Here is a 112,854-nt window from a genome sequence, read left to right on the forward strand (position 1 = left end):
CACGGCCTCGCGCAGGATCTCGGCTTCCATGGTTTTCTTGCCGAGCAGACGCTGGAGTTCGCTCACCTGCGCCTGCAGCGCCCGGTACTCGGACGCGGGCACCACCTCCTCGCCGGCACCGGCCGCAGTTAGCGCGCCCTGCGCCATCAGCCTGCGCCAGGTGAAGAGCTGGCCAGCGCCGATGCCGTGGCGGCGCGCCACCAGCGACACGCTCATGCCCGGCAGGTACGTCTCCTCGACGATCCGGACCTTCTCCTCCGGGGTCCAGCGCCTCCGGCGCTGAACCCCGGAGAGGACCTCGCCGTCGTTGTAACGCCTGGTCGTATGCTCAGTCATATGCCTCACTCTTATCCAAGAGCGAGACCCTGTCAGGTCATTTAGGGGGCCATCTCACGCTGTCACTGTTGGCAATGCCTGATGTAACAGTTTGCCTAGCCGTATGGCAAGGGGCAGGCCGATGTGAGTCCGCAACAGGACTCGAACGTTGTGCCTACCCTTCGCCCTCAATGGCTCCCGGCCACGCCATCGATATTGTGGCTAGCCGCTCCGTAAGCGCAACGGCTTGCTCAAGCTCGGCATATGCCTCGATCATACCGGAGTGGATGCGAGAACCCTGCAACATAGCGCCAGCCATCATCATGAGGTGCATCTTACGTTCAAGCCCACCTAGCTCGGCATGTTGGGCGTCCATCTTGCCATTGGTCACGCCTCTTAGGATAGATAAACCAGTTACATGCGACGACACTCCCGAGAGCAGTCTATGGAAGCCGTATAGCTGATCGACACCGCCATGTTCTGCTAAGCTCTTCCAATCCAGCTTTGCGGCTTTGGCGCCCTCTGGCAGGAAGGATTGTAGATAGCGGAGGGTAGCCTCGCCTTCCTTAACCGTATCTGTTGCGCCGTTCTCCCGATGTATTTTGATCTGTCCCTGAATTGTATGACAGGCATCCTTCTTCATAAGGAGCACGAATTCATCTCGGAGCCGATAGTTTGCAGCGATACAAATTTCTGTCTCGACCGCCGAACGTAGGATGATGTTAGCTTCAAGGGAAAGGTGCAGATTATACAGCGCGGTATACCCACGATGATTGCTCCATAGCCGTTTGTACAGCATGATAGAAAACATCTTTGGGTCGGTGCTTAACCCTTCGATGTTGGCAGATATCTCCCAAAGTCTTACACCAAGACTAGCAATATCGTTATAAATCGATAATTCATCAGCCGTATGTTCAAGCATCAGCGATAGTACCTAGAAGGAGGTTGTCCGCAGTCCTCATGGAAAGCTAGTAGTGATATCTCTTCCCGCGTGCTCCGCCGCATCCTTGATTAACGCATCGCCCACAGCGACGCAGCCGGTAGCATAGACCAGCTTGTAGTTATCCTCTTTCGACCCCCTGAGGAACGGAGCTAGCTTCAAGATAGACTCAAACAAAGTCGGATGGTCAAAGGTCAGCGGTAGCGCCCGATGGGCGAACACATTCCTAATATCCTTGATCGCGTTAAGACGGCCATGCATCAATGGACCGTATATACCAATTGCCATGCCTAGCTGTATCTTGGCAGAGAAGGTGGCGAACGGCGCGCTAGGACCAGTGAACCACTCTCCCGCAAGTTTAGCTCCGGGATCGATTAAGCGGCACTTGATCGCTTGCGTAAGGTAATGCTCGACCAGACCGCCGCCCATGATGGCACAGCCCCGGTCATCGGCCTCGAAGTGTAGCATCTTCAAATATGCAGGCATGTCGGCTGGATCGGGTATCTCAGCCATAAGCTGCTGTCGGGTTGGCTTCTTAACTCCCCGAGCAGCCGTATGCTTAGCTCGATCCTTGCCACCCCCTGCCATTCCCTGCCCCTATGCGACCCGGCTACGGCCTGAAAATGACAGAGATATGTGAGAGGGCAATCAAACAATTCTGAGCGCGCTATCTCCCCCGTATCCCTACCGCCTCGGCTGGGCGATTATGACACGCCTGCCCGACCTGCATTATTGCGCGCGGTTCGTTCTCCCGGCGTAGCGTGTCACAGTAGCAGGATCATGGCTGGATCGGCTCTGTCCAGAATAACCAAACGAGCGTTAGCCAATACGCAGACTTGTCCGCCCCCCGTTCCGTATAACGCCGGCAACGTCTATCCACACACCATGACTGCCACCCGCAACATCGTCATCCTCACCGGCGCGGGCATCTCCGCCGAATCCGGTATCGCTACCTTTCGCGGGCCCGGCGGGCTGTGGGAGGGGCACCGGGTCGAGGATGTTTGCACGCCCGAGGCGCTGGCCGCCGATCCCGACCTCGTTCACCGCTTCTACGACCTGCGGCGGGCGGCGTTGGCGGACGTTCGGCCCAATGCGGCGCATGAGGCGTTGGCGCGGCTGGACCGGGAGTGGCGGGGCGACTTGCTGATCGTCACGCAGAATGTCGACGATCTGCATGAGCGCGCCGGAGCAGTGCGGATGCTGCACATGCACGGCGCGTTGAAGCAGGCGCTGTGCGCAGCTTGTGGGGAGCGGTTCGGTTGGGAGGGCGACCTGCCGCCCGGCACGGCCTGCCCCGCCTGTGCCGCGCCGCGCTTGCGGCCCGACATCGTGTTCTTCGGTGAGATACCGTACGACATGGACCGGATCGAGGCGGCGCTGGCACGGGCCGATCTGTTCGTGTCGATTGGCACCTCGGGCGCGGTCTATCCGGCCGCCGGGTTCGTGCGGATGGCGAGCGCCTGCGGGGCGCGCACGCTGGAGCTGAATCTCGACCCATCGGAGGGCAGCGGATGGTTCGACGAAAGTCGTCTTGGCCCGGCCAGCGAACGCGTACCCGAATGGGTCGACCGGTTGCTCAGCCGGTGACCGGCACGATCACTTCGCGGGCACGGGGGGTCAGCCGCTCGAGCGCCGGGGCCTGAAGCCCGCGCGCCGTCACCAGCACGCCGAATGCGCGCGGATCGGGCTTGTTGAAGAGCAGCGGCTGGCCCAGCGCATCGGCGACCCCCGCCCCCGCTTCCGATGCGATCAGCGCGGCGGCCGCGATGTCCCACTCATTGCCCCAGCGCAGCGTTGCGACCAGATCGGCCTCGTCGGCGGCGACCATCGCGATGCGCAGCGCGATCGAGTTGGGCTTGAAGACAGCGACCAGATCGCGATCCGCCTTGGGCAGGGCGTCCACCGGCACGCGCGCGCCGGGCATCTGGCGGCAATAGCCCGCACTCAATGTGCGACCATTGCGCGTGGCGCCGCCGCCCGCCTGCGCCAGCCACAATTCGCCGCGCGCGGGCGCGGCCAGCACGCCGATCACCGGCCGCCCGTCCTCGACCAGCGCGACCGACACCGCCCAGCCCTCGCGTCCGCGAATATAGTCGCGCGTGCCGTCGATCGGATCGACCACCCAGACGCGGCGCGCGGCCAGTCGGTCGGGCTTGTCCGCCGTCTCCTCCGACAGCCAGCCCGCATCGGGAACCAGCGCGTTCAGTCGCGCATGCAGCATCCGGTCGACGTCCAGATCGACCTCGCACACCGGGCTGCCAGGCGTCTTTTCCCACTGGCGGAATTCGGTGCGCCAACGGGCGAGCGCCATGGCGGCCGCCTCGCGCGCCGCCGCCACGACCGCGGGGATCAGGTCCGATATGGGGATCGGTTCTGGAATCGGCTCAGCTGCTGGCAACCGTCATTCCATCGATGCGCAGCGTCGGCACGTTGACGCCGTAGCGGAACTCCAGGTCGTTGGCCGGGGTCATGGCGAGGAACATATCCTTCAGATTGCCTGCCACGGTGAACTCCGCAACCGGCCCGGCGATCCGTCCGCCCTCGATCCGAAAGCCCGCCGCGCCCCGGCTATAGTCGCCGGTGACCGGATTGACGCCGCTGCCGATCAGCTCGGTGACGTACACGCCATCGGCGATATCGGCGATCAGCGTTTCTACCGGCACGCGGCCCGCCGCCATGAACACGTTGCTGGTCGACACCCCCGGTGCGCCGCCCGTGCCGCGCGCGGCGTGGCCGGTCGGCTCCAGCCCCAACTGCCGGGCAGAGGCGGAGTCGAGCAGCCAGGTTTCCAGCACACCGTCCTCGACGATCGCGGTCGGCGACACGGCCAGCCCCTCGCCGTCGAAGGGACGCGAGCGCAGGCCGTGCGGGCGATGCGGATCGTCCTCGATCCGGATGCCCGCCGCCATCACCTGTTCGCCCAGGCCATCGAGCAGGAAGCTGGTCCGCCGGGTGATCGCCGCGCCCGCGATCGCGGAGACGAGATGCCCGACCAGCGACGATCCGACGCGCGGGTCATAGACGACCGTCATCGCGCCGCTGGCCAGCTTGCCCGGGCTCAGCCGCGCCACGGTCCGCTCGCCCGCGCGGGTGCCGATCGCCTCGGGCCCTTCGAGCAGGCGACGCAGGCGCGCGCCGTGATGGGCATAGTCGCGCTGCATGGCCGCGCCCTCGCCCGCCACCACGCTGACCGACAGGCCGTAACCGGTGGCGGCATAGCCCGCGGCAAAGCCATGGCTGGTCGCCAATGCCGAGACGACACGCGAGGCCGATGCCCCCGCCCCTTCGGAATTGGTCACGCCCGCCACGGCGCGCGCGGCCTCCTCGGCCTCCAGCGCGGCGGCGCGCAGCGCCTCGGGCGCCACTTCGCCGCCATCGTCCAGGTCGAGCATCGGCGGCGCGCCGTGCAGAAGCCGTTCCTCGGGCGCCAGGCCCGACCAGCGATCCTCGGGCGCCTCGCGCGCCATGGCCACGGCACGCTCGACGGCCAGGGTCATCGCATCGCCCGACAGGTCCGACGTCGACACGCTGGCCGAGCGCCGCCCGACAAAGACGCGCAGGCCCAGTTCCTCGCTTTCCGACCGGCCGACATCCTCCAGCGCGCCGAGGCGGACCGACACCTCCAGCGCGGCATCGGCGGCAAAGACCGCATCGGCGGCGTCGGCTCCTGCGGCGCGGGCACGGGCAACGATATCGGCGGCCCGGTCGCGGGCCTGTTCGGGTGTCAGCATGGATCAGGACTTAAGGTCGCAAGGGCGGGGATGCCAGTCCTTACCGACCGGCATCCCCGCCCCGATGGTCAGCTTGCCAGCGACAGGCGCTGCCGCGAGGTGAGGACGGGGGGACGCGGCGCACCGGCATCGCCCGTGCGGCTCAGCCGGAACTGGGCGACCTCGCGCGCCAGGGTATCCGCCTCCGCCGCCAGATGACGCGCGGCGGCGCTCGCCTCTTCGACCATGGCCGCATTCTGCTGGGTCGAGCCGTCCATGTCCGCCACGGCGACGTTCACCTGCTGCAAACCGGTGGCCTGTCGCTGCGCCGATGCCGCGATTTCGGCGACGAGGGCGGCGATCTCGCCGATCCGGGCCGAGATCACCTCGAGCGCGCGTCCGGCCTCGCTGACCAGCCCGACGCCCACCCCGACCTGCGCAGACGAGGCCTGAATCCGGTCCTTAACCTCCTTGGCCGCGTCGGCGGAGCGCTGGGCCAGCGCCCGCACCTCGCTGGCGACGACGGCGAAACCCTTGCCCGCATCGCCCGCGCGCGCCGCTTCCACCCCGGCGTTCAGGGCCAGCAAGTTGGTCTGGAACGCGATGCCGTCGATGACCCCGATGATGTTGGAGATCTCGGCCGAGGACCGCTCGATCGCGCCCATCGCGTCGACCGCACGGCGGACGACATCACCCGATTCCTGCGTTTCGCGGTGCGCCGCCGCGACGACCGTATCGACGCGGACCGCACTGCCCGCCGTCTGGCGGACGCCGCTGGTGATCTCGTCCATCGCCGCCGCCGTCTCCTCCAGGCTGGCGGCCTGCTGCTCGGTTCGTTGCGACAGGTCGTCGGATGCCGAACGAACCTCCGACGCGCCGGTGCGGACATTGCCCGCCGATTCCGCCACGCGCGACAGGGTGTTGCCCAGGCGCTCCATGGTGGCATCGAAGGACACGGCCAGCCCGCGATATTCGGCGGGCAGGGCATCGCCGATCCGGTGGGTGACATTGCCCTCCCCCAACTGGTCGAGCGCCCCGGCGAGTTCGCGCACCACCGTTTCCTGCTTGTCGACATTGACCCGCTGCGCCTGGGCCGCGATGCGGAACACCTCGACCGCCGAGACCATGGTGCCGATCTCGTCGGCCCGTTCGCCGCCCTCAAGCTTCAGGGCCAGGTCGCCGTCCGCCATTCGGTGCATCGCATCGGCGGTGGCGCCGACCGGCCCCAGCACGCGGCGCATCAGATAGACCAGCCCTCCGATCAGCATCGCGGCGATGGCCAGGCCGAGCAGCGCCAGGATCGCGATCGTCATATGGAGCGACGACAGGCTCGCTTCGTTCACCCGCGCCTGCGCCGCGCTGACCGACCGGACCAGCGTGTCGATATCGCGGCGATGCGCGACATAGGCGTCGGTCAGACGGGCATAGCTGGCATCCACCGCCGCCTGATCGCCGCGTCGCAGGGCGGGCAGCGTCACGCCGTCCAGTTCGGTCCAGAAGCGATCCGCCTGACGCGCCGCCCTGTCGACCAGCAACGACTTCACCTCGTTATCGACCGACGAAGCCTGCCAGCGCGCGATGCTCGAACGGAAGCTCGCCTCCAGCGCGGCCAGCTTGGCACGGCGGGTCGACAGCGTTTCGGGATGGCGGACCAGCAACGTCGCCTCGAGATAGGGCTCGATGATATAGGCGGGTGGCGGCAGGATATCGGCCTGGAGATCGCTGACCTGCTGCTGGGCATCGGCCAGAGGGCCGCCGATACGGATCTTGTCGATCTCAACCCCGGTCAGGATTCCGCCAACGGCCAGAATGGCCAAAATGGACAATCCACCGATCCGACATTTTTGCTTGATATTCAAGAGAATAGCTCCTTGCCGCTCTCTCGATACCAACACATGACTTAAAATAGGTTATCCTGCGTAATATTATTCTGTTCATTTTGGCCATTGCCGCGCGCCATGATGCCGGAAACAGCCGACCATATGCTGAGCGCTGTCACACCGGGGCCGCGTCCGCCCCCGCGCCGTAATGGTGCCAGGTGAAGATCGCGAGCGCGCTGCGATGCGGGCGAAATGCCTCCGCCAGCGCGCGCACCTGCTTTTCCGAGGGGCGTGCGTCGTGCCCCAGGATACGCCCCATCTCGATCTGCACCGCCAGGTCGCCTGCGGGCCAGATATCGGTGCGCCCCTCCGCGAACAGCAGATAGACCTCCGCCGACCAGCGACCGATACCCTTGACCGCGACCAGCCTGGCGATCGCCTCCTCGTCATTGTCGGGCAGGTCGGACAGGTTCAGGCGACCGCTGGTCACTTCCTCGGCCAGGCTGCGCAGATAGGAGGCCTTTTGCCGCGAGATACCCGCGCCGCGCAGTTCCTCGTCGGTCACGCCGGCCAGCCGGGTCGGGTCGGTCGCATCGCCGAGCAAATCGTGCAGCCGCCGCCAATGCGCGTCCGCCGAGGCGACGGACACCTGCTGGCCCAATATCGTGCGGACCAGCGTGGCATAGCCGCGCGCCCGGATGCGCGGCGCGGGATAGCCGATCCGCTCGAGCGCGGCGGCAATGGCGGGCTCGCTGGCGGCAAGCGCATCCATGCTTTGACGAATCTGTTCGGCGCTCAGGCCCATGATGCTTGATCCGTGCGTTCAGGCCCGGCAGAGGCGCTTTCAACAACCGGGCCGACAACTGGGCCGAGAGGGAGAATAGACATGCCCAAGCTTATCGTCGTGACCCGCGACGGGGAAGAACGCGAAATCGATGGCGAGGCCGGTCTGTCGGTGATGGAGGTCATTCGCGACGCCGGTGTCGACGAACTGCTGGCGCTTTGCGGCGGTTGCTGCTCCTGCGCGACCTGCCATGTGCATGTCGACCCGGCCTTTGCCGACACGCTGCCCGCGATCGGGCCGGACGAGGACGACTTGCTCGATTCGACCAGCGAGCGCGACGCAACCTCGCGCCTATCGTGCCAGCTGCCGTTCGGGGAAGCCCAGGACGGGATGCGGGTGCGGATCGCGGCGGAGGACTGACCGGGCATCGCGCAAGAACGCGGGGGGCGGGGCGTTGGTCCCGCCCCTTTTTTGCGCGTGGGGGTGAGAGGGTTTTGCTTGAACCCGTTTCCCATGGCCTTCGACTTCGCTCAGGCTGAACGGAGCTTGGGGAATGGCGCCGGTTGACCCCACCCGTCCCGCACACCCCGCAAACCATACCAACAGCCGTTCACGCTGAGCGAAGTCGAAGCGCACGCCCTGCGTTCGCCGCAGGTACAATCTCTGCGCCCTCCGCGCCTCTGCGCGAAAAAAATGGCGGCAGGACGAATCCCGCCGCCCCGGAAATCACCGCGCCGCCACCGCGTACAGCGCGATCGCCGCCGCGTTGGAGACGTTCAGACTCTCCACCTTCGGGCTGATCGGCAGCTTGGCGAGTTCGTCGCAATGCGCCTCGGTATTCTGGCGCATGCCTTCGCCTTCCGCGCCCAGTACGATGCAGATGCGCTGCGTGCCCATCGCTTCGGCCAGCGTGTGGTTGGCATGGCCGGTCAGGCCGATGCGCCAGAAGCCAGCTTCCGCAATCTCCTCCAGCGCGCGGGCCAGGTTGACGACCCGCACCCATGGCACGGTTTCCAGCGCACCGCTGGCCGAGCGGGCGACCGTTCCCGATTCGGGTGGTGCGTGCCGGTCCTGGGTCACGATCGCCAGCGCATCGAACGCGGCGGCGGAGCGCAGGATCGCGCCGACATTGTGCGGATCGGTCACCTGGTCCAGCACGACGAGCGGCCGCTGGTCATCCTGCGCCTCGTGCAGCAGGTCACCCAGCCAGATATCCTCCAGCGGATCGACCTCGGCCACCAGGCCCTGATGGGGTGCATCGGACGGCACCAGCCGACCCAGATCGGCCACATCGGCATAGGTGATCGGCACCACCGGCGGCAGGTCGAGCGCGGCCAGCGCCTCGCGCGTGCCCCAGATCTTGCGCACCGTGCGGTTCGGGTTGGCGAGCGCCGCCGTCACCGCATGCCGTCCCCAGAAGCGGGGGCGGTTGGATGAAGCCTGGCTGGGGCGATGTCCTCGGCGTGCCATCAGTCGTCGGTATCCGTAAAATCAAAGGGTTTGGTCGTCACCGGTTGCGTCGGCACCGGCGGGCGCGGCAACGCCTTGTCCGCATTCGCCGCCGCGAGCAAGACCCCCGCGAGCACGACGGACGCCTGGCGCATGTCGTCGGCCTTCAGATGGTCGAACGTATCGGCCGAACTGTGATGCGTCCGGCTGCCATAATCCAGCGGATCCTGGATGAACTGAAAGCCCTGTACGCCGACCGCCTGCATGAAAACATGGTCGGTGCCGCCGGTCGTCCGCTGCACGACATTGCCCGCCCCCATCGCGGCATAGGGCGACAGCCATTCCTTCAGCATCGGCACCGCCGCCGGATTGTTCTCGGCATAGATCCCCCGCAGCTTGCCCGAGCCATTGTCGATGTTGAAGTACGCGGCGAGGTCGCCGTAACCGGGCTTCGGCGTGATCGGCCAGCGATTGGTCCAGCCATAATAGCGCTTCAGGCCGGTCTGCGGCGCATCGTCCGGCCGCCCACGCGACGCCAGATGCTGCTCGACATAGGCCATCGAACCCAGGATGCCCTGTTCCTCGCCCGACCAGAGCGCGAAGCGGATGGTGCGCTTCGGGCGCTGGCCGGTGGCGGCCAGGATGCGTGCCGCCTCCATGATCATCGCGCTGCCCGCCGCATTGTCGGTCGCGCCGTCGCCCGCGACCCAGCTGTCGAGATGCGCGCCCGCCATGACGTAACCCGCCTTGGGATCGGTGCCGGGAATCTCGGCGATGATGTTGTAGGCGTTCACGTCGCTATCGTCGTAGCGGACGTCGCTCAGCACCTCGATGGTCGGCGCAGGCCCGACCTTCGACAGGCGCGCGAGGCGGCGATAATCTTCGGCGGCCAGTTCGATGCCGGGGACGGCAGGCGTCTCGCCCCGCCCGAACAAATAGCCTTCGCCGTGCACCAGCTTACCGTCGCGATAGCTCTGGGTGACATAGGCCACCGCACCCTCCGCCTTCAGGAACGCGTCGAGCTTCTGCGCGAAGTCGAGCCGCTTCAGGCGGCGGTCGGCACTGTCGGGATCATGCTCCGGCTGGACGTATACGTCGAGCTTGGCAATATCCTCACCGGTCAGGCGGCGGAAGGGCGCGGAGCCGGGTTCGTCGCCGGTGCCGGGCATCGAGACCATGACGATCTTGCCGCGCAACTGCCCCCGCCACTTGTCGAAATCGCGCTCGCGCTTCATCGGCGCGACGATCACCGGGGCGGTCACCGCGCCGTTGGTGCCGGGCGTCCAGGCGATGGGGATCGCGGTCAGTTGCAGCGGGCGGGGCGAGACCATGCGCACGCTCGCCCGCTCGATCGACCAGCCGCGCCCGAAGGCGAAGCCTTCCTTATGGACGTTCTTCAGCCCCCATTTGGCGAACTGCTCGGCGGTCCAGCCCTCGGCGGTGCGCATCGCCGGGCTGTTGGTCATGCGCGGACCGATCACGTCGGTCAGATGCTGCGCGGTCTGCAACACCTGGCTGTGGTTCATCCCCTCGTCGATCAGCCGATTGGCGGCGGTGCGATCCTGCGCGGAGGCCATGGCGGCGGGCAACAGGGCCACCGCCGCGACGGCGGCGAGCAAGGATGGACGCATCATGATATTTCCCCCGGTGTCTCTCTGATGGGTCAAAGGCTATGTCCCGATTGCCCGACATGCAAGCAAGCGGATCGAACGCGAGTTGTGCAAAACGTACAAATCGGCGTTGACAGGTCCGCCGAGCTTCGGCATTGGGCGCGCCTCGCTCCGATGGAGTGACACCCCGGAAGGGTGGCCGAGTGGTTAAAGGCAGCAGACTGTAAATCTGCCCGCGTGAGCGTACACTGGTTCGAATCCAGTCCCTTCCACCATCCCCGCCAATCGGCTAGGGTCGATCAGCGGCGCTGGACTTGAGCGGGTATAGCACAATGGTAGTGCAGCAGCCTTCCAAGCTGAATACACGGGTTCGATTCCCGTTACCCGCTCCACGCTCCCCCATCTCTGGACCTCTGGCCACCACGCCTGAATAATTCCCCGTTCAGTGCTTGACGCATACGTCAACACGCGGCACGCAAGCCCGCGACACGGACATATTCGAAGGCGTTACGCGACATGGCATCGGTGAATTTCGACATCCCCCACAGCCTGGGCCGTGCCGAAGCGCGTCGCCGCGTCGAGCAGGGGCTGCCCAAGCTCGAATCCAAGATTCCCGGCGGTGGCCAGGTGACGTCCGAATGGCCCGCCGATGACCGGCTGATGCTGACCATCATCGCCATGGGCCAGTCGGTGAAGGCCGACATGAACATCACCGACGACGCGTTGCGCGGCACGGTGGCGATCCCGATGATGCTGTCGATGATGGCCGGTCCCATCGGCGAGTTCGTGAAGACCAGCGCGGAGAAAATGCTCAGCAAGGCGTAAGCTCCGCCGATCGGGCGCCTGCGCACCCCTTGCCTCGCGCTTGATGGAGAGGGGTGGATTGGTTCCCTCGGCAATCGCCGATCGATCGCCCCACTCCGGGCCAGCATTCCCCCTTGCCCCGCCGCGCCCGACACGTCACCATTTTCCGGCCATGCCCACACTTCCCGCCGTCGCCACCATCGCCCAGACCATCCAGCTGTCGCTGGCGCCGGTCTTCATGCTCGCCGCGATCGGGCAGTTGCTGAACGTGCTTGCCGGGCGACTGGCCCGCGTCATCGACCGCGCACGCGGGCTGGAGATGATGATCCACAAGGTCGACGACAGCCCGGAGCGGGTCCGCCACAAGTGGGAGCTGCGGCTGCTCGACCGGCGCATGTCGATCATCAACGCCGCGCTGTTCCTGGCGGTGTCCAGCGCGGTGATGGCGTGCATCGTCATCGCGCTGCTGTTCATCGCCAATCTGGGCAAATTCCATATCGGCACCTGGATTGCGCTGGCCTTCATCCTGTCGGTGACGCTGCTGACGCTGTGCCTGATCGCCTTTATGGTCGAGGTGCGCGTGTCGCTGCGCGCGATCCATGTCCGCAAGGAAATCCTGGATTGAGCATCGCCCCGGCTGAACGGCGTGCCTTGCAGGTCGTCGTCGCCATCGCCTGCCTGGTGCCCCTGGTCACCGGCGGGATCAGCGTAATGCGCGGCCCCGGCTGGCTGGGCCATGCGTCATCGGTGCCGACCGATCTGGACAGCCAGTTCCGCTATGTCTCGGGCATCTTCTTCGCCCTGGGGCTGGCCTTTGTGACGTGTGTCCCCGCCATCGAGCGCAAGGCCGCGCGGTTCCGGCTGCTGGGCGCGATGGTCGTGGCGGGCGGACTGTCGCGGGCGCTGTCCTGGACCATGGTCGGCGCGCCGTCGACGGGGCATCAACTGGGATTGGTCATGGAACTGGGTGTCGTCCCGCTTCTTATGATGTGGCAGGATCGCGTCGCGCGCGGCTCCCGCTGATTTTTCCAGGAGCGTGTCGATGCGTTTTTCCAACCGGGCCTTTCTCGTCACCGGGGGCACCTCGGGCATCGGGCTGGCCACCGCGCAGCGCCTGGTCGCAGAGGGCGGGCGCGTGCTCGCCACCGGGCGCAGTCCCGAACATATCGAGGAGGCCAGGGCCGCCCTGCCCGACGCCACGATCATCGCGCATGACGCCGCCGATGCATCGGCGACCGACACGCTTGCCGAGGCGGTTCGCGCCTTCGCGCCCGAGGGGCTGGACGGTGCCTTCCTCAATGCCGGGATCGGCCGGTTCAAGACGCTCGACGCGATCGACGCCGCCGAGTTCGACCAGCATTTCGACCTGAACGTCCGCGCGCCGATGCTCCAGGCGCAGGCGCTGGCCCCGTTGATGAAGGATGGCAGCGCCCTGCTGCTGATCGGATCGGGCACGGTCGGCGGCGGGCGGGCCGATACGCTGGTCTATGCCGCCAGCAAGTCCGCGATCCGCCAAGCCGCGCGCAGCCTGGCCAGCCAGTTCGCCCCGCGCCGCATCCGCGTGAACGTCGTCGCCCCCGGCGCGACCGAAACCCGCTTCCACACGCGCGGCGGCATGAGCGACGCCGACCTGGCCGAATACAAGGCCAAGCTGTCCCACACCATTCCGCTCGGCCGCCTGGGCAAGCCCGAGGATGTGGCGGGCGTCGCCTGTTTCCTGCTGTCCGAGGATGCCGCCTATGTCACCGGCTCGGAGTATCGGGTCGATGGCGGGCTCACCATGGCATGACGGCGCTTCGGTGGATCGCCAAAACGCTGGCGCTGGTCCTGATCCTCGTCGGCCTGGCCGCGACCATCGTGCCGCACTATCTCGACCGGCTCTACTATGAAGGGCCGGAAAGCGGCCATTATGACGGGCAACGCTTCTTCAATTCGGACGGCGACAGCGATACGTTGCGGATGCCGAGCCGTGGCGGGCGTGGCGGCTTTCTGTGGCGCCAACTGACCGGCGACGATGACCGCCCCGCCTGGCCCGAGACAGTGGCGGTGCGCCAGACCCGGCCCGAGCCGCGCGTCGAGGGGCAGCGCATGGTCGCGACCTGGATCGGCCATGCGACGGTGCTGGTTCAGACCCAGGGCCTCAACATCCTGACCGACCCCATCTATGCCGAGCGGGCCGGGCCCTTTGGTTTCGGTCCGAAGCGGGTCGCCGCACCCGGCGTGGCGTTCGACGCGCTGCCGAAGATCGACCTGATCGTCATCAGCCACAATCACTACGATCATCTCGACCAGGCGGTGTTGAAAAAGCTTTGGGCGCGCGACCGGCCGCTGGTCGTCACCAGCCTGGGCAATGACAGCGTGATCGGACAGGTCGGCGTGCCCGCGACCGCGCTCGACTGGGGCCGGGAAAAGATCATCCGGCCGGGCGTGTCGGTGGTCGTCACCCGCAACCATCACTGGGGCAGCCGCTGGTTCGCCGACCGCAACCGGGCACTATGGTCGAGCTTCGTGGTGAAACTGCCCGGCGGCAATGTCTTCTTTGCGGGCGATACCGGCATGGGCGACGGGCGCTGGCCCGAGGAAGCGGCGAAGTTCGGCCCGGTACGCCTCGCGCTGCTGCCGATCGGCGCGTTCCGCTTCGCTCCCGGCCAGATGGCGAGCGGCAGCCATGTCGGCCCGCCGCAAGCGGTGCAGATCTTCGAACGGCTGGGCGCATCGACCGCGATCCCGATCCACTGGGGAACGTTCCGCCTGTCCTATGAAGGCTATGATACGCCGCCCAAACTGCTCGATGCTGCGATGCGCTGTTCTGCGGTGCGGTCGGGGAGCCGCTTTGCCGCGGTGCGACTGGGCGAGCCGGTGACGATCGGGCCGGTGGTCGGCGGGGCCGGTGGCCGAACGGACGATGCGGCGATGCGGACCTGCCTGGATACGCCACAGGTCCGGGCGTTACGCTGATCGGCAGGCGAGGGGCGTGGCCTCCGACTGCGCTCAGGCTGAACGGGGGTCGGGGAGATGGACAGACACCCCCCCCCCCCCCGTTCACGCTGAGCGAAGTCGAAGCGCACGCCCCACGCTCGCGGCTTGGCCCGCCACAACCTCAGGAGCGGCTGGCGACCGCCCCCGGCTTCAGCAGGTCCAGAATCGCCGCCGTCGTCGCCACCGCGCCGGTCACGATCGACGGTTCGGGCGCGATCTTGAACTGAGGCGAATGGTGCGACGCCACCGCAGGCCCGCCCGCCTTTGCCGCCGCCAGCGCTTCTGCGGGCGTGCCGCCGACCGACAAGTAATAGCCGCGCACGCCGCTATCCGGCTGGACCAGATAGGCGAAGTCCTCCGCCCCCATGCCCTTCTGCTCGAACGGCGTGACGTGATCCTGGCCGAAGGTCGTGACCATCACCGCGTTCAGCCGCCTGGCGAGCGCCGCATCATTGATCGTCGTCGGCGTGCCCTCGGTCACCGTCACCACCGGCATCTTGTCCTCCGGCATCCCGTTCAGCACGCCGATGCCGCGCGCGACGCGGCTGATCCCGGCCAGCAGCCGCACCCGCTCCGCCTCGTCATTGGCGCGCACCGTGACCTGCAGCCTGGCCTGGTCCGAAATGATGTTGTGCTTCAATCCGGCATGGAAGGAACCGACGGTGATGACGCCGGGCTTCAACGGCTGCTGCTCGCGGCTGATCAAGCCTTGTAGCGCGACCACCAGTTGCGAGGCCATATAGACCGGGTCCTTGCCCATATGCGGGCTCGCCCCATGCGCGCCGATGCCGGGCACGGTGATGTCGACCGAATCGGACGAGGAATATTGAATCCCCTCCGACGCCGACACCGTGCCCGCCGCGCGTTCGGAATCGACATGGAAGGCCAGCGCGTAGTCGGGCTTGGGGAAACGCGTATAGAGCCCGTCGGCGACCATCGCCTTGGCGCCGCCGACCCGTTCCTCGGCGGGCTGGACGATGAACACCACCGTGCCCCGCCAGCGGTCCTTCAGCGCCGCCAGCCGCCGCGCGGTGGCGACCATCGCGGTGATGTGCGTGTCATGGCCACAGGCGTGCATGACCGGCGCCTCGACCCCGTCCACCCCCACCTGCCGCACGGTCGAGGCATTGGGCAGCCCCGACTTTTCCTCGACCGGCAGGCCGTCCATGTCGGCGCGCAACAGCACCACCGGCCCCGCGCCGTTCTTCAGGACGCCGACCACGCCGGTGCCGCCGACCTTCTCGGTCACGACCATGCCCGGCACCGCGCGCAGCTCGGCCGCCATGCGCGCGCCCGTCTTCACCTCACGAAAGGACAGTTCCGGGTTGCGATGGAACCAGTCCCAAAGCTTTCCCAGGTCGCGGTCGTAATCGGCTTTCACGGCGGCGGCGTAATCCGGCTCGGCAAAAGCGGGGGCGGCGGTGAGCAGCGAGGCCGACAACAGGGCGGCGGCGATAGCATGGCGCATGGAAATCCCCTTTTCCTCTTTTTCCGCGATGCTACCCCAGATCGACGGGTGACGAAACGGGAACAGATACCCATATTCATCCCCATGGCGATCCAGATCCGCACCACCCTCGACGAGCCCGAAACCGGGGTCAGCTTCGTACCCCACCGCCCGTCGCGCCCCGAAAAGGCCGAAGGCGGCAAGCGCTTCGAACTCGTCACCGAATACACCCCCAGCGGCGACCAGCCTGCGGCGATCCAGGAACTGACCGCCGCCGCGCGGGCCGGGGACAAGGATCAGGTGCTGCTGGGCGTCACCGGTTCGGGCAAGACCTTCACCATGGCCAAGGTCATCGAGGAGTTGCAGCGCCCGGCGCTGATCCTCGCACCCAACAAGATCCTCGCGGCGCAGTTGTATGGGGAGTTCAAGAGCTTCTTCCCCAACAACGCGGTTGAATATTTCGTCAGCTATTACGACTACTATCAGCCGGAGGCCTATGTCCCCCGGTCCGACACGTATATCGAGAAGGAAAGCTCGATCAACGAGTCGATCGACCGGATGCGTCACTCGGCGACGCGCGCCTTGCTGGAGCGCGACGACGTGATCATCGTGGCGTCGGTATCTTGCCTGTACGGCATCGGCTCGGTCGAGACCTATTCAGCGATGATCTTCGACCTGAAAAAGGGCCAAAGCGTCGACCAGCGCGAGATCATCCGCAAGCTCGTCGCCCTGCAATATAAGCGCAACGACGCCGCCTTCATGCGCGGCAATTTCCGGGTGAAGGGCGACAATCTCGAAATCTTCCCCTCGCACTATGAGGATTCCGCCTGGCGCGTGTCCTTCTTCGGCGACGAGATCGAGGATATCGTCGAGTTCGACCCGCTGACCGGCAAGAAGGTCGCCAGCCTTAACTCGATCCGCATCTACGCCAATTCGCACTATGTCACGCCCGGCCCGACGATGAAGCAGGCCACGGAGGCGATCAAGTTCGAGCTGACCGAGCGGTTGAAGGAGCTGGAGGCGGAAGGCAAATTGCTGGAGCACCAGCGGCTGGAGCAGCGGACGAACTTCGACCTCGAGATGATCGCGGCCACCGGCAGTTGCAACGGCATCGAGAATTACAGCCGCTTCCTGACCGGCCGCCTGCCCGGCGAGCCGCCGCCCACTTTGTTCGAATATCTGCCCGAAAACGCCGTCCTGTTCGTCGACGAGAGCCATGTCACCATCGGCCAGATCAACGGCATGTCGCGCGGCGACCACCGTCGCAAGATCACGCTGGCCGAGTACGGCTTCCGCCTGCCCTCGGCGATCGACAACCGGCCGCTGCGCTTCAACGAATGGGACGCGATGCGCCCGCAGACCGTCTGCGTCTCGGCCACGCCCAGCCATTGGGAGATGGATCAGACCGGCGGCGTCTTCGTCGAACAGGTCATCCGTCCCACCGGGCTGATCGACCCGCCGGTCGAGATCAAGCCGGTCGAGGAACAGGTCCAGGACCTGATCATCGAGGCGCGCAAGACCACCGAACTCGGTTACCGCACCCTCGTCACCACGCTGACCAAGCGGATGGCGGAGGACCTGACCGAATATATGCACGAGGCGGGGATCAAGGTCCGCTACATGCACTCCGACGTCGAGACGCTGGAGCGTATCGAGCTGATCCGCGACCTGCGGCTGGGCGTCTATGACGTGCTGATCGGCATCAACCTGCTGCGCGAGGGGTTGGACATTCCGGAGTGCGGGCTGGTCGCGATCCTGGACGCGGACAAGGAAGGGTTCCTCCGCTCCGAAACCTCGCTGATCCAGACGATCGGCCGCGCGGCGCGCAACGTCGACGGGCGGGTGATCCTGTATGCCGACCGGATCACCGGCTCGATGGAACGCGCCATGTCCGAGACGTCACGGCGTCGCGAAAAGCAGGTGGCGTATAACACCGAGCATGGCATCACGCCGCAGACGATCCGCCGCCAGATCGGCGACATCATCGCGCATGTCGCATCCGGCGACCAAGTGACCGTGCCGATCGACGACAACCGTCCGCATATGGTCGGGCATAATCTGCGCGCCTATATCGAGGATCTCGAGAAGAAGATGCGCAAGGCCGCCGCCGATCTCGAATTCGAGGAAGCGGGCCGGTTGCGCGACGAGATCCGCCAGCTGGAGAATGAGGAGCTGGGCCTGCCGGTGCACGAGCAGAAGGCGCCGATCATGGGCCGGTCCAATGAAGGCAAGCCGGGAACGCGCAAGACGCGGTTCGGGAAGAGCAAGAAGTTCGCGAGCGGGCGGAAGGCGAATTGATTGTTGGAGGGGGCTGCTTGGCGAGGCCCTCCCCCATCCCCTCCCGCTTGCGGGAGGGGAGCGTTACTGGTCAGGCGTCAAGGCACTACGTCTGAAGAATTCCTGCCGCGACCACGGGCACGCCCCTCCCGCAGGCGGGAGGGGATGGGGGAGGGCAGGCCACAAGGACCGCCCTCCAAAACATCACCCCAGGTCCAGATTTTCCGTCCCAACCCCATAATAACCCGCAACCCGATCGGCATAAGCCTGATCGAACACCGGCGCATTGTTGGACCAGCTCGGGCCGCCTTCCAGCAGGCGGCGATCGACGGTGATCACATATTGATCGCCCACCGGATCGAACTGCAACAGGCTGAACGGCACCGGGTAGAAGCTCTTGCCCATGCCCAAAAAGCCACCCAGCGCCAGCACCGCATGGGTCGCGCGGCCGGAGCGTTTGTGCACCATGAAGGAGTAGACGCTGCCGATCGCATCGCCATCCCGGCTTTCGAGCTTCAGCGTGCCCGAGACGGTGGACTGGACAAGGATCAGGGTCGGCGTGTCGTGTTCGGCCATGTTAACCTCCATTTAGCCGGATGAACCGCCGGGGCGGTGCCGGGTTCCGATGCATGTTCCGATGCCCGCCGCATCGGCACGCCCCGTCGCACCGCGGGGTTGAGCATCCGGCCCCCCTCCCGCATAGGCTGGACCCGATGCGTCGCCTGTCCCCCGCCCCCCGCGCCCCCTTCACCCCGGTTATCGCGGCCACCGTCCTCCTGCTGTCGGTCGCGGGTTGTATTCCCGCCGCCCCGCGCCCGGAGCCCGCCCCGCCGGTCCGCCAGGCACCCCGCCCCGCCCAGGCTGCACCACGCCCGGTCCTGGGCTCGGACTGGCGCGATTGGCCGCTAACGCCGGGTGACTGGCGTTATCAGCGCACGCCGCAAGGGTCGGCGGCAGTGTTCGGCACAAGTGGCGTCGCACGGCTGACGCTGGCTTGCGACCTGCGCACCCGGCAGGTCATTCTCGGCCGTCCGGCGGCGGTCGCGGGCATGGTCACGATCCGCACCTCCAGCACGACACGGAGCGTCACGACTCGCGCCGTCGCGACGGGAGCCGAGCTGACGCTGCCCGTCGCCGATCCGCTGCTCGACGCGATGGCGTTCAGCCGGGGGCGGTTCACGGTGGAGCAGGCGGGCCAGGCCTCGCTGGTCATCCCCGCCTATGCCGAGATCGGCCGCGTGATCGAGGATTGCCGGGGCTGAGTCCCGCCATTTGGCGGGGGCAGAATGCTCGGCCAAACATCGTTGCATTTCAAGTCTTGTTTATCGCCGCTCGCCTACGCACATTGGCGATGCGCACCTGCAAGGGGCGCATTGGCTTTAACTAGCGAAAGGAGGTGATCCGATGTCTCATGGTTCAGCAAGGGGGTCGGTTCAGTTCGTTCGGGGGGCCGGTCTCTGACATCGACGGGTGTGGTTCGGGGGGTATTTTCCCCCAATCAACGACCGCATCTGATGTCATGAGGCCCGCATGGTCTCCCGGGCTGGAGCTCTCCGGCCGCTGACCATGTTTAGGGGTTGTCGGGGCTGTCGTGATGACGCCCCGGCAGCCTCTTTCATTTTGGGGCCCTCCCCGCCGCCCTCGCAAGCGGGTCAGGGTTTGGCAGGCGTCGGGTCCTGCATCACCAGCCGCAACGGCTTGTTACCCGGCACCATCAGCGAGGGCACATCCTCGCCCGCGCGCAGCAGCACCTGATCGACCGGAATCGCATCGTCGCTCTCGCCCGCGATGAAGACCTGCACAAGCCGCTCACCCTTTTGCGGCACGAAGCCCGCCGGAATCACCATCGGCTTGCGCCCCATCGCCGCCAGCCAGTCGGGACGGCCTTTCACCAGATGCGCGGGTGGATGATAGACCTGAAGATCGACGGCATCGACATATTGGCCGACCGTGACGGCGCGATCGCCCGCGAATGATATGGTCGAACGCTGAAGTCCCTTCGCCGCCAGCGCCCGGCGCGCCAGCCCCGTGTCACGTCCCGCATCCGGCCCCAGTGTAACCTGATCGATCGTCAATGGATCGATCCCTGTCATGGCCTTCAGCCGCGCCGCCATCCAGCTGATGGGGGGATCATTGTCCCAGCCCTTGATCGGCTGTTCCGCGACATGGCTGAACCCGACATAGACAAAGACTTTCGCATCGGGGTCGGTGGCCAGCGCCTGAGCCAGATGACGGGCCTGCGCTTCCTCCCGCCGGGCGATACTCTCGGTCCGGCTGGCGCCCTTGCTCCGTTCGGCGTCGGTGATCTCATAGGCCAGCGGGCGATAGCCGAGCGCCAGCGACTGCCGCACGAAATCGCCGAAGACGGGATCGTGCGTGTAATAGCCCGTGCCCTTGCGCGTTGGATAGCCGATCTCGGCTAGGCGGGTCATCGCGGCCTGATCGGCGTCGTTGACGAACGTCTCGGCCGCCAGCACCGAATAGCCCAGCGGCCGCAACGCCCGCGCCACCTCCAGCGCGAAGGCGCGATTGCGGGGCAAGCCGTGATTTTCGTTGAGGATGACGATACGGGTACGGGCTGCGCGCGCGACGATCTCGGCCAGTGCGTCGCGCGGCGTGGCGGCGGCGAGCCGTTCCGCCATCGCCCTGGCGTCCGCATCGTCGATCGGCGCGGTTTCACCGCCGACCGGCGCGTTGGTCATCAGCGTGTTCATTTCCGCCCATTGGTCATGGAGAAAGCCGGATTTCGGCTTGCCATCAGGACCAAAGGCCAGCGGCCGTAGCCGGTTTGCGGCGTCGAGATAGCGTCCGCTGTCCAATGCCTGCGACGCCTCATGCGTTGCGGCGAGATCCGCCTTGCTCGGCCCGTCCTGCGCCATCACGGCGGCGGGAAGCATCAACACCACCGCCGCCGTGCGTGCGATCATTCGGCCTTTTCCTCGCGATACTTCATTTCCAGGAACCGCCCGCGCGTCGACAGGCTGTCGAGATCGGCCTGGGCCAGCCGCTGCGTCATGTCGCCAATCTCCTGCTCGATCAGCCTCAGGCCGTCGACCAGCTGCGCATCCGGTGTCCGTCCGTTGCGCTCGACCCGGCGCAAGGGCTCGGGCACGCGTTCGTAATCGCGCAGGAAGGCGGGGAGCTGCTCACCGATCAGGCGGCGGACCTCCATCGCCTCGGGCGTCTCGTTGTCGACGGCGGTAAGCTGCGGCGCGAGCGTGTCGAGCCGCCGACCGATCCGGTCGACCAGCTGCACGGCGGGCGCGGGCAGCAGGGGCCGCTGCGCCTCCAGCCAGCGTTCGGTCTGGGCGGGCAGCGCCTTGATATCGACCTGGGCCAGCTTGGCGGGCGTCGGCGCGCGCGGGGCGGGAGCGAGGGCGATGGCCAGCGTCGCCGCCAGCATCAGCATCATCACCGCCAGCGCGCCGAAAATGCCGATCCCGCCGGGCAGGATCAGGCCCGTCACCATCGCCGCGATCAGGATGACCGCATTGGCGATGGCGATCAGGATGACGCGCTGCATCGCCGAGCGCGCGCGTCGCCGCGCCCGCTTGACCGTCGCCTGCGCCTGCCCGCGATAATCCTGCGAGATGCGCGCCATCGTCTCGCGCGCACGCTCGATCTGGGCATCGACCTCATTCGAGCGGGGAGTGGTCACGGGATTACAGCGCCTCCAGCTTGAACGACGACGCCGACGAGGTGAGCTGCGGGTTCTGCGCCCCCTCGGCCCGGGCGATATAGCCCTTCGACTTCTCGACCTCGTTGCCCAGCGTCGTGACCGTGGTCTTCATCGAATCGAGCGCCTTCAGCTTGAAGGTGTCGATCGCATCCATCGTGTCGTAGATATTCTGGAAGGCGCGTTGCAGCGTCTCCAGCGGAATGGTCGAGGCCGCCGCCTGCTCGTGGATCTGCGCGGTCTGGCTGCGAAGCAGCTTGCCGGTCGAATCGATGATGTTGGCGGTGGTCGAGTTCAGCGCGGTAATCTGGTCGAGCACCAGCTTCTGGTTGGCCAGCGCCTGCGCCACGGTGACGGCGGTGCGCAACGCCGAGACGGTGGTGGTCGAGGCGCGATCGACGCCCTTCACCAGCTCGACATTGTTCTTCTTGACCAGGTCCAGCGCCAGATAGCCCTGCACCGTGACCGCCATCTGGGTCAGCAGGTCCTGGGTACGCTGGCGGGTATAGAAGAGCGCGGTCTCGCGGATTGCCTTGGCCTTGGCGGGATCGGTGTGATCCAGATCGCCCGCGGTATCCTCCAGCTTGGCGTCCATCGCCTTGGACAGATGGATCATCTGCTCCAGCCGCCCCATCGCCGACCACAGGTTCGCGCGCTCGGTGTCGATCGCGGCATTGTCCATCAGGAGTTCGTCGCGGCCCGAGGCCAGGCTCTTCAGGATCGCGGCGATGTGCGACTGCGACGAGCGATAGCCGTCGAAATAGTCGCGCATCTTGTTGCCGAAGGGCAGGATGCCCAGCAGCTTGCGCGGCGCGGACAGATTGCCCTGCTTGCCCGGATCGAGGCTTTCGACGACGCGGCGCAACTCGGTCAGGTCCTTGCCCACCCCCGTCTCGCCGTCCATCGCCTTTACGGGTCGGTCGAGAAAGCGGTTGGACTGGCCCGCGGCTTCGCGGATTTCCTTCTGCCCCATCGCGGTGATCGCATCGACGCGGCGGCCGAATTCGGGGCTGTTGACGTCCTGCGCGATCAGCTCGGCGACGAAGCCGTCGACTTTCTGCTCCAGCTGGCTGCGCGTCTTGTCGTCGACGGGTACCAGCCCGGCGGCCTGGGAAGGCGCCACCGTCGGCACGGGATCGGGCGGCGTCAGCGTCAGCCCCTTTTCCTGGGTCGCGGTATCGGCGGTCGTGGCCATTCTCAAACTCTCCAAATGCGCGCGTCTAGTGTGGAGGGGATGGCCGCCGGGTTCAAGTGTATTATATGAGCAATACTATCCAGCCGCACGCGACGACAAATTGATCGTGCGACGGGCGCAACCGAAGCCAGGGGGGTTCGTTACCCGACCTCGACCCTGCCTCTCCGGACGGTTCGATCATTCCACAAAGCCCATGGCCCAGCGTTTTTCGCGCGAGACTTCATGCGGTTGCGTCAGGATGGTCGCGCATCGGTCGGAAAGACCGGGTCGAACGCAGCACATACAGACACCCGCCTGCCCCCTTGTCGGTTCCATACCGCCAGGGGGCTTTTTTGGTTCAGGTGCCGGACGGGACCGGATCAGGCGTCGAACAGTCCGTCCTGCGAGCCCACCGGCGGGTTCAGGCCCAGATGCTTCCATCCACCTGCGTTGAGGATGCGACCGCGCGCGGTGCGGGCGAGCAGGCCGAGCTGGATCAGGAAGGGCTCGATCACCTCCTCGATCGTGTCGCGCGGCTCGGACAGCCCGGCGGCCAGCGTCTCCACGCCCACCGGACCGCCGCGATAGACGTCGGCGATCATCGTCAGATAGCGCCGATCCATGGCGTCGAGCCCCAGCGCATCGACCTCCAGCCGGTTGAGCGCCTGGTCGGCGGCGGCGGCATGGACGATCTCATGCCCCGCCACGCTGGCGAAGTCGCGCACGCGGCGCAGCAACCGGCCCGCGATACGCGGCGTGCCGCGCGACCGGCGTGCGACCTCGATCGCGCCGTCCTCGGCAATCGGCAGGTCGAGCAGCCGGGCGGCACGGGTGACGACGCGGGTCAGCTCTTCGACGGAGTAGAATTGCAGGCGCACCGGGATGCCGAAACGGTCGCGGAGCGGCGTGGTCAGCAACCCCTGTCGCGTCGTCGCCCCCACCAGCGTAAAGCGCGGCAGGTCGATCCGCACGCTGCGCGCCGACGGCCCCTCACCGATCATCAGGTCGAGGACACGGTCCTCCATCGCCGGATACAGGACTTCCTCCACCGCCGGTTGCAGCCGGTGGATTTCGTCGATGAACAGGACGTCGCCATCCTCCAGGTTCGTCAGCAGCGCCGCGAGATCGCCCGACTTGGCGATCACCGGGCCCGACGTCGCGCGAAAGCCCACCCCCATCTCGCGCGCGATGATCTGCGCCAGCGTCGTCTTGCCCAGCCCCGGCGGGCCGAAGAACAGGACATGGTCGAGCGCATCGCCACGCCCGCGCGCCGCCTGGATAAAGACGCGGAGGTTGTCGCGCGCCGCCTGCTGCCCGACGAACTCGTCCAGGCTTTTCGGGCGAAGCGCGGCGTCGACATCCTCGGGACGGCGGCTGGCGGACAATAGGCGGTCTTGGTCGGTCACGCGCACAGCCCTAGCGGCTGGGGGGCATGGCTGTCGAGAAGGCTCGCGAACATTGCACGAACATGGGCATGTCGCGGTCCGGCGCGGCCATACGCTCGCCGCGTTTGATCCGGATGGCGGACAGCCCCGCCAAAGCGCGCTATCATCCCGGCCATGCCGCACGATCTCTTCCTCGCCACCGCCGTCCCGCCCGCACTGGACATCATGCTTGCCGAGCGTTTCACGATCCATCGCGAGACGCCCCCGCCGACCACGCGCGCGATCGTCGGCGGCGGCATGATGACGGTCGACGCGGCGTTGCTCGACCGGCTGCCCGAGTTGGAGATCATCGCGGTGCACGGCGTCGGCCATGACGGCATCGACCGCGCCGCCGTGGCCGCGCGCGGCATCCGCATCGCCATCACCCCGGACATCCTGACCGAGGACGTCGCGGATCAGGCAATCGCGCTGTGGCTGGCGGTCGACCGGCGGATCGCGGCAAACGACCGCGCGCTGCGCATGGGCAACTGGACGGTGCCGCTAGGCCGCCGGGCGAGCGGGCGGCGGATCGGCATTTTCGGGCTCGGCCGGATCGGCGAGGCGATCGCCAAGCGCGCGGAACCGTTCGGGGGAGAAATCCTCTATACCGCGCGCAGCGCCAAGCCGGTGGCGTGGCGCTTCATCCCCGACCTGGCGACTTTGGCAGCAGAGAGCGATGTGCTGTTTCTCGCCGCGCCGGGCGGTGACGAGACGCGCGGCGTGGTCGACGCGCAAGTGCTGAACCGGCTGGGGACCGAGGGCGTGCTGGTCAATATCGCACGCGGCAGCCTGGTCGACGAGGCGGCGCTTGTCGCAGCGCTGGAGTCGCACCGGATCGCGGGCGCGGGGCTGGACGTGTTCGCCGACGAACCCGACGTTCCTTACGCGCTGCGCCGGATGAACCATGTCGTGCTCGCCCCGCATCAGGGCAGTGCAACTCGCGAGGGACGCGCGGCGATGGCGGAGATGGTGGTGGCGAACCTCGATGCGCATTTTGCCGGGCGCGAGGTGCCAGGATTGTTGGGGTGAGGTTTGGGCGTGGCCTTCGACTTCGCTCAGGCGGAACGGAGTTTTGGATCACACCCCCACAGCCGTTCAGGCTGAGCGAAGTCGAAGCCCATGCCGCCTTACTTCGCCGCTTTCCTGAGCGCCAACCGCACCAGCGCGTCCAACGACGCCCCCGCGCCCAGTTCCTCCTCCGCCGCCGCGACCGCCGCATTGGCCTCGGCGGGCCGGAAGCCCAGGTTGAGCAGCGCCGATACCGCATCCGCGCCCGCCCCGACCGGCGCGGCCATCCCGCCCCCCGATCCGGGGGCCAGCACGATGCCGCCGACCCTGTCCTTCAACTCCATCACGATCCGCTGGGCGAGCTTGGGGCCCACGCCGTTCGCGCGCGCGACCATCGCCTTGTCGCCGCTGGCGATCGCACGCATCAGGTCGACAGGCTCCAACGCCGAGAGGATCGCCAGCGCCACGCGCGAGCCCACTCCCTGCACCCCGGTCAGCAGGCGGAACCAGTCGCGCTCGTCCGCGCTGGCAAAACCGACCAGCCGGATCGAGTCGTCGGACACCAGCATCTCGGTATGCAGCATCGCCGCCTCACCGACCGGGCCGATGGACGACAGCGTGCGCGCCGAGGCGCCGACCAGATAACCGACGCCGCCGACATCGATCACCGCATGGTCGATACCGGTGGAGTCCAAACGTCCCTTGAGATGCGCGATCATGGGGATGGGTTAGAACAAAAGGGGGAATTCGTCACGGGGGTTTGAAGGACAGGGAATGGCCCGTGGCTTTCCCTCCCCCATCCCCTCCCGCCTGCGGGAGGGGCATGCCAAGCTTCGCCTGCAGGACGCCTGCGCGACGGTTCTGAACGGCCGCCCCGCAACGCACCCCTCCCGCAGGCGGGAGGGGATGGGGGAGGGCCCAGCCGCCAGCAAGACGACGGCGCTAAACCGCCCCCACCCGCCGCTGCATCGCCCGTGCACTCGCCAGGTGATGCGCATGCGTGATCGCCACCGCCAGCGCGTCCGCCGCGTCGGGCCCGGTCAGCTTCACGCCGGGCAGCAGATGGCCGACCATCGCCTGCACCTGCTTCTTGTCCGCGCCGCCCGTGCCGACGGTTGCCTTCTTGACGATGCTGGGGTGATATTCGCCCACGACCAGCCCCGCCTGCGCCGCCGACAACAGGACAACACCGCGCGCCTGGCCCAGTTTCAACGTCGACTGCGCATTGCTGTTGCCCAGCACCTCTTCCACCGCCGCGCCGTCTGGCTGTTGCTGGCGGATAACGTCGTAGAGCGCGGCGTGCAGGTTTGCGAGGCGACGCGGCAGGACCATCGACGGCTCGGTCTTGATCTGGCCGTTGGCGATATGGCGCAGGCGGTTGCCCTCCACCGCGATCACCCCCCAGCCGGTGGTGCCGAGGCCGGGGTCCAGGCCGAGGATGATGGCGGGGGGTGGGGTCATTTCAGGCTTTCGGGAAGGGTTTGACGTTGCCGGCCCCTCCACCACGCGGCTTCGCCACGCGGTCCCCCTCCCCAGGCGTCGCCTGGGGAGGATTGGGGTCAGGCCAGCTTTTCCATCACTTCGTCGGAGACTTCGTAATTGCCCCAGACGGTCTGGACGTCGTCATCGTCATCCAGCGTGTCGATCAGCTTGAACAAAGTCGCCGCCGCCGCTTCGTCGACCGACACCATGGTCTGCGGCCGCCAGGCCAGCTTGGCGCCTTCCGCCTCGCCCAGCACGGGCTCGAGCGCCTTGGCCACTTCGTGCAGGTCGCCCTGCGCGGTCCAGATCTCGTGGCCGTCCTCGGACGAAGTCACGTCCTCGGCCCCGGCCTCCAGAGCCGCCTCGAACACCTTCTCGGCGTCACCGGCACTCGCGGGATAGTTGATCAGGCCCATCCGGTCGAAACCGTGGCTGACCGATCCGCCCGCGCCCAGGTTGCCGCCATTCTTCGACACCGCGGTGCGCACGTTCGTCGCGGTGCGATTGCGATTGTCGGTCAGCGCCTCGATGATCAGGCTGACGCCGCCGGGGCCGAAGCCCTCGTACCGGACCTCTTCGTAATTCTCGCCGTCGCCCCGCGAAGCCTTGTCGATCGCGCGCGCGATATTGTCCTTGGGCATCGACGCCGCCTTGGCCGCGTTGACGGCAGCACGCAGACGCGGGTTCATGTCCGGGTCGGGCGTGCCCATCTTGGCCGCGACGGTGATTTCGCGGGAAAGCTTGGAAAATGCTGCCGAGCGCTTCTTATCCTGCGCGCCCTTGCGGTGCATGATGTTCTTGAATTTGCTGTGGCCTGCCATCGGTGCCTCTTGAGATGATCGCGCTCTCTACGACCGCGAAAGGGCCTTTGCCAACCCGTCGATCTTGGCCTCCAGGCTATCGAGCCGGTCGGTGACCGCATTGTCCAGCTTGTGATGCAGCCGCAATATGTCGATCTCTGCCCGCAAATTGGTGCGATAGTCGAGGCTCGCGGCCAGCCGGTCCTTCGCCGATTGCCGGTTCTGGCTCATCATGATGACCGGTGCCTGGATCGCCGCCAATGTCGAGAGCATCAGGTTCAGGAAGATGTAGGGATATGGATCGAACGCCAGCCCGAAATGGCTGAGCACGTCCGAATTGAGCAGCATCCAGCCCAGCAGGACCACCGTAAAGGCGATGATGAAGCCCCAGCTGCCGCCGACCGCCGCCACCCGGTCGGCCAGCTTCTCGCCCCAGGTCGAGGTTTCGTCCGCGATATCGGCGGCGTCGCGCGCGCTGAGTTGTCCCGACTCGATATCGGCGATGACCTGGGCTTCTTCCTCGTCCAGTTCATGCGCGGGCTTGCCCAACGTGCGGCGGGCGATTTCGGCGGCGGTCGACAGGGCCATAAGGGGAGCGCTCCGCTTGAAGAATCAAATGCCTTGCTCCTTGGGGCGTTGATCGGCCAAACGCCAGAGTCATGACGGTACGCGTGGATATGGGAACCGACGAGCGTGGCTCGTCGGTGCCGATCGATCTTGAGGAACTGCTGGCGACCCGCCTGCTGGTGCAGGGCAATTCGGGGTCGGGAAAGTCGCATCTGCTGCGCCGCCTGCTCGAAAGATCGGCGGGCCAGGTGCAACAGGTGGTCATCGACCCGGAGGGCGATTTCGTCACCCTGTCCAAGGCTTACGGCCATGTCGTGATCGAGGCGGGCGACTATGCCGAGCGTGAGGTCGGGCGCTTCGCCTCGCGCATTCGCGAGCACCGCGCCTCGGTCGTGCTCAGCCTGGAGGGGCTGGAGATCGAGGGGCAGATGCGCTGCGCCGCCACCTTCCTGAACGCGCTGTTCGATGCCCCGCGCGAGCACTGGTATCCTGCCCTCGTGGTGGTCGACGAGGCACAGCTCTTCGCCCCCACCACGGGCGGCGAAGTGACCGAGGAGGTGCGCCGCGCCTCGCTGTCGGCGATGACCAACCTGATGTGTCGCGGCCGCAAGCGCGGGCTGGCAGGGGTGATCGCGACCCAGCGACTCGCCAAGCTGGCCAAGAACGTCGCGGCGGAGGCGTCCAACTTCCTGATGGGCCGCACCTTCCTTGACATCGACATGGCGCGCGCCGCCGACCTGCTCGGCATGGAGCGGCGGCAGGCGGATGCGATTCGCGATCTGGCGCGCGGCACCTTCCTGGCGCTGGGCCCAGCCGTCTCGCGGCGGCCGATCACGGTGAAGATCGGCGCGGTCGAAACCTCGGCCCGCTCGGGCAGCCCCAAGCTGACCCCCCTGCCCGACGCGCCGCCGCCCGACCTGCAGGAACTGCTGTTCGCGCCGGTCGAGGAAGCACCGACCCTGCCGATGACCTTCGATCCGCGCCCACGCCGGGTGCCCGCCGAGGAACTGATGGCCGACCTGGGCCGACCGCCCCTGCCGACCACCGCCGCCCCGCCCGCGCCCGAGATGGACGCGGGCGAAGTCGAGGCGATCTACGAACAGGTGCTCCGCGCGATCGTCGAGGACCCCGAATCGACCTTCCGCCCTGCCTCGGTCCTGTTCCAGGATTTCCAGGTGCGCTGCCGGATGGCGGGGCTGGCGCGGCCGCCGCTCGACCTGAACGGCTTTGCCCGGCGGCTGTCCTGCGCGCGGGCCGGGATTTTCGACGTCAGCGATCCCGACTGGCAGGAGGCGCTGGCGCTGGCCGCGATGCTGCCCGACGACATGCTGGGTGCGTTCCTGCTGGTCGCGCGCGCAGCCCGCGAGGGGCTGCCCTGCCCGCCGGATACCAAGATTGCCGAGACCTATGGCACCAGTTCGCTGGGCCGGGTGAAGCGGCTGATCGCCTATATCGAGAGCCGCGACCTGTTCGTGTGCCGCACCGACCTGACGGGAAAGCGGTCGATCACGATTCCCCGGCTGGGCTGGACGACCCAGGCGGCGGAGATGGGGTGAGGGTTTGCCCTTGGCCTTCGACTTCGCTTGAGGAGAACGGGCGTTTGGGATCATGAGCCACAGCTACCCACTCCGTTCAGCCTGAGCGAAGTCGAAGGCCACGCTCCACATCCGCCGCGTACCGACAGGTTGGCGGACTTAAGTGATCAAGGCTTGGGAGCGGCTGGCTGGTCCTTCAGGCGCGGTATCCAGATCGTGCACGACAGCCCTTCGACCAACGGCCCGCCATCCGGCATCCTCACCCGCTTGAAGCATCCACCCAACGGAAATGCGCGGCTGAGCCATTTCCCCTCGGGCGTGTCCTGTTCGAAGGACTCGATCTTGTGACGCTCCAGGAACACCCACAATTTTTCCGACGCCTCGCCCGCACAGATATATTTATGGCTGTCTGCCGTCTCGCGCACATCCCCGACGTTGACTGCCTCGCCCAGACAGGCCTCCATCAGGACCGGCACCTGTTCCGGAAAGGGCTTTTCGTTCCCGATAGCGAGCAGCGCGATGGCGAAGATCAACATGATGGAACGGGTATATGCCCGGTCCGATCACGACCGGCAATGATCTGAAGCACAGCTACCCACCCCCGCTCAACCTGGAGCGAAGTCGAAGGCCACGCCCCACCACCCGCCAAACAAAAAGGGCGACGGAGCCACCAGCCCCGCCGCCCTTCGCATCTCCGAACCCGAAACCGGGATCAGATCATGCCCAGCGCCTTCATATACACTTCGAGGATGGCTTCCTCTTCCTGATACTCCTCGCGCTTCTTCTTGCGGATCGCCATGATCTTGCGGATCGCCTTGGGGTCGTACCCGCGCGCCTTGGCTTCGGCGAAGACATCCTTGATGTCGTCCGAAATGCCCTTCTTCTCTTCTTCCAGCCGCTCGGCCCGCTCGATCAGCAGGCGCAGCTCGTCGGCCGTCACATTGCCGCTGCTGTCGAAATTCTCGTCCGCCATTGTCTCTAACCTTCTTGAAATCCGATATGCCCCGACGAGCCCTGCCATGTCGCCGCCACGACGCGGCCCTGCCTCGGCGAAGGTCGGTCCGGCGCGGATGTCGGGATCGCGGGCGGTCTAGGCGGTTCCGCGCCCGGGCTCAAGCGGGGGTTAACGGTTCTTCTTCACGCTCTCGGCCATGCGTGCGAGTTGTTCGGGTGTCGCCTCGGCCTGATGCTCGGCCTTCCACTGGTCGTACGGCATGCCATAGATCGCCTGCCGCGCCGTCGCCTTCTCGACCCCGGCCGCCTCGCCCACCCAGTCGGACAGGCAGTTGCGGCAGAAACCGGCCAAGCCCATCAGGTCGACATTCTGCGCATCGGTGCGGTGGCGCAGATGCAGCACCAGCCGACGAAACGCCGCCGCCGCCGCCGCGTCATCAATTGCATTCAACGCATCCAGCGTATCGCTCATATTCGTCGCTCCTAGGTTGATCGTAACGCATTAGGCTTTAGGACACTGGCCGCAAAGAAGCAGGATGTGAACATGACCAAGGCCCTCCCCCCGCGTTCGCGCAAAGTCCGCGTCCTCGCCACACTCGGCCCGGCCAGCAGCGATCCCGAGACGATCGCCACCCTGTTCCAGGCGGGCGCCGACGCCTTTCGCATCAATATGAGCCATGGCGACCAACAGTCGAAAATCCCGCTGATCCAGGCTATTCGCGGGCTGGAGGAGCGGTTCGGCCGCCCGACGACGATCCTGGCCGACCTTCAGGGCCCCAAGCTGCGCGTCGGCAAGTTCGCCGAGGGCAAGATCATGCTGGAAACCGGCAGCACCTTCATCCTCGATCGCGACCCGACGCCGGGCGACGCCACCCGCGTCGAGTTGCCGCACAAGGAAATCTTCGCCGCGATCGAGCCGGGCGCGCGCCTGTTGCTCGACGATGGCAAGCTGGTCCTGCGCGTCGCCTTCCACGACGCGGACAAGATCACGACCCTGGTCGAGGTCGGCGGTGCGCTGTCCAACAACAAGGGCCTGAACGTCCCCGACGTCGTGCTGCCGATGGCCGCTCTGACGGAGAAGGATCGCTCGGACCTGGCCTTTGCGGTCGAGCAGGGCGTGGACTGGATCGCCCTGTCCTTCGTGCAGCGGCCCGAGGACCTGATGGAGGCGCGCGGCCTGATCAAGGGGCGCGCCGCCCTCCTCGCCAAGATCGAGAAGCCGCAGGCGATCGACCGGCTGGAGGAGATCGTCGAGCAGTGCGACGGCGTGATGGTCGCACGCGGCGACCTGGGCGTCGAATTGCCGCCGCAGATGGTGCCGCCGCTTCAGAAGCGCATCGTCGAGGTGTCGCGCCGCATGGGCCGCCCGGTCGTCGTCGCGACCCAGATGCTCGAATCGATGATCCAGAGCCCCTCGCCCACCCGCGCGGAAGTGTCGGACGTGGCGACCGCCATCTATGACGGTGCCGACGCGATCATGCTGTCGGCCGAATCGGCGGCGGGTGCGTGGCCGGTCGAATCGGTCGCGATGATGAACGCGATCGGCGTGTCGGTGGAGAATGATCCCGGCCACGGCGACCGCATCCACTTCACCGCGATGACCCCCGACCCGACCACCGCCGACGCGCTGGCCGAGGCCGCGGCGCGGATCACCAACACCGTGTCGGCCAAGGCGATCATCTGCTTCACCACCAGCGGATCGACCGCGCGCCGTATCGCGCGCGAGCGTCCGTCGGTGCCGCTGCTGGTCCTGACGCCGCAGCTCGAGACGGCGCGTCGCCTGGGCCTGCTCTGGGGCACGCATGCGGTCCACACCCGCGACGTGGAATCCTTCGAGGAGATGGTCGCCAAGTCCAAGCGCATGGCGCTGCGCCATGGCATCGCCGAGGCGGGCAACCAGGTCGTGCTGATGGCGGGTGTCCCCTTCCGCACGCCGGGATCGACCAACGTGCTGCACGTCACCCGCATCATGGGCGACGAACTGACCAATTACGGCGATCGTAGCGAGGCGTAAGCGCCGAGCCGGTTTGCCGCGAAACAGGATCGGGCGGTGGAGTGAAGACTCCGCCGCCCTTTTTCGTGCGCGGCGAGTATCCGGTCCAGACAAGAAAAAAGCCAGCGCCGTAGCGCTGGCCTTATCTGGTGCAGACATGACTGCTTGTTAGCCGCCAGTACCGCAATCTCTGAGATCTCAAAATTATGTCAGTAGAGACCAATGTCAAGAACAGAATTCGGTCTAGCCGCAACCAATCACCTTTCGCGAACTAAAACGTTAGCGTTATAGATTGGCTACTCGACGAGACGCATCGCGAGCTGCGCCCCATCTCTGGCATTCAAAGGCCTTGGTGGAGGGGGCTTTTCGTCCGCCAATATCAGCTTAACTATACTTCCCGTTGTACTGAGTCAATGCCCCAATCACCTTTATTGACTAATCCCTCCAAATTGGCTCCAATACGGCTCGCGAACGAGCCGGGCGCCACATAGGATGTACGTAATGCAAACGCGGAGCAAACTTCAGACTTGGCGCTTGGGGATTGATCTCGGGGCGAACTCCTTAGGATGGGCCGCGCTACGGCTGGATAGCGCGGGCAACCCAGACAGTGTCCTCGCCATGGGCTCCAGAATCTTCAGCGACGGACGCGATCCGAAATCGGGGGCCTCGCTGGCGGTAGACCGCCGTGCGGCACGGGCGATGCGGCGACGGCGCGACCGGTTCAAGCAGCGTCAGGCCGCGTTGATCAAATATCTCGTCCGCGACGGGCTGTTTCCCGAAGACCAGGCCGAACGCCAGCGGCTGGCGCTGGAGGACCCTTATGCCCTGCGCGCGCGGGCGCTGGACGAAAAGCTGTCGCTGCACGAGCTTGGTCGTGCGCTGTTTCACCTCAACCAGCGGCGCGGTTTCCAATCCAATCGCAAGACCGATCGTGGGCAGGATGACGAAGCGGGCAAGATCGCGGTCGGCGTCGACCGGCTGACCCGCCGGATGGAGGAGGAGGATGCCCGGACACTGGGCGAGTTCCTTCATAAGCGGCGGCAGGCGGCGCAGGATGCCAACCATATTCCCTCGGTCCGCACCCGGCTGCGCCCCGAGACGGGTGAAAGGGCCAAGGGCGACGGCTATGACTTCTACCCATCCCGCAAGCTGATCGCCGAGGAGTTCGCCGAGATCTGGGCGGCGCAGGCGCCGCACCATCCGGACGCACTGACGCCTGTGGTGCATGACCGGCTGTACGAGATCATCTTCCACCAACGCCCGCTGAAAGCGCCGCCGGTCGGGCAATGCACGCTGATCCCCGGCGAGACACGCCTGCCCAAGGCGCATCCGCTGTTCCAGAAGCGCCGCCTGCTGGAGGAGATCAACGCGCTGATGATCGTCCGCGCGGGCGAAGTCGCCCAGCGCCTGACGCCCGAGCAGCGCGATACGCTGTATCTGGCGCTCAAGACGCGCGCCAAGATGACCTTCGCGGCCTTGCGCAAACAGTTGAAGCTCGACCCGGCGGACCGCTTCAACAAGGAAAGCGAGAACCGCACCGAGTTGAAGGGTGACGAGGTCGCCGCCGAAATGGGGGCGAAGAAGCGGTTCGGCACGCGCTGGCCGCATCTGTCGACCGAGGCCCAGTGGGAGGTCGTCCGGCGATTGATGGCCCTCGAGTCGGAACGCGACGAGGCGGCGTTCCAGGACTGGTTGCGCGAAGCCCATGGCCTGTCGGAGGATGAGGCCGGCGCGGTGCTGGGTGCACGATTGCCCGACGGCCATGGTCGCTTCGGCCCCACCGCGACGACGACGCTGATCGACTCGCTCATGCACGATCGAACCGAAGACGGGCGGGTCGTGGTCTATAGCGAGGCGGTGCAGCGTTCCGGCCTTGGCCATCACAGTGATTTCCGGAGCGACGATCCCGACGCGGATGTCAGTGAGCTGCCCTATTATGGCGTCGCGCTGGAACGGCACATCATGCCCGGCACCGCCGAGCCGACCGACCCGGAGGAGATGCGGGTCGGCCGCCTGACCAACCCGACCGTGCATATCGGGCTCAACCAGTTGCGCCATGTCGTGAACCGGCTGATCCGCGCCTATGGGCCGCCGAGAGAAATCGCGGTCGAACTGGCGCGCGAACTGAAATTGAACGAGGAAGAAAAGAAGCGGCGCAACCGCGAGAATAGCGACAACCGCCTCGCCGCCGAGGGCCGTTCCAGGAAGTTGGAGGAAATCCGCCAGCGCGACACCGGCGCCAACCGTGCGCTGCTGAAGCTATGGGAGGAACTCAATCCCGGCAATGTCCTCGACCGGCGCTGCATCTATACCGGCGAGCAGATTTCGATCGACATGCTGTTCTCCGACCGGGTCGAGGTCGACCATATCCTGCCCTTCGCCGAAACGCTGGACGATTCGAACGGCAACAAGCTGCTCTGCCTGCGCGAGGCCAATCGCGAAAAGCGCCGCCGGTCACCCCATGAGGCCTGGGGGCACACTGATCGTTGGCCCGGCATTGCCGAGCGCGCTTCGCGCCTGCCCAAGGCCAAGCGCTGGCGGTTCGAGCCGGATGCGATGCAGCGTTTTGCCCAGGACGGCGGCTTCCTGGCGCGGCATCTGGTCGATACCCAGTATCTGGGGCGGCTGGCACACGAATATCTGACATGGCTCTATCCCGGGCGCGGCGAGGGAACGAGCCATGTCTGGGTATCGCCCGGCAGGCTGACCGAGATGGTCCGGCGCAAGCTGGGGCTCAACGACCTGCTGCCCGACCATAATTTCGGCGGTGGCGCGGACCAGCCCAAGAACCGGCTCGACCACCGCCACCATGCCATCGACGCAGCGGTGGTCGCGATCGTCGACCGGGGGATGCTGAACGCGATCGCCAGCGCTTCGGGGCAGGATGGCAGCGAGGGGCGCGAGCGTATCCATATCCCCGCGCCCTGGGACGGCTTTCGCGACGATCTGCGTGTCGCGGTCAACCGCATCATCGTTTCGCATCGCCCCGACCATGGCACCGTGTCCAAGGCGGGCCTGCGTCCCGGCCGCGACCAGACCGCCGGGCGGCTGCACAACGATACCGCCTATGGCCTGACCGGGCAGACCGATGCCAAGGGCAACAGCATCGTGGTCCGCCGCGTGCCCCTGTCATCGATCAGGAAGCCCGCCGACATTTCGCGGGTCCGCGATCCGTTGCTCCGCGACGCGCTCAGCGAATTCACGCAAGGGCATGACGGCAAGGCATTCGAGGCGCGCATGGCCCGCTTCGGCGAACTTGGCCCCCTCCTCTATCGCGGCACCCGCCGGGTGCGCGTGACCGAACCCTTGACCGTCATCCCGATCCGCGACCGCAACGGACGCGCCTATAAGGGGTATAAGGGCGACAGCAATTACCGCTATGACGTATGGGAAATGCCCGATGGGAAGTGGCGGTGTCAGGTGGTGTCGATGTTCGACGCGCACCAGACATCCGAACAGCCCCGCCCCCACCCCGCCGCCCGCAAGGTCCTGAGCCTGCAGCGCAACGATGTCCTTGCCGTCGAGCGGACCGAAGGCAGTCGCGAACTGGTTCGTGTCGTGAAATTCTCCGAAAAGCAGTTTGCCGTCGCGCCCCCGCATGAGGGCGGTGCCCTGAAGGCGCGCGACGCCGATGGCGACGATCCGTTCCGGTATTTCTATCCGTCGCCCAACACGTTGAAGGGCTGGCGCGCCCGCCAGGTGCGGATCGACGAACTGGGCCGCGTGCTCGACCCCGGCTTCCCTGCGCGCAAGGCCGTCCGACGCACCCGGCCGCGCCCCTCCGCCGACTGACGGAGCGACGCCGCGATGGGATTGGAACGGATCGTCGATATCGCCACCGACAATCGGCACCTGTCCGTCCATCGCGGCTTCATGATCGTCTCCGAAGAGCGGGTCGAGGTCGGCCGCGTGCCGCTCGACGATGTCGGTGCGGTCATCGTCCATGCGCACGGCGTCACCTGGTCGACGAACCTGATCGTCGCGCTGGCGGAGCGTGGCGCGGTGATGCTGCTCTGCGGCGCCAACCACAGCCCCACCGCCATCTGCCTGCCGATCGACGGCCATCATGCGCAGAACGGCCGGATGCGTGCTCAGTGGGAAGCCGGGCGGCCGCTGTCCAAGCAGCTCTGGCGCGCGCTGGTCGTCGCCAAGATCCGCTGGCAGGGTGCGGTCCTTGCCGCCAACGGCCACTCCGCCACCGCCTTCGACCATCTGGCGCGCAAGGTCGGCTCGGGCGACCCGGAGAATATCGAGGCACAGGCGGCGCGCCGATACTGGCCATTGCTGATGGGCGAGGCGTTCCGCCGCGACCGAGACGCCGACGGCACCAACGCCTTGCTCAACTATGGCTATGCGGTGATGCGCGCCGCCTGCGCCCGGGCGGTGGTCGCCGCTGGCCTGCATCCGTCGATCGGGGTGCACCATGCGCATCGTGGTAATCCCTTCGCGCTGGCCGACGACGTGATCGAGCCGTTTCGCGCGCTGGTCGATGCATTGACCATCCGGCTCATGGCGCATGGCATCACCGGCGTCACGCCCGAAGCGAAACGCGCCTATGCCGCGCTGATCGCGGTCGACCTGATGCTCGACGACGGGGTCACCACGGTCTGGCTGGCGATCCAGCGCGCCGCCCAGACACTGGCGCGAAGCTTCCAGTCCGGTCGCGCGACCGACCTGATCCTGCCGCTCCCGCCCTCCGCACTCGAGATCGCGGCGCTGGACTGTTTGTTACCGCGATGAGCACCGGTGCGGCGCTCCTGTCGGGATATCGACTGATGTGGATTTTCGTCATGTTCGACCTGCCCGTCACCAGCAAGACCGAGGCACGCGCCGCCACCAAGTTCCGGCAATATCTGCTCGATGAAGGATTCGAGAAGAGCCAGTTCTCGGTCTATGCCCGCTTCTGCAGCGGCAAGGAACAGATGGAGGCGTATCTGCGTAGGATCGAGGCGAACCTGCCCGACAAGGGTGAAATCCACATTCTGAGCTTCACCGACCGCCAATATGAAAACATCATCCGATTCGCCGGACAATCCCGCAGGCAAGCCCGGAAAAATCCGGACCAACTGGCGCTGTTCTGATGATTCGTGAGCGTTTTGACTATGCTGGATGGCAGGTTTCGTCGTTGAAGATCAACACGATACCCCACCATCCAGTATAGCCGCTCAGAGATTGCGGTCCAGCGGCAACGATCGTCCGCCCATAAGCATCAGTCTTCACAGTATAGCCGCTCAGAGATTGCGGTCCAGCGGCAACGTGCTGGCGCCGCGCGATCGGCCAGCCGAAGTATAGCCGCTCAGAGATTGCGGTCCAGCGGCAACGGCAACCGGCCGGGATAGTTAATTTTCTTCAGTATAGCCGCTCAGAGATTGCGGTCCAGCGGCAACTCATATTGCAACCAGGTCAGGTTGATCAGGAGTATAGCCGCTCAGAGATTGCGGTCCAGCGGCAACAAGGGGGGTATCCCATATCAGACCTCGTCTAGTATAGCCGCTCAGAGATTGCGGTCCAGCGGCAACAACTCGCCGCGCATAGGCTGGCGGACGATAAGTATAGCCGCTCAGAGATTGCGGTCCAGCGGCAACTTGTACTCGACCTTGTAGTGATCGAGGAACAGTATAGCCGCTCAGAGATTGCGGTCCAGCGGCAACCTGGCGTTGGTCGTCAGCACAATCGGGTGTAGTATAGCCGCTCAGAGATTGCGGTCCAGCGGCAACGACCTGATACCGTCAGCGACTTCCTCGACAAGTATAGCCGCTCAGAGATTGCGGTCCAGCGGCAACCAGGGTCCGGTCGTACAGTACCTGGTTGGCAGTATAGCCGCTCAGAGATTGCGGTCCAGCGGCAACGAGCCGGATTGGGGCGAGGAAGGCGAGGAAAGTATAGCCGCTCAGAGATTGCGGTCCAGCGGCAACCTTTTCGCGGACGCACCAGCAATCGGAATTAGTATAGCCGCTCAGAGATTGCGGTCCAGCGGCAACCCGATCGCCGCTTTGGCGAGTTCGGCCGTCAGTATAGCCGCTCAGAGATTGCGGTCCAGCGGCAACGTGCCTTCCCGCGCAGACGACGAGCCTTGCAGTATAGCCGCTCAGAGATTGCGGTCCAGCGGCAACTGACGGTCGGTGACGACGTGTTGGTCCAAGAGTATAGCCGCTCAGAGATTGCGGTCCAGCGGCAACCGCGCGGTCATAGGCTGCTTTCACCTTATTAGTATAGCCGCTCAGAGATTGCGGTCCAGCGGCAACGGGAACAGAAGCCCGGCAACACGAACAGTCAGTATAGCCGCTCAGAGATTGCGGTCCAGCGGCAACCTGTCCTGCACGAAGCCGCGCACGTTCTGGAGTATAGCCGCTCAGAGATTGCGGTCCAGCGGCAACGCTTCTTCCGCCGTGTGTGGGAGCATTGCGAGTATAGCCGCTCAGAGATTGCGGTCCAGCGGCAACCCGCATTCTCCGCGCTCGTCAGGGCGTTAAGTATAGCCGCTCAGAGATTGCGGTCCAGCGGCAACTTCTCCTCGTCCGTGACCTCGCGGCGGACGAGTATAGCCGCTCAGAGATTGCGGTCCAGCGGCAACTCGCCAGGGCCTCGGCGCGGGCGTTGAAATAGTATAGCCGCTCAGAGATTGCGGTCCAGCGGCAACGTACACTCGCTGGAATACTATATCAATCGGAGTATAGCCGCTCAGAGATTGCGGTCCAGCGGCAACTCTTGCCTTCCACCAGCGTGCTCATGAGGGAGTATAGCCGCTCAGAGATTGCGGTCCAGCGGCAACGATCGAAGTCGAGAAGCCACTATACGACGCAGTATAGCCGCTCAGAGATTGCGGTCCAGCGGCAACCGAGCGCGGCGCGGACGACCAAGCCGTCAGAGTATAGCCGCTCAGAGATTGCGGTCCAGCGGCAACCCGGCGGTCGGGCTGGATGCAGGCTATGTAAGTATAGCCGCTCAGAGATTGCGGTCCAGCGGCAACAGCAGCCAAGCAGGGTGGCCTGCGCGGACAAGTATAGCCGCTCAGAGATTGCGGTCCAGCGGCAACTAGATCGTGATCGGCGGCAAGCTAGGCCCCAGTATAGCCGCTCAGAGATTGCGGTCCAGCGGCAACTCCTATGGGCTTACCGAAGCGTCGCCCGTTAGTATAGCCGCTCAGAGATTGCGGTCCAGCGGCAACGCCCCTCTACCCGCAGCTGCTGCACCGCAGAGTATAGCCGCTCAGAGATTGCGGTCCAGCGGCAACACAACCAATGGGACATCGGCGCGGTGCTCGAGTATAGCCGCTCAGAGATTGCGGTCCAGCGGCAACTCTGGTCGTGGCGCTGCGGGTAAGGTTAGCGTGCGCCAATGGGCTTCCGGCACTTTGTCGACGCTTGGCTTCCCGTGAAGACGGCCGACAGCCTCTAGCCGGCAATCTGACCAGCAAGCCCGTCGCCCTGCACCCCGTCACCTGCCGCCCAAAAACAAATACGGGCGAGCATCGCAAGATGCCCGCCCGTCTCATCAGTTCTTCGGCAAGGCCGGGTCAGATGTGGATCGGCTTGCCCTGCACTGCCATCGCCGCTTCCTTCAACGCCTCGGCGTGGGTGGGGTGGGCGTGGCAGGTGTAGGCTATGTCTTCCGACGTCGCGCCGAATTCCATCGCCTGCGCGGCCTGGGCGATCATCGTGCCCGCAAGGCTCGAGATGATCCACACGCCCAGCACGCGGTCGGTCTTGGCGTCGGCGATCACCTTCACGAAGCCATCGGTGTCGCGGTTGGTCTTGGCGCGGCTGTTGGCCGCGAAGGGGAACTTGCCGACCTTGACCTCGCCCTTTTCCTTGGCGGCTTCTTCCGACAGGCCGACACCGGCGATTTCGGGCATGGTGTAGACGACGCTGGGGATGACGTCGTGGTTCACGATGCCTGTTTGCCCTGCGATGTTCTCCGCCACCGCGACGCCTTCGTCCTCGGCCTTGTGGGCGAGCATCAGGCCCGGCGCCACGTCGCCGATCGCCCAGACACCGTCGACATTGGTCGCGAAGTCATGGTCGATCTCGACCTGGCCACGACCGTTCAGCTTCACGCCGGCGGCTTCCAGGTTCAGCCCATCGATGTTGGGCTTGCGGCCGATGGCGACCAGCACGGCGTCGGCCGACAGCGTTTCCGCCGCACCGCCAGCCGCCGGCTCGACCGACACGGTCGCGCGGTCGCCCTCGACGGTGACGCCGGTTACCTTGGTCGAGGTCTTCAGCTCCATGCCCTGCTTCTTGAACAGCTTGGCCGATTCCTTGCGGACCTCGCCATCGAAGCCGGGCAGGATCTGGTCGAGATACTCGACGACCGTGACCTTGGCACCCAGACGACGCCAGACCGAACCCAGTTCCAGCCCGATCACGCCGCCGCCGATGACGACCAGATGTTCCGGCACCTTGGGCAGCGCCAGCGCGCCGGTCGAGTCGACGACGACCTTCTGGTCGATCTCGACGCCCGGCAGCGGGGTCACGACCGAGCCGGTGGCGATCACGATGTCGCGCGCGGTGACGGTCTGGTCGCCGACCTTGACCGTGCTCGCATCCTGGAACGCGGCCTTGCCCTTCAGCCAGGTGACCTTGTTCTTCTTGAAGAGATACTCGATGCCGCCGGTCAGCTCGCCGACCGCCTTGGCCTTTTCGGCATGCATCTGGTCGAGGTTGAGCTTGGCGCACTCGATCTCGATGCCGAACTTCGCGAACGCGCCGTGGCTGGCTTCCTCGAAGATCTCCGATGCGTGGAGCAGCGCCTTGGACGGGATGCAGCCGACGTTGAGGCAGGTGCCGCCCAGCGTCTCGCGCGCCTCGGCGCACGCGGTCTTCAGGCCCAGCTGCGCCGCGCGGATCGCCGCGACATAGCCGCCGGGGCCGGCACCGATCACCAGGACGTCATAGTCATACTCAGCCATTTGTCTCTCCCGTTCCCCGGCCTGGGGTCCAGCCTGCGGGCGCACCCGCCTTTACATAGAACGAACGGACCCTCGCGGTTGCGAGGGCCCGTATAGATCACAAAGCGATCAGAGGTCGATCAGGATGCGGGTCGGATCCTGGATCGCGTTCTTCAGCGCGACGAGGAAGGTCACCGCCTCGCGACCGTCGATGATGCGGTGGTCATAGGACAGCGCCAGGTACATCATCGGGCGGATGACGATCTGGCCGTCGACGACGACCGGGCGCTCCTCGATCCGGTGGAGGCCCAGCACCGCCGACTGGGGCGGGTTGATGATCGGGGTCGACATCAGCGAGCCGAACACGCCGCCGTTCGAGATGGTGAAGGTGCCGCCCTTCATCTCGTCCATCTTCAGCGTGCCGTCCTTGGCGCGCTTGCCGAAGTCGCCGATCGTCTTTTCGATGCCCGCGACCGTCAGGTCCTGCGCATCGCGGATGACCGGCACGACCAGGCCGTTCGGGGCCGAGACGGCGACCGAGATGTCGGCATAGTCGTGATAGACGATCTCATCGCCCTCGATCGACGCGTTGACCGAAGGAATGTCCTTCAGCGCCATCGTCGCGGCCTTCACGAAGAAGCCCATGAAGCCCAGGCGGACGCCGTGCTTCTTCTCGAACAGGTCCTTATACTTGGCGCGCGCCTCGATCACCGCGGTCATGTCGACGTCGTTGAACGTCGTCAGCATCGCGGCGGTGTTCTGCGCCTCCTTCAGGCGCTTGGCGATCGTCTGACGTAGGCGCGTCATCTTCACGCGCTCTTCCTTGCGCGCCGAACCGGCGGGCGCAGCGGCCGGAGCAGCGGCGGCGGGAGCAGGCGCGCTCGACTTGCTGGCAGCGGCGGCGGCGACATCTTCCTTGGTGATGCGGCCGTCCTTGCCGGTGCCCTTGATCGTTGCGGGGTCGAGGCCATGCTCGAGCACCGCACGACGGACCGACGGCGAGAGTGCGGCGGGCGAGTCGCTCGACTCGTCAGCGGCAGGCGCAGCGGCCGGAGCCGGAGCAGCAGCAGCCGGAGCGGCCGTTGCGGCAGGCGCCGCCGCTTCGGTCTTGGCCGGGGCCGAGCCACCGGCATCGACGGTCGCCAGCAGCGCGCCGACCTGCACCGTGTCGCCGACCTTCACGGCATGTTCGCCCATGACACCCGCCACCGGCGAGGGCACTTCGACCGAGACCTTGTCGGTCTCCAGGCTCGCGATCGGCTCGTCGACCGCCACCGCCTCGCCCGGCTGCTTCAGCCACTCACCGAGCGTCGCTTCGGAGATCGATTCGCCCAGCACCGGCACCAGAACTTCAGTCGCCATTTCCATTTCCTCCACCCGGTCCATCGACCGGGGTTCTTACGCGGGCGGGCAAAACGCCCGCGCCAGATTTCATCCCTCCCCGGTCCCGCGAAGGACCGGGGCGCTCGTCAATCGTTCAGTCCGCGGCCGCCGTGGTCGGCTTGGCGGTGGTGTTGCTGCCCTCGGCGCGCGTCCGGCGGATTTCGTCGCGGACATTGTGGCCCAGCGCATCGGCGACCAGCGCACCCTGCTCTGCGGTGTGGCGCTTCATCAGGCCGGTGGCCGGGGAAGCCGCCGCCGCACGACCCGCATAACGCGCACGCTTCACGCTCGCACCGGCCTCGGCCAGCGACTCCTCGATCAGCGGCTCGACGAAGAACCAGTAACCGTTGTTCTTCGGCTCTTCCTGCGCCCAGACCACGTCCTGCAGGTTCGGCATCCGCGCGATCCGCTTGGCCAGCGCGTCGCTGGGGAACGGATAGAGCTGCTCGACGCGCACGATCTGGGTCGTGGTGTCGCCCGCCGCATCGCGTGCCTCGATCAGGTCGTAGGCGACCTTGCCGGTGCACAGGACCAGACGCGTCGTGGCCTCGTCGGCGGCACCGTTGGTGTCCGACAGCAGACGGCGGAAGTGGCTGTCGCCCTGGAACTCCTCGGCCTTCGACACCGCCAGCTTGTGACGCAGCAGCGACTTGGGCGTCATGACGATCAGGGGCTTGCGGAAATTGCGGTGCATCTGGCGGCGCAACAGGTGGAAATAGTTGGCCGGGGTAGTGCAGTTCGCAACCTGGATATTGTCGTTGGCGCACGACTGGAGGAAGCGTTCGGGACGCGCGGAGCTATGCTCCGGCCCCTGGCCTTCGTAACCATGCGGCAGCAGCATCACGAGGCCGTTGGCACGCAGCCACTTGGACTCGCCCGACGTGATGAACTGGTCGATCATGATCTGCGCGCCGTTGACGAAGTCGCCGAACTGCGCCTCCCACAGCACCAGCGTCTTCGGATCGGCGAGCGCATAGCCATATTCGAAGCCTAGCACGCCGTACTCGGACAGCGGGCTGTCCAGCACCTCGAAGCTGCCATGCTCGACGGTCTTCAGCGGCACATACTTGTGCTCGTCGGTCTGGTCGACCCAGACCGCGTGACGCTGCGAGAAGGTGCCGCGACCCGAATCCTGGCCCGACAGGCGCACGCCATAGCCTTCCGACAGCAGCGAGCCGAAGGCCAGCGCCTCGCCGGTCGCCCAGTCGAAATTCGCGCCGGTGGCGAACATCTGGCGCTTGGCGTCCAGCACGCGGTTCAGCGTCTTGTGGACCTGCAACCCCTCGGGGATCGTGGTCAGCGTGCGGCCGATCGCGTCGAACAGCTTCTTGTCGAGGCCGGTTTCGACGTTGCGGCGACCCTGATCGGTTTCCTTGGGTGCCGACAGACCTGACCAGCGACCGGCAAACCAGTCGGCCTTGTTGGGCTTGTAGCTCGCACCCGCCTCAAACTCGCCTTCGCAGCGGTTGGTGTACTGCTTGATGTTCTCGTCGACCCAGGCCTGATCGACCACGCCTTCGGACACCAGCCGCTTCGAGTAGATTTCGCTGACACCGGGGTGCGAGCGGATCTTGTTATACATCAGCGGCTGGGTGAAGCCCGGCTCGTCGCCCTCATTGTGGCCGAAGCGGCGATAGCACCACATGTCGATCACAATGTCGCGGTGGAACTTCTGACGGAACTCGATCGCCATCTTGGTGGCGAAGGTCACCGCCTCGGGATCGTCGCCATTGACGTGGAAGACCGGCGCCTGGACGCCCTTGGCCACATCCGACGGATAGGGCGAGGAGCGCGCGAACTGCGGCGAGGTGGTGAAGCCCACCTGGTTGTTGATGATGAAGTGGACGCAGCCGCCGGTGTTGTAGCCACGGATGCCCGAGAAACCGAGGCACTCCCAGACGATGCCCTGGCCGGCAAAGGCCGCGTCGCCATGGATCAGCACCGGCACCGAGGCCGAGTGATCCTCCAGGTCGCCCGCGATCGTCTGGATCGCGCGGGTCTTGCCCAGCACGACCGGGTTCACCGCCTCGAGGTGCGAGGGGTTGGCAACCAGCGACATATGGACCTTATGGCCGTCGAACTCGCGGTCGGTCGACGTTCCGAGGTGATATTTCACGTCGCCCGAACCACCGATATCATCGGGGTTGGCCGAGCCACCGGCGAATTCGTGGAAGATCACGCGCAGCGGCTTGGCCATCACGTTTGCCAGCACGTTCAGACGGCCGCGATGCGCCATGCCGAACACGATCTCGCGCACGCCCATCTGGCCACCGTACTTGATGACCGATTCGAGCGCGGGGATCATCGACTCGCCACCGTCCAGGCCGAAGCGCTTGGTGCCGACATATTTCTTGCCGAGGAATTTTTCCCACTGCTCGGCCTCGATGACCTTGTTCAGGATCGCCTTCTTGCCATCGACGGTGAAGTCGATCGCCTTGTCCTGGCCTTCCATCCGGTCCTTGAGGAAGCGGCGCTCCTCCACGTCCGCGATGTGCATGTACTCGAGGCCGATATTGCCGCAGTAATTCTTGCGCAGCGTGTCGACCAGCTCGCGAACGGTCGCCCATTCGAAGCCCATCGTGCCGCCCAGATAGACCTTGCGGTCGAGATCAGCGTCGGTGAAGCCGTGATATTCGGTCTTCAGGTCTTCCGGAAGCTCACGCAGGCCCGACAGGCCCAGCGGATCGAGGTTCGCCGCGAGATGGCCGCGCACCCGGTAGGTGCGGATCAGCATCTGCGCGCGGATCGCGTCGCCCGCCGCCTTGACGATGTCGGCGGTCGAGGGCGCAGGTGCGGCCGAAGCGGCAGCGGCGGGCTTACCGCCCTTGGCAGGCTTGGGGGCCGGTTCCATCTGGGTGGGGTCGAGGCCCGCCGTCAGGTCGTCGGTCGAGGTCAGCGGCCAGCGCTTGTTCTGCCAGCTGGGGGCTCCGACGCCCTGCTCCAGACCGTCGAAAAAGGTCCGCCAGCCCGCATCGACCGACGACTGATCGGCCTGATACTTGGCGTAGAGCGTTTCGATGAAAGCGGGGCTGACGCCCGCCGCGATTTCGCTGAATTCCTGGCCTTCGTAGCCCATGAGACGCTTCCTCGACCGCCCGTCTTATCAACTATCGCCACCCCGGCACATCCGCCTGGGGTCCGCAGCCGCGAGCGGCCCGCCTGCCGCCACGGACCCCGGCGGTTGTGCCGGGGTGACGCGATACGCCTTACTTGTTCAGCACCGACAACAGCGTCGAGCCAAGCTCCGACGGCGAAGCCGCGACCTTGATCCCGGCCGCTTCCATCGCCGCGATCTTGTCCTCGGCGCCACCCTGGCCGCCCGACACGATCGCACCGGCATGGCCCATGCGACGGCCCGGAGGCGCGGTGCGGCCCGCGATGAAGCCGGCCATCGGCTTCGAGCGACCACGCTTGGCCTCGTCACGCAGGAACTGCGCGGCTTCTTCTTCCGCCGAGCCGCCGATCTCGCCGATCATGATGATCGACTGGGTCTCGTCATCGGCCAGGAACAGCTCCAGCACGTCGATGAAGTTGGTGCCGTTGACGGGATCGCCGCCGATGCCGACCGCGGTCGTCTGGCCCAGGCCGGCGTTCGAGGTCTGGAACACCGCCTCATAGGTCAGCGTGCCCGAGCGCGACACGACGCCGACCGAGCCCTTCTTGAAGATCGAACCCGGCATGATGCCGATCTTGCACTCACCCGGCGTCAGGACGCCCGGGCAGTTCGGACCGATCAGGCGCGACTTCGAACCCGACAGGGCGCGCTTCACCTTGACCATGTCGAGGACCGGAATGCCTTCCGTGATCGCGACGATCAGCGGGATCTCGGCGTCGATCGCTTCCAGGATCGAGTCGGCCGCGAAGGGCGGCGGCACATAGATGACCGACGCGTCGGCGCCCGTCTTCGACTTGGCTTCGGCGACGGTGTTGAAGACCGGCAGGCCGATATGCTCGGTGCCGCCCTTGCCCGGCGTCACGCCGCCGACCATCTGCGTGCCATAGGCCAGCGCCTGCTGGGTGTGGAACGTGCCGGTTTCACCCGTCATGCCCTGGGTGATGACCTTGGTGTTCTTGTTGACGAGGATGCTCATCTAACTTCTCTTCCTCTTGTTCCCCGGCGAAGGCCGGGGCCCAGTTGGGGAAACGATCATGGCAGTGCGATCCGGTCGTAAAGATCATCCCATTCGGGATTGAGCCCTTCGATTTCCCGCAGCTTCCAGGCCCGCTTCCATTCTTTCATCCGCAGCTCGCGCTGCCGTGCTGATTCGATGCCCTCATGCGCCTCGAACCATACGAGGCGATGACAGCGATGTTTTCGCGTGAACCCGGCGACCACCCCTTCGCGATGCTGTAGCACGCGCCGGGCGAGATTGCTGGTCACACCGAGATAGAGCGTGCCGTTGCGATCGCTGGCCATGATATAGACATAGCCCGGTCGCTCCATCTCAAACGCCTTCCCAACTGGGCCCCGGCCTTCGCCGGGGCACAATGGAATGGATTACGCCAGCGACTCGTCGATGCCCTTGCAGGCGACGAGCAGTTCCTTGACCGCGTCGACCGAAACCTGAAGGTTTGCCTTCGCCTCGTCCGACAGCTTGACCTCGACCACCTTCTCGACGCCGTTCGCGCCGATCACGACGGGGACGCCCACGTACAGGTTGTCGATGCCATACTCACCCGACAGGTGCGCGGCGGCAGGCAGGATGCGCTTCTGGTCGTACAGATAGGCTTCGGCCATCGCGATGCCGCTGGTGGCGGGGGCGTAATAGGCCGAACCGGTCTTCAGCAGCGCGACGATCTCGCCGCCGCCGCCACGGGTGCGCTTGATGATCTCGTCGACCTTTTCCTTGGTCGAGAAGCCCATCTCGATCAGATCGCTGACCGGTATGCCGCTGACGGTCGAATATTCCAGGACCGGGACCATGGTGTCGCCGTGGCCGCCGAGCACGAAGGTGTTCACGTCCTTCACCGACACGCCGAATTCCTCGGCTAGGAAGTGCGAGAAGCGGGCCGAGTCGAGCACGCCGGCCATGCCGACGACCTTGTTCGCGGGCAGACCCGAGAATTCGCGCAGCGCCCAGACCATCGCGTCGAGCGGGTTGGTGATGCAGATCACGAAGGCGTCGGGCGCGTTGGCGGCGATGCCCTCGCCGACAGCCTTCATCACCTTCAGGTTGATGCCGAGCAGGTCGTCGCGGCTCATGCCGGGCTTGCGCGCGACACCGGCGGTGACGATGATCACATCGGCGCCCGCGATATCGGCGTAGTCGTTGGAACCCTTGATGTTCGCGTCGAAGCCTTCGACCGGGCCGCACTGCGACAGGTCGAGCGCCTTGCCCTGGGGCACACCCTCGACGACGTCGAACAGGACGATATCGCCCAGCCCCTTGAGCGCGGCGAGGTGCGCCAGCGTGCCGCCGATGTTACCGGCGCCAATCAGCGCGATCTTCTTGCGAGCCATTCCAATCCTACTCCGTAGTGGACGTACGTGATTGGTCACGCGGCCTACGCCCATTGCGGCGTCGGGGCAACCGTTATTCCACAGAGTTTAAGAATTTAAACGATAATGGTTCGCAAGTGCATTAAGGCACGATCAAGCCTCGTCCGAGCCATGCCCCTGCGCCAGATAGTCCTCGGACCGCATCTCTTCCAGGCGGCTGATCGTGCGTTCGAACTCGAACCGGCCGTCCCCGGTTTCATAGAGTTCGGCGGGCTGGGCGTCGGCTGCGGCGAGCAGCTTGACCTTGTGTTCGTAGAGCGCGTCGATCAGCTGGACGAAGCGCGCCGCCTCGTTGCGATTCTCCGGCCCCAGCTTGGGGATGCCGACCAGGATAACGGTATGGAAGCGCCGCGCGACGGCCAGATAATCCGCCGCCCCGCGCGCCTCGCCGCACAGCCGCTTGAACGAGAAGACCGCGACGCCCTTCAGGGCCTTGGGGACGTGCAGCACGCGGCCACCGACCTTCAGATCCTCCGAGGGGACGTGCGCCGCATCCTCGACCGGATAGTCGGTCAGGCGGAAGAACGCCGCCGACAACGTCATCGTCGCCTTCGACCCGTTGGGCACCAGCCATGTGTCCAGCCGCCCCAGCCGGTCGCGCCGATAGTCGGTCGGCCCGTTGAGCGCCAAAACGTCCAGCCGCGCCTCGATGAGCGCGATGAAGGGCAGGAAATGCTCGCGGTTGAGCCCGTTCTTGTACAGGTCCTTGGGCGGCCGGTTAGAGGTGGTGACGATCGTCACCCCCGCCTCGATCAGCGCGGTGAACAGCCGCGACAGGATCATCGCGTCGGGGCTGTTCGTCACCATCATCTCGTCGAACGCCAAGAGTCGCACCTCCTCGGCCAGCGCGGCGGCGACCGGGGCGATCGGGTCGCCCGCCTGCTTGGCGCGCTCGGTGGCGATGCGGGCGTGGACCTCCAGCATGAACTCGGCGAAATGGACCCTGCGCTTGGCCTGAACCGCGACTTGGGTAAAGAACAGGTCCATCAGCATCGACTTGCCGCGACCCACGTCTCCCCAAAGATAGACGCCTTTGGGAGCAGGCGCGCCCTTGCCGGTCAGGCGGGCGAGGAAGCCGGTCTTGCGCGGGGTTTCGAGTTCGTTTGCCAGTGCCTCGAGTCGGGCGGCGGCGGCGGCCTGTTCGGGATCGGGGCGGAGCTCTTCGGCGGCGACCAGGCGGCGATAGGCGTTCAGGATATCAGGCATGTTGCAGGCGATGTCTGCCCTGGCCCGTCTGGCGTCAACCCCTACCCTCACCCTTCCCACCCGCTTGCAGCGGGCGGGCCCCTTCCCTCTCCCGATGGGAGAGGGAGGGAGGCGCATAGCGCCGGAAGGGTGAGGGTGGCTTGGCAAACCGAGCAGAAACAAAAAAGGGGGCCGTTTCCGACCCCCTTTCTGTTTCCATCGAAAGCAACCGAATCAGATGACCCGCTCGGCTTCCATCTTCTTGATCTCGGCGATCGCCTTGGCCGGATTCAGACCCTTGGGGCAGACATTCGCGCAGTTCATGATCGTGTGGCAACGATACAGGCGGAACGGATCCTCCAGCTCGTCCAGACGCTCGCCGGTCATCTCGTCGCGGCTGTCGGCCAGCCAGCGATAGGCCTGGAGCAGGATCGCGGGGCCCAGGAACTTGTCGCTGTTCCACCAATAGCTGGGGCAAGACGTCGAGCAACAGGCGCACAGGATGCACTCGTACAGCCCGTCGAGCTTCGCGCGGTCGTCGGGCGACTGGAGCCGCTCCTTGCCCGAGGGGGCGGGCGACACGGTCTGCAGCCACGGCTTGATCGAGGCATATTGCGCGTAGAAGTGTGTGAAGTCGGGGACCAGATCCTTGACCACATCCATATGCGGCAGGGGCGTGATCTGGACTGTGCCCTTCACATCCTCGATCGCGGTGGTGCAGGCCAGGCCGTTGCGACCGTCGATGTTCATCGCACACGATCCGCAAATACCCTCGCGGCACGAACGGCGGAAGGTCAGCGAGCTGTCCTGCTCCGCCTTCATCTTGATCAGCGCGTCGAGCACCATCGGACCGCACTCGTCCAGATCGATCTCGAACGTGTCGTAACGCGGGTTCTGGCCCGAATCAGGATCGTAGCGATAGACCTTGAACTTTTTCAGGCGGCCTTGCGTGGTCGCCTGATGCGCTTCGCCCTTCTTGATAACGCTGTTCTTCGGCAGGGCAAATTCGGCCATGGTCAATAACCCGCTGGATGGGCCGGCCCCGGGACCGGCAAAGGATTACCAGAGCCGATACATGACAGGACCGGATGTCGCAAATGTCTTGAAGCGATTTAGGCGCGTGCTCAGATCACATCAAGGATGAGGCCCAGATCGCGCGCCTCCTCGGCATCGATATACCAATTGCTGACCGCCTTTTCGCGCAGGGTCTCGAACGAAACCTGCGATCCGTTGACGATCGCGCGGAACCCCTCCTCCTGGATCAGGACCGACTGTTCGATTTCGTGCAGCTTGGCCTTCAGGATCGCGGGCAGGGTGGTGAGCGGACCGCTCAGGTCGATCGATCCCGACATCTGACGCTCGTGCAGCATCAACCGGGTGCCGCGCGTCAGGAATCGACTCTCGACCGGGAAGGCCGACATGAACGTCGCGCCCGCCGAATAGACCGCGACCTTGCCCAGGAATAGTGTCTCGCGCCCGGTATAGTCGCGCAGCAGGCGGATCGAGTCGCCCATGGCGCGCGCCATTTCCGGGTCGCCGCCCAGCGTGGTGATCGACACGACCAGCGGACCGTCGGCCGGTGCGGCGGCCAGCTGGTCCTTGAAACCGGCATACATCACCTCGTCCACGGTGCCGTAGAGCTGGATATGCGGGCGGGCGAGCAGCGGGTAGTTCACCGCGTTGTTGGGAAGATTGTGCATGACGCTTGCGAACCGGGGGTGGGCGATAAGGTTCCGGTTCGGAGGCCCAGAGCGACCTCCTATCCAGCCTTCGCCTTGGCATATTCCTGCGTCCCCCGCGTCACCACATCGTCCCCCGCCTCGATCTCCGCCACCGGGATATCCGGCAACGCCTTGATCTCCTGATATAGCGGCGCGAAGTCCGTCTCCAGCGTGGTGCGCAGCAATTCCTCGTAACTGGGGATCACGAAATAATTCTGCTGGAAATCGTCGATCCGGTATTCCGTCCGCATCACCCGCTTCAGGTCGAAGCCGATCCGGTTGGGGCTCGGGTCCTCCAGTGCGAAGCGGCTTTCCGAATAGCTCGACACGATGCCTGCGCCATAGATGCGCAGGTCGCCACCCTCGCGCACCAGCCCGAACTCGACCGTGTACCAGTAAAGCCGCCCCAGATATTTCAGCGCGTCCATGCCCAGCGCCCGCTGCCCGCCGCGCCCATAGGCGGCGAGGTAATCGGCGAAGACCGGATCGGCCAGCATCGGCACATGGCCGAACACGTCGTGAAAGACGTCCGGCTCTTCCAGATAATCCAGCTGGTCGGGCCGCCGGATGAAATTGCCCGCGACGAAGCGGCGATTGGCCATGTGGTCGAAGAACACATCGTCGGGCACCAGCCCCGGCACCGCCACCACCTGCCACCCGGTCAGCTTCATCAGCCGCTCGGACAGTTCCTCGAAATCGGGAATACCCGGCCGCGACAGCTTGAGCACATCGAGGCCGCGCAAATACGCCTCCGACGCGCGGCCCGGCAGCAGCTTGGATTGGCGCGCGAACAGCGTATCCCAGGTCGCATGTTCCTCGACCGTGTAATGCTCCCACCCCTGCGGAATGGTCCAGTCGGCCCCTGCCCCTTCGGGCGGGGCGGCGAGAACATGGGTATCCTGTGCCATGCGCAAAGCCTATCATGAAGATGGTGACAAATGAAACCATAGCGTGGCGACGGCTGGGGCGCGTTGCAAGGGGGATGCTGGCTGCGATCGGCCTGATCCTGTTCGGTTATTTCACTCTGGGGCTGGCGCTGGGCATGATAGCGCGGGCGAGCGCGCCAATGCCCGCGGCGGGCGCGGATGCCGTCACCATCTTCGTCGAGTCGAGCGCGGTCCACACCGCGATCATCGTGCCGAAGCAGGCAGCGGGGGTGGACTGGCGCGACTGGGCACCGCCGCAGGACCTGCGCGACCCACGCTATGCGGGCTTTCCCTTCCTCGCCATCGGCTGGGGCGAAGCGGGATTCTTTCGCGAGACGCCGCATTGGCGCGACGTGAAGCCCGGCACGATCGTGCACGCGGCGCTGGGCAGCGACCGGACGCTGATCCATGTCGATCACCTGCCGTTGCCGCGCGCCAATGGCGACGATGTCCGCATGATCCGGCTGTCGCCTCAGGCCTATCGCAAGCTGGTCGGCTTTATCCAGGCAAGCTGGAAACGCGGCGGGCCGCATGGTCCGGGTTATGACGTGTACGACGCCTTTTACGAGGCAAGGGGGCGCTACAGCGCCGCGCATACCTGCAACAACTGGACCGGCGATGCGCTGGCGGCGGCGGGGGTGCGGATGGGCTGGTGGACGCCCTTTCCATGGACGGTGATGCGGTGGCTGTGACCCCGCCGCCGTCGAAAGCGCTCTGGGCCGCCGAATTGCCGCGCGCCTTGTGGATGGGTGCGACCTGGTGGCGACACCGGGCCGAGCTGGCCGCCGCGCCGCGCGGCGACGGGCGGGCGCTGATGGTGCTGCCCGGCCTGGTCAACAGCGACCGGGCCACGGTCGTCCTGCGCCGATACCTGACCGGCAAGGGCTACCGGGTGCATGGCTGGGGACTGGGCCGCAATCTGGGCATTCGCAGCGTCGGGCGAGAAGCCGAGCGATTGATCGCGCGGTTGGAGTCGCTGGCCGATACCGGCCCAGTGACACTGATCGGCATCAGCCTGGGCGGGATCATCGCACGCATGGTGGCGCAGGCCCGGCCGGATCTGGTCGCGGGGGTCATCACGATCGCCTCGCCCTATGCGGGCCCGGCGCGGGCGACCAATGTTTGGCGCGCCTTCGAGCATCTGACCGGCGAGCGGGTGGATGATCCGGCGGTGATCGCCCGATCGGCGGCGATCGCGGGGCCGCTCCCCTGCCCCTCCGCCGCGATCTGGAGCCGGAGCGACGGGCTCGTCGCCGGGATCATCTGTCGCGACGATGCGACCCCGGCGGTCGAGGTCCGCTCCAGCCATTTATGGGTGCAGCACCGGCCGCAGGTGCTGGCGGCGGTGGCGACCATCCTCGCCGGATGGCCGCCACCGGTCAGCGATCAGTAACCGGCGCGATAGCCGTCATAGCCCTGCTGGCTGGGCTGTTGGCCCTGCTGCTGGCACTGTTCGGGATGCTTGCGGCACTGCTTCTCATACTCGCGGCGCGCGCGGCCTTCCTTGGCCTCCTGCTTGCGCATCTTGCGGCCGTAATTGCGATCGGCCTCCGACTGGCTGGTCGTCGTCCAGTCGACCACCTGCCCCGCCGCCTGGAACGGTGCCTTCACGACACTGGCCACCGTCTTGACGCAGCCTCCGGTGGTCAGCGGCAGGGTCAGGACGGCGAGCTTCAGGACGAGGTTACGCATGGTCGTTGGGGTTCTTTCAGCGGGCGCGCAAAAAAGCGTTGCGCGTTTCTACCCCGATTTGCGGGAAATCGGTGAAGAAACCGTCGATGCCCTGGCCCAGCGCGGCGCGGATTTCGCCCGCCACATCGCCATGCGCCTTGGCATCCGAACCCTTGCGGAAAGCCGCCCGCACGAACTGGTTCTCCGCGCGATAGGTCCAGGGGTGGACCCGCAGGCCCGCCGCATGGGCATCCGCGACCAGCGTCGAGGGCGCATCACCCTTCCACAACATCGCCTTGTCCGGCCCGATCCCCCAGGCATAGGTCGCGACCTGTTTCATCCCCTCGGGCGTCATCATCGCGGCGTAGGTCGGCGCGGCGGCGTCGGCCGGACCGCCCTCGCCCGCGACCAGCTGGATCAGGCGGATGCCGGTCATCGTCTTCAGATGTTGTAGGTTCTTCACCTCGAACGACTGGATGAAGACCGGCGCGTCCGCCGTCTTCCACCCGGCCTTCTCGAGCGCGGCGACCAGCGGCGCGTCGGTGCCCTTGCCGATCGATGCGAAATAGGTCGGATGCTTGGTCTCGGGATAGATGGAGATGGTCCGCCCCGTCTCCTTCGACCGCTGCTTGGCGAGCGTGATGATCTCCTCCAGCGTCGGGATCTGGAATTGCCCGTCATAGGCGGTTGAGCGCAGCTGCGGCAGGCGTTCGCGGGCGCGCAGGCTCTTCAGCTCGGCCAGGGTGAAGTCCTCGGTGAACCAGCCGGTTTCGGTCTGGCCGTCGATCGTCTTGGTCGTCTTGCGATCGGCGAATTCGGGATGGGCCGCGACATCGGTGGTGCCCGAAATCTCGTTCTCGTGCCGCGCGACCAGATGGCCGTCCTTCGTCGGCACCAGATCGGGTTCGATCACGTCCGCGCCCTCGCGGATCGCGAGATCATAGGCGGCCAGCGTATGCTCGGGACGTTCCCCGCTCGCCCCGCGATGCGCGATGACGATAGGCGAGGAAAGCGAGGGCGAGGATAACGGCGTATGGGGTTCGGCGGACATGGCCTCAGACTGCCCCAAGACCAGCGAGACGGCAATGAGAGTGGTTCGCAACGGGAAACGTGCGCAAGTCATGGCGTTTGTTCATCCAACTGTAATCCCAAAGGGATGGCGCGATGCATTTCACAATCAATGGTCAATCGCATGACATCGAGGTCGATGTTCGCACCTCTTTGCTCGATCTCTGTCGCGAGCATCTGGGCCTGACCGGCTCCAAGAAAGGGTGCGACCACGGCCAGTGCGGCGCGTGCACGATGCTGGTCAACGGCCGCCGGGTGAACAGCTGCCTGACGCTGGCGGTGATGCACCAGGATGACGAGATCACGACGATCGAGGGACTGGGCCAGCCCGGCAACCTCCATCCGCTGCAGGACGCATTCGTGCGGCATGACGGCTTTCAATGCGGCTATTGCACGCCCGGGCAAATCTGCTCGGCGGTCGGGATGCTCGACGAGGTGAAGAAGGGCTGGCCCAGCCATGTCACCGAAGACCTGGGCGCGGCCGAACTGACGGTCGAGGAAATCTCCGAGCGGATGAGCGGCAATCTGTGCCGCTGCGCCGCCTATCCCAATATCGTCGACGCGATCCGCGACGTGGCGGGACAGGGCGACCGCAATCCCAATGAACAGGTCGGCCGGGAGGTCGCGGCATGAAGACGTTCGATTATGCCCGCGCCGATTCGGTCGCCACCGCCACCCGCGACGGGGCAGCGCCCGGCGCGCGCTTCATCGCGGGCGGCACCAACCTGCTCGACCTGATGAAATTGCAGGTCGAGACGCCCGAGACACTGATCGACATCAGCCGCCTGCCGCTGACCGAGATCGAGGAGCGCGAGGATGGCGGCCTGACCATCGGCGCGCTGGTGCCCAATAGCGACCTCGCCGCCGATGCGCGTGTGATCGAGCGTTATCCGGTCCTGTCGCGTGCGTTGCTGGCGGGTGCCTCGGGGCAGTTGCGCAACAAGGCGTCGACCGGCGGCAACCTGCTCCAGCGGACGCGCTGCTATTATTTCTACGACCCTGCCACCCCCTGCAACAAGCGTGAGCCGGGCAGCGGCTGTTCGGCGATCGGCGGCGAGAATCGCATCCTGGCGATCCTCGGCACCTCGGACCAGTGCATCGCTACCCATCCCAGCGACATGGCGGTCGCCATGCGCGCGCTGGAGGCGGTGATCATCACCCAGAAGCCCGACGGCGACCGCCGCCGGATCGCGATCGGCGAATTCTACCGCCTGCCGGGCAGCACCCCCGAGATCGAGAACGTCCTGGAACCGGGCGAACTGATCACCCATGTCGAACTGCCGCCCGCGCCCGAAGGTCGCCAGACCTATCGCAAGGTCCGCGACCGTGCCTCCTACGCCTTCGCACTGATTTCGATCGCCGGGATCATCGCGGTGGAGGGCGGCAGGATCACCTCGGCGCGCCTCGCCTTTGGTGGGCTGGGGCCGATGCCGTGGCGCGACGAGGCGGCGGAGGCCGCGCTGGTCGGGCAGGAGGCGACCGATGCCGCCTTCAACGCGGCCGCCGATGCGCTGCTCGCCAACGCGAGGGGCTATGGCTCGAACGATTTCAAGATTCCGCTGACGCGCCGCACATTGATCGCGACGCTCCGTGAACTGACGCAGGAGGGCTGATCCCATGTTCGGATTCGGCAAGGACGACACGCATTCGCTGACCATGAATCAGCCGCACCCCGACAGCCTGCTCGACACGGGCGTGCAGGGGGTGATCTCCAAACCGCTCGACCGCGTGGACGGGCCGAAAAAGGTGACGGGCACCGCCACCTATGCCGCCGAGTACGCCATCGAGAACCTTGCCCACGGGGTGCTGGTCAGCGCGACCACGGGCCATGCCAGGATCAAGTCGATCGACGCCGATGCGGTGAAGGCGATCCCCGGCGTGATTGACGTCATCACCGATTATGCCACCTTCCTGCGCAACCCGCAGCAGGGCGGCGAGACCGGTGCCCCGACCCAGGGCGTGAAGCAGGTCGACTATTTCGGCGAGATCATCGCGATCGTCGTTGCCGAGAGCTTCGAGGTCGCGCGCGACGCGGCCAAGCGGCTGAAGGTCGAGTATGAGCCGCTCGAGGGCACCTTCGATTACGAGGCCAATCGCGACAAGGCCGAACCCGCGCCCGACGGCCTGATCAAGGGTCATTACGACCAGGGCGATTTCGACCAGGCGTTCGAGAATGCGCCGGTCAAGATCGACGTGACCTACACCACCCCCAGCCAGAATTCGGCGGCGATGGAGCCCCATGCCTCGATCGCGGTGTGGGAAGACGGCGCCCTGACGCTGTACGGCGCCTATCAGATGCCGACTTCGGACGCGCAACAGCTTGCCAAGTCGCTGGGCGTGTCCTCGTCCAAGGTGCGGATCATCGCACGCTATATCGGCGGTGGCTTTGGATCGAAGCTGGGCATCGCGCCCGAAAGCGTCGCCGCCGCCATTGCCGCCAAGCGGCTGGACCGCCCGGTCAAGGCCGTCATGCTGCGCCAGCAGGTGTTCGACGCCACCGTTCGCCGCTCCAACACCGAACAGCGGATGCGCCTGGGCGCGGAAGCGGGCGGACGGATCGTCGCGCTGGGCCAGGAGTCGCTCACCTCCAACCTGCCGGGCGAGGCTTATTTCGAGCCTGTCGGGATCGGCACCCATTTCCTCTATGCGGGCGAGAACCGGCGGATCAACCATGACATCGTGCCGATGAACTGGCTGCTTTCCGGCTCGATGCGCGCGCCGGGCGAGGCGGTGGGCATGATCGGCATGGAATGCGCCATGGACGAACTGGCCGAGGCGATCGGCATGGACCCGATCGCCTTGCGCAAGGTCAACGATCCCGAACAGGATCCCGAACTCAAGGTCCCCTACTCCTCGCGCCAGCTCACCCGCTCGCTGGAGGAGGGCGCCAAGCATTTTGGCTGGGACCAGCGCCAGGCGCCGGGCCAGCGGCGTGAAGGCGACTGGCTGATCGGCATGGGCGTCGCCGCCGCCTGCCGATCGAACCAGTTGCAGCAGTCGGCGGCCAAGGTCGAGCTGCACCCCGACGGCACGGCCACCGTGTCCTCGGCGATGACCGATATCGGCACGGGCAGCTATACGATCATGGCGCAGATCGCCGCCGAAATTCTGGGTCTGCCGGTCGAGCGGGTGACGATGGCGCTGGGCGACACCAACGATCCGCCTGCGGCCGGTTCGGGCGGGTCCTGGGGAGCGGCTTCGGCGGGCTCGGCGGTATACCTCGCCGCCGAACGCGTGCGCGAAAAGCTGGCCAAGGCGATGGGCGTCGAATCCGATGGCCTCACCCTGAAGGACGGCATGGCGATCGGCGACAATCGCTCGGTGCCGATCGGCGAGTTGGTCGGCGACAAACCCCTGTCCGCGATCGGTGAGATCAAGCCGGGCGCGCAGGAAAAGCAGTATAGCCAGGCGGGCTATGGCGCGCATTTCGCCGAGGTCGGTGTGAATGTCGTCACCGGCGAGGTGCGCGTCCGGCGGATGCTGGGCGTGTTCGCGGCGGGGCGTGTGCTCAACGCCAAGACCGCGCGCTCACAGTGCCTGGGCGGGATGACCTTCGGCATCGGCACCGCGCTGACCGAGGATTTGATCCATGACCCGCGCACCGGCAAGCTGGTAAACCACGACCTCGCCGAATATCATGTGCCGGTGAACGCCGACGTGCCGCAGCTGGAGGTTCATTTCCTCGACGAGCGGGACATCCATGCCAATCCGATCCACGCCAAGGGGATCGGTGAGCTGGGCATTTCCGGCGCGGCTCCGGCGGTGGTCAACGCCATCTACAACGCCACCGGCGTGCGGGTACGCGAGATGCCGGTAACGCTCGACAAGCTGCTCGATCACTTGCCCGCGCTTTGATGAGCGACAATGATCGGATTCTGGCCGCCGCGCAGGAATGGCGTGGGCAGAAGATGGCGATCGCGACCGTGGTGTCGACCTGGGGGTCGGCACCGCGTCCGCGTGGCAGCCACATGCTGGTCCACGCCGATGGCCGGTTCGAAGGGTCGGTGTCGGGCGGTTGCGTCGAGAACGACATCCTCCACACCGCCGCCGAGGTGATCGGCGGCGCGCCCTTCCAGCTCAAGCGTTACGGCGTCGCCGACGCCTCGGCTTGGGAAGTCGGCCTGCCCTGCGGCGGAGAGATCGCGGTGATGGTGCAACCGGTGTCGGCGGACGGGTTCGACCCCGAACTGTTCGACCGGATCGCCGAGGCGCGTGACGCAGGCCAGTCACTGACCGTCACCACCGACCTGGCGACCGGCCATGCGGACTTGCGCCCAATCGAAACCGGCGAGGTCTTCGCCAACCGCTACGACCCGCCCCGCCGGTTGCTGATCGTCGGCGCGGTGCAGATCGCGCAGAGCCTGGCGCAGTTGGCGCAGACATTGGGCATCGCCACCACCGTCATCGACCCACGCGCGCGCTTCCTGACCGAGGAACGCTTCCCCGGCGTGACGCTCGACGATCGCTGGCCGGACGAGGCGGTCGCCGCCTATCGCCCCGGCCCCGCCACCGCCGTCGTGACGCTGAGCCACGACACCAAGATCGACGACCCCGCGCTGGTCGCCGCGCTCGCCACCGACGCGGCCTATGTCGGTGCCCTGGGCAGTCGGCGCAGCCATGCCGCGCGGCGGGAGCGTCTGGCGGCGATGGGCGTTTCCTCGCAAGCGGTCGAGCGGATCGACGGCCCTGTCGGGCTCGACATCGGGGCGATCGGCCCGTCCGAGATCGCGCTGTCGATCGCGGCGGCGATGATAGGAGCCTTTCATGATCGACGCTGAAGATGTGGTTCTGGTCCTGCTGGCGGCGGGCCAGTCGAGCCGGTTCGGGGTAGAGAACAAGCTGGAGGTCGAGTTTCTAGGCAAGCCGGTCGGCTATCACGTCACCACCGCGCTGGAGAGCATCCCCTTTGCCAACCGGATCGTGGTGACCGACGGATGCCAGCTCGACTTCGCGTCACGCGGCTATCACGTCATCCACAATGATGAGATCGCCAAGGGCATGTCGCATTCGCTGCATCTGGGCATTCGCGAAGCCATGAAGACCTCGCCGAAGGCTATCCTGATCGCGCTGGCCGACATGCCGCGCGTGACGGCGGCGCATATCCACCGCCTGTTCGACGCTTTTGAGGGGCCGGACTCGGTGGTCGTGTCGAGCAATGGCGAACACCCCACCCCGCCGGGCGTCTTCGGATCGGGCCGGTTCGACGACCTCCTGAAGCTGGAAGGCGACGAGGGCGGGCGCAAGCTGGTCGCGGGCGGACGCCATGTCGTCACCGCCCCCGCCGAGCTGATCGACATCGACACGCCCGAGGATCTGGAACGCCTGCGTCAGCTGGTCCACGCCCCCGAACGCACGATCACTCGTGCCGTAGCGCGTCAATCGGATTGAGCGCCGCGGCCCGGCGCGCAGGGAAGTAACCGAACACCACCCCGATCACCGCCGAGATCGCAAAGGCGATGATGTTGATCTGAAGGTCGAAGGTCCAGGGCACCTGCATGAGGGGCACCAGCAGGGCGATGATCGCCTGCGCCAGGATCAGGCCGATGATCCCGCCTAAGCAGGACAGCACGACCGCCTCGACCAGGAACTGCATCAGCACCTCGCGTGCGACCGCACCGATCGCCAGGCGGATGCCGATCTCGCGCGTCCGCTCGGTCACCGACACCAGCATGATGTTCATGATGCCTATGCCGCCGACCACCAGGCTGATCGCGGCCACCGCCGCGACGATCCGGGTCAGCATGGTCGTCGTGCTGGTCAGCGTGTCGCTGATCTGCTTGGTGTCGAAGATGTTGAAGTCCTCGGCCTTGTCGCCGGTGATGTTGCGCCGTTCGCGCAGCAGATCGGTCAGCGAGGCCTGGACCGCGTTGGTCGAATAGGCCTGGTCCACGCCGACCAGCATCAGGCGGATGTCGCGATTGCCGGTGAAGCGCCGCTGCACCGCCTTGATCGGCATCAGCACCACGTCGTCCTGGTCGCCGAAACCGCCCTGCCCGCGCGTCGTCAGCACACCCACCACGTCGCAACTGATCGCGCCGATGCGGAACCGCTTGCCGACCGCATCGGTGCTGGGGAACAGGTTCTTGCGCACGGTATTGCCGATGATGCACACCGCCTTGCCCGCCGCCTGTTCGGCCGGGGTCCACAGCCGCCCCGACGCCAGCGGCCAGGGCTGGACGGTGAAATAGGCCAGCGTCGTACCGGTGACCGTCGTCGACCAGTTGGCGCCTTCGTAAATCGCCGTCGCGGTCGACTGTGCCTGGGGTGCGACCGCGGTGACGCCCGCAATCTGCTCGGCGATGGCCGACACGTCCTCGGGCTTGAAGTCGGGCGGACGCGGGCCGCCGCCACCACGCCCGAAGCCCTGGCCGGGGCGCACTTGAAGGATGTTGGTGCCCAGCGACGAGATCGACTGCTGCACGGCCGCCGTCGTCGCCTTGCCCAGCGTGACCATCGTCACGACAGCGCCGACGCCGATGATGATGCCTAGCGTCGTCAGGAACGAGCGCAGCACGTGTCGCCGGATCGAGCGGATGGCGAGGATGAGCGTGGTGCCGAACATCAAATACCATCTCTGTCAAACGGGGCCATTTCCGGCACCACGCCCGGCCGATGCTGCGCCTCGATCCGATCGACCAGCCCGTCCTTGAAATGGATCACGGTGCGCGCGAAGGCCGCCATGTCGGGTTCGTGGGTGACCATCAGGACGGTGATGTTGCTGTCGCGATTGAGTCCGGTCAGCAGCTCCATGATCTCGACCGAGCGTTCGGAATCGAGATTGCCGGTCGGCTCGTCGGCCAGCAGCACGTCGGGGCTGGTGACGATGGCGCGTGCGATCGCCACGCGCTGCTGCTGCCCGCCCGACAGTTCGGCGGGCGTATGGTCCCACCATTTGTCGAGGCCGACCTTTTCCAGCGCCGCCATGCCCAGATCGCGCCGCGTCTTCTTGTCCTCGCCGCGATAGAGCAGCGGCAGTTCGACATTCTCGAGCGCGGTAGTGCGCGACAACAGGTTGAACCCCTGGAACACGAAGCCCAGATAGCGCCGCCGCAGCATCGCGCGCTGGTCGCGGTCCAGCGTCTCGACCGGATGCCCGCGAAACAGGAAGTGGCCGCCGCTCGGCACGTCCAGGCAGCCCAGGATGTTCATTGTCGTCGACTTGCCCGAACCCGACGGGCCCATCACGGCGACGAAGTCCCCAGCGGCGATGTCCAGGTCGACGCCCTTCAGCGCCTGGAACTGGGTCGCCCCCATGCCATAGGTCTTGGTGACGCCGCGCAAGCTGATCAGGGGCGCATCAGCGGCCACCGCCTGCTCCCTGACCGCCGCCGGTACGACCCTGGCGACCCTGGCCGCCGCCCGAGCGTGCTTGCTCGCCCGCCGCCAGCTGGCCGGTGATGACCTGCATCCCCGGCTTCAGCCCGCCCGACAGCACCTCGGTCATCGACCCGTTGGTGTCGCCCGTCACGATCTGGACCGGCTGCGGCTTGCCGTCGGCGCCGCGCACATAGACGGTCTGGGTCGCGCCGCGCTGCACCGTCGCGGTGCGGGCCGCACGATCGCGGCGCGGGCGGAAGGTCAGCGACCCCGCAATACCGCCGCCACCCTGGGCCGCGCCGTCGGACGGCTGGAACCGCAGCGCGGCATTGGGGAGCAGCATGACGCCGCGCTTGTCCGAGGTCACGATATCGGCGGTCGCGGTCATGCCGGGCCGCAACTGCAGATCGGGGTTCGCCACGGTCAGGTCGGCGGCATAGCTGACCACCTGCCCGGTCGACGCGGTCGCGCTGGCGGTCGAGGAGGTGGACGAGGTCGCGGCACTGACCGTCAGGTTCGATCCCAGGTCGACACGGGTGATCGTCGCCGGGAAGGTCCGCCCCGGAAAGGCGTCGACGGTGAAGTTGGCCTTTTGCCCGACCTTGACCTCGCCGACATCGGCCTCGTCGATCGCGACCTCCAGCTTCATCTTGGTCAGGTCTTCGGCGATGACGAACAGGGTCGGCGTGTTGAACGACGCCGCGACCGTCTGGCCCGGATCGACCTGGCGCGCCAGCACCACGCCGGAGACGGGCGAGCGGATGATCGCGCGCTGGCGCTGCGTCTGCGACTGGGCCAGCTGTGCGCGGGCGGCGGCGACGTTCGCTTCTGCCACGCGCTGCGCCGCGATCGCACGCTGCGCATCGGCGCGGCCCGCCTGCAGCTCGGTGGCCGACGGCACCCGGCCGTTCGACAGCTTATAGACCTGTTCCAACCGGGCGAGCTGTGCCTGCGACTCCGCCACCGTCGCACGCGCCTGCGCCACCTGTGCGGTGTTGGCGGCCAGCGTCGCCTGTGCGGCGCGGATCTGGTCGTCAATCTGTTCCGGGTCGATCAGCGCCAGCGCCTCGCCCGCCTGCACCCGGTCGTTCACATCGACCACGACCTTCGTCACCAGGCCCGACAGCTGCGAGCCGACCGTCACCTGGTTGGTCGGGGCCAGCTTGCCGGTGGCCGACACGGTGACGGTCAGGTCGCCGCGCGTCACCGGTGCGGTGGCGAACTCGGATTCCTTGGTGCCGCCGAAACAGCTTTTGAGCAGCAGCGCAAGCAGCACGACGCCGAGGATCACGACGCCCCACTGCACCCATTTGCGCCATCGCGGCTGTGGCTTGACGCCCAGGAAATCGTCGAGAGTCTGGTCGGCCATCAGCGGTTATCCGGGGTTGTCGCGCGAGGCGTTGCTTGGAGTGGGGCTTGGAGCGGGGCTTGGGGTATGGTGGTGTCGTCCCATCCGCCGCCAAGTGCGGCGAACAGCTGGACCTGCGCGGTCGCAGCGTCGGAGCGGGCCTGCACCAATCCGTTCTGCGCGCTGAGCAGCGCGGCTTCCTGTTGCGACAGGGTGGTGAAGTCAGTCAGGCCGGTGCGATACTGGCTACGCGCCAGGATCGCCGAGTTGCGCGCGGCATCAAGCTGGATGGCGAACTGCCGTTCGCGCGCGCGGGCGGTGTTGAGCGCGACGATGGCGTTCTCGACATCCTCCAGCGCGAGCAGCACGGTGCCCTGATAGGCGGCATAGGACTGGTCGGTGAGCGCCTGCGCATTGCGAACCTGGGAGCGCAGCCTGCCGCCGTTGAAGATCGCCTGGGTCAGTCCGGCGAACAGGCTGCCGGTGATGGCGTTGCCGAGCGAGCCCAGGCTGGTCGCCGCGGTGTTGATGTTCCCCGAAATGGCCAGCGCCGGATACAGCGCCGCCTGGGCCACGCCGATCCGCGCCGTTGCCGCGGCCAGATTGCGCTCGGCCGCGCGCACGTCCGGACGACGGCGCAGGATGTCGGCCGGAATGCCGGCACCGATGACCGCCGGGCCCTGCGGGATCGGCCGCACCGCCGCCAGCCGCGCCTTGACCGCACCGGGCGCCTGGCCGGTCAACACGCCCAGCCGCGAGACGGCGGCATTATATTGCTGCTCGATCGAGGGGATGGTCGCGGCGGTCTGCGCCCGCTGGCCGCGTGCCTGTTCGGCATCGAGCGAGGAGACCAAGCCCGCCTGCACCCGGAACCCCGCAATTTCCAGATTGTCGTCCTGCAGGCCCAGGCTGGCCTGCGCATTGGCGAGCTGCGCCTGATAGGCGCGAGCCAGCACGTAATTGCGCGCCAACTCGCTCTCGACGGTCAGCAGCGTCGCGGCATAGCTGAACCCCGCGCCCTCATAAGTAGCGCGCGTCGCCTCGACGGTCCGACGCACCTCGCCGAACAGACCGACCTGGTAGCTGGCCGAAAGCCCCACGGTGAAGCTGTTGCTGCCGCCCGCGCCGGTATCGACGACCGTGCCGTCAGGCAGGGTGAAGCTGCGTCCGCCGCCACGCAAATTCTCGTTGCGCTGATAGCCGGTCGAACCCGACACCGTGGGCAGCAGCGACGCGCGGCTCTGGATCAGACTTTCGCGCGCCTGGCGCAGCCGGGCGACCGCCTGGACCACATCGGTGTTGGCGACGACCGCCTGCTCGACCAGTTCGGCCAGCAGCGGATCGTTGAACGATCGCCACCACCGGCTGAGGTCCTGCGCCTGCGCATTGGCGGCGGGCACCGACCATGTCGCGGGCACCCCCAGCGCGTTCGGCGCAGCGGGATGATAATCGGGTCCGACCGTACAGCCGGACAGGACGGCGGGGCCCAGGAGAAGGACGCGGGCGCGAGGCTTCATGGCCGGGAACGTGCCGTGCCGTTACTGCCCCGTCCAGTGCGTTTATGTCGCAAATTGTGACGGCCGACGGAAATTTCCGTCATTTGGTCACACAATTTTTTGGAAGGACTTTGTTCCAACGAAAACCGAAATCCTCCCCGATACGGGGAGGTGGCAGCGCAACGCGCTGACGGAGGGGGGCTTCCACAAAGGATGCCATTTGCGGCGATCCCCCTCCACCATGCTTCGCATGGTCCCCCTCCCCGTGTCGGGGAGGATTGCGCGTTACCGCCCCACCCAGTCGGTGACCTGCTGCGCCACCTGGTTCGCGGCCTGGTTCAGCGCGGGGCCGACGCTGCCCGCATCGATCTTGTCGACCGGCACGCGCGCCTCGAAGCGGCGCTTCTCGATCCCGGTCTGGCCGTCACGCTGAAGCGCGGCATCGAACGTCACCACCGCGTCGCGGCGGGTGGCGTCCATGCCGAAATGGCGCAGTTCACCCGCCAGGCGGTCGCCCGGATCACCGACCGATTCCCGCGCCGACAGGACGACGCGGCCCGCCCGTGCGGTCATCGTATCCGCCATCAATCGCGCGAACAGGCGCGCGGGCGGCTCGGCCCATTGCGCATCCTTCACATAGGCGATGCTAGTCGCATCCTCCTGCACCGGCACGCGGGCGGTCGCCAGTTCCTGCGGCGAGGTCGGCACCTGGATCGTGATCGACTTGGCGCGGGCCGAATCCTGCGTCTGGCCGATATCCGGCGCCGATTGCGCCTGGAGCGTCAGCAACGAGGGCGGCGGCTTGGCGCCGAAGCTGATGCAGCCTGCAAGCGGAAGCGATGCGAGCATCACGATCAGCGGAGTCTTCATGACGGTCCTCATCGGCTTCCTCACTTGCCCTTATAGTCCGGCAGCTTCTGCTGCCCGATCAGCGACCCCGCCCCCTGCTGGTCGACCTTTTCGGCGACCGCCGACAGCGACTGGGTCATCACGCGCAGGTCCTTCACCAGACGATCCACCTCGGGCACGGTCTGCTTCGAGAAGGTCTGCAGGCCCGGTCGAGCATCGCCGATCGCGGCGTTCAGCGTATCGGCGCTCTTCTGCGCCGAGGCGATCGTGCGGTTCAGATTGGCGATGGTCGGCTTCACATCCTCGGCCAGGATGCCGTTGGTCGTCGCCGCCAGCTGGCCGATCGACTGCGCCGCGTCGCCCGCCTGCTGGATCGCCACGCGGGTCTGCGCCAGTGTCGCCGCGATCTCGGGCCCGCGATCGGCCAGCGCGTCGGTCAGGCGGTTGGTGTTGTCGAGGATCCCGGCGATCGACGCCTGGTTGCGGTCCGACAGCAACCCGGTCAGCCGCTCGGTCAGAGTCGACAGCCGCTCCAGCAACTGCGGCGCGGAGTTCAGGATCGCGCCGATGCCGCCCTGCTTGGTCGGGATGACCGGCACATCATAGGGGCAGATCGTCTTGTTCTCAGGCGTAGGGCACGCGATCGGCGGCGCGCCCTTGCGGGCACCGTCCAGCGAGATGGTGCTGGTGCCGGTGAAGCTGGCCGAGATCGACGCCGTCGTGCCCTGCAAGATCGGCGTCTGGTCGTTCACCGCGACGCGCACGCGCACGAACTGCGGATCGGGACGCCACAGCGCGATTTCCTTCACCTGCCCCGAGGGCACGCCCGAATAGGTGACCGCCGAGCCCTTGGCCAGGCCGTCCACCGACTGGCGGAAGAAGATGTCATATTCCTTCTCCGACGTGCCGCCCAGACGGGCGATCCAGACGGTGAAGATCGCCAGCACTGCGAGCAGGATCAGCACGACAGAGCCGACAAGGACGTGGTTCGAACGGGTTTCCATCAGCGTGTCCCTGCTTCGCCTCTCGCATGGGCATCGGCCGCACTGCCTTGGCTTTGCTGGCCGGTGACGTGCGCTTCGACTTCGGTGGGGTGGCGCGCGGCGTCCGTGTCCGCCGAACGCGGCCGGATATCGGCGACCTCGTCCTTGGCGGCAACGGCCGCCCGGCCGCGCGGGCCCTTGAAATATTCCTCGATCCACGGATGGTCGAGCGCGATCAGCTCGTCGATCGTGCCGACCGCGATGACCTTCTTGTCGGCGAGCACCGCCACCCGGTCGCAGATCGCATACAGCGTGTCGAGGTCATGGGTGATCAGGAAGACGGTCAGCCCCAGCGTCTTCTGGAGCGAGGCGATCAACTGGTCGAACGCCGCCGCGCCGATCGGATCGAGACCCGCGGTCGGCTCGTCGAGGAAGAGGAGTTCGGGGTCGAGCGCCAGCGCGCGGGCCAGCCCGGCGCGCTTCTTCATGCCGCCCGACAGCTCGGCCGGATATTTGGGCCCGGCATCGGCGGGCAGGCCGGTCATCACCACCTTGTACGACGCGATCTCGTCCATCAGCGCCTGGGGCAGCTCACGGTAGAATTCGCGCAAGGGGACGGCGACATTCTCCGCGACGGTCAGCGTCGAGAACAGTGCGCCGCCCTGGAACAGCACGCCCCAGCGCTTGCGCACGTCGACCGCCTCGGTCGCCTCGCGGCCGATCGTCGGCTCGCCGAACACGGTGATATCGCCCGCATCGGGGGTCTGGAGCCCGATGATCGTGCGCATCAGCACCGACTTGCCGGTGCCCGACCCACCGACCACGCCGAGGATCTCGCCTTGCCGCACGTCCAGGTCCAGCCCGTCGTGGATGACCTGCTCGCCGAAGCTGTTGCGCAGGCCCCGGACCTTGATGAGGATGTCTTCCTGTTCGGCCATCAATCCCATCCGATCCAGGTGAAGAAGACCGCGAAGAACGCGTCTAGCACGATCACCAGGAAGATCGCCTGCACCACCGCCGCGGTCGTGCGCAGGCCGACCTGCTCGGCATCCGACTTGACCTGCATGCCCTGGAAACAGCCCGCGATCGCGATGATCGCGCCGAAGACGGGGGCCTTGATCAGGCCGACATACAGGTCGGTGATCGGCACCACCTCGCGAATGCGCGAGACGAAGGTGACCGGCGGGATACCCAACGACACCGCCGCCAGGAAGCCGCCGCCGATGATCGCAATCAGCGAGGAATAAAAGCCGAGCAGCGGCATCAGCGTCACCGCCGCCAGCGTGCGCGGCACGACCAGCGCCTCCATCGGCGACACGCCGATGACGCGCATCGCGTCGATTTCCTCCGTGAGCTTCATCGTGCCGAGCTGCGCGGCAAAGGCCGAACCCGACCGCCCCGCGACCATGATCGCGGTCATCAGCACGCCCAGTTCGCGCAGCGTCAGGCGGCCGACCAGATTGATCGTGAACACCTCCGCGCCGAACTGGCGAAGCTGCACCGCGCCCTGCTGCGCAATGACGATGCCGATCAGGAAGCTCATGAGGCCAACGATCGCCAGTGCCGAGACGCCGACCGTCTCGAACTCGTGCACCACGGCGTTGAAGCGGAAACGGCGCGGGTGGCGGATCACCGCCAGCGCGGCGAGCACCGTGGCCCCCATGAAGCCCAGCAGGCCGTACAGCGTCTGGAAGGCGGCGACGACCGCATCGCCGACCTCGCCCGCCACGCGTGCGAAGGGACTGACCGGCTTGGGCCGCATCGCGACCGGCTGGTCCGCCTCGGTCACCTTGGCGAACAGATGGCGCTGATCGTCGTTCAGCCCCTCGATCTCGGCCTTGTTGCGCGCGGCGAAGCGGTGGATCAGCCAGGCGCCGACGGTGTCGATCCGGTCGACCTGCGACAGGTCGATCCGTCGGACCGCCGCATCCTCGCGGTCCAGCCGTTCGGGCAGGTCGCCCAGCGTCGCGAGCGACAGGCTGCCCATGAAGCGCAGCGCCCCTCCGTCCGCCGCATCGTGCTGATAGTCGGCCTTGGCGTTCATCACCTGCCTCTTTGCGGGAAAGCGGGGGCATCGACAAGGCGCTTCGTGCCTGCGACGAATCGATATAGCGTGTTAATTATACCAGGTCGTGACGTTTTCATAGCATCCGATCCAGCAGGTGCAGGACCAGGCCGACGCTGCCGCCCACCAGCGTGCCGTTGATGCGGATATATTGCAGGTCGCGGCCCACCGCATTTTCCAGCCGTGACGTGACGGTATCGGCATCCCAGCCGCGCACCGTTTCCGACACCAGCCGGACGATACCGTCGCCATAATCGGCCGCCACGCCCGCCGCCGCCCGCCGCACGAAGCGGTTGATGGTCGCCGCCAGCCGCGGATCGTCCTGAAGCGTCCGGCCGAGATGGCGCAGCGTGTCGCCCAGCCGTCCGGCGGTCACCGCCTGCGGATCGCGCGCCATGCGCAACAGCGCCTCGCGCGCCTGTTCCCACAGGCCGTCCAGCCAGCGCTGCATCGCGGGATTGGCGATCAGGTCGGCCTTCATCGCCTCCACCCGGTCGCGGGTGCGCGGATCATATTGCAGGTCCCAAGCCAGGCGATCGAGCCCCTCCTCGATCTTCTGGCGCAGCGGATGGTCGCGATCCTCGGCGACATCGTGGAGCAGCTTGTGCAACCCGTCGATCAGCTTGTCGGCCAGCGTCTCGTCCAGCCCGGTCCAGCGCAGGATGGCTCCGGCCCGTTCGTGCACCATCGCCCGGACGATCGTCTCGTTCGCCTCCAGCGCCGAGGCCGCCCAGCGCAGCACCGAGTCGAGCAGCGGCAGGTGGCGTCCTTGCGCGATGCTGGCCTTGAGCAGTTGCCCCAGGATCGGCGAGACCTCGGTCGCGCGCAACCGCGCGGCGATGCCCGCTTTGACCATGCCGCCCAGCCGCTGCGGATCGAAAGCGCTCAGCATCTCGGCGAACAGCCGCGATGCGCCGCGCCGGATGCGCCCGCCCTCCTGCGGCGGCTGCGCCAGCCAGCGCCCCGCCGCCCCCGCCACGTCCACCCGGTGCATGCGGCGTGCGATGACGCGCGGGATCAGGAAGTTGGTGCGCAGGAAATTGGCGAGCGTGTCGCCGATGCGATCCTTGTTGCGCGGCACGATCGCGGTGTGCGGGATCGGCAGGCCCAGCGGGTGGCGGAAGAGTGCGGTGACCGCGAACCAGTCCGCCAAGCCGCCGACCATCGCCGCCTCGGCAAAGGCGCGAACGAAGCCCCAGGCGGGGTGGAGAGGTTGCAAGGCACGCGAAACCAGGAACAGCGCCGCCATCAGCAGCAACAGTCCCGTGGCGACCACCCGCATCTTCCGCAGGGCGGCTGGAACGGGCTGGCTACCCCCCAATCGCGTTGCGAGTTCCATCAATCAGGACAATTCGCGAGCGGCGGCTTTGTTCAAGAATAATCTTTCCCGAGCGTAACGAAACGGGGCGATCTGATCCTCCCCGGCACGGGGAGGTGGCAGCGCATAGCGCTGATGGAGGGGAGGATGCCGCATAGGTCAGCCCTCGCGGCACGCCCCCTCCACCATCGCTGCGCGGCGGTTCCCCTCCCCGTTCCGGGGAGGATTCACTCCGCCGGATCATATCCCAGCTTGCCGGTCGCGGGCGGCAGCGCGGGGCCGCCGCTCGGTCCCTCGATCACCGGGCCGCTGCCCAGTTCGTCACCAGGCTTGTAGGTCAGCAGGCGACGACCCAGGCGCGGGCCGACCCAGCGTTCGACACCGACCGCCAGGCTGAACGCCGCCGGCACGATCAGCAGGGTCAGGACCGTCGACAGGGCCAGGCCGCCGATCACGGTGATGCCCATCGGGCTGCGCCACGAACCGTCACCGCCCAGCGACAGTGCGGTCGGGATCATGCCCGCGACCATCGCGACCGTGGTCATCACGATCGGCTGGGCACGCTTGTGGCCCGCATCCAGCACCGCCTCACGGATCGGCACGCCCTTGGCGATCTCCTCCAGTGCGAAGTCGATCAGCAGGATCGAGTTCTTGGCGACGATGCCGAGCAGCATCAGCAGGCCGATATAGACCGGCAGCGAAAGCGGATTGCCGCTGAAATACAGCGCCAGCAACCCGCCCAGCGGCGCGAGCAGCAGCGAGGCCATGTTGACGAAGGGCGGCAGGAAGCGGCGATAGAGCAGCACCAGCACCGCAAAGACCAGGAACACCGCCGAGATGATGGCCGTGAAGAAGTTGGTCATCATCTCGTTCTGCATCTTGGCCTGGCCCAGCACCATCTCGCTGACCCCCATCGGCATGTTCTTCATGATGGGCAGGTCGTGGACCTTCTTCATCGCATCGCCGCTGATGACGCCCTGCGCCAGATCGGCGCCCACCGTCACCTGACGCCGCTGGTTGACGCGGTCGATCTGGGTCGGCCCCGCGCCCAGGCCGATATCGGCCACGACGCTGAGCGGCACCGAGCCGCCGGTCTGGGTCTGCACCGGCAGGTTCTGGATGGTCGAGAGGCGCGCACGGGCATTCTGGTCCAGCGCGACGCGGATCGGCACCTGACGGTCCGACAGCGAGAAACGCGCCGAGTTCTGGTCGATATCGCCCAGCGTCGCGATACGGATGGCACTCGACAAGGCCTGCGTCGTCACGCCCAGATTGGCCGCGAGGTCGAGGCGTGGGCGGATGACGATTTCCGGCCGGTCGAGATTGCCGACGATACGCGGCGCGACCAAGCCGGGCAACGTGCCCATCTGCTCGACGATCTTGTTCGCGGTGGCGCGCAGCACGGCGGGATCGTCGCCTCCCAGCGTGATGGTCAGGTCGCGCCCGCTCGATCCCCAGCCGAACTGCGACTGGAAGGTTACGCGCGCGTCCGGGATCGCCGCCAGTTCGGGCGCCAGCGAGCGTTCGAATTCGGTGCTCTTCATCGAGCGATCCTCCTTCAACGTCGCCACCACCCGGCCATTGCCGACGCTGGTGCGCGAATAGACCGATTCGACATCGGGTTGCTTCTTCAGAAACTGCGCCACCCGCTTCACGACCTGATCGGTCTGGGCCAGCGTGGTGCCCGGCACCATTTCGATCTTGGCGACCGCCTGGTCATTGTCCTGCGGCGGCTGGAAGGTCTTGGGGATGATGCCGAACATCACGACGGTCAGCACGAACGCGCCGACGCCGATGCCGATCACCCACAGGCGATGGTCGCGGAACCGGCCCAGGATGCGCCGGAACAGCCCCCGCTTTACCCCGTCGGTCGGCCGGTCGAACCGCAGCGACCAGCGCAACGTCGCCATATAGGCGTCCATCAGCTTGCCTTCGCCGTGGCTGGCATGGCCCGCCGACTTCAGGAAATAGGCCGCGATCATCGGCGTGATCATGCGCGCCACCGCCAGGCTCATCAGCACCGAGACGACGACGGTCAGGCCGAAATTCTTGAAATACTGGCCCGGCACGCCCGGCATCAGTGCGACGGGCAGGAACACCGCGACGATCGCCATGGTGGTGGCGAGCACGGCCAGGCCGATCTCGTCCGCCGCGTCGATCGACGCCTGATAGGCGGATTTGCCCATCCGCATGTGGCGCACGATATTCTCGATCTCCACGATCGCATCGTCCACCAGCACGCCCGCCACCAGGCTGAGCGCGAGCAGCGTCATCTGGTTGAGCGTGAAGCCCAGCAGGTCCATGAACCAGAAGGCCGGGATCGCCGACAGCGGGATGGCCAGCGCCGAGATGACGGTCGCGCGCCAATCGCGCAGGAACAGGAAGACGACGATGACGGCCAGCACCGCGCCCTCGATCATCGCATGGATGGCGCTTTCATACTGCGCCTCGGTATATTTCACGCTGTTCGAACGGAGGACGAACTTCACCTCCGGGTTGCGCTTTTCCAGCGCCTTCAGCTTCTCGACCGCGCCGTTATAGACGCTGACGTCGGACGCACCCTTGGCGCGCTGGAAGTCGAAGCTGATGACCTGGCGCCCGTCGACCGCCGCCTGCGAACGCTGTTCGGCATAGAGGTCGCGGACCGTGGCGATATCGGCCAGGCGCACGGTGCGCCCGCCGCGCACGTTGATCTGGGTCTGGCCCAGGTCATAGGCGTTGCGCGCATTGCCCAGCACGCGCACCGCCTGCTCGGTCCCGGCGATCTCGGCACGGCCACCGGCGGCGTTCAGGTTGGTCATGCGCAGCTGCGCGTTGACCTCGCTGGCGGTCAGCCCCTGCGCCTGCAGCTTCAGCGGATCGAGGATGACGCGGATCTCGCGCGTCACGCCGCCGTTGCGGATGACCTTGGACAGGCCGGGAACCGACAACAGCTCCTTGGTGACGTTGTTGTCGATATACCAGCTGAGCTGTTCGGGCGTCATGTTGGACGCCACCGCCGAATAGCTGGCGAGGTCGTTGTCGGTCGAGTCGACGCGAATGACCTGCGGCTCGAGAATGCCGTCGGGCAGCATCGAGCGGATTTGGGTGATGGCGTCGCGCGCATCGCTGACCGCGCGGTCGATCGGCGTGCCGATATCGAGCTGGACCAAAGTCTGCGACTGGCCCTCGGTCACCGTCGAGGTGATCTGGTCGACGCCCTGGAGGTTCCGCAACGCCGCCTCGACCCGCTGGGTGACCTGCGTCTCCAGCTCGGTCGGCGCCGCACCCGGCTGGTTCACGACGACCACGACGATCGGGAAATCGATGTCGGGATCGTTGTTCACGTCCATCCGCATGAAGCTGACGATCCCCGCCAGCGTCAGCGCGACGAACAGGACGATCGGCGGAACGGGGTTCCGGATCGCCCAGGCGGAGATGTTGCGGAAACTCATGTCACTTGGCCTCCTGGCCTGCCACGATCGGGCGGACCTGCTGGCCTGCCGCCAGGAAGCCGCCCGCCGAACGCACCACCCGCTCGGTCCCGGTCAGGCCCGAGGCGATGGTCACGCCGTTGTCCGAAACCTGGCCGATCTTGATGTCGCGGCGTGCGACCTTGTCGTCCGGGCCGACGATATAGACGAAGCTGCCCTTGTCGTCGCTCTGGATCGCCGAGTCCGGCAGGACGGGGGCCTGCGCCCCACCGCCGCGGATCGTCGCCGCCGCAAAGCCGCCCGGACGCAGCGCCGGGTTGTAGGTCAGCGCGATGCGCGCCACGCCCTGGCGCGTCTGCGGATCGATGATCGGCGACACCTGCCACACCTCGCCCTTGAAGCTCTGGTCGCCGCCGACCGGAGTCACGGTGGCGGGCGCGCCGACCGACAGGCCGACCAGATCCGATTCCGCCAGCTGCGCGCGCAGTTCCATCTGCCCGCCCATCGCCATGCGGAACAGCACGCCCGAGCCCGAGCTGACGATCTGGCCCGGCTCGGCGGCGCGGGTCAGGATCAACCCTTCGGCCGGTGCGCGGATATCGAGGCGGCCGTTGCGCGCCTGCGCTTCGCGGAAGGTCGCCTGCGCCGCGCGGACGCGGGCGGCGGCGGCATCGCGGGTCGCGGCGCGACGCTGGAGATCGGCCTTGGAGATAAAGCCGCGATCAACCAGCTGCTGGGCGCGGTCGAGTTCGGCCTGGGCGATCTGCTGGTCCGACTGCGCCACCGACACCTGGGCGTTCAGCGCCGAGGCGGTCTGGGTCTGGACCGAGCGGTCGACGGTCGCCAGCACCTGTCCGGCGCGAACCCACTGGCCCGGCTCGACGAGGACGCGGGTGATCATGCCGCCCTCGCCCGCCACGCCGACCGGCATCTCGCGCCGTGCGGCCAGCGTACCGGTGGCGGAGATCACCCGGCTGACCGTCTGGCGACCGGGCACGACGACGGTGATGTTGGGAATCTGGGTTCCGGCGCCCGCCCCCTGTTCGGCGGCATGCTTCTTGCCGCCGAACATGAGCCAGCCGACCAGCGCCAGCGCGACGACCGCCACGACGATCCAGATCCAGCGCCGACCCCGCCGGGGCGCAGGCCCCTCCAGGCCCAGATGCTGGCCGCCACCAATCGCCCCCGTCTCGTAATTCATGTTCGTCACCGATCCCCGACCCGCATCACCGTTGCGCGAAACAGCGCACAGGATGCGCCCAATCGTCGCTGTGTTATAGAAATATATCACCCTGTTCAAGCATCTTTGCGCGACCGCCCGGTCCAGGTGCCCCCAAGATGATTCCGGCGCGTTCATCACACGTTTTGCCGATAGTTGCCAAAGACTTCGCATCATCAAAGGGAGACGACGATGAACAAGATCCTGCTTGCCGCCGCGCTGGCCCCGGCCGCGCTGCTGCCGGGTGCGGCACTGGCGCAGAGCGTGCCCGCCCCGACCACGGTCGAACCGCTGGTGCCTGCCGCCGGCACCGTCCTCGACATCTCGGCCGAGGGGCGCACCACGCGCACGCCCGATATCGCGACGATCCGCGCCGGGGTGGTCAGCCAGGGCGCGACCGCCGCCGCTGCGCTCTCCGACAATGCCCAGCGGATGGCCCGGGTGCTGGCGGCGGTGAAGCGGGCCGGGGTCGCCGACCGCGACATCCAGACCGCGACCGTCCAGCTACAGCCGCAATATCGTTACGGCGAAAATGTCCCGCCCGTCATCACCGGCTATCAGGCGACCAACACGATCAGCATCCGCTTCCGCGACATCGCGAAGTCGGGCGGGGTGCTGGATGCACTGGTCGCGCAAGGCGCCAACCAGATCGACGGACCCAATCTGTCGATCGACAAGCCCGACGCCGCGCTGGGCGAAGCGCGCGCCGATGCCGTTCAGCGTGCCCGTGCGCGAGCCGAACTCTATGCCAAGGCGGCGGGGATGCGGGTGACGCGGATCGTATCGATCACCGAAAACGGCGCGGATGCCGGCGGCCCCGAGCGCCCGATGATGGTCCGCTCGATGGCGATGCGCGCCGATTCCATGGAAAAGACCAGCATCGCGCCCGGCGAGCGCGACGTGACCGTCAATGTCTCGGTCCGGTTCCTGCTGAACTGACCGACGCCCACCCCCATGGCGCATGGTCATGGGGGTGGTTTTTTCCGGCCCGCCCGCCTGCCCGACCGTGATCGGCAGGATCAGCATGGGCCGTACCGCGCATAGCAAAAGAGCCGCCCGGTTACCCGGACGGCCCTTTTGTCTTCGCTCCGAGCGATGGGGTGCTTAGCGCACCCGACCGCGGCGAACGAGGTTCACGATCGCCAGCAGGACAACAGCGCCCAGCAGCGAAACGAGGAACGAGGTAAGCGTCAGACCGGCATTGTTGATCGAGCCGCCTGCAAAGATCAGACCACCGATGAACGCGCCGACGACACCGACGACGATATTTAAGAAGATGCCCTGCTGAGCATCAGTACGCATGATGATGCTGGCCAGCCAGCCAATGACACCACCGACGATAAGCCACAGGATAATACCCATTGTCTTTCCCTCCGTTGGGCCCGCGAGCGGGACACGGGGGGAAGACGTGCGAATGGCGATTATTGTTCCGTCCCCGTACCGTCGATTCGATGAACCGTTTTGCGCATGTCAACAATGCGATCGTTTTTATTGCATACTCAGTATTTCTGCTGGCGTTCGTAGAGCGAGCGATAATGCTGGATCCGGGTCACGCGCAGGCCCGGCATCCCCGACCGGTCGATCGCCCGCTGCCACCCCGCAAACTCCTCGACCGTCAGGCCATAGCGTTCGCAGACTTCGTCTACCGAGAGCAGCCCGCCATTGACGGCCGCCACCACCTCGGCCTTGCGACGGACGACCCAGCGCGTCGTGCTGGGCGGCGGCAGGCTTTCGAGCGTCAGCGGTTCGCCGAGCGGCCCGATTACCTTGGCAGGGCGGATCTTTTGGTTCTCGATCATCATGCAACCTCACCGGGGCTCCCCACCCCATGTCGTCTGATGGCCCCTTGATATCGCGGGCCCTTGAACATCGCCTAAAATCGAAAGGTTAACGGGTCATTCATTCCTGCTCCACCGTGCGAGGGTCCGTGCCATCGGCCCGTTGAACGCCCCGTCGAGGGGCGAAAACAGGCTGGGATCGGGATCCCGTCGCGCGAATCCGGCCTGGACCGCGGCGGTCCGGCTGGCGGCCTGCCGCGCGGTCGCACCAACCATCAGCACCGCCAGGTCCGGCGGCAAAACCGTCAGTTCGGTATCCCGATCAAACCGGTTGAAGCTGAGGTCCAAAAGCGCGATCCATCCTGACTGGTGAGCCACCCTGATATCCGGCGGATATGAAAGCCGGGTAAAGGCCGTGAAGTAACTGCACTTTTTTCTTAACCATCATGCCGCCGCCGCATGCGTCCTTTTTTGCAAGCGGGGCCTGAAAGGCGTATGGACGCCGACCATGGAGCAGATGGTGGATTTTCAACTCGGGGGCGATCCCCGGGCCAAGCGAATCGTGGTGGCGATGTCGGGCGGGGTCGACAGCTCGGTCGTGGCCGCGCTCGCCCATGCCACGGGGGCCGAGACGATCGGCGTCACCCTGCAACTCTACGACCATGGCGAAGCGGTGGGCCGGGCGGGCGCCTGTTGCGCGGGCCGTGACATTCGCGACGCGCGCGCCGTCTGCGACCGGCTGGGCATCGCACATTATGTCTTCGACCATGAAGACAGTTTCCGGACCCAGGTGGTCGATCGCTTTGCCGACGAGTATCTGGCCGGACGCACGCCGATCCCGTGCGTCCAGTGCAATATGGGCCCGAAATTCACCGACCTGCTGAAGCTGGCGCGCGAACTGGGCGCCGACTGCCTGGCGACCGGTCATTATGTCCGTCGCGCCGAGGGTCTGCATGGGGCGGAGCTGCACCGCGGTGCCGACCCCGCGCGCGACCAGAGCTACTTCCTCTTCGCGACCACGCAGGAGCAGCTGGATTTCCTGCGCTTCCCGCTCGGCGCGCTGCCGAAGTCGCGGGTCCGCGAGATCGCCGCCGAACTGGGCCTGGGGGTCGCCGCCAAACCCGACAGCCAGGACATCTGCTTCGTGCCCGACGGCGACTATGCCGGATTGGTCAAGAAATTGCGTCCGGAAGCGGATACGCGCGGCGACATCGTCGACCTGTCGGGGACCAAGCTGGGCGAGCATCGCGGCCTGATCCACTATACGGTCGGCCAGCGGCGCGGGCTGGAAATCGGCGGCAGCCCCGAGCCGCTCTACGTCGTCCGGCTGGAGCCCGATACCAAGCGCGTCGTCGTCGGCCCGCGCGCCGCACTGGCGGTCGAGGCGGCGCGGCTGACCGCCATGAACATACTCGGCCCGCTCGACGGTCCGCTGTTCGCCAAGGTACGCTCCATGGCCAAGCCGGTGCCGGCGCGCATGATCGGCGAGCGGCTGGTCTTCGACGCGCCCGAATATGGCGTGTCGCCGGGCCAGGCGGCGGTACTGTATGACGGCGACCGGGTGCTCGGCGGCGGCTGGATCGCCGAGACCGAGGCGGCACGCATCGCCGCTTGAGGCGTTTGTCCGGGCATGACCGCCCCGACAATCGAAGACCTTCGTCTCCAGATGGAGGCCGCCGCCGACCGCCTCGACTATGAGGAAGCGCGTCGGTTGCGCGACCGGATTACCCTGCTGCGCGGCGGTGCGGAGGATGATGCGGTCGACACCAGCGGCCTGACCCGCCAGCGCCCCGGCGCGATGGGCCTGGGCACCAGCCAGTCGCGCCCCGAACGCCCCGAAGGCTGGGTGCCGCCCAGGAAGCCCGACCCGATGACGAAGCGGCGCGGACGGCGGCAGGGTGATCCGTCATAGGGGCTTTTGCTGTTCGCCCATGCCCGGCGGCGGCGCACTTAACGATCGACAGCTACCGACCCGCAGTGACAAATGCCGGTGCAATGACACGAGGCAGTCGATGACGCGCGGATGGCTTATATTGGCGCCGTTGATCCTGGCAGGATGCGGAGAACGATCGGTCCCCCTCACGGCCTATCGTCATCCGGCGGATGCCATCGCCAGCCTCGTTCCTCTGCGATTTATACGTCTATATCCCTGTGCCAATCACGAAACGATTAACGGTATCGACGTCTTAGCTGCGATTCCGACCGACGAGTGCTATAAGATGCTCCCCCCTCGTCGCTTCCGGGGAATCTGGCTTAGCGAGTTCGAAGGATCACGGTTTTTCGAGGGTGAAACCAATGCCAACGCCGTAGTCGCCAAACTTCGGGCCGAACGCCGTGACCGAAGGTTCGGTGATGAAGAATGGCTGAGCTGGAAGACGAAACCCAACAGCATCCAACCGCTTGATTCAGAACAGCCGCGTCTAATGCTCCTCGATTTTATCGGACGACGAACGGCCTATCGGGGCGAATATGGGCATATGGGGGCATCAGACAGTGAGATTATTGTCGATAGCCTGATCGCTGCCAAGGCTATCAACTGAGACTTCTGACATGCTCAGTCTTCGGGTATCCCGGTAACTGATTATTCCCGCACGGCAAACGCCCCACGATATTCCGGCTTCACCGCGCCCACGACCGCCCGCGTCACCGGCAACGTCACCTCATAGGCCCCTTCGGCATAGGAACCCGCGACGTACGGATCGGCGATCAAGCCGATCCGGTCGATCGCGCGGCCGTTGGTCGATCCCAGCAGCACGGTCAGGTCCTTGACCGGCGGACAGGCATTCATCGACGATACCTCGCCCTGGTTGCGCCGCCGCTGCTCCGCCTTCAGCCTGCTGCAATAGTCGCCACGGGTCGCGGCCTGGAGCGCAGGAAGCGAGGCGAACACCGCCTTGGGATCCAGCCGCCGTCCGGCCGCCTTGTCCCAAAGCAGCCCGTATGACGCGGGCGAGCCATGCGCCCCGCCGGCAAAATTATAGCTGTCGCCCGACAGGCTGAGGAAGCGCGGCGTATCGGTCACGACCTTCCATGTCTGGTCGAAGGAATAGCGGTTGAAGGGAAAGCCCGCCTTGCGCGCCTCGCGGTGACCGGCGGCGGCGTCGCGCGCGGTCTTGCCCTGGATACGCGCACGTTCGGCGTCGAGCCAGGCCTTCAGCCCGGCGATGCGCGCGGCGGCGGCGGGATAGGCATAGCTGAATTCGTAATCGGCGGTTTTGGCCTTGCTCGTCACGACCTGCGCCATCGCCGGTCCCGCAACGCCGACCAGTGCCATTGCGATCATTGCCTTACGCATCATCCATCCCTCCTCGATCCGCCGCATATGGATCAGACCGGCTTTACGGCCGATGACTGGCGGGGTTCCGCTTGCCCCGTCCACCCTGCGAACATATATCGAACATATGACGCAACTCGATACCCGTGAAAAGCTGGCGATCCTGGCCGATGCCGCCAAATATGATGCCTCGTGCGCGTCGTCGGGCACGACCAAGCGCAACAGTAGCGACGGCAAGGGGATCGGATCGACCGAGGGCATGGGCATCTGTCACGCCTATGCGCCCGATGGCCGGTGTATCTCGCTGCTGAAGATCCTGCTGACCAATGCTTGCATCTTCGACTGCCATTATTGCATCAACCGCAAATCGTCGAACGTGCGCCGCGCGCGCTTTACCGCGCAGGAGGTGGTGAACCTCACCCTCGCCTTCTATCGCCGCAATTATATCGAGGGGCTGTTCCTCTCCTCGGGCATCATCAAGTCCTCCAACTACACGATGGAGCAGATGGTCGAGGTCGCGCGGTCCCTGCGCGAGGATCATGGCTTTCGCGGTTATATTCATCTGAAGACCATTCCCGATGCCGATCCCGAGCTGGTCCGTCTGGCGGGCGTCCATGCCGACCGCGTGTCGATCAATGTCGAGCTGCCCACCGTCGGCGGCCTGCGTCGCCTCGCCCCCGAAAAGGATGCGGACCGGATCGAAGGCGCGATGGCCGATGTGAAGACCGCGATCGAAGACCGACAGGATGCGGCCAAGAAATACAAGTCCGCCCCCGGCTTCGCCCCTGCCGGACAGTCGACCCAGATGATCGTCGGCGCGGATGCCGCGACCGATCGTGATATCGTCGGCCGCGCGGCGACGCTGTACGATCGGTTCCGCTTGCGCCGCGTCTATTATTCGGCGTTCAGCCCGATCCCCGATGCCTCGGCCGTGCTGCCGCTGCAGCGCCCGCCCTTGATGCGCGAGCATCGACTGTACCAGTCGGACTGGCTCATGCGCTTCTACGACTATCGGCCGAACGAGGTCGCCGCGGCGGCGGATGAGGCGACGGGGATGCTGCCACTCGACATCGATCCCAAGCTGGCCTGGGCGCTGAAATTCCGCCAGCATTTCCCGGTCGATGTGAACCGTGCGCCGCGCGAGATGCTGCTGCGCGTGCCGGGACTGGGCGTGAAGGCGGTGGATCGGATCATCGCCACGCGCAAATGGCGCAAGCTGCGGCTGGAGGATGTCGGGCGACTGACCGTGTCGATCACCAAGCTGCGCCCCTTCCTGATCGCCGAGGACTGGCGGCCGGTCGCGCTGTCCGACCAGGTCGATCTGTCACCGCTGGTGAAGCCCAAGGGCAAGCAGCTCGAACTCTTCGCCTGAGCGGCACGGATTCGTGAGAGTGATTCGCGGGTGAAACGGGCATCATGTTGCGCCGTTGGATAGGCGAAGGAGACGCCCCCATGGCCACCGCCGACATCTATGCCGATCTGAAGCGCGATCACGACAAGCAGCGCGACATGCTGAAGGAACTCGCCGAACTGAAGGGCGACGGCGCCAAGCGCAAGAAGCTGTTCGAGGCGTTCCGCATCGAGGTGCAGAGCCACGCCGCCGCCGAGGAGGAATCCCTTTACGCCACCATGCTGGGCGAACCCGAGCTGCGCGACGAGGCGCGCCATTCGGTGTCCGAGCATAAGGAGATCGACGATCTGCTCGGCGAGATGATGGATCTGGATTTCGCATCGGACGAGTGGGAATCGAAATTCTTCCACATGCGCCATCGCTATGAGCATCATATCGATGAGGAAGAGGAAGAGATGTTTCCCGCCGCCGAGAAGGAACTCGACGACGCGACCGAGAAGAAGCTGGCGGAAGTCTACGAGGAGCGCAAGCCGATCGAAGCGAAGGAAGCCAAGGACAACCCGCCCGGCGCAGACGAGCGCGATTGATTCCGAGGGACGTTTTCGAAGCAGCCAGGTGTCCGCTCACTGCCCCCCTCCCCTTCAGGGGAGGGGGCTAGAACATGCGCATCGTAACCCTCCCCGCCCCCGATGATTTCGACGGCTGGCGCGACGCCGCGCGCTTGCTGGTCGCCGATAGCGTGCCGCCCGACCAGGTCGTGTGGCAAGTCGGCGAGCAAAGCGCCGATCTGTTCGGTGCGGTGGCGGAGCAGGCCCCCGCCGCCGAGGCCCCGCGCTTCTCCGTCTCGCGCGGCTTTATCGACCTCGCCCGCAGCGTCATCCTGTCCAACGATCCGGAGCGTTTCGCCCTGCTCCACACCGCGCTCGACCGGCTGCGGCGACAGCCCCGGCTGATCGAGGACCAGGCCGATCCGCTGATCCGCCGCCTCGACCGGCTGGCCAAGGCGGTGCGGCGCGACATCCACAAGATGCGCGCCTTCGTCCGTTTTCGCGAGACCGAGGATGATGACGGCCCGCGCTATGTCGCCTGGTTCGAGCCCGAGCATCATATCGTGCGCGCCAATGCGGCGTTCTTCGTCAATCGCTTCACCACGATGCGCTGGTCGATCCTGACGCCGGAGGTTTCGCTCCACTGGGACGGCAAGACATTGGAGGAAGGCCCCGGCGCAACGAAGACGGACGCGCCGGAGGGCGATCCGACCGAGGCGGTGTGGAAGACCTATTATGCCAGCATCTTCAACCCCGCCCGCCTGAAGATCGGCGCGATGATGAAGGAGATGCCGCGCAAATACTGGAAAAACATGCCGGAAACCGCGTTGGTCTCCGAATTGATCGCAGGCGCGCAGGCGCGGGAGGCAGGCATGATCGACACGGCCAGAGCGGATGCCCGGACCGGACGCGGCGGGAATGCGCAAGCAGCCTGGGCCGCGCTCCGTGACGAAGCGATAGGCTGCACCCGCTGTCCGCTTCATGCCCCCGCCACGCAGACGGTCTTCGGCGAAGGCCCGGTCGATGCCGCGCTGATGTTCGTCGGCGAGCAGCCCGGCGACCAGGAGGATCTGGCGGGCCATCCCTTTGTCGGCCCAGCCGGGCAGGTGTTCGACCGCGCGGTGGCAGAGGCCGGGATCGACCGCGCGACCGCGTATGTCACCAATGCGGTCAAGCACTTCAAATTCGAACCACGCGGCAAGCGCCGCATCCACAGCTCGCCCAATGCCGGGGAGATTCAGGCGTGCCGCTGGTGGGTCGAACAGGAACGCCTGTTGATCCAGCCCAAGGTTACGGTCGCCCTGGGCGCGACGGCGGCGCGCTCGCTGTTCGGCAAGGTCATGACCATCGGCCGGGAGCGGGGCAAGGCCCTGACGCTGCCCGATGGCGGGACCGCGTTCATCACCGTACACCCCAGCTATCTGCTCCGCCTGCCGGATCCGGAGGCGAAGAAGGTGGAATATGCGCGGTTCGTCGAGGATTTGAAGCTGGCGGCGGGGGCGTTGTCGTAGGATCAACCGCCACGCCTTAAATTCCTCCCCTGTCAGGGGAGGAACAGAAGTCCTGCAACGTGAATATCAATCCGGCCGAAACCCCCAATGAATGAGGACCGGATGCGCAAAGCACCCGGTCCTCACATCCATCAGCCGTGGCAGGTGCAACCGGCATGGTCGCAGCCATTGCCGCCTTCATGATGATGCGCGCAGGCATCGCTGCAGAAGCTGCGGCCTTCGGCTTCAATCGCGTTGTTGACGCTGACGATGCAAACGCAGTCGGCGCAGGCACACTTTACTTGATCGACGGTGACGGCCATTCGACTTACTCCTCATCTACGGATTCGGGTTCGAGTACGTGGTCCATCATGTTGGTCAGCATGGTGCGGATATGACAGTCGGGCAGTTCGTAGAATACGTTCCGCCCCTGTCGGCTCTGCTTGAGCAGACGCCCGGCCCGCAGCAGCCGGAGATGCTGCGAAACCAGGCTCTGGCTCACGCCGACTTCCTGCGTCAGTTCGCCGACGGTGCGTGGCCCATCCAGGCATCCCACCACCAGCCTCAACCGATTGGGTTCACCCAACAGGCGAAACACATCGGCCAGCAACGCGCCTTCATCCGGAGTCATGCAAATATCAACATATGAACGCGTTCTAATATGTTCATATGCGACTTTCTGTCAACCGTGATATCGACGCGGTTCTGCATCACATCGTTCGCGGGTCCGGACCGATCCGCCCATCGGCATCGTCCAGCGCATCGATCGCCGCCATGTCTTCGTCGTCCAGCGTCAGCTCGGTTGCGGCGAAATTGTCCACCATGTGCGCCGCGTCCGCTGCCTTGGGGACGACCGACAGGCCGTGTGCCAGATGCCAGGCCAGCACTACCTGCGCGGTCGAGCGGCCATGCTTCTTAGCGATCGAGACGATCTCGGGCGTCTTCAGCAATTCGCCACCCTGCCCCAACGGGCTCCAGCTCTGGGTAACGATGCCCTTGGCCTCGTGATAGGCGCGCGCCTCGCGCTGCTGGAAGCGGGGGTGGAGTTCGATCTGGTTGACGGCAGGCACCACGCCGGTCGCCTCGATGATCCGGTCAAGATGCTCGGGGAGGAAGTTCGACACGCCGATCGACATCGCCTTGCCCGCGTCGCGAAGCGTGATCAGGCTCTGCCAAGCCTCGACATAGGCGTCCTCGGCGGGCACCGGCCAGTGGATCAGGTACAGGTCAACCGCCTCGACGCCCAGCAGCGCCAGGCTTTCGTCCAGCGCCGCCTCGGCATCGCGATGGCGATCGTTCCACAGCTTGGTGGTCAGGAACGCATCGGCGTCACGGAAGCCCTCGCCCACGCCGCGTTCGTTGCCATAGATGGCGGCGGTGTCGACCAGCCTGTATCCGGTGTCGAGCCCACGCCGGACCACCAGCGGAACCTGCGAATCCGGGATTTGATACGTGCCCAGCCCCAGTTGGGGCAGGCGGCGGCCGTCGTTCAGAGTGAGCATCGTCATGCCGTCCCAAACCGACCGCCACCCTGCGCGGTTCCGATTGACCCCCGCCCCCCGATCGCGCAAGTCGCTGGCCCCATGGTCGAACATATTCTTTCCGCACTGGCGAGCTTTGCCATCTGGGTCATTTCGACGGGCGGCTATCTGGGCATCACGCTGCTGATGGCGATCGAAAGCGCGTGCATCCCGCTGCCGTCCGAGATCATCATGCCGTTCGCGGGCTATCTGGTATCCACCGGCCAGTTCAACCTGTACCTCGCCGCGACGGCGGGCGCGCTGGGCTGCAACCTGGGCTCGGTCGTCGCCTATGAGATCGGCAAGCGCGGCGGGCGGCCGGTCGCCGAGCGCTGGGGCAAATACCTCCTGATCGGACCGGGCGAGTTGGACGCGGCGGATCGCTTCTTCGCGCGCTATGGCTCGATCGCGGTGCTGATCGGGCGGTTGTTGCCGGTCATCCGCACCTTCATCGCCTTCCCCGCCGGGGTCGCGCGGATGAAGCTCGTCCCCTTCCACCTCTATACCTTTATCGGCAGCTGGCCCTTCTGCCTGGTGCTGGCCATTGTCGGGCGCGAGCTGGGCGAGAAGTGGGATTCGGACCCGCGCGTGAAAGCCTTCTTCCACCGCGCGGACCTGGCGATCGGCATCGTGCTGGTCGTGCTGATCGGCCTTTATGTCTGGCACCGGGTGCGCGGGCTGAAGCGCGCGCAGGATTGAACCAGCCACAGGGCGAGCGGGATCGCGACCGCCGCCCACAGATACAGGCCAGCCCAGGTCGTCCATCCCCACCATTCGGAGGGGATGGTGCGCAGATCGCCGACCAGGAAGCGCTGCTGCATCACCGCCTGCCACCAGGCCCAGCGGAAGGTCGGTGGCGCGAAGATCTCGGCCGAAGCGATGGTCAGGTTGATCGCGATCGAACCCGCCAGCAGCAGCGCGAGCAGGCACCGCACCCACAGCGCCATCGCCCAGAGCGGGGCCAGCCCCAGCGCCATCACCCCCGCCAGCGGCATCGCATGGCGCGGGCCCGTCGCATTGCCGCCGTCCCAATAGACATAGGCCGCGTTGACCAGCAGCGCGACGATCGCGACCCCGGCGGCGGTCAGCGCCAGCCCCCGCGTCGCCCGTTCCTCCGCCAGCCGCCACAGCCCGATCGGGGCCAGCACGAGCACCGGCGCGACCCAGACGATGCCGCGCGTCGGCCCGAACAGGATCTCGCGCAGCACTGCGATCCGGGGAAAGGTCAGCCCGAAGAGGCCCTGATTCATCCCCTCGAACCCGACCACGCCCGAGTAGCCGATGCGGAACGGCGTGCCGAAGGCGAAGAGGTTATAGGCGAAGAGCGGGATCAGCCCCACCAGCCCCGCCACCGCGAACGGCAGCAGCGCCTTCGGGCTCGCACGGTGCCGCCACAAAGCCCATAGGCCGATCACCGACCCGGCCAGGACCGCCTGATACTCGACCACCACCGCCCAGCCGAGTGCCAATCCCGCCACCGCCAGCCAAGGCCTGCCGCCCCGCGCCACGCCCGCCAACCCGATGACGAACAGCGCCGCGACGCTCGCATGGCCGAGCAGCGTGGTCGCATAGCCCCAGATCGGCGTGCCCAGCGCATAGCCGAGCGCCGCGAACAACCCCGCCCCCGCACGGCTGGTCAGTCGACGTGCCATGTCGAACAACAGGACGGCGGCGATCGCGGTCAGCAACGCCGATCCGGTCGCTGCGGCGACACGGGTGCGCAGCTTCAGATAATCGACGAACCCCGGATCGACCGTGGACAGGACGTGACGCTCGGCCCGGTCGCCGGTGACGAGGTCGGTCATCGCGACGGCGGGCAGCGCCATCAGCGTCATGCCCGGCGCCTTGTCGAGATAGGCGTGCGCCCCGAACTGCGCCTTGTCGATGGTCAGCGGTGCGAGCGGGTCGATGGTCGCGGTGCCGTTCTCGACCATGCGGATCGCGGCGAACAGGCGGGTGGCGTTGTTGGGATTGAACTCCCACGATCCGAACCAAGCGCAGGAGAACCAGACCAGCAGGAACAGCCCCGCCCGAATGCCGCCCAAGCCCTGCCACCGCGTCATCGGACCACTCCATGGTTCGCGTCCGGGCTACCGGGGTGGGCGGTGAGTGGCAATGCCCCAATCCTCCCCGTCACGGAAGGAGCAGAGCTACCCCGCAATCGGCAGCGAGGTGGTCGACTTGATCTCCGACAGCGCCACCGTCGAATTGATTTCCTGCACCCCCGGCAGGTTGGACAGCCGCTCGAAGAACAGCCGCTCATAGGATTCGATATCCGCCGCCACGATGCGCAGCATGAAGTCGACCGAGCCCATCAGGACATGGCATTCCATCACCTCGGGTACCTCGCGGATCGCGGCAGAGAATTCGTCGAGATTGGCCCGGCCATGCGCGTTGAGCTTTACCTGCGCGAAGATTTGCGCCTTCAGGCCGACCTTGGTGCGATCGACCAGCGCGACCCGGCGCTTGATGATGCCGTCCCGCTCCAGCCGGTCGATCCGCCGCCAGCAGGGCGAGGCCGACAGGCCCACCGCTTCGGCGATGGCCGCGGTCGACAGGCTGGCATCCTCTTGCAGCAAGGCGAGGATGCGCCGTTCCCAGATATCGAGGTCGCACGACATTTCATCCTCCATATCGCCAACAGCAGGTCAATCTATCCGCAAAATCATGGATTGCCCAGCCAATGGGATCAGTTTCGCCCCGCACTCTGGGCTATTCCATCGCCAGACGGAATTTCAGGGACAAGACCGATGCTGAGCCAAGCCCAAGACCGACAAAGCCTGCCCCCCGAAGAGGTGGTGACGTTCCACGACGAGGACAGCGGGGCGAGCGGCGTCATCGTGCTGCATTCGACCACGCTCGGCCCGGCAGCGGGCGGGTGCCGCTTGTGGCACTATGCCGATGATCGTGCCGCGACGGTCGATGCCCTGCGCCTGGCCGAGGGCATGGCGTTGAAGAACGCGCTGGCCGACCTGCCCTTTGGCGGCGGCAAGGCCGTGATCCGCGCGCCGCAGCGGCCGTTCGACCGCGCCGCGCTATTCCGCGCCTTCGGCCGCCAAGTGGCCGAGCTGAAGGGCCGTTACGTCACCGCCGAGGATGTCGGGACCAGCGTGGCGGACATGGCGGAGGTCGCCACCCGCACCCGCCATGTCGCGGGGCTGCCCGTCTCGGGCCAGAAGCCGGGCGGCGATCCCTCGCCCTGGACCGCGCTGGGCGTGGTGCAGGCGATGCGCGTCGCGGTCCGCCAGCGATTGGGCGCGGAGCTGTCCGACGTGACGGTCGGCGTGCAGGGGCTGGGCCATGTCGGCTATGCGCTGTGCGAATTGCTGCACGAACAGGGCGCGAAACTGGTCGTCGCCGAACCGCGCAGCGAGGTCGCGGCGCGCGCCGCCGACCGGTTCGGCGCGATGGTCATGAGCAGCCGGGCCTTGCTGTCCGCGCGGGTCGACGTGCTGGCACCGTGCGCGCTGGGTGGCGTGCTGGAGGCCGAGACGGTGGAGCAGTTGCGCGCCAAGGTCGTGTGCGGCGCGGCCAACAACCAGTTGGCCAGCGAGGACGTGGCTGCCCGGCTGGCCGAGCGCGACGTGCTCTATGCGCCGGACTTCCTGGCCAATGCGGGCGGGATCATCAACGTCGCGGGCGAGTATCTCGGCTGGCGCTCCCCGGAGGTTCGGCGGCGGGTGCTGGCGATCGGCAACAAGATGGCGGCGGTTCTCACCCTGGCCGAGCGCAACGGCATCACCCCAGACGAAGCCGCCCGCGCGCTGGCACTGGAACGGATCGCTCAGGTTCCGAGGGTACAGGCGGCGGCTTGAGGGGTGTAGCGGGGCCTGATTCAGGTTCCGCTAGACGTGTGAGGCGGCGGCCAGAATGTGTCTAGGTGTTTGATCCACCTGCCCTGAACTATTGCCCTACCACCCCGGCGAAGGCCGGGGTCCAGTTGCGAAGGATTCAGCGATGAAGCGCACTGGATCATCACAACCGCACCCCCAACTTGACCCCGGCCTCCCGCCGGGATGGTGCTTCAGCTTGGCTGGATCAAACTCTAGGCGCGAGGGTCGGGGCGTACGCTTCGACTTCGCTCAGCGTGAACGGAGGTTGGGATAGTTTGGCGGGGGTCGTGGGACAAATCCGCCTCCACTCTGCCCCCATCCGTTCAGCCTGAGCGTAGTCGAAGGCCAAGGGCCGACATCTGCCGAACCATCGCCTCGAGCCCGTATTTCCACCCCCCTCAGCGTGCCGCGTGGTGGCGCTTACCGCAGCGGGTCTTGCCCATTATCCCTTCCCCGCCGGAGTAAGGCATTATGAAAGACGCCAGGTCCGCCTCACCCCCTCAAAGAGCATCAAGGATTGGGCGGAGCCTCGTCGCGTTTGCGCTGGGCGTTCACCGCGCGGTTTTCGCGCGCGCGCTGGACGAAGCAGCCGGTCGCGCCGCCCGCGCCCACCGCCGAGCAACTGCCGATGCTGTTGACGCCCGTGCCTTCGTTCAGCGTACCCGTCGCGCGCGCCGCCCAGCTTTCATTCTCGGGCGTCACCTCTAGCTCGCGCAGTTCCTTGGGGACACGGAACTGCTCCTCCGCGCCGCGACGGACGCAGACCACGATTTCGTTGCCGTTGTTGTCGGTGGGGCAGCGTTCATTGCCGAACAGGGTCAGCACGCCGTTGATCGGGGCGTTGCGCGACACTTCGCCCGGCGCATCGACCTTCTTGGGCGGCAGCGCGCCGGGGGCGGCGACCTGCTGCGCCAGGACGGGCGTCGCGCCCGTTCCCATGAACGTCATCATGGCCAACAGGCCGGCGGTCCAGGACCGGTTCGTCATCCTCTCTCTCCCGCTTATGCCGTTCAGAGCCGCTTGGCCGCCGCGATCGCGACCTTGCAGCCCGCCCGGATCACCGCATACATCACCGGATAGGCGATCGCCTCTTCCGCGCCCGCGCCGATCGCATGCTCGCGATGCTCCAACTCCTCCGCCTGGAAGTCGGCAATGGCGTCCGACAATTCCGGGTCGCTGTCGCCCAGCTGGTCGCGCTGTTCCTGATAGTGTTTGTCGATCTCGGTCTCGACCGCCGCGGTGCAGGCCATCGCCGCCTTCGGACCGATCGCCGCGGTGATCGCGCCCAGCGCAAAGCCCGCCTTGTCCCAGAAGGGCTGGAACAGCGTCGGGCGGACCCGACGCTCGGCGATCATCCGGTCGAAGAATGCGCGGTGGCGCTCCTCCTGCTCGGCCATATGATGGATCGCGCGCGAGAAAGGATGCCGATCGCCCAGCACCGCGAGTTGCCCCGCATAGATGCGGGTCGCGCCATACTCCCCGGCCTGATCCACCCGGATCATCGCCTTCATCGGTTCGCGCCGGTCGCCCGGCATCCAGCGAAGCTGGCTCATCGCGCCTTCCTCATCAAAAACAGGATCGTCGCAGCCCCGCCAAGCGACAGGATCGCATTGAACCCGGCCAGCGAAATGCCGCCTAGCGTCCATTGCGCCACGTCGCAGCGGATGACCGGCGCCCGCATGATCGCGTTCAGCCGGTCGGTCGCGCTCAACCCGCTCAAATCCACCGTCGAGGTGCAGGCGGTGAAGCCCTGCCACCAGCCATATTCGACACCGGCATGGGCCACACCGATCGCCCCCGACACCGCGATCAACAACGCGGCGAGGATGACAAGCGATCCCCGGATGCTACGCTGAGGCACGAAGAAGGCGAGGAAGGCAGGCACCAGCGCGGCATAATGCGGCCAGCGCTGCCAATGGCACATCTCGCACGGATAGAGCCCGCCGATCAGCTGGCTCCCCCAGGCCCCGGCGAGCAGAGCGGCAGGCAGCGCAAGGGCGATGATGTTCGCCAGCCGTTCGTTGCGGGTGCGCGTGACGGCCATCGTCACTTCACCGGCGGCTTGGTGGCCGCGGCGACCTGGGCCGGGCCGCCCAGCCGGGCGACAGTCTTTAGCGCGTAATAGAGCTGGAAGTCCTCGATCCCCTGCTTCTTCAGCGCCTCGGGCGTCGCGGCGAAGCGTGGATCGGTCTTGGTATCCTCTTCCAGAATCGCATTGTCGGCCTTCACCTCGTTGATCAGGTGGCGGCGCAGATCGGCCTCGCGGAAGACGGGCCGCGTCTTGTAATCGGGGTCGGAAATCTGCGGCACCTTGATGTCCGGCTCGATCCCGCCCTCCTGCACCGAGCGACCGGACGGCGTGTAGTAGCGCGCGGTGGTCAGGCGAAGCGCCGTCTCCGGCCCCAGCGGCAGCAGCGTCTGGACCGATCCCTTGCCGAAGCTGCGCTCACCCATCACCAGCGCGCGGTGATGATCCTGCAGCGCACCCGCGACGATCTCCGACGCCGAGGCGGTGCCCGAGTTGGTAAGCACGATCACCGGCAGGCCGTGCGCATCGTCGCCGGGCTTGGCGTAATAACGCTCGATATCCGACTTCTCGCGGCCCCGCTGCGACACGATCTCGCCATGGTCCAGGAACGCGTCGCTGACCGCGATCGCCTGGGTCAGCAGCCCGCCGCCATTGTCGCGCAGGTCGACGACATAGCCCAGCGGCCGGTGGCCCAACGCCTTGTCGATCGCCATGATCGCCCCGCGCGTGTCGGCACCGGTATTCTCGGAGAAGGTGTTGATGTTGATGTATCCGACATCGCCCTTCACCTCCCACTTGACCGGGCGCTGGACGATGACCTCGCGGGTCAGGGTCAGCTCGATCGGCTTGTCGCGGCCGGGGCGGACCAGGGTCAGCTTGATCTTCGTGCCGGGCTTGCCCCGCATCTGGCCGATCGCCTCGTCCAGCGACTGGCCATAGATCAGCTTGCCGTCGATGTGCGTGATGTAATCGCCCGACTTCACGCCCGCGCGGCCAGCCGGCGTGTCCTCCTGCGGCGCGATGACCTTGATCGCGCCGTCCTCCATCGAGACGGTCAGGCCCAGGCCGCCATAATTGCCTTCGGTCTGGATCTTGAGGTTGTCGAAGTCGAGCGCGTCGACATAGCTGCTATGCGGGTCGAGCGCGGCCAGCATCCCCTGGATCGCGCCCTTGATCAACGTGTCGTCGTCGACCTTGTCGACATAATCGGCCTTGATCCGGTTATAGACGTCGAGGAACCGGTCGAACTGCCGCACGGTCGAGCTGTCCACCGCGGCCATCGCGGAGGTCGTGATCGGCACCATGGCAAGCGCGCCGACGATGGCAGTGGCAGTCAGAAGCGGACGTTTCGGCAGCGGGAGTCGTGAGAACGGACTGGGCATCGAGGGTCCTGGACCAGAAAAGCGAACCGCCTGTGTAGCGGGAAGCCGGACGCAATCAAAGCGCAACCGTGCTGAACGGGGGGTGAGCGAAGGCGGGGGCTATCGGGCATGGCGTTCGATGCGGCATTCCCGAAAGGGAACGCAGACCGTGCGAAAACTGGTCGGCATGGTGCCGACCTGGCGTTCTTTCCGATGGGGCGGTTCAGGAAGCACCGAAATTCGGGTTTACGGCTGTACCGGCGTCGCAGTAGCCCGATGGAGAGCATATCCGGCGCGGTGTCGGCGCAATGGGCGGCGCGGATCAGGCCGTTACCGCCTGCATCATGCCCGGAATGCCGATGAGGGTGATGGCGCGCCTGAGGTTATAGGCGAGCGCGGTCAGGCTGAACTCGCCGCGCACGTTGTGCAGCCCGCGCATGAGAAAGGCCCCCTGGTTCATCCACTGTTTGATCGAGCCGAACGGATGTTCGACCGTTTCCCGGCGGACGTCGAGGATACCGGGCCGGGCGGCGAGCCGCTTCGCCATGCGCTCGAGGGCGGCCTCGTTCTCCCAGCGGTTGATGCGACGCCAGCGACCGCCGGTGCAGCGCGCCTTGATAGTGCAGGCGGCACAGGCGGCGGGGCTGGAATACTGGATCGACACATGGCCGCGCGTCACCGAGCGATAGCGGGTGTCGAGAAGCCGGCCACCGGGGCAATGATAGGCGTCGGCTGCCGGATCATAGGTGAAGCGCTCCTTGGGAAAGCGACCGTTGGCGATGGCGGTGCCACGCTCGGGTCGGGCGACATAGGGCGTGATGCCGTTCGCCTCGCACGCCTCGATGTCCTCGCCCTTGTAGTAGCCCATGTCCGCCACGGCCGCGATGCATTCGACGTCGAGCGCCGCCTTGGCCGCCCCGGCGGTCACCGCCAGCAGGCCCATGTCGGTCGCGGCGTTGGTGACGTGCTGTTCGACGATGAGCTTGTGCTTGGCATCGACCGCCACCTGCGCGTTGTAGCCGACCGTGGTCTTTTGACCCGTGACCATCGCGCGCGCATCGCGGTCGGTCAGCGAGATCTGGCTCTCGCCGCTGGCGGTCAGTTGCTCCAGCATCGCCGCCTGCACCTGCCGCCGCTCACGCACGTGAGCGATCTTGGCGGCCAGTGTCTCGCGGCGACCGGGCCCGTGCCCATCCTCGCCGCGGTCGATGGCGTCAAGTTCGGCCAGATATCCCTCGATCCGCTCGTCGGCCGCGGCCATGTACCTGGCCAGCTTGTCGCGGGAGAAATTGCGCCCCGGATTGTTCACTGCCTTCAGCCGGGTGCCGTCCACCGCCAGCAACTCGCGACCGAACAGGTCGAGCTTGCGACACAGGACGACGAAGGCGCGGAACACCGCCTTGAACGCACCGCGGTTGTCACGACGGAAATCGGCGATGGTCTTGTAGTCCGGCCGAAGCCCGCGCAGCAGCCAGATCAATTCAAGGTTGCGTGTTGCTTCGGCCTCCAGACGCCGGCTCGACCGCACCCGGTTGAGGTAGCCGTACAGGTACAGTTTGAGCATGTCGGCCGGATCATATCCTGGTCGTCCCGTTGCCTTCGGCCGCGAGCGACAGAACCCCGCCTCGCCCAAATCCAGCTCGTCGACGAACGCGTCGACGAACCGCACCGGGCTATCCGCCGCCACATAATCTTCGACCAACGCCGGAAGTAGAACACCCTGGTCGCGCGCGTGACCCTCGATATACGCCATCGACACAGCATACGCCTGTCCCCGACCGGGCGGAACCGCAGACGCGAGTTTTCACACGGTCTGGATCGCGTTTTGGGAATGCCCAGTTGGCAGCGGGAGTAATCCCTATGCCTTCTGAGGACGCAAAAATAAGCGGGATAAAATCAGAACCGCGGCAATGAGACCGACGATCAGCATGACAGTCTCGGGCAACGAATCCGTCCAACCCTTTAAGAGCCAAAAGGCCACAAGAGCACTAATGCCAATCCAAAAGTTCTTCGAAATAACAAGCCTATCCCCACAGTGATTGCAGAAAAACGGCGTTCCAAGGCCCCACTGGGTCTTCATGAATGGAACCGGTTTGCCACATGTGGGGCATGGGGGCGATAAAGAACGCATACCCGCAAACCTATCGATACCTCGAAGGCTTGCAACGGCGTCGTAAACGGAAATGCCGTTTTCCCCACAAATGAACGGGCCGTGAGACGGCCGGAGCATTCCCATGGCAATGGCATTCCGGGAACACCCCGACCTATAGCCGCCGCCTTACACGAGCGTGCCGAATTCCATGCTGATCGGCTCGATCATCGAAAGAAACCGGTCGCAATCCGCATTGCCGGCCCAGGCAGCGCAGATGGCCTCGGCCCCTTCCCGGTCATCGGCAAAGGCGAGATCGACGAAAATGCCATTCTGCAACTTCACCAGGTGCTGACGCCGCCAGCCGGATTGATGGGCCAGATGGCGCGATACCATGGCGTCATAGGCGGCGCGCATCGAGACTTCCTCGACGCCGGACTTCAGTCTGAAGCGGCCAAGCTCGATGCCGTTCCCGGCGACGACCGGCTGCGGGTCGAGCGAGGGCGCGGTATAATGCGCCATGCTCGTGACCGTCGCGACCGATCCGCGAAAATCGGCAAATTCATCGGCATTTCCGACGATTTGCCCGGCCCTGCGCGCGCTATCGAGATCGGTCCACGCGACCAGATCGACGCGCGCATTCGCATCGTCCGCCCCTTGGAAGGGCGTCCAGGCGATGAAGCCCGGTTGGCGAGCCAGCAACGCCCTCGCCTGTTCGCGAACCGCGTCGGCCTCTTCCGCATCCGTGATCCTGTAGGCGACGATCTCATAGCAAATGGCGGTCATGGCGTTCCCCGACGGTGACGTTCGTGAAGCCGCGGGATACACGCCGCCCCTGACAGTTTCCGTCAGGATCCGACGACAGACACCCAATGCGTTCGCTACGCCTCTTTGCGCTCCTCGATCACCTTCGCGGACGGTCCGTGCCGATCGCGGCCGACACGCTGGCGGATCTGCTCGGCGTGTCGGTCCGGACGATCTACCGCGACATGGTGACATTGCAGGCGATGGGCGCGCCGGTGCGCGGTGAACCGGGCGTCGGCTACCAGCTTGAGCGCGGCTATTTCCTCCCGCCGCTGCATCTGGACCCTGACGAAATGGATGCGGTGATGCTGGGGATGCGGTTGATCGCGGCGCGGAGCGATGAACCACTGGCGGCGGCAGCACGGCGCGCATCGGCGAAGTTCGCCGCGTCGATGGAACCCGGCCGGCAAGCGGTCTATGCGAACCTGCCGCTGCGGGCCGTGTCGAAGCAGACGTCGGAGAGCGAGCGCGCCAAGGCGCATCTGAGCCTGTTGCGGGATGCGATACGCCGACGCCTGGTCCTGCGCATCACTTATGCGGATCTTTCGGATAAGGAGAGCGAGCGGACCATCAGACCGCTCGGGCTGCCCCTGTTCGACTCCGCCTGGCTCCTCACCACTTGGTGCGAAGCCCGAAATGCCTTTCGCAATTTTCGAGCCGACCGAATTGGCACCATCAGTAGTACGGGGGCCATTTTCCGGCACGAGAGCGGCAGACGCTTCGAGGACTATCTGAAGACGTTGTGAGGTGGATTACCGGTCTGCACGCCTTGGCCGATCGTGAACCAGCAACAGAAATCGATTCCACGGGCCGGAGGGATAGCGATCGGCTGGTCCCGTTTCCCGATTGCATGCTCCCGAAATCGCTGTTTGCAGATGGAGAAACGGGAAAGATCCCATTGCGTGAACGATCGGATTCCAAGGGGCGTACGGCTTTATCGAATCGACGTTCAGCCAAAACGCCAAAGCTTCCCCTCACCCCAAAATCGCCGCGATATCCATCGGCCGCCCGTCGCGGCGCAATTCCACCGTCACGCGCGGCGCGACGCCGCCACGCCCCTGCCCTGCCCGGCCCAGCACCGCGCCCGCCGCCACGTGCTGGCCGGGTTTGACCGCGATGCCGCCCAGGCCGGTCACCAGGCTGGTCCAGCCCGCGCCATGGTTGACGATGACGATGCCGCCATAGCCGCGAAACGCACCGGCATAGCGCACCTCGCCGCCTGCGGGCGCGACGACGGGAGCGTAGGGGACCGTGGCCAGGGTGATGCCGCGCGCGCGGACACCGGAGTCGGAAATCTCGCCGAAGCCGCCGGCGACCTTGCCCTGCACCGGCAGGCGATAGGTGCCCGTGGCGATGGCCGGGCCGATGACGCCGGGCGCGAGCGGGCGCGGCACGGGGCCCGGCAGCGCGACCAGCTCGCCCGCTATCGCCTGCGCCTCGCCACGCTCGGCCATGCGATCGACGATGTCGCGCGCGGCTTCGCCCAACGCCAGCGCGCGGTTGGACTCGTCCACCGCCACCTGGCCCAGCACCTCGGCACGACCGCGATGGCGCGCCTCCAGCCGGGCCAGCGCCTGGCGTTCGCTCTCCAGCCTGGCGGTGGTCGCCGTCAGCGCACGGGCCGCCACCCCGACCTGATCGCGCAGGCGGCGGGTCGCGGCCAACTCGGTACGGACCGCCGCCGATCGCGCGGCGATGACGGGGGCAACGGTGCCGAAGACCGCGCGGACATGCGCCAGATCGGCGACCGAGCCCGGCTGCGCCACCGCCGCCAGCGGGGGACGCGCCGCCATGCTCTGCATCGCGGCCAGCAGATGCGCGAGCGGCGCCTGCGCCCGGGCGAGCCGCGCCTGTTGCTGCTCCAGCAATCCGGCGACCAAGTCCACCCGCGCGCGCGCCGCCGTCACCTCGGCTTCCGCCGCCGCGACGCGAGCCGCCACGGCGCGTTCCCTGGCCTGGGCGGTGGCGGCGGCGTTACGCTCGGCCCCGGCCTGCCGCTCCAGCGCCTGGGCACGTGCCTGCGCCGCCGCCGCGCCCGCACGGGCATCGGCCAGCCGCCGCTGATCCCCGACGATATCGGTCGCGCCGAGCAGCGCCAGCGCCACCAGCGCCCCTGCGCCTCGGCGAAGCCTCACCCGCCTAGCCCTCGCGGTGATAGGGGTGGTTGGCGAGGATGCTCGTCGCGCGGAACAGCTGTTCGGCCAGCATCGCGCGTGCCATCATGTGCGGCCAGGTGGCCCGGCCATAGGAAATGAGCAGGTCGGCCCGCGCCCGATCGGCATCCTCGAAGCCATCGGCGGCCCCGATCATGAAGCGACACTCCCGCACGCCATCGTCGCGCCAACGCTCCAGCCGACGCGCGAAATCCATCGAGGAGAGATTCTCGCCCTTCTCGTCCATCAGGATCAGGCGCGCCTGTCCCTCCAGCGGGGGGACCTTGCCGCCGGTGTCGGGAAGTTCGGTGACCTTGGTCGGCCAGCCGATACGCTTGATATAGCGGTCGACCAGTTCGGCCTCGGGCGAACGGCCGATCCGCCCGCGCGCGACGATATGCAGCAGCACGGGCGGGCTCTAGAGTATCAGAGGTTGCGGTCGGCGGGACTCGCGGGCGGGGTCGGCGCATCGCCGAACGCCCACATGCGCTCGAGATTGTAGAAGGTGCGGACCTCGGGACGGAACAGGTGGACGATCACGTCATTGGCGTCGATCAGCACCCAGTCGGCGGTCGGCAGACCCTCGATGCGGCAGGACCGGCCGAACTCGGCCTTGATCTTCTCGGCGAGCTTCATCGCCATCGAGGCGACCTGCCGCGTCGAACGACCGCTGGCGATCACCATGAAATCTGCGATCGACGACTTGCCCGCGAGCGGGATCGAGATCGTCTCCACCGCCTGGTCGTCATCCAGCGACGCGAGGATCAGGCGGTGCAGCGCCTCCACCTCGGCGGGATCGGACGGACGCGGCGATTGCGGGGAAGTGGCCAAGTGAGCTCCTGTTCAGGGGACGTTTCGGCCCATATGCCGAAACCAGTCCGGATCGCGGGCCCGAAGGCCCGTGGCGGAAGTAGGGTCGGGGCGGAAGCGCAACAGCACGAAGGCCGGCAAACTCCACATCGTCCAGTTCTTCGCCTGGCCCGGACGCCTCTGGAAACGCCTGAACCAGCCCAGCGCGGGTGTCGCGTGGGCAGCGGCATTGTATCCCGGACGGCCGATAACCGCAATCGGGATCGCACGGGCAATATCACGCCATCCGCGCCACCGGTGAAACTGCTCCAGATTGTCCTCGCCCATCAGCCAGATGAAGTCGTGGCCGGGGTAGCGGCGGGTGATCGCGCGCACGGTATCCAGGGTATAGCGGGTGTGCAGATCGCGCTCGATCGCACTGGCGCGGATCGGCGCGCGCCGGGCCATGATCCGTGCAGAGGCGAACCGCGCGGCGAAGGGCGCCATGTCGCTGGCCCCGTCCTTCAACGGATTGCCCGGCGACACCAGCCACCAGACCTCGTCCAGGTCGAGCGCGCGGATCGCGTCCAGCGTGATGCGGCGATGCCCCCGATGCGCGGGATTGAACGACCCGCCGAGCAGACCGATCTTCACCCTCTGATCTGCCCTGCCCCACGCCCGACCCATTTATAGGTCGTCAGCCCCTCCAGCGCGACCGGCCCGCGCGCGTGCAGCCGCCCGGTGGCGATGCCGATCTCCGCGCCCAGCCCGAACTCACCGCCATCGGCGAACTGGGTCGAGGCGTTCCACAGCACGATCGCGCTGTCGACTTGGGCCAGGAATCGCTCGGCGACGGCGGCGTCCTCGGCGACGATCGCGTCGGTATGGTGCGATCCATGCGCGGCGATATGCGCCATCGCGCCCTCCACCCCGTCGACCAGCGCGACGCTGGCGATCGCATCGAGATATTCGGTGTCCCAGTCCTCGGGCGTCGCCTTGTCCAGGCCCGACACGATCTCGCGCACGGCATCGTCGCCGCGCACGGTGCAGCCCGCATCGGCCAGCGCCGCGACGAGTTCGGCCGGATGGCAATAGGCGCGGTCGATCAGCAGCGTTTCCATCGCGCCGCAAATGCCGGTGCGGCGCATCTTGGCATCGCGCACGATGCGCGCGGCCATGTCGTGATCGGCCGAACCATCGACATAGACATGGTTGATTCCGTCCAGATGCGCGAGGACGGGCACCCGCGCCTCCGCCTGCACCCGCGCGACAAGGCTCTTGCCCCCGCGCGGGATCAGCAGGTCGATCAGCCCGTCCGCCCCCAGCATCGCGCCCACCGCCGCGCGGTCCGTGGTCGGCACCAGCTGCACCGCATCCGCCGGACCACCCGCTGCCATCCAGCCGTGGACGAACGCCGCGTGCAGCGCACGGTTGCTGTACACCGCCTCCGACCCGCCGCGCAGGATCGCCGCATTGCCCGCCATCACACACAGCGCGGCGGCATCGATGGTGACGTTGGGACGGCTTTCATAGACGATGCCGATCACCCCCACCGGCACGCGCACGCGCGACAGGTTCAGGCCGTTGGGCCGGGTCCGCTCGTCGATCCGCTCGCCGACCGGATCGGGCAGGGCCGCCACCGCCTCGACGCCGGAGACGATCCCGGCGATCCGCACTTCGTCCAGCTTCAGCCGGTCGAGCATCGCGGGCGACAGGCCGTTCGCCGCGCCCGATGCCATGTCCTGCGCATTGGCCTCCAGGATCGCGGGCGTCGCGTCACGGATCGCCTGTGCGGCGGCGCGCAGGGCCCGGGCCTTGGCGTCTGTCGGCATCTGCGCCAGCCCCTTGGCGGCGGTACGGGCGCGCTGGCCCATGTCGGCGATCAGGGCGGGGATGTCGTGATGGTCGGCCATGCGGGTTCGCTATCATGGTCGGACGATGGGCCCAAGCATCGGAATCTTGGTCGGTCGAAAGGACGGGGCCCTGCCCCTCCACCGCAAATCTACCCTCTCCATTTGTTCATCCCCATTCCCTATGAAGTCCCCATGCACAGCCGTTTCGAATCCCTCCCCAACCGCCGCGCCATCGTCGATCGCCGTGCCCTGGCCGAACAGGTCGCAGCCCTTGGGATCACGGGTCCCGAGGGGCGTACCCTGGTCACACCGGTGCTGCGCGCCGCGCTGGACGCCGGGCGGCAGGAGGTGGCGCGGCGGCTGTCGATCCACCCCTCGCGCGGGCTGGAGGCGGCGGCGGCCCAGGCCTATCTGACCGATCAGGTGCTGAAGGTGCTGTTCGACTTTACCACCGACACGCTCTACCCGCTGAGCAACCCGACGGCGGGGGAGCGGCTGACCCTGATCGCGGTGGGCGGCTATGGCCGGGGCGAGATGGCGCCCTATTCCGACGTCGATATCGGCTTCCTTACCCCCTTCAAGCAGACGCCACATGCCGAGCAGGTCATCGAATCGATGCTCTATTCGCTCTGGGACCTGGGGCTGAAGGTCGGCCATTCCAGCCGCTCGATCGACGAGATGATCCGCCAGGCCAAGGGTGACGTCACCGTGCGCACCGCCCTGTTGGAGGGGCGTTTCCTGTGCGGCGACCAGGCGCTGTATGACGAGGCCGCGCGCCGCTTCAAGATCGAGATCCAGACCGATTCGCACCGCCAGTTCATCGCCGACAAGCTGGCCGAGCGCGACCTGCGCCACCGCAAGATGGGCGACACACGCTATGTCGTCGAACCCAATGTCAAGGAGGGCAAGGGCGGCCTGCGCGACCTGCACGCGCTCTTCTGGATCGGCAAATATGTCTATGACGTCGACCGCGCCGCCGACCTGATCGACCGGGGCCTGTTCACCCGCGAGGAATATCGCCAGTTCCACCGCGCCGACAATTTCCTGTGGGCGGTGCGCTGTCACCTGCACACCATCACGGGCCGTGCCGAGGACCGGTTGACCTTCGACGTGCAGCGCCAGATCGCCGAGCGGATGCGATTCTCCGACCGGCCGGGCAAGGCCAAGGTCGAGCGGTTCATGCAGCTCTATTTCCTGCAGGTGAAGACGGTCGGCGCATTGACCGGCGCGTTCCTGGCGCATCTGGACGAGCGGTTCGCGGCGCGCGGGCACCGGTTCGGCCTGCCCACCATCCGCCGTCGGCCGCGCCGCCTGAACGGTTTCGTCCTCGATCGCGGGCGCCTCGCCCTGCCGCGCGACACCTTTTTTCAGGAAGACCCGGTCCGGCTGATCGAAATCTTCCAGCTGGCCGATCGGTACGAGCTGGAGGTTCATCCGCTGGCGGTGCGCGCCGCGTCGCGCGATGCCAAGCTGGTCGACGATATCCGCACCGACCCGCGCGCCAATGCGCTGTTCCTCGACGTCCTGACCAGCCGCCACGATCCCGAGCTGGTGCTGCGCTGGATGAACGAGGCGGGGGTGTTCGGCCGCTTCCTGCCCGATTTCGGCCGCATCGTCGCGCAGATGCAGTTCGACATGTATCATCACTACACCGTCGACGAACACACCATCCGCGCGCTCGGCCTGCTCGCCCGGATCGAGCGGCAGGAGCTGGTGGAGGAACATCCCGTCGCCTCCGCGATCATCGGCCAGATCGTGTCGCGGCGCGTCCTCTATGTCGCGGTGCTGCTCCATGACATCGCCAAGGGGCGCGGCGGCGACCATTCAATCCTGGGCGCCGAAGTCGCCGAGCGGGTCTGCCCGCGCCTGGGCCTGAGCGATGCCGAGACCGAGACGGTCGCCTGGCTGGTCCGCTGGCACCTGCTGATGTCGGCCACGGCGTTCAAGCGCGACCTGTCGGACTTCAAGACGATCCTCGATTTCTGCGAAACGGTGCAGAGCCCCGAGCGTCTTCGCCTGCTGCTGGTCCTGACCATCGTCGATATCCGCGCCGTGGGGCCAGGGACGTGGAACGGGTGGAAGCGCCAGCTGCTCGCCGACCTGTACGAAGCGGCCGAGGAAGTCCTTCGCCTGGGCCACAAGCAGCGCGGCCGGACCGAGCGGATCGCCGCCAAGCAGGCGCGGCTGGGCGAGTTGCTCGGCTGGCCCGAGGCGCAATTCGCCGCGCTCGTCCACCGCCTGCCCGAGGCTTACTGGATCGCCGAGCCCGAGGATGTGCTGGCCCATAATGCGCGCCAGATGGCGGCGGCGGGCGACGCCCAGCTGTCGATCGACGCGCAAGTCTATGGCGAGCGTGGCGCGACGCTGGTGTCCATCTATGCCGCCGACCATCCGGGGCTGTTCTACCGCATCGCGGGCGCGATCCATGTCGCGGGCGGCAACATCATCGACGCGCGCATCCACACGACGCGCGACGGCATGGCGATCGACAATTTCCTGGTCCAGGATCCGCTGGGCCGTCCGTTCGACGATCCGGGGCAGCTCAATCGCCTCCGCCGCGCGATCGAGGATGCGCTGGCCAATCGCAGCAAGCTGGCCGACCGTCTGGTTGCCAAGCCCAATGCCCGCCCACGCGCCGACGCCTTCCACATCGCGCCCAACGTCCTGATCGACAATCGCGCGTCGAACCGGTTCACGGTGGTGGAGGTCCATGCGCGGGATCGACCGGCGCTGCTCAACCAGCTCGCCCATGCGCTGTTCCAGTCGAAGGTGACGATCCACTCCGCGCACGTCGCCACCTATGGCGAGCGCGCGGTCGACGTATTCTACCTGACCGACCTGACCGGGGACCAGATCACCAATAGCGGGCGGTTGAAGACGCTGGAGAAACGGTTGCTGGGGGCCGCGGCGGGGGAAGCGATGGAGATGGCGGCGTAGTTTCCACGCGCCGTTCAGCCTGAGCGTCGCCCTATGCCTTTCGGCTTCGCCCGGTGCGAACGGAAGGGCAGCCTTGCACCTTCTCTCCTGCGCCAACCCGGCGAAGGCCGGGGTCCAGTTGCGAAGGCTTCATTGATGGAGCGAGCCGGACCATCACAACGGCACCCCCGACTGGACCCCGGCCTCCGCCGGGGTGGCGCTTCGGATTGGATGGATCAACCTCCCTCGCGGTTTGGTAATGGGGCATGCCCTTCGACTATGTTCAGGCGGAACGGAGGGTTTGGCCAGTCGCATACCGTCCCACCGCACAATATGCTGAGCATCCGGGAACCTTAAAACGCGATGACATGAGGCGGATTCGAAGAAAGCCCCTCTCCTTCAGGGGAGGGGTTGGGGTGGGGCGTCACCCCAAGGCTTGTCGTTTGCGGAAGCGCCCCACCCCCGGCCCCTCCCCCTGAAGGGGAGGGGTGGGTCAAGCTGACGTCCTCGTACTCTAGCGCCCTCAGCGCGAGCCCAAAACAAAAACCCCCGGCAGCCCATCCGGCCACCAGGGGTTTTTAAAACATAGACAATCCGAGAGACTACACCCCCGAGTCGCCGCGCCTCACTTCGGCGCCAGCACCATCAGCATCTGGCGGCCTTCCATGCGCGGATAGGCTTCGACCTTGGCGACCTCGGCCACCTGCTCGGCGACGCGCTGGAGCACGTTCATGCCCAGCTGGCCGTGGCTCAGCTCGCGGCCGCGGAAGCGCATGGTGACCTTCACCTTGTCGCCCTCGCCGATGAATTCGACCACCTTCTTCATCTTGGTGTCGTAGTCATGGTCGTCGATGTTCGGACGCATCTTGATCTCCTTGATCTCCTGCGTCTTCTGCGACTTGCGGGCGAGGTTGGCCTTTTTCTGCGCCTCGTACTTATACTTGCCGACATCGAGGAACTTGGCGACGGGCGGATCTGCGTTGGGCGACACTTCGACCAGGTCGAGGCCTAGCTCCTGGGCCTGCGCCATCGCCTCGCGCGTGTACATCACGCCGAGATTCTCGCCCTCATGGTCGATCACGCGAACCTTGGGGCTCTGAATCCACTCGTTGAACCGAGGACCGTTCATCGGCGGCGCCTGCATCGGACGGCGCATCATGGGAGGACGTATGGGTATTTCTCCTGTGGCAATTACAGCATCAATATAGGCGATCGGGCGCATATTTGAAAGGGCGAGACAAACGTCCCGCCCTTTCGGTCACGTCAGCCGATCTCAGCCGCGCAGATCGGGCGGAGTCGCCTCCGACCGCAGCATCGCGATGGCCTCGTCCAGCGTCATGATCTCCTGCGCCTGGGACCCCAGACGGCGGACGGCGACCTTGCCTTCCTCGGCCTCGCGCTTGCCGACGACCAGCAGCACGGGGACCTTGGCGACCGAGTGCTCGCGCACCTTGTAGTTGATCTTCTCGTTGCGCAGATCGGTTTCGACCCGGATACCCGCCGCCGCCAGCTTGGCCGCCGCCTCTTCCGCATAACCATCCGCGTCCGACACGATGGTCGCGACCACCGCCTGCACTGGCGCCAGCCAGACGGGGAAGCGGCCCGCATAATGCTCGATCAGGATGCCGATGAACCGCTCATAGGAGCCGAAGATCGCGCGGTGGAGCATGATCGGGCGATGCCGCTCGCCATCCTCGCCGATGTACGACGCGTCGAGCCGCTCGGGCAGGACGCGGTCGGACTGGATCGTGCCGACCTGCCACGTCCGGCCGATCGCGTCGGTCAGGTGCCATTCCAGCTTGGGCGCATAGAAAGCCCCCTCGCCCGGCAGCTCTTCCCAGCCATAGGCTTCGGTGGCCAGCCCAGCCCGCACGACCGCGTCGCGCAGCTCGGTTTCGGCCATGTCCCACATCTCTTCGGTGCCGAAGCGCTTTTCGGGGCGCAGCGCCAGCTTGATCGAATAGGTGAAACCGAAATCCTTGTAGATCCGGTCCGCCAGTTCGCAAAAGGCGCGGACTTCCTCGACGATCTGGTCCTCGCGGCAGAAGATATGCGCGTCGTCCTGGGTGAACTGGCGTACGCGCATCAGGCCGTGCAGCGCGCCATGCGGCTCGTTGCGGTGGCAGCAGCCATTCTCATAGAAGCGCAGCGGCAGGTCGCGATACGACTTGATCCCCTGGCGGAAGATCAGGACGTGCGCCGGGCAATTCATCGGCTTCAGCGCCATCCACTGCGCGTCGTCCGACACCAGCGGACCCTCGTCCTCGACGTTGGGCACTTCGTCGGGGATCACGAACATGTTCTCGCGATACTTGCCCCAGTGGCCGGACTGCTCCCACTGGCGCGCGTCCATCACCTGCGGGGTCTTGACCTCGCGATAACCGCCCGCGTCGATCGCACGGCGCATATAGGCCTCCAGCTCGCGCCAGATGCGATAGCCCTTCGGGTGCCAGAAGACCGAGCCATGCGCCTCGGCCTGGAGGTGGAACAGGTCCATCTCATTGCCCAGCTTGCGATGGTCGCGCTTGGCGGCCTCTTCCAAGCGCGTCAGATGCTCGGCCAGCTGCTTCTTGTTCAGCCAGCCGGTGCCGTAGATGCGGCTGAGCATCGCGTTCTTCTGGTCGCCGCGCCAGTATGCGCCCGACACGCGGGTCAGCTTGAAGGCGTTGGGATCGAGCTTGCCGGTCGAGGCCAAATGCGGGCCGCGGCACATGTCGAGCCAGGCGTCCTCGCCCTTACCGGCGCGATAGACGGTCAGTTCCTCGGTATCGGGCAGCTCGGCGGCCCACTGCGCTTTGAACGTCTCGCCCTGCGCGTTCCAGCGTTCGATCAGCTGCTCGCGGGTCCAGACCTCGCGGATCAACGGCTCGTCGCGCGCGATGATCTTGCGCATCTCGGCCTCGATCGCGGGCAGGTCCTCCTCGGTGAAGGGGCGATCCTTCGGCGCGAAGTCGTAATAGAAACCGTCGTCGGTGGCGGGACCGAAGGTGATCTGCGTGCCGGGGAACAGCGCCTGCACCGCCTCGGCCAGGACATGCGCGAAGTCGTGGCGGGCGAGTTCGAGCGCGTCGGCCTCGTCCTTCGCGGTCACCAGCGCCAGCGCGGAGTCGCCCTCGAGCGGGCGCATGATGTCGCGCAGCTCGCCATCGACACGCGCGGCGATCGCCGCCTTGGCCAGACCCGGCCCGATCGCGGCGGCGATGTCCGCGGGGGTAGTTCCGGGCGCGACCTCACGGACGGAACCGTCGGGCAGCGTGATACGGAACATCGCGGACATGGATACTCTCTTCGATAAGGGCTGGTTATGCGCCGGCAGAGCCCGACGCGAAGGGCTCTATAGGGACAAATCCCCGACAGGTATATCCCGCCAGGCAGTCGGGGCGATGTCAGGCGTGGGCCTGGATCTCCGGCAACCTCGCCAGCGCCGGACGCGCATACCAATAGCCCTGGTGATAGCGCACGCCCAGATCGTTCAGCATCGCCGCCTCCGCCGCCGTCTCCACCCCTTCTGCGATCAACAACGTGTCGAGTTCGGCACACATGCCCACCATCGCGCGCACGATGGCGCGCCGCCTGGGATCGGTGTCGATGTCGCGGACAAGCTCCATGTCCAGCTTCACCTCGTCTGGGCGGAAGCGGACGAAACGGTCCAGCCCCGAATGCCCCGCCCCGAAATCGTCGATCGCGACCGAAAACCCGATTTGCTTATAGGTTTCGATGATCCCGCCGACATGCTCGGGCGCGCCCATCTGCTCATTCTCGGTAAACTCGAAGATCAGCCGGTCGACGGGCAACCCCTGCGCCTGCGCGGTGCGCAGGGTCAGCTGGATACAGGCCATCGGCGAATAGACGGCATTGGGCAGGAAGTTGATCGACAGCCGCGCGTCGCCGTCCATGATCCCCGCCGCCATCGCGGTTTCGATCGCCTTGACCCGGCATGCCTGGTCGAACGAATAGCGATTCGCCTCGTTCACCTGCGACAACACGCTAAACGCGCTTTCGCCCCCGGCGCCCCGGATCAGCGCCTCATAGGCGAAGGGACGGCCGCTGGCCGTGTCGACGATCGGCTGGAACGCCATGACGAAGGGGATTTCGAAATCGACACCGTCGCGGCATCCGCTGCAGATCTTGCGCATTTCCATGGCGGCGAATTTAGGGCGCAATGGTTAATGCCTCGTGTTGCGGTCCCTCTGACCAAAGACTAGGGCGATGGTTCATATCAGCCTCCCGCCCGCAACATTCTGCGCCATCGGGGCGGACGATATCATCCCGATACCGCCCGTCCCCACACGACTTATTGGTTGATGGCGTAGGCCACCATCAGCCGGACCGACGTCTCGACCGGCTCGGGGGTGAGCGTGACAGCGATTGGCGGCGGCACCACCGCCAGAACAGGCGGGGGTGCGTTTGCGCTATTCTTGTCCCAGGCGGCATCCCTTTCCTCGCCGACATAATCGGCGTCCTGCACGCGCAACAGCGCGCCCAGTTTCGCGCCCGAGCCCTCGGCGATCAATCGGGCCTGATCATGCGCATTGACCAGGGCGGCGCGCATCGCGCGGCGGCGTGCGTCGTCGGGGTCGCTCAACCCGAACGCCCCCACACTGACATCCTGTCCGCCCAGCCGACCGATCAGGCTGACCATCGTCCCGGCCTTGTCGATCTCCGACGTCTCGATCGTGACGGGCATCGTCGCCGCATAGCCCTGAATCGCGCAGGAACCGAGCGGCCGTGTGGCAACGGGTAGACCGGTTTCCTCCGGGTTGCACTTGGCGGGGCGTAACGGCCGGATCGAAAATTGGGACGCGCGCCATTGCAGCTTCCCGTTCAGATACCCCGACACGCCCGAGCCGATCGCCTTGCCACCATCACGCACCTTGGCAGCCGCTTCGTCGGACGTCTTGCCTTCGCCGACCACGGTGAAGCTGACCGACACGCGGTCGGGCGGCGTTTGTACGATGCCGGTGCCCGACACCATGATCTGCGGACGCGAGGGCCCTTGCGCCCCCGCCACCGTAGCCAGTCCGATCAACGCCCCGAACAGCAAGACCCTCATTGTCTCTCTCCCCCTCACACGATCCCGAACGGCACCAGATGATTGTCCTGCGTGTGCCCGATCCGCGCCCGCCCAAGATACGGCACGCCCATCTCGCTACACCAGCGCTGAATCATGAATTCCAGCGTCTCGCCCCATTCGGGTTCGTTCGCCTGCACGTTGCTGACCGCGCCCAGCCGGACCCCCGCGACGCCCTTCAACTGGGTGGCGTTCGCCATGGTGAACAGCATCCGGTCGACCGCATAGAGATGCTCGGACACTTCCTCGATGATCAGGACATGGTCGGTCAGGTCGGGCAGCCAGGGCGTGCCGATCAGCGCATGGAGGATCGACAGGTTGAACGCCGCCGCCGGACGGCCGTCGAGGCCGGGCTCCAGCCCCTGCCGGTCGCCGCTGACCAGCCAGCCCAGCGAGCGCGCCACCGTCACGTCGCCATGCTGGCGCCGTATGTCGCTGGCCATCGGTCCGTGCACCGGCCGCCCGATCCGCCGGGCATAGAGCGCCGCCAGCACGAAGCCGAGGTCCGAATAGCCGATATAGGTCTTGTGCCCCGCCGCCGCGTTCAGGTTGGGCATGACCCGCGAAAGGACGCGGTTCGAGCCATAACCGCCGCGCAGGAACCAGATCGCGTCGATGCCGGGGTCGTTGGCGAACTCCAGAAAGGCCGAGGCGCGGCGCTCGTCCGAACCGGCGAAATGCCCATCCTGCTCATAGCATTGCGGGTGGAAGATCAGGTCGACCTGCGGATAGACGATCGCGGCGAACGCGCTCACGGGGGCTTCGGCGGCGGGGTTGCCGATGCTGGCGGGGGCGAGGATTCCGATCTTCATTTCAGCGCGTCCCCCATGTCCATCACCTGGCCGGGCATTGCCCTGTGTCGCCAACTCGCCGATAGCGTGGCGCCATGACCAACGGCAATTCCTGTTTTCTGGTGGGTATCGGCGGATCGGGCATGATGCCGCTGGCGATGATCCTGCGCGCACGTGGGCAGACGGTCGCGGGCTCCGACCGGGGGCTCGACCAGGGGCGGGTCGCGGCCAAGTTCGACGCGCTGCGCAACGCAGGCATCGCGCTCCACCCGCAGGATGGCTCGGGCGTGACCTCGGCCGACCAGCTCGTCATCGCCTCGGCCGCGGTCGAGGAGACGGTGCCCGACATCGTCGCCGCCAACCGGCTGGGCTGCCCGCGCGCCACCCGTGCGCAGATGCTGGCCGGCCTGTTCAACGACAGCACGCTCCCCATCGGTGTCGCTGGCACCAGCGGCAAGTCGACCGTCACCGGCATGATCGCCTTCATCCTGCACCAGACCGGACGCGATCCGACCGCGATGAATGGCGCGGTGATGAAGGACTTCGTCTCACCCGAGAGCCCCTTCGCCAGCGCGCTGGTCGGCGGTGGCGAGGCGTTCGTCAGCGAGGTGGACGAAAGCGACGGCTCGATCGCGCTCTACAACCCGGCCATCGCGGTCCTCAACAATGTCAGCCTGGACCACAAGTCGCTGGAGGAATTACGCGTCCTGTTCGGCGGGTTCGCCGCTCGCGCGTCCCATGTCGTCGCCAATGCGGGCGATGCCGAGACGGCGGCGCTGTTGGCCGACATTCCCAACCTGACCAGTTTCGCGGTCGAGGGCGCGGGCGATCTGGTCGCCGAGGCGCTGAAGCCCGAGCCGTTCGCCATCGGCTTCGACCTGATCACGGGCGGGGCTGGCTATCATGTCCGGCTGTCGGTACCGGGCCGCCACAACGTCTCCAACGCACTGGCCGCGATCGGGGCGAGCGTGGCGGCGGGCGTGCCCCTGATCGACGCGATCCGCGCGGTCGAGCGCTTCACCGGCCTGAAGCGCCGGTTCGAGAAGGTCGGCGAGGCGGGCGGCGTGACCGTCATCGACGATTTCGGCCACAACCCCGACAAGATCGCCGCGACGCTCGACACGCTCCATGCCTTTCCCGGCCGGTTGCTGATCCTGTTCCAGCCGCATGGCTATGGCCCATTGAAGGTCATGCGCCGCGAACTGGTCGAGAGCATCGCGGCGCGGATGAAATCGGGTGACGTGCTGGCGATGCCCGACCCGGCTTATTTCGGCGGCACCGTGGCGCGCGAAGTGACCAGCGCCGACATCGTCGCGGACCTTTGCGCCGCCGGAGTCGACGCCCGCCACATCGCGGATCGCACCGAAGCGGCGGCAATGCTGGTGGCGGAAGCACGGGCGGGCGACCGCATCGTGGTGATGGGTGCGCGCGACGACACGCTCAGCCTGCTGGCGCAGGACATGGTGGAGAGCCTCGCTGCGACGTAAAGGACGCTTGACGTAAAGCGAGCTTTCCATGTAAAGCCTCCTTCACACCCGAAGGAGGTTCGTCATGCCCATGCAACCCGAAATGAAACGCTACACGCGCCGCCTGATCACGACGATGACGCTGTACGCCGTTGCTCTGGTGGGGGCGAACATGTGGTTCCGCCACGCTCACCCGACCGGGATGCTGGCCTATATGGTCGCCGTGCTGCCCGCGCTGCCGATCATGGGCGTGTTCGTCGTCATCGGCCGGTTGCTGGTCGAGATGCGCGACGAATATGTCCGGATGCTGCTGGTGCGCCAGTCGCTGATCGCGACCGGCTTTGCCCTGTCGGTAACGACGGCATGGGGCTTTCTGGAGGGCTTCGATCTCGCCCCCCATGTACCGGGCTATTATGCGGCCGTGATATGGTTCACCGGACTTGGGATCGGTGGATGCTTCAATGCCGTGCAGGAATGGCGGACGCGGGCGTGAACAACCACCTCCGCACCCTGCGCGCCGAGCGCGGCTGGAGCCAGCAGGATCTGGCCGAACGACTGGAGGTCAGCCGCCAGAGCGTCAACGCGATCGAGACCGGGCGCTACGACCCGTCGCTCCCCCTCGCCTTCAAGATCGCCGAACTGTTCGACCGCGCGATCGAGGAGATCTTCGTCAGCCCCTCGAAAGGCTGATTTGGCCAATCCCCATCGCCGTGATAGGATCGGCGCTCGGCCATAGGAGAGCGCTGACCATGTTCCGTCGCCTGTTTACCGAGCATCCCGACAGCGTCGGCGAAAGCTATACCGAGCATTTCGGCGTCGCGGCGCGGTTCGGGGGGATCATGATCCTGGGCGGGCTGGGCGCGATCGTCCATGCGGTGGTGCCGGGGCTGTGCACCACGACGGGCAGCGACACGGTAGCCCGCCTCCATGCCGAAATGGTGGCCAAGCGGCGCAAGAAACAGGCCGCGCAGGCGCAGATGAAGAGCGTGGAATATGTGATCTGAGGGGGGATGCCCCTGCACCCCTCGCTGGCTTGCGGCGTGCGGAAACCAGATTTAAAAAGCCTAGGCGTCGCGCGTGACACGGTGAAACTGGCGGCCGTAGGACCGGAGACTTCCGGGATCGCTTGCGAGGGACGGCCAGACCTCGCCGCGCGACGCAAATCCACCCTCCGTTCAGCCTGAGCGAAGTCGAAGGCCAAGGAACTCGGTCAGTCAAAGGGGATGCTTGGCGAAGGTCGGAGCGTGGCCTTCGACTTCGCTCAGGCTGAACGGAGGAGGAGAATAGGGCGGTTTCCAATCCCGCGCCCAATCCCTAAATCCCCGTCATGACCGACGCCCCCGCCCCCCGCCCCAAGCTCGCCTGTCACTGGACGCCGGGGACCGGCCCGGCGATCGTCTTCCTGCCCGGCTATGCCTCGGACATGCAGGGTTCGAAGGCGGTCGCGCTGGAAGCGTGGGCCCGCGCGAACGGCAGCCCTTTCCTGCGTTTCGATTATGGCGGCTGCGGCGAATCGGAGGGTGCGTTCGAGGACCAGGCGCTGGAAGACTGGCGCGACGATGTGGTCGGAATGCTCGACACGGTGGTGAAGGGCCCGGCGATTCTGGTCGGGTCGTCGATGGGCGGCTGGCTGATGCTGCTCGCAGCCCTTGCCCGGCCGGATCAGGTGAAGGCGCTGGTCGGCATCGCACCCGCGCCCGACTTCACCGACTGGGGCTTTTCGGAAGACGAGAAGATGACGATCCTCCAGGCCGGGCGGCTGGAGCGACCCAACCCTTACGGCCCCGCCCCCACCGTCTATACCCGCCGCTTCTGGTCTTCGGGCGAGGCCAACCGCCTGACCTTCGGCCCCATCGCATTCGACGGACCGGTGCGGCTGCTCCAGGGCATGGTCGACCCCGATGTGCCGTGGCAGCGGACGACCCATCTGACCCAGCTGTTTCGTTCAGCCGATGTGCAGACTGTGTTGATCAAGGACGGCGACCACCGGCTGTCGCGCGATGCCGACATCGCGCTGCTGATCCGGGCCGTCGAGGACGTGTTGCACCGCCTATGATCCTGTTGTCCCTGGCGCTTGCCGCCGCCACCCAAACCACCCCGCAGAGCAAGGCGCAGCGCGCACCGACGCCCGCGGCCCTGCCCGCCGACCCGCGCGAGGCGCGGTATCAGCGGTGCGTGACGCTGGCCGATCGCGATCCCGCCGCCGCGAAGGCGGAGGCGACACGCTGGCGGCTGGCGGGCGGCGATTATTTCGCGCAGCAATGCCTGGGCCTCGCTTTCGCGACCGAGCGCAACTGGACGGCGGCGGCCAGCGCCTTCGACCAGGCCGCGCGCGCCGCCGAGCTGGGCCATGACGTGCGTGCCGCCAATTACTGGGCGCAGGCGGGCAATGCCTATCTGGCGGCGGGGGATGCGGGCCATGCGCGCACCGCGCTCGACGCGGCCCTCGCGGCAGGCGAGCTGACCGGCTTTGCGCTGGGCGAGGCACAGCTGGACCGCGCGCGTGCGCTGGTCGCGGCGGGGCAGCCGGCGGCGGCGCGGGTCGACCTGGACGCCGCGCTGACCAATGCGCCCGCCGATCCGCTCGCCTGGCTGCTGTCGGCGACGCTGGCGCGGCGGATGAAGGACCTGCCGCGTG

The 112,854-nt window shown here is 66.3% G+C and carries 109 protein-coding genes, 2 tRNA genes and 1 CRISPR repeat array (1 of these 112 only partly in view); of the genes, 41 read left to right on the top strand and 70 right to left on the bottom strand.

Annotated features, from left to right (window positions below; genetic code table 11):
* The 3 genes from U1703_RS10435 to U1703_RS10445 form a co-directional block, all read right to left on the bottom strand.
* Nucleotides 1-336, bottom strand: a 336-nt coding sequence (locus U1703_RS10435) for a transposase (protein ID WP_332785633.1), incomplete at its 3' end; no start/stop codon positions are given.
* Nucleotides 337-490: 154 nt separating this feature from the next.
* Complete coding sequence (locus U1703_RS10440) at nt 491-1,237, bottom strand: hypothetical protein (protein WP_332785634.1); 747 nt, start codon at nt 1,235-1,237, stop codon at nt 491-493.
* Between the two features lie 36 nt (nt 1,238-1,273).
* Nucleotides 1,274-1,768, bottom strand: a complete 495-nt coding sequence (locus tag U1703_RS10445) for a DUF4145 domain-containing protein (protein WP_332785635.1) — start codon at nt 1,766-1,768, stop codon at nt 1,274-1,276.
* Between the two features lie 372 nt (nt 1,769-2,140).
* Here U1703_RS10445 and U1703_RS10450 point away from each other — a divergent pair, with 372 nt between their 5' ends.
* Nucleotides 2,141-2,842: an NAD-dependent deacylase gene (locus U1703_RS10450; protein ID WP_332785636.1), complete on the top strand. Its 702-nt coding sequence runs from the start codon at nt 2,141-2,143 to the stop codon at nt 2,840-2,842.
* On the opposite strand, the gene U1703_RS10455 is transcribed toward U1703_RS10450, so the two are convergent.
* The 4 genes from U1703_RS10455 to U1703_RS10470 form a co-directional block, all read right to left on the bottom strand.
* Nucleotides 2,832-3,653, bottom strand: coding sequence for a 3'(2'),5'-bisphosphate nucleotidase CysQ (locus tag U1703_RS10455; protein WP_414712018.1), 822 nt, complete (start codon nt 3,651-3,653; stop codon nt 2,832-2,834). The genes U1703_RS10450 and U1703_RS10455 overlap by 11 nt on opposite strands.
* Entirely contained in the window at nt 3,640-4,986 is a 1,347-nt protein-coding gene (locus tag U1703_RS10460) for a TldD/PmbA family protein (RefSeq protein ID WP_332785637.1), read from the bottom strand. Before U1703_RS10460 ends, U1703_RS10455 begins: the two co-directional genes overlap by 14 nt.
* A 68-nt stretch (nt 4,987-5,054) precedes the next feature.
* Nucleotides 5,055-6,782, bottom strand: a complete 1,728-nt coding sequence (locus U1703_RS10465; RefSeq protein ID WP_332785638.1) for a methyl-accepting chemotaxis protein — start codon at nt 6,780-6,782, stop codon at nt 5,055-5,057.
* 178 nt (nt 6,783-6,960) lie between these two features.
* The gene (locus U1703_RS10470) at nt 6,961-7,590 is read right to left on the bottom strand and encodes a DNA-3-methyladenine glycosylase family protein (protein ID WP_332785639.1); all 630 of its coding nucleotides are present in this window, start codon (nt 7,588-7,590) and stop codon (nt 6,961-6,963) included.
* Between the two features lie 81 nt (nt 7,591-7,671).
* Between U1703_RS10470 and U1703_RS10475 the strand changes: the two genes are divergently transcribed.
* Nucleotides 7,672-7,989 (top strand): 2Fe-2S iron-sulfur cluster-binding protein, encoded by a 318-nt coding sequence (locus U1703_RS10475; protein ID WP_332785640.1) that lies wholly within the window; start codon nt 7,672-7,674, stop codon nt 7,987-7,989.
* Nucleotides 7,990-8,295: 306 nt separating this feature from the next.
* Here U1703_RS10475 and rlmB read toward each other — a convergent pair whose 3' ends face one another.
* Complete coding sequence (gene rlmB, locus U1703_RS10480) at nt 8,296-9,039, bottom strand: 23S rRNA (guanosine(2251)-2'-O)-methyltransferase RlmB (protein ID WP_332785641.1); 744 nt, start codon at nt 9,037-9,039, stop codon at nt 8,296-8,298.
* The gene (locus U1703_RS10485) at nt 9,039-10,649 is read right to left on the bottom strand and encodes a M20/M25/M40 family metallo-hydrolase (RefSeq protein ID WP_332785762.1); all 1,611 of its coding nucleotides are present in this window, start codon (nt 10,647-10,649) and stop codon (nt 9,039-9,041) included. The genes rlmB and U1703_RS10485 overlap by 1 nt, the downstream gene beginning before the upstream one ends.
* A gap of 168 nt (nt 10,650-10,817) precedes the next feature.
* Here U1703_RS10485 and U1703_RS10490 point away from each other — a divergent pair.
* The 7 genes from U1703_RS10490 to U1703_RS10520 all read left to right on the top strand — a co-directional run bounded on the left by U1703_RS10490 (nt 10,818) and on the right by U1703_RS10520 (nt 14,390).
* A tRNA-Tyr gene (locus tag U1703_RS10490) sits at nt 10,818-10,903 on the top strand.
* 43 nt (nt 10,904-10,946) lie between these two features.
* Nucleotides 10,947-11,020 (top strand) — tRNA-Gly (locus tag U1703_RS10495).
* Between the two features lie 124 nt (nt 11,021-11,144).
* Nucleotides 11,145-11,453: a polyhydroxyalkanoic acid system family protein gene (locus U1703_RS10500; RefSeq protein WP_320451730.1), complete on the top strand. Its 309-nt coding sequence runs from the start codon at nt 11,145-11,147 to the stop codon at nt 11,451-11,453.
* A gap of 151 nt (nt 11,454-11,604) precedes the next feature.
* Nucleotides 11,605-12,057 carry a DUF2721 domain-containing protein gene (locus U1703_RS10505; RefSeq protein WP_320451729.1) on the top strand — a complete coding sequence of 151 codons (453 nt, stop codon included), beginning with the start codon at nt 11,605-11,607 and terminating at the stop codon, nt 12,055-12,057.
* Complete coding sequence (locus U1703_RS10510; RefSeq protein WP_332785642.1) at nt 12,054-12,455, top strand: DUF4345 domain-containing protein; 402 nt, start codon at nt 12,054-12,056, stop codon at nt 12,453-12,455. Before U1703_RS10505 ends, U1703_RS10510 begins: the two co-directional genes overlap by 4 nt.
* A 19-nt stretch (nt 12,456-12,474) precedes the next feature.
* Nucleotides 12,475-13,221 (top strand): SDR family oxidoreductase, encoded by a 747-nt coding sequence (locus U1703_RS10515; RefSeq protein ID WP_332785643.1) that lies wholly within the window; start codon nt 12,475-12,477, stop codon nt 13,219-13,221.
* Nucleotides 13,218-14,390: an MBL fold metallo-hydrolase gene (locus U1703_RS10520; RefSeq protein ID WP_332785644.1), complete on the top strand. Its 1,173-nt coding sequence runs from the start codon at nt 13,218-13,220 to the stop codon at nt 14,388-14,390. Before U1703_RS10515 ends, U1703_RS10520 begins: the two co-directional genes overlap by 4 nt.
* Nucleotides 14,391-14,532: 142 nt before the next feature.
* Here U1703_RS10520 and U1703_RS10525 read toward each other — a convergent pair whose 3' ends face one another.
* A complete protein-coding gene (locus U1703_RS10525) occupies nt 14,533-15,879 on the bottom strand; it encodes an amidohydrolase (protein ID WP_332785645.1) in 1,347 nt (448 codons plus the stop codon).
* A gap of 84 nt (nt 15,880-15,963) precedes the next feature.
* Here U1703_RS10525 and uvrB point away from each other — a divergent pair, with 84 nt between their 5' ends.
* On the top strand, nt 15,964-18,156 hold the full coding sequence (gene uvrB / locus U1703_RS10530; RefSeq protein WP_332785646.1) for an excinuclease ABC subunit UvrB: 2,193 nt from the start codon (nt 15,964-15,966) through the stop codon (nt 18,154-18,156).
* 183 nt (nt 18,157-18,339) lie between these two features.
* On the opposite strand, the gene U1703_RS10535 is transcribed toward uvrB, so the two are convergent.
* Nucleotides 18,340-18,711, bottom strand: a complete 372-nt coding sequence (locus U1703_RS10535) for a PRC-barrel domain-containing protein (protein WP_056437049.1) — start codon at nt 18,709-18,711, stop codon at nt 18,340-18,342.
* A gap of 137 nt (nt 18,712-18,848) precedes the next feature.
* On the opposite strand from U1703_RS10535, the gene U1703_RS10540 reads away from it, so the two are divergent.
* Nucleotides 18,849-19,397: a hypothetical protein gene (locus U1703_RS10540; protein WP_332785647.1), complete on the top strand. Its 549-nt coding sequence runs from the start codon at nt 18,849-18,851 to the stop codon at nt 19,395-19,397.
* A gap of 390 nt (nt 19,398-19,787) precedes the next feature.
* Here U1703_RS10540 and U1703_RS10545 read toward each other — a convergent pair whose 3' ends face one another.
* The 4 genes from U1703_RS10545 to ruvB form a co-directional block, all read right to left on the bottom strand.
* Complete coding sequence (locus U1703_RS10545; protein WP_332785648.1) at nt 19,788-21,062, bottom strand: hypothetical protein; 1,275 nt, start codon at nt 21,060-21,062, stop codon at nt 19,788-19,790.
* Entirely contained in the window at nt 21,059-21,793 is a 735-nt protein-coding gene (locus tag U1703_RS10550) for a hypothetical protein (RefSeq protein ID WP_332785649.1), read from the bottom strand. Before U1703_RS10550 ends, U1703_RS10545 begins: the two co-directional genes overlap by 4 nt.
* A gap of 4 nt (nt 21,794-21,797) precedes the next feature.
* Nucleotides 21,798-23,006, bottom strand: coding sequence for a toxic anion resistance protein (locus tag U1703_RS10555; RefSeq protein WP_332785650.1), 1,209 nt, complete (start codon nt 23,004-23,006; stop codon nt 21,798-21,800).
* A 359-nt stretch (nt 23,007-23,365) separates the two neighbouring features.
* Nucleotides 23,366-24,391 (bottom strand): Holliday junction branch migration DNA helicase RuvB, encoded by a 1,026-nt coding sequence (ruvB, locus tag U1703_RS10560; RefSeq protein WP_332785651.1) that lies wholly within the window; start codon nt 24,389-24,391, stop codon nt 23,366-23,368.
* A gap of 153 nt (nt 24,392-24,544) precedes the next feature.
* Here ruvB and U1703_RS10565 point away from each other — a divergent pair, with 153 nt between their 5' ends.
* The gene (locus tag U1703_RS10565; RefSeq protein WP_443025793.1) at nt 24,545-25,438 is read left to right on the top strand and encodes a 2-hydroxyacid dehydrogenase; all 894 of its coding nucleotides are present in this window, start codon (nt 24,545-24,547) and stop codon (nt 25,436-25,438) included.
* A gap of 98 nt (nt 25,439-25,536) precedes the next feature.
* Here U1703_RS10565 and ruvA read toward each other — a convergent pair whose 3' ends face one another.
* The 4 genes from ruvA to U1703_RS10585 form a co-directional block, all read right to left on the bottom strand.
* The gene (ruvA, locus tag U1703_RS10570) at nt 25,537-26,136 is read right to left on the bottom strand and encodes a Holliday junction branch migration protein RuvA (RefSeq protein ID WP_320451718.1); all 600 of its coding nucleotides are present in this window, start codon (nt 26,134-26,136) and stop codon (nt 25,537-25,539) included.
* Between the two features lie 223 nt (nt 26,137-26,359).
* Complete coding sequence (gene ruvC, locus U1703_RS10575) at nt 26,360-26,878, bottom strand: crossover junction endodeoxyribonuclease RuvC (RefSeq protein ID WP_320451717.1); 519 nt, start codon at nt 26,876-26,878, stop codon at nt 26,360-26,362.
* Nucleotides 26,879-26,976: 98 nt separating this feature from the next.
* Complete coding sequence (locus tag U1703_RS10580; protein ID WP_056437018.1) at nt 26,977-27,720, bottom strand: YebC/PmpR family DNA-binding transcriptional regulator; 744 nt, start codon at nt 27,718-27,720, stop codon at nt 26,977-26,979.
* 27 nt (nt 27,721-27,747) lie between these two features.
* Entirely contained in the window at nt 27,748-28,287 is a 540-nt protein-coding gene (locus U1703_RS10585; protein ID WP_320451716.1) for a DUF1003 domain-containing protein, read from the bottom strand.
* A gap of 71 nt (nt 28,288-28,358) precedes the next feature.
* On the opposite strand from U1703_RS10585, the gene U1703_RS10590 reads away from it, so the two are divergent.
* Nucleotides 28,359-29,822, top strand: a complete 1,464-nt coding sequence (locus tag U1703_RS10590) for a helicase HerA domain-containing protein (protein WP_332785652.1) — start codon at nt 28,359-28,361, stop codon at nt 29,820-29,822.
* A 146-nt stretch (nt 29,823-29,968) separates the two neighbouring features.
* Here the strand turns inward: U1703_RS10590 and U1703_RS10595 are convergent, their stop codons facing one another.
* The 3 genes from U1703_RS10595 to U1703_RS10605 all read right to left on the bottom strand — a co-directional run bounded on the left by U1703_RS10595 (nt 29,969) and on the right by U1703_RS10605 (nt 31,227).
* A complete protein-coding gene (locus U1703_RS10595; protein WP_332785653.1) occupies nt 29,969-30,337 on the bottom strand; it encodes a hypothetical protein in 369 nt (122 codons plus the stop codon).
* A 176-nt stretch (nt 30,338-30,513) separates the two neighbouring features.
* Nucleotides 30,514-30,774 (bottom strand): DUF2312 domain-containing protein, encoded by a 261-nt coding sequence (locus U1703_RS10600; RefSeq protein ID WP_320451713.1) that lies wholly within the window; start codon nt 30,772-30,774, stop codon nt 30,514-30,516.
* A 150-nt stretch (nt 30,775-30,924) separates the two neighbouring features.
* The gene (locus U1703_RS10605; RefSeq protein ID WP_332785654.1) at nt 30,925-31,227 is read right to left on the bottom strand and encodes a DUF1244 domain-containing protein; all 303 of its coding nucleotides are present in this window, start codon (nt 31,225-31,227) and stop codon (nt 30,925-30,927) included.
* Nucleotides 31,228-31,299: 72 nt separating this feature from the next.
* Here U1703_RS10605 and pyk point away from each other — a divergent pair, with 72 nt between their 5' ends.
* The 4 genes from pyk to cas2 all read left to right on the top strand — a co-directional run bounded on the left by pyk (nt 31,300) and on the right by cas2 (nt 37,829).
* Complete coding sequence (pyk, locus tag U1703_RS10610) at nt 31,300-32,769, top strand: pyruvate kinase (RefSeq protein WP_320451711.1); 1,470 nt, start codon at nt 31,300-31,302, stop codon at nt 32,767-32,769.
* A gap of 480 nt (nt 32,770-33,249) precedes the next feature.
* Entirely contained in the window at nt 33,250-36,540 is a 3,291-nt protein-coding gene (cas9, locus tag U1703_RS10615; RefSeq protein WP_332785655.1) for a type II CRISPR RNA-guided endonuclease Cas9, read from the top strand.
* A gap of 15 nt (nt 36,541-36,555) precedes the next feature.
* A complete protein-coding gene (gene cas1 / locus U1703_RS10620; protein WP_332785656.1) occupies nt 36,556-37,488 on the top strand; it encodes a type II CRISPR-associated endonuclease Cas1 in 933 nt (310 codons plus the stop codon).
* Between the two features lie 35 nt (nt 37,489-37,523).
* Complete coding sequence (gene cas2 / locus U1703_RS10625) at nt 37,524-37,829, top strand: CRISPR-associated endonuclease Cas2 (protein ID WP_332785657.1); 306 nt, start codon at nt 37,524-37,526, stop codon at nt 37,827-37,829.
* A gap of 73 nt (nt 37,830-37,902) precedes the next feature.
* Nucleotides 37,903-40,048: direct repeats of the CRISPR family, unit length 36 nt; unit sequence AGTATAGCCGCTCAGAGATTGCGGTCCAGCGGCAAC.
* Nucleotides 40,049-40,264: 216 nt separating this feature from the next.
* Here the strand turns inward: cas2 and lpdA are convergent.
* The 10 genes from lpdA to phhA all read right to left on the bottom strand — a co-directional run bounded on the left by lpdA (nt 40,265) and on the right by phhA (nt 52,335).
* A complete protein-coding gene (lpdA, locus tag U1703_RS10630; RefSeq protein ID WP_332785658.1) occupies nt 40,265-41,659 on the bottom strand; it encodes a dihydrolipoyl dehydrogenase in 1,395 nt (464 codons plus the stop codon).
* A gap of 108 nt (nt 41,660-41,767) precedes the next feature.
* A complete protein-coding gene (odhB, locus tag U1703_RS10635) occupies nt 41,768-43,000 on the bottom strand; it encodes a 2-oxoglutarate dehydrogenase complex dihydrolipoyllysine-residue succinyltransferase (protein WP_332785659.1) in 1,233 nt (410 codons plus the stop codon).
* 115 nt (nt 43,001-43,115) lie between these two features.
* The gene (locus U1703_RS10640) at nt 43,116-46,097 is read right to left on the bottom strand and encodes a 2-oxoglutarate dehydrogenase E1 component (RefSeq protein WP_332785660.1); all 2,982 of its coding nucleotides are present in this window, start codon (nt 46,095-46,097) and stop codon (nt 43,116-43,118) included.
* A 130-nt stretch (nt 46,098-46,227) separates the two neighbouring features.
* Nucleotides 46,228-47,112, bottom strand: coding sequence for a succinate--CoA ligase subunit alpha (gene sucD / locus U1703_RS10645; protein WP_042484035.1), 885 nt, complete (start codon nt 47,110-47,112; stop codon nt 46,228-46,230).
* Between the two features lie 56 nt (nt 47,113-47,168).
* On the bottom strand, nt 47,169-47,465 hold the full coding sequence (locus U1703_RS10650) for a GIY-YIG nuclease family protein (protein ID WP_332785661.1): 297 nt from the start codon (nt 47,463-47,465) through the stop codon (nt 47,169-47,171).
* 54 nt (nt 47,466-47,519) lie between these two features.
* The gene (mdh, locus tag U1703_RS10655) at nt 47,520-48,482 is read right to left on the bottom strand and encodes a malate dehydrogenase (RefSeq protein ID WP_076717375.1); all 963 of its coding nucleotides are present in this window, start codon (nt 48,480-48,482) and stop codon (nt 47,520-47,522) included.
* Between the two features lie 132 nt (nt 48,483-48,614).
* Complete coding sequence (gene zapE, locus U1703_RS10660) at nt 48,615-49,727, bottom strand: cell division protein ZapE (protein WP_332785662.1); 1,113 nt, start codon at nt 49,725-49,727, stop codon at nt 48,615-48,617.
* Between the two features lie 213 nt (nt 49,728-49,940).
* Nucleotides 49,941-50,720 carry a succinate dehydrogenase iron-sulfur subunit gene (locus tag U1703_RS10665; RefSeq protein WP_320451864.1) on the bottom strand — a complete coding sequence of 260 codons (780 nt, stop codon included), beginning with the start codon at nt 50,718-50,720 and terminating at the stop codon, nt 49,941-49,943.
* A 110-nt stretch (nt 50,721-50,830) separates the two neighbouring features.
* Nucleotides 50,831-51,406, bottom strand: coding sequence for an ATP-dependent Clp protease proteolytic subunit (locus U1703_RS10670; RefSeq protein ID WP_332785663.1), 576 nt, complete (start codon nt 51,404-51,406; stop codon nt 50,831-50,833).
* A gap of 59 nt (nt 51,407-51,465) precedes the next feature.
* Nucleotides 51,466-52,335: a phenylalanine 4-monooxygenase gene (gene phhA / locus U1703_RS10675; protein ID WP_332785664.1), complete on the bottom strand. Its 870-nt coding sequence runs from the start codon at nt 52,333-52,335 to the stop codon at nt 51,466-51,468.
* Between the two features lie 74 nt (nt 52,336-52,409).
* On the opposite strand from phhA, the gene U1703_RS10680 reads away from it, so the two are divergent.
* The gene (locus tag U1703_RS10680; protein WP_332785665.1) at nt 52,410-53,045 is read left to right on the top strand and encodes a TIGR02117 family protein; all 636 of its coding nucleotides are present in this window, start codon (nt 52,410-52,412) and stop codon (nt 53,043-53,045) included.
* Entirely contained in the window at nt 53,006-53,746 is a 741-nt protein-coding gene (locus tag U1703_RS10685) for an alpha/beta hydrolase (RefSeq protein ID WP_332785666.1), read from the top strand. Before U1703_RS10680 ends, U1703_RS10685 begins: the two co-directional genes overlap by 40 nt.
* Here U1703_RS10685 and U1703_RS10690 read toward each other — a convergent pair.
* Both U1703_RS10690 and U1703_RS10695 read right to left on the bottom strand, forming a co-directional pair.
* A complete protein-coding gene (locus U1703_RS10690; protein ID WP_332785667.1) occupies nt 53,740-54,045 on the bottom strand; it encodes a hypothetical protein in 306 nt (101 codons plus the stop codon). The genes U1703_RS10685 and U1703_RS10690 overlap by 7 nt on opposite strands.
* A 16-nt stretch (nt 54,046-54,061) precedes the next feature.
* Nucleotides 54,062-55,075, bottom strand: a complete 1,014-nt coding sequence (locus U1703_RS10695) for a glycerophosphodiester phosphodiesterase (RefSeq protein WP_332785668.1) — start codon at nt 55,073-55,075, stop codon at nt 54,062-54,064.
* A 113-nt stretch (nt 55,076-55,188) separates the two neighbouring features.
* Between U1703_RS10695 and U1703_RS10700 the strand changes: the two genes are divergently transcribed.
* Genes U1703_RS10700 through U1703_RS10720 form a run of 5 tightly spaced genes read left to right on the top strand, consistent with a single transcriptional unit; the run spans nt 55,189 to nt 60,480 of the window.
* Nucleotides 55,189-55,725 (top strand): 2Fe-2S iron-sulfur cluster-binding protein, encoded by a 537-nt coding sequence (locus tag U1703_RS10700; RefSeq protein WP_320451696.1) that lies wholly within the window; start codon nt 55,189-55,191, stop codon nt 55,723-55,725.
* Complete coding sequence (locus U1703_RS10705) at nt 55,722-56,705, top strand: FAD binding domain-containing protein (protein ID WP_332785669.1); 984 nt, start codon at nt 55,722-55,724, stop codon at nt 56,703-56,705. The genes U1703_RS10700 and U1703_RS10705 overlap by 4 nt, the downstream gene beginning before the upstream one ends.
* A gap of 4 nt (nt 56,706-56,709) precedes the next feature.
* Nucleotides 56,710-58,947 carry a xanthine dehydrogenase family protein molybdopterin-binding subunit gene (locus U1703_RS10710; protein ID WP_332785670.1) on the top strand — a complete coding sequence of 746 codons (2,238 nt, stop codon included), beginning with the start codon at nt 56,710-56,712 and terminating at the stop codon, nt 58,945-58,947.
* A complete protein-coding gene (locus tag U1703_RS10715; RefSeq protein WP_332785671.1) occupies nt 58,947-59,870 on the top strand; it encodes an XdhC family protein in 924 nt (307 codons plus the stop codon). The genes U1703_RS10710 and U1703_RS10715 overlap by 1 nt, the downstream gene beginning before the upstream one ends.
* Nucleotides 59,857-60,480 (top strand): nucleotidyltransferase family protein, encoded by a 624-nt coding sequence (locus tag U1703_RS10720; RefSeq protein ID WP_320451692.1) that lies wholly within the window; start codon nt 59,857-59,859, stop codon nt 60,478-60,480. The genes U1703_RS10715 and U1703_RS10720 overlap by 14 nt, the downstream gene beginning before the upstream one ends.
* Here U1703_RS10720 and U1703_RS10725 read toward each other — a convergent pair.
* The 11 genes from U1703_RS10725 to U1703_RS10775 all read right to left on the bottom strand — a co-directional run bounded on the left by U1703_RS10725 (nt 60,449) and on the right by U1703_RS10775 (nt 75,082).
* Complete coding sequence (locus U1703_RS10725; protein ID WP_332785672.1) at nt 60,449-61,654, bottom strand: ABC transporter permease; 1,206 nt, start codon at nt 61,652-61,654, stop codon at nt 60,449-60,451. The genes U1703_RS10720 and U1703_RS10725 overlap by 32 nt on opposite strands.
* Nucleotides 61,654-62,400 (bottom strand): ABC transporter ATP-binding protein, encoded by a 747-nt coding sequence (locus tag U1703_RS10730; protein WP_332785673.1) that lies wholly within the window; start codon nt 62,398-62,400, stop codon nt 61,654-61,656. The genes U1703_RS10725 and U1703_RS10730 overlap by 1 nt, the downstream gene beginning before the upstream one ends.
* A complete protein-coding gene (locus tag U1703_RS10735; RefSeq protein WP_332785674.1) occupies nt 62,390-63,778 on the bottom strand; it encodes an efflux RND transporter periplasmic adaptor subunit in 1,389 nt (462 codons plus the stop codon). The genes U1703_RS10730 and U1703_RS10735 overlap by 11 nt, the downstream gene beginning before the upstream one ends.
* Entirely contained in the window at nt 63,778-65,274 is a 1,497-nt protein-coding gene (locus U1703_RS10740; protein WP_332785675.1) for an efflux transporter outer membrane subunit, read from the bottom strand. Before U1703_RS10740 ends, U1703_RS10735 begins: the two co-directional genes overlap by 1 nt.
* Before the next feature lie 264 nt (nt 65,275-65,538).
* Entirely contained in the window at nt 65,539-66,123 is a 585-nt protein-coding gene (locus tag U1703_RS10745) for an ABC-type transport auxiliary lipoprotein family protein (RefSeq protein WP_332785676.1), read from the bottom strand.
* 20 nt (nt 66,124-66,143) lie between these two features.
* Complete coding sequence (locus tag U1703_RS10750; RefSeq protein WP_320451686.1) at nt 66,144-67,106, bottom strand: MlaD family protein; 963 nt, start codon at nt 67,104-67,106, stop codon at nt 66,144-66,146.
* On the bottom strand, nt 67,106-68,023 hold the full coding sequence (locus tag U1703_RS10755; protein WP_332785677.1) for an ABC transporter ATP-binding protein: 918 nt from the start codon (nt 68,021-68,023) through the stop codon (nt 67,106-67,108). The genes U1703_RS10750 and U1703_RS10755 overlap by 1 nt, the downstream gene beginning before the upstream one ends.
* Nucleotides 68,023-69,129, bottom strand: a complete 1,107-nt coding sequence (locus U1703_RS10760; protein WP_320451684.1) for an ABC transporter permease — start codon at nt 69,127-69,129, stop codon at nt 68,023-68,025. Before U1703_RS10760 ends, U1703_RS10755 begins: the two co-directional genes overlap by 1 nt.
* Nucleotides 69,130-69,226: 97 nt before the next feature.
* Complete coding sequence (locus U1703_RS10765) at nt 69,227-70,432, bottom strand: DUF445 domain-containing protein (protein ID WP_332785678.1); 1,206 nt, start codon at nt 70,430-70,432, stop codon at nt 69,227-69,229.
* A gap of 263 nt (nt 70,433-70,695) precedes the next feature.
* Nucleotides 70,696-73,902, bottom strand: coding sequence for an efflux RND transporter permease subunit (locus U1703_RS10770; protein ID WP_332785679.1), 3,207 nt, complete (start codon nt 73,900-73,902; stop codon nt 70,696-70,698).
* 1 nt (nt 73,903) lies between these two features.
* The gene (locus U1703_RS10775) at nt 73,904-75,082 is read right to left on the bottom strand and encodes an efflux RND transporter periplasmic adaptor subunit (RefSeq protein WP_332785764.1); all 1,179 of its coding nucleotides are present in this window, start codon (nt 75,080-75,082) and stop codon (nt 73,904-73,906) included.
* Between the two features lie 210 nt (nt 75,083-75,292).
* Between U1703_RS10775 and U1703_RS10780 the strand changes: the two genes are divergently transcribed.
* A complete protein-coding gene (locus U1703_RS10780; RefSeq protein ID WP_332785680.1) occupies nt 75,293-76,039 on the top strand; it encodes an SIMPL domain-containing protein in 747 nt (248 codons plus the stop codon).
* Between the two features lie 165 nt (nt 76,040-76,204).
* Here U1703_RS10780 and U1703_RS10785 read toward each other — a convergent pair whose 3' ends face one another.
* The 3 genes from U1703_RS10785 to U1703_RS10795 form a co-directional block, all read right to left on the bottom strand.
* The gene (locus U1703_RS10785; protein WP_042483991.1) at nt 76,205-76,462 is read right to left on the bottom strand and encodes a GlsB/YeaQ/YmgE family stress response membrane protein; all 258 of its coding nucleotides are present in this window, start codon (nt 76,460-76,462) and stop codon (nt 76,205-76,207) included.
* 137 nt (nt 76,463-76,599) lie between these two features.
* On the bottom strand, nt 76,600-76,899 hold the full coding sequence (sciP, locus tag U1703_RS10790) for a CtrA inhibitor SciP (RefSeq protein WP_261268912.1): 300 nt from the start codon (nt 76,897-76,899) through the stop codon (nt 76,600-76,602).
* Between the two features lie 96 nt (nt 76,900-76,995).
* On the bottom strand, nt 76,996-77,226 hold the full coding sequence (locus tag U1703_RS10795; RefSeq protein WP_320451681.1) for a hypothetical protein: 231 nt from the start codon (nt 77,224-77,226) through the stop codon (nt 76,996-76,998).
* A gap of 169 nt (nt 77,227-77,395) precedes the next feature.
* On the opposite strand from U1703_RS10795, the gene mnmA reads away from it, so the two are divergent.
* From mnmA to U1703_RS10810, 3 genes are all read left to right on the top strand, one after another.
* The gene (gene mnmA, locus U1703_RS10800) at nt 77,396-78,493 is read left to right on the top strand and encodes a tRNA 2-thiouridine(34) synthase MnmA (RefSeq protein ID WP_332785765.1); all 1,098 of its coding nucleotides are present in this window, start codon (nt 77,396-77,398) and stop codon (nt 78,491-78,493) included.
* Between the two features lie 15 nt (nt 78,494-78,508).
* Nucleotides 78,509-78,790, top strand: a complete 282-nt coding sequence (locus U1703_RS10805) for a UvrB/UvrC motif-containing protein (protein ID WP_332785681.1) — start codon at nt 78,509-78,511, stop codon at nt 78,788-78,790.
* Nucleotides 78,791-78,911: 121 nt separating this feature from the next.
* Nucleotides 78,912-79,418, top strand: coding sequence for a hypothetical protein (locus U1703_RS10810; protein ID WP_332785682.1), 507 nt, complete (start codon nt 78,912-78,914; stop codon nt 79,416-79,418).
* 41 nt (nt 79,419-79,459) lie between these two features.
* Here U1703_RS10810 and U1703_RS10815 read toward each other — a convergent pair whose 3' ends face one another.
* Nucleotides 79,460-80,173, bottom strand: coding sequence for a DUF4163 domain-containing protein (locus tag U1703_RS10815; RefSeq protein ID WP_332785683.1), 714 nt, complete (start codon nt 80,171-80,173; stop codon nt 79,460-79,462).
* A gap of 106 nt (nt 80,174-80,279) precedes the next feature.
* Here U1703_RS10815 and U1703_RS10820 point away from each other — a divergent pair, with 106 nt between their 5' ends.
* The 3 genes from U1703_RS10820 to U1703_RS10830 all read left to right on the top strand — a co-directional run bounded on the left by U1703_RS10820 (nt 80,280) and on the right by U1703_RS10830 (nt 83,562).
* A complete protein-coding gene (locus tag U1703_RS10820) occupies nt 80,280-81,524 on the top strand; it encodes a putative DNA modification/repair radical SAM protein (RefSeq protein WP_332785684.1) in 1,245 nt (414 codons plus the stop codon).
* Nucleotides 81,525-81,604: 80 nt separating this feature from the next.
* Nucleotides 81,605-82,090, top strand: coding sequence for a hemerythrin domain-containing protein (locus U1703_RS10825; protein ID WP_320451677.1), 486 nt, complete (start codon nt 81,605-81,607; stop codon nt 82,088-82,090).
* A gap of 74 nt (nt 82,091-82,164) precedes the next feature.
* On the top strand, nt 82,165-83,562 hold the full coding sequence (locus U1703_RS10830) for a UdgX family uracil-DNA binding protein (RefSeq protein WP_332785685.1): 1,398 nt from the start codon (nt 82,165-82,167) through the stop codon (nt 83,560-83,562).
* A 131-nt stretch (nt 83,563-83,693) separates the two neighbouring features.
* Here the strand turns inward: U1703_RS10830 and U1703_RS10835 are convergent, their stop codons facing one another.
* The 3 genes from U1703_RS10835 to U1703_RS10845 all read right to left on the bottom strand — a co-directional run bounded on the left by U1703_RS10835 (nt 83,694) and on the right by U1703_RS10845 (nt 85,049).
* The gene (locus U1703_RS10835) at nt 83,694-83,864 is read right to left on the bottom strand and encodes a metallothionein (protein WP_320451675.1); all 171 of its coding nucleotides are present in this window, start codon (nt 83,862-83,864) and stop codon (nt 83,694-83,696) included.
* A gap of 5 nt (nt 83,865-83,869) precedes the next feature.
* Nucleotides 83,870-84,172, bottom strand: a complete 303-nt coding sequence (locus U1703_RS10840) for an ArsR/SmtB family transcription factor (RefSeq protein ID WP_320451674.1) — start codon at nt 84,170-84,172, stop codon at nt 83,870-83,872.
* A gap of 79 nt (nt 84,173-84,251) precedes the next feature.
* Complete coding sequence (locus tag U1703_RS10845) at nt 84,252-85,049, bottom strand: aldo/keto reductase (protein WP_332785686.1); 798 nt, start codon at nt 85,047-85,049, stop codon at nt 84,252-84,254.
* A 75-nt stretch (nt 85,050-85,124) separates the two neighbouring features.
* Here U1703_RS10845 and U1703_RS10850 point away from each other — a divergent pair, with 75 nt between their 5' ends.
* Complete coding sequence (locus tag U1703_RS10850; RefSeq protein WP_058715203.1) at nt 85,125-85,760, top strand: DedA family protein; 636 nt, start codon at nt 85,125-85,127, stop codon at nt 85,758-85,760.
* On the opposite strand, the gene U1703_RS10855 is transcribed toward U1703_RS10850, so the two are convergent.
* Together U1703_RS10855 and U1703_RS10860 are read right to left on the bottom strand one after the other, a co-directional pair.
* Nucleotides 85,715-87,124, bottom strand: coding sequence for a glycosyltransferase family protein (locus U1703_RS10855; protein WP_332785687.1), 1,410 nt, complete (start codon nt 87,122-87,124; stop codon nt 85,715-85,717). The genes U1703_RS10850 and U1703_RS10855 overlap by 46 nt on opposite strands.
* A gap of 87 nt (nt 87,125-87,211) precedes the next feature.
* Nucleotides 87,212-87,682 (bottom strand): Lrp/AsnC family transcriptional regulator, encoded by a 471-nt coding sequence (locus tag U1703_RS10860; RefSeq protein WP_332785688.1) that lies wholly within the window; start codon nt 87,680-87,682, stop codon nt 87,212-87,214.
* Between the two features lie 129 nt (nt 87,683-87,811).
* Between U1703_RS10860 and U1703_RS10865 the strand changes: the two genes are divergently transcribed.
* Entirely contained in the window at nt 87,812-88,876 is a 1,065-nt protein-coding gene (locus tag U1703_RS10865; protein ID WP_332785689.1) for a Glu/Leu/Phe/Val family dehydrogenase, read from the top strand.
* Between the two features lie 528 nt (nt 88,877-89,404).
* Here U1703_RS10865 and U1703_RS10870 read toward each other — a convergent pair.
* The 6 genes from U1703_RS10870 to U1703_RS10895 all read right to left on the bottom strand — a co-directional run bounded on the left by U1703_RS10870 (nt 89,405) and on the right by U1703_RS10895 (nt 95,159).
* Complete coding sequence (locus U1703_RS10870) at nt 89,405-89,881, bottom strand: hypothetical protein (RefSeq protein ID WP_332785690.1); 477 nt, start codon at nt 89,879-89,881, stop codon at nt 89,405-89,407.
* 23 nt (nt 89,882-89,904) lie between these two features.
* Nucleotides 89,905-90,447 carry a demethoxyubiquinone hydroxylase family protein gene (locus U1703_RS10875; RefSeq protein ID WP_320451668.1) on the bottom strand — a complete coding sequence of 181 codons (543 nt, stop codon included), beginning with the start codon at nt 90,445-90,447 and terminating at the stop codon, nt 89,905-89,907.
* Nucleotides 90,444-90,938 carry a disulfide bond formation protein B gene (locus U1703_RS10880; RefSeq protein WP_332785691.1) on the bottom strand — a complete coding sequence of 165 codons (495 nt, stop codon included), beginning with the start codon at nt 90,936-90,938 and terminating at the stop codon, nt 90,444-90,446. Before U1703_RS10880 ends, U1703_RS10875 begins: the two co-directional genes overlap by 4 nt.
* Before the next feature lie 2 nt (nt 90,939-90,940).
* A complete protein-coding gene (locus tag U1703_RS10885) occupies nt 90,941-92,305 on the bottom strand; it encodes a S41 family peptidase (protein ID WP_443025795.1) in 1,365 nt (454 codons plus the stop codon).
* Nucleotides 92,306-92,606: 301 nt separating this feature from the next.
* The gene (locus U1703_RS10890) at nt 92,607-94,037 is read right to left on the bottom strand and encodes an IS1182 family transposase (protein WP_332785693.1); all 1,431 of its coding nucleotides are present in this window, start codon (nt 94,035-94,037) and stop codon (nt 92,607-92,609) included.
* Nucleotides 94,038-94,562: 525 nt separating this feature from the next.
* Nucleotides 94,563-95,159 carry a hypothetical protein gene (locus U1703_RS10895; RefSeq protein WP_332785694.1) on the bottom strand — a complete coding sequence of 199 codons (597 nt, stop codon included), beginning with the start codon at nt 95,157-95,159 and terminating at the stop codon, nt 94,563-94,565.
* A gap of 86 nt (nt 95,160-95,245) precedes the next feature.
* Between U1703_RS10895 and U1703_RS10900 the strand changes: the two genes are divergently transcribed.
* Nucleotides 95,246-95,923 (top strand): helix-turn-helix transcriptional regulator, encoded by a 678-nt coding sequence (locus U1703_RS10900; RefSeq protein WP_332785695.1) that lies wholly within the window; start codon nt 95,246-95,248, stop codon nt 95,921-95,923.
* 228 nt (nt 95,924-96,151) lie between these two features.
* Here U1703_RS10900 and U1703_RS10905 read toward each other — a convergent pair whose 3' ends face one another.
* From U1703_RS10905 to U1703_RS10925, 5 genes are read right to left on the bottom strand one after another with little or no spacing between them, the layout of a single operon-like run.
* On the bottom strand, nt 96,152-97,312 hold the full coding sequence (locus U1703_RS10905; protein WP_332785696.1) for a murein hydrolase activator EnvC family protein: 1,161 nt from the start codon (nt 97,310-97,312) through the stop codon (nt 96,152-96,154).
* A 4-nt stretch (nt 97,313-97,316) separates the two neighbouring features.
* Nucleotides 97,317-97,739: a 23S rRNA (pseudouridine(1915)-N(3))-methyltransferase RlmH gene (locus tag U1703_RS10910; RefSeq protein WP_332785697.1), complete on the bottom strand. Its 423-nt coding sequence runs from the start codon at nt 97,737-97,739 to the stop codon at nt 97,317-97,319.
* Nucleotides 97,740-97,756: 17 nt separating this feature from the next.
* On the bottom strand, nt 97,757-98,161 hold the full coding sequence (gene rsfS, locus U1703_RS10915; RefSeq protein ID WP_320451663.1) for a ribosome silencing factor: 405 nt from the start codon (nt 98,159-98,161) through the stop codon (nt 97,757-97,759).
* A gap of 12 nt (nt 98,162-98,173) precedes the next feature.
* On the bottom strand, nt 98,174-98,773 hold the full coding sequence (locus U1703_RS10920) for a nicotinate-nucleotide adenylyltransferase (RefSeq protein ID WP_332785698.1): 600 nt from the start codon (nt 98,771-98,773) through the stop codon (nt 98,174-98,176).
* Nucleotides 98,770-100,032, bottom strand: coding sequence for a glutamate-5-semialdehyde dehydrogenase (locus tag U1703_RS10925; protein ID WP_332785699.1), 1,263 nt, complete (start codon nt 100,030-100,032; stop codon nt 98,770-98,772). The genes U1703_RS10920 and U1703_RS10925 overlap by 4 nt, the downstream gene beginning before the upstream one ends.
* Before the next feature lie 132 nt (nt 100,033-100,164).
* Here U1703_RS10925 and U1703_RS10930 point away from each other — a divergent pair, with 132 nt between their 5' ends.
* On the top strand, nt 100,165-102,909 hold the full coding sequence (locus U1703_RS10930; RefSeq protein WP_332785700.1) for a [protein-PII] uridylyltransferase: 2,745 nt from the start codon (nt 100,165-100,167) through the stop codon (nt 102,907-102,909).
* A 604-nt stretch (nt 102,910-103,513) separates the two neighbouring features.
* Here the strand turns inward: U1703_RS10930 and infC are convergent.
* The 5 genes from infC to U1703_RS10955 all read right to left on the bottom strand — a co-directional run bounded on the left by infC (nt 103,514) and on the right by U1703_RS10955 (nt 108,771).
* Nucleotides 103,514-104,047, bottom strand: a complete 534-nt coding sequence (infC, locus tag U1703_RS10935; RefSeq protein ID WP_037569087.1) for a translation initiation factor IF-3 — start codon at nt 104,045-104,047, stop codon at nt 103,514-103,516.
* A gap of 114 nt (nt 104,048-104,161) precedes the next feature.
* Nucleotides 104,162-106,165, bottom strand: coding sequence for a threonine--tRNA ligase (gene thrS, locus U1703_RS10940; protein ID WP_332785701.1), 2,004 nt, complete (start codon nt 106,163-106,165; stop codon nt 104,162-104,164).
* Between the two features lie 109 nt (nt 106,166-106,274).
* Nucleotides 106,275-107,024 carry an EAL domain-containing protein gene (locus U1703_RS10945; protein WP_332785702.1) on the bottom strand — a complete coding sequence of 250 codons (750 nt, stop codon included), beginning with the start codon at nt 107,022-107,024 and terminating at the stop codon, nt 106,275-106,277.
* Between the two features lie 158 nt (nt 107,025-107,182).
* On the bottom strand, nt 107,183-107,941 hold the full coding sequence (locus tag U1703_RS10950; RefSeq protein WP_332785703.1) for an SIMPL domain-containing protein: 759 nt from the start codon (nt 107,939-107,941) through the stop codon (nt 107,183-107,185).
* A 14-nt stretch (nt 107,942-107,955) separates the two neighbouring features.
* On the bottom strand, nt 107,956-108,771 hold the full coding sequence (locus U1703_RS10955) for an LD-carboxypeptidase (RefSeq protein ID WP_332785704.1): 816 nt from the start codon (nt 108,769-108,771) through the stop codon (nt 107,956-107,958).
* Nucleotides 108,772-108,845: 74 nt separating this feature from the next.
* On the opposite strand from U1703_RS10955, the gene U1703_RS10960 reads away from it, so the two are divergent.
* From U1703_RS10960 to U1703_RS10985, 6 genes are all read left to right on the top strand, one after another.
* Nucleotides 108,846-110,237, top strand: a complete 1,392-nt coding sequence (locus tag U1703_RS10960) for a UDP-N-acetylmuramate--L-alanine ligase (protein ID WP_332785705.1) — start codon at nt 108,846-108,848, stop codon at nt 110,235-110,237.
* A 64-nt stretch (nt 110,238-110,301) separates the two neighbouring features.
* Nucleotides 110,302-110,709 carry a hypothetical protein gene (locus U1703_RS10965; RefSeq protein ID WP_332785706.1) on the top strand — a complete coding sequence of 136 codons (408 nt, stop codon included), beginning with the start codon at nt 110,302-110,304 and terminating at the stop codon, nt 110,707-110,709.
* A complete protein-coding gene (locus U1703_RS10970) occupies nt 110,691-110,906 on the top strand; it encodes a helix-turn-helix transcriptional regulator (RefSeq protein WP_443025796.1) in 216 nt (71 codons plus the stop codon). The genes U1703_RS10965 and U1703_RS10970 overlap by 19 nt, the downstream gene beginning before the upstream one ends.
* Nucleotides 110,907-110,965: 59 nt before the next feature.
* Nucleotides 110,966-111,220, top strand: coding sequence for a DUF6356 family protein (locus tag U1703_RS10975; protein WP_320451652.1), 255 nt, complete (start codon nt 110,966-110,968; stop codon nt 111,218-111,220).
* A gap of 323 nt (nt 111,221-111,543) precedes the next feature.
* Entirely contained in the window at nt 111,544-112,272 is a 729-nt protein-coding gene (locus U1703_RS10980; RefSeq protein ID WP_332785707.1) for an alpha/beta hydrolase, read from the top strand.
* Nucleotides 112,269-112,854: the 5' portion of a tetratricopeptide repeat protein gene (locus tag U1703_RS10985; protein WP_332785708.1), read on the top strand. Its footprint extends 200 nt past the window's final position; 586 of the gene's 786 nt are visible here — the first part of the coding sequence; it begins with the start codon at nt 112,269-112,271; its stop codon lies beyond the right edge, outside the window. The genes U1703_RS10980 and U1703_RS10985 overlap by 4 nt, the downstream gene beginning before the upstream one ends.

Origin of the sequence: Sphingomonas flavida, assembly GCF_036663655.1 — a bacterium.
Lineage (GTDB): Bacteria > Pseudomonadota > Alphaproteobacteria > Sphingomonadales > Sphingomonadaceae > Sphingomonas.

Coding starts and splice junctions, on each gene's coding strand:
- U1703_RS10885 (WP_443025795.1), bottom strand. CDS start 92,305: ATGCCCAGTCCGTTCTCACGACTCCCGCTGCCGAAACGTCCGCTTCTG.
- ruvA (WP_320451718.1), bottom strand. CDS start 26,136: ATGATCGCGCATCTCAAGGGACGTTTGGACTCCACCGGTATCGACCAT.
- phhA (WP_332785664.1), bottom strand. CDS start 52,335: ATGGCACAGGATACCCATGTTCTCGCCGCCCCGCCCGAAGGGGCAGGG.
- U1703_RS10460 (WP_332785637.1), bottom strand. CDS start 4,986: ATGCTGACACCCGAACAGGCCCGCGACCGGGCCGCCGATATCGTTGCC.
- U1703_RS10695 (WP_332785668.1), bottom strand. CDS start 55,075: ATGTCCGCCGAACCCCATACGCCGTTATCCTCGCCCTCGCTTTCCTCG.
- U1703_RS10720 (WP_320451692.1), top strand. CDS start 59,857: ATGATCGACGCTGAAGATGTGGTTCTGGTCCTGCTGGCGGCGGGCCAG.
- cas1 (WP_332785656.1), top strand. CDS start 36,556: ATGGGATTGGAACGGATCGTCGATATCGCCACCGACAATCGGCACCTG.
- U1703_RS10715 (WP_332785671.1), top strand. CDS start 58,947: ATGAGCGACAATGATCGGATTCTGGCCGCCGCGCAGGAATGGCGTGGG.
- sucD (WP_042484035.1), bottom strand. CDS start 47,112: ATGAGCATCCTCGTCAACAAGAACACCAAGGTCATCACCCAGGGCATG.
- U1703_RS10680 (WP_332785665.1), top strand. CDS start 52,410: ATGCTGGCTGCGATCGGCCTGATCCTGTTCGGTTATTTCACTCTGGGG.
- cas2 (WP_332785657.1), top strand. CDS start 37,524: ATGTGGATTTTCGTCATGTTCGACCTGCCCGTCACCAGCAAGACCGAG.
- U1703_RS10845 (WP_332785686.1), bottom strand. CDS start 85,049: ATGACGATGCTCACTCTGAACGACGGCCGCCGCCTGCCCCAACTGGGG.
- U1703_RS10600 (WP_320451713.1), bottom strand. CDS start 30,774: ATGGCGGACGAGAATTTCGACAGCAGCGGCAATGTGACGGCCGACGAG.
- U1703_RS10815 (WP_332785683.1), bottom strand. CDS start 80,173: ATGCGTAAGGCAATGATCGCAATGGCACTGGTCGGCGTTGCGGGACCG.
- U1703_RS10880 (WP_332785691.1), bottom strand. CDS start 90,938: ATGGCCGTCACGCGCACCCGCAACGAACGGCTGGCGAACATCATCGCC.
- U1703_RS10825 (WP_320451677.1), top strand. CDS start 81,605: ATGGCCACCGCCGACATCTATGCCGATCTGAAGCGCGATCACGACAAG.
- U1703_RS10545 (WP_332785648.1), bottom strand. CDS start 21,062: ATGATCGCACGCACGGCGGCGGTGGTGTTGATGCTTCCCGCCGCCGTG.
- U1703_RS10965 (WP_332785706.1), top strand. CDS start 110,302: ATGCCCATGCAACCCGAAATGAAACGCTACACGCGCCGCCTGATCACG.
- U1703_RS10780 (WP_332785680.1), top strand. CDS start 75,293: ATGAACAAGATCCTGCTTGCCGCCGCGCTGGCCCCGGCCGCGCTGCTG.
- U1703_RS10945 (WP_332785702.1), bottom strand. CDS start 107,024: ATGCGCAAGATCTGCAGCGGATGCCGCGACGGTGTCGATTTCGAAATC.
- rlmB (WP_332785641.1), bottom strand. CDS start 9,039: ATGGCACGCCGAGGACATCGCCCCAGCCAGGCTTCATCCAACCGCCCC.
- U1703_RS10475 (WP_332785640.1), top strand. CDS start 7,672: ATGCCCAAGCTTATCGTCGTGACCCGCGACGGGGAAGAACGCGAAATC.
- U1703_RS10540 (WP_332785647.1), top strand. CDS start 18,849: ATGCGTCGCCTGTCCCCCGCCCCCCGCGCCCCCTTCACCCCGGTTATC.
- U1703_RS10590 (WP_332785652.1), top strand. CDS start 28,359: ATGACGGTACGCGTGGATATGGGAACCGACGAGCGTGGCTCGTCGGTG.
- uvrB (WP_332785646.1), top strand. CDS start 15,964: ATGGCGATCCAGATCCGCACCACCCTCGACGAGCCCGAAACCGGGGTC.
- mnmA (WP_332785765.1), top strand. CDS start 77,396: ATGGTGGATTTTCAACTCGGGGGCGATCCCCGGGCCAAGCGAATCGTG.
- U1703_RS10650 (WP_332785661.1), bottom strand. CDS start 47,465: ATGGAGCGACCGGGCTATGTCTATATCATGGCCAGCGATCGCAACGGC.
- U1703_RS10670 (WP_332785663.1), bottom strand. CDS start 51,406: ATGCACAATCTTCCCAACAACGCGGTGAACTACCCGCTGCTCGCCCGC.
- U1703_RS10950 (WP_332785703.1), bottom strand. CDS start 107,941: ATGAGGGTCTTGCTGTTCGGGGCGTTGATCGGACTGGCTACGGTGGCG.
- U1703_RS10770 (WP_332785679.1), bottom strand. CDS start 73,902: ATGAGTTTCCGCAACATCTCCGCCTGGGCGATCCGGAACCCCGTTCCG.
- U1703_RS10890 (WP_332785693.1), bottom strand. CDS start 94,037: ATGGCGTATATCGAGGGTCACGCGCGCGACCAGGGTGTTCTACTTCCG.
- sciP (WP_261268912.1), bottom strand. CDS start 76,899: ATGATCGAGAACCAAAAGATCCGCCCTGCCAAGGTAATCGGGCCGCTC.
- U1703_RS10470 (WP_332785639.1), bottom strand. CDS start 7,590: ATGGGCCTGAGCGCCGAACAGATTCGTCAAAGCATGGATGCGCTTGCC.
- odhB (WP_332785659.1), bottom strand. CDS start 43,000: ATGGCGACTGAAGTTCTGGTGCCGGTGCTGGGCGAATCGATCTCCGAA.
- U1703_RS10520 (WP_332785644.1), top strand. CDS start 13,218: ATGACGGCGCTTCGGTGGATCGCCAAAACGCTGGCGCTGGTCCTGATC.
- U1703_RS10580 (WP_056437018.1), bottom strand. CDS start 27,720: ATGGCAGGCCACAGCAAATTCAAGAACATCATGCACCGCAAGGGCGCG.
- mdh (WP_076717375.1), bottom strand. CDS start 48,482: ATGGCTCGCAAGAAGATCGCGCTGATTGGCGCCGGTAACATCGGCGGC.
- zapE (WP_332785662.1), bottom strand. CDS start 49,727: ATGCCTGATATCCTGAACGCCTATCGCCGCCTGGTCGCCGCCGAAGAG.
- U1703_RS10850 (WP_058715203.1), top strand. CDS start 85,125: ATGGTCGAACATATTCTTTCCGCACTGGCGAGCTTTGCCATCTGGGTC.
- U1703_RS10565 (WP_443025793.1), top strand. CDS start 24,545: ATGCCGCACGATCTCTTCCTCGCCACCGCCGTCCCGCCCGCACTGGAC.
- U1703_RS10775 (WP_332785764.1), bottom strand. CDS start 75,082: ATGAATTACGAGACGGGGGCGATTGGTGGCGGCCAGCATCTGGGCCTG.
- cas9 (WP_332785655.1), top strand. CDS start 33,250: ATGCAAACGCGGAGCAAACTTCAGACTTGGCGCTTGGGGATTGATCTC.
- U1703_RS10820 (WP_332785684.1), top strand. CDS start 80,280: ATGACGCAACTCGATACCCGTGAAAAGCTGGCGATCCTGGCCGATGCC.
- U1703_RS10760 (WP_320451684.1), bottom strand. CDS start 69,129: ATGAACGCCAAGGCCGACTATCAGCACGATGCGGCGGACGGAGGGGCG.
- U1703_RS10440 (WP_332785634.1), bottom strand. CDS start 1,237: ATGCTTGAACATACGGCTGATGAATTATCGATTTATAACGATATTGCT.
- U1703_RS10975 (WP_320451652.1), top strand. CDS start 110,966: ATGTTCCGTCGCCTGTTTACCGAGCATCCCGACAGCGTCGGCGAAAGC.
- U1703_RS10745 (WP_332785676.1), bottom strand. CDS start 66,123: ATGAAGACTCCGCTGATCGTGATGCTCGCATCGCTTCCGCTTGCAGGC.
- U1703_RS10665 (WP_320451864.1), bottom strand. CDS start 50,720: ATGGCCGAATTTGCCCTGCCGAAGAACAGCGTTATCAAGAAGGGCGAA.
- U1703_RS10640 (WP_332785660.1), bottom strand. CDS start 46,097: ATGGGCTACGAAGGCCAGGAATTCAGCGAAATCGCGGCGGGCGTCAGC.
- U1703_RS10605 (WP_332785654.1), bottom strand. CDS start 31,227: ATGAGCGATACGCTGGATGCGTTGAATGCAATTGATGACGCGGCGGCG.
- U1703_RS10895 (WP_332785694.1), bottom strand. CDS start 95,159: ATGACCGCCATTTGCTATGAGATCGTCGCCTACAGGATCACGGATGCG.
- pyk (WP_320451711.1), top strand. CDS start 31,300: ATGACCAAGGCCCTCCCCCCGCGTTCGCGCAAAGTCCGCGTCCTCGCC.
- U1703_RS10875 (WP_320451668.1), bottom strand. CDS start 90,447: ATGAGCCAGCTTCGCTGGATGCCGGGCGACCGGCGCGAACCGATGAAG.
- infC (WP_037569087.1), bottom strand. CDS start 104,047: ATGATGCGCCGTCCGATGCAGGCGCCGCCGATGAACGGTCCTCGGTTC.
- U1703_RS10805 (WP_332785681.1), top strand. CDS start 78,509: ATGACCGCCCCGACAATCGAAGACCTTCGTCTCCAGATGGAGGCCGCC.
- U1703_RS10595 (WP_332785653.1), bottom strand. CDS start 30,337: ATGTTGATCTTCGCCATCGCGCTGCTCGCTATCGGGAACGAAAAGCCC.
- U1703_RS10860 (WP_332785688.1), bottom strand. CDS start 87,682: ATGTCGTGCGACCTCGATATCTGGGAACGGCGCATCCTCGCCTTGCTG.
- U1703_RS10750 (WP_320451686.1), bottom strand. CDS start 67,106: ATGGAAACCCGTTCGAACCACGTCCTTGTCGGCTCTGTCGTGCTGATC.
- U1703_RS10535 (WP_056437049.1), bottom strand. CDS start 18,711: ATGGCCGAACACGACACGCCGACCCTGATCCTTGTCCAGTCCACCGTC.
- U1703_RS10970 (WP_443025796.1), top strand. CDS start 110,691: ATGGCGGACGCGGGCGTGAACAACCACCTCCGCACCCTGCGCGCCGAG.
- U1703_RS10980 (WP_332785707.1), top strand. CDS start 111,544: ATGACCGACGCCCCCGCCCCCCGCCCCAAGCTCGCCTGTCACTGGACG.
- U1703_RS10900 (WP_332785695.1), top strand. CDS start 95,246: ATGCGTTCGCTACGCCTCTTTGCGCTCCTCGATCACCTTCGCGGACGG.
- U1703_RS10585 (WP_320451716.1), bottom strand. CDS start 28,287: ATGGCCCTGTCGACCGCCGCCGAAATCGCCCGCCGCACGTTGGGCAAG.
- U1703_RS10525 (WP_332785645.1), bottom strand. CDS start 15,879: ATGCGCCATGCTATCGCCGCCGCCCTGTTGTCGGCCTCGCTGCTCACC.
- U1703_RS10925 (WP_332785699.1), bottom strand. CDS start 100,032: ATGGCCGACCATCACGACATCCCCGCCCTGATCGCCGACATGGGCCAG.
- U1703_RS10725 (WP_332785672.1), bottom strand. CDS start 61,654: ATGTTCGGCACCACGCTCATCCTCGCCATCCGCTCGATCCGGCGACAC.
- U1703_RS10840 (WP_320451674.1), bottom strand. CDS start 84,172: ATGACTCCGGATGAAGGCGCGTTGCTGGCCGATGTGTTTCGCCTGTTG.
- U1703_RS10830 (WP_332785685.1), top strand. CDS start 82,165: ATGCGCATCGTAACCCTCCCCGCCCCCGATGATTTCGACGGCTGGCGC.
- U1703_RS10960 (WP_332785705.1), top strand. CDS start 108,846: ATGACCAACGGCAATTCCTGTTTTCTGGTGGGTATCGGCGGATCGGGC.
- U1703_RS10705 (WP_332785669.1), top strand. CDS start 55,722: ATGAAGACGTTCGATTATGCCCGCGCCGATTCGGTCGCCACCGCCACC.
- U1703_RS10555 (WP_332785650.1), bottom strand. CDS start 23,006: ATGGCCACGACCGCCGATACCGCGACCCAGGAAAAGGGGCTGACGCTG.
- U1703_RS10765 (WP_332785678.1), bottom strand. CDS start 70,432: ATGCGGGTGGTCGCCACGGGACTGTTGCTGCTGATGGCGGCGCTGTTC.
- U1703_RS10710 (WP_332785670.1), top strand. CDS start 56,710: ATGTTCGGATTCGGCAAGGACGACACGCATTCGCTGACCATGAATCAG.
- ruvC (WP_320451717.1), bottom strand. CDS start 26,878: ATGACCCCACCCCCCGCCATCATCCTCGGCCTGGACCCCGGCCTCGGC.
- U1703_RS10500 (WP_320451730.1), top strand. CDS start 11,145: ATGGCATCGGTGAATTTCGACATCCCCCACAGCCTGGGCCGTGCCGAA.
- U1703_RS10740 (WP_332785675.1), bottom strand. CDS start 65,274: ATGAAGCCTCGCGCCCGCGTCCTTCTCCTGGGCCCCGCCGTCCTGTCC.
- U1703_RS10485 (WP_332785762.1), bottom strand. CDS start 10,649: ATGCGTCCATCCTTGCTCGCCGCCGTCGCGGCGGTGGCCCTGTTGCCC.
- U1703_RS10785 (WP_042483991.1), bottom strand. CDS start 76,462: ATGGGTATTATCCTGTGGCTTATCGTCGGTGGTGTCATTGGCTGGCTG.
- U1703_RS10870 (WP_332785690.1), bottom strand. CDS start 89,881: ATGACGAACCGGTCCTGGACCGCCGGCCTGTTGGCCATGATGACGTTC.
- U1703_RS10735 (WP_332785674.1), bottom strand. CDS start 63,778: ATGGCCGACCAGACTCTCGACGATTTCCTGGGCGTCAAGCCACAGCCG.
- U1703_RS10690 (WP_332785667.1), bottom strand. CDS start 54,045: ATGCGTAACCTCGTCCTGAAGCTCGCCGTCCTGACCCTGCCGCTGACC.
- U1703_RS10855 (WP_332785687.1), bottom strand. CDS start 87,124: ATGACGCGGTGGCAGGGCTTGGGCGGCATTCGGGCGGGGCTGTTCCTG.
- U1703_RS10955 (WP_332785704.1), bottom strand. CDS start 108,771: ATGAAGATCGGAATCCTCGCCCCCGCCAGCATCGGCAACCCCGCCGCC.
- U1703_RS10700 (WP_320451696.1), top strand. CDS start 55,189: ATGCATTTCACAATCAATGGTCAATCGCATGACATCGAGGTCGATGTT.
- thrS (WP_332785701.1), bottom strand. CDS start 106,165: ATGTCCGCGATGTTCCGTATCACGCTGCCCGACGGTTCCGTCCGTGAG.
- U1703_RS10755 (WP_332785677.1), bottom strand. CDS start 68,023: ATGGCCGAACAGGAAGACATCCTCATCAAGGTCCGGGGCCTGCGCAAC.
- U1703_RS10930 (WP_332785700.1), top strand. CDS start 100,165: ATGCACAGCCGTTTCGAATCCCTCCCCAACCGCCGCGCCATCGTCGAT.
- lpdA (WP_332785658.1), bottom strand. CDS start 41,659: ATGGCTGAGTATGACTATGACGTCCTGGTGATCGGTGCCGGCCCCGGC.
- U1703_RS10450 (WP_332785636.1), top strand. CDS start 2,141: ATGACTGCCACCCGCAACATCGTCATCCTCACCGGCGCGGGCATCTCC.
- U1703_RS10865 (WP_332785689.1), top strand. CDS start 87,812: ATGCTGAGCCAAGCCCAAGACCGACAAAGCCTGCCCCCCGAAGAGGTG.
- U1703_RS10515 (WP_332785643.1), top strand. CDS start 12,475: ATGCGTTTTTCCAACCGGGCCTTTCTCGTCACCGGGGGCACCTCGGGC.
- U1703_RS10445 (WP_332785635.1), bottom strand. CDS start 1,768: ATGGCTGAGATACCCGATCCAGCCGACATGCCTGCATATTTGAAGATG.
- U1703_RS10835 (WP_320451675.1), bottom strand. CDS start 83,864: ATGGCCGTCACCGTCGATCAAGTAAAGTGTGCCTGCGCCGACTGCGTT.
- U1703_RS10505 (WP_320451729.1), top strand. CDS start 11,605: ATGCCCACACTTCCCGCCGTCGCCACCATCGCCCAGACCATCCAGCTG.